Genomic DNA, 115343 nt, shown 5'->3' with positions numbered 1-115343 from the left:
AAATTCTCATCTGCAGTTTGATTGTAAACGTTTCCAATACCTTTATTTGCCGGTGAGGCAACAATGAAAAACCTGTTTAAACCAGTATATAATGGAAATAGATAAATGTCAGCTGCCTGCCTATTGGAAAGAGCAATTACATCTTCAGCAGTCACTGGCCTGGTGGAGGAAGGCCCAAAATAAACCATTCCAACAGGCCTTTCTTCGGGTTCGATCGGTTTCTCAATATCGCCCTCGGTATAGGCGTTATCCTGGAACAAATATTCGTATTCAAACTGCTGGGCATAGAGATGATTACCGTCCTCAATCTCACCTATAGTTTTGCTGGTGACCTTAACCGGCAACCACCGGCTGGAATTAACGATAAACTTAATTGGAGAAACGAAGAAGTCCCGGTTAAATAACAATTGGTCTCTGTTACGCAAAAAACCCGTCGTCACTTTAAATTTCGATTGTAGCTTTAAATCATATACAAAGGACGTCCCCTTTAATGCGCTTGTAGTATTTTGATAAATTTGATTTGCTTCAGATTGCACCAAATCAAATTCCAAGCTACCTCTGCCGTAAAACATTCTTGAATCTAATGTCCCAAAACTACTCCAGTTTAAAAAATATCTTACCTGGGCACGATACTGATCGTCTAAAATGTACAATCTGCTTTCTGAAATTTGAACACCTGAAGTATTAGAAATCCAGATTTCATACTTCTTTACTATTTTGACAGGGTAGTCATTTGGAATGTAGATATGATTGAAGGACACATTAAAACCATACTTTTTCCAAGTGTGAAGTTCTACCGTCTGTAAAACAATAGCAGCAACTGATCCATCAGTAAAATAATATCTACAATTCAAAACTGCCTGAACTGTTTCCCTCGTATTTAAAAAGTACAAATACTGAGGTTGGTCCTTTCGTGTATCGGATTCGATCGACCCTTGTTTCAAAAATCTATCATTAACGGGTGCATCTGGACGTAACATGGAAAGTAGATTCTGACTGTTTTCTGCTACAGTAGAAAGCGCGCCGTGCAACACCGTAAATAGCTCAGATCTGAATATCTTTTGGATTTTTGCGATATCACCAAAGCTTTCCGCGTATTCGAAAAAATACTTCCTGCAACTTCTTTTACATAAAAGAGGCATGTCAACTGGAACCTCAGGACCATTTTGTTCAATCTCAAATGATATATGTTCATGCAGTTTATCGCCAGCTTGAATTTCTACCACACCAGAACTACCGAAAAGTAAAGGAGCTGTATTTTCATATATCAGATCAAATCCGCTATGAGATGCATTCTCACACCAGAGCCGGAAATATACCCCGTAATTGCTTTTTTGCTTGGTAACTGATCCGCTAATCTCATTTTTGATACTGAATTTGCTTGAAGAAACTGCGTCAAAATCAAACCCCAAACTTTGCCTTTTTGCTTTAAATTCGATTTTGCTTTGAGTAACGGCATTGATATGATAGTCTTTACTTAATTGGTAATTACCCTGAAAATTAGATAATAAGTCTACGATACTAATTGGTCCGGAAGGAACTTGGTATCCCGAAACATCAGGATTATTTGTTGCTGTTAAAATAACCTCAGTACTGCCATAACTGAATCTTAAGTTATCTCCATTTGACAGAAAATTTAGTGAATCAAAGCTATTGACCGCATACTGGCCGTCTGTCTCCAGGTACTGGTCACATTTGAAACGGATCTGCATTTTCTCACCACTAAATGCAACTGGCTGTACTGGTGTTATAATTGAAATACTCATAGTTACATCCCAGGTTTATAAGACCACTTTGCCGGATCAATTGCAGCATCAAATGCATCTCCAAGAGATATGGATACGCCCCAACCATATATTTTATCCGTTAATGGCCCAACGATGCCTTCACTGGTTCCCTGTACAACTGATGGAACGATCTCCAGCTGCACGTCAAGCATTAACATTTTTAAAATTTCATCAGTGAGCTTTTTGCACTGAGAGATGATTTTGGTTTTTGTGAGGCTTGCAGTGAGCGGCTGAATGATGACAAATGTGAACGACCAATCTTCAGTCATGTTGTCGTAAACGCCTGCTTTTTCAGCTGTTGGTGTTTGAAGCAATAAAGCGGGGAATGTTAAATTTTGCTTTACTGCAGTTTGAAGTTCCTCCTGATCTATATGCAGGAAAGCTCTTTTTTTAACGTCCCCCGGAATGTGGGCAATATCCACATGGTGCTGCGCATAAAATTCAAACCTATTTACGATTTCGTCGATTTCCATCTAACGAATGTCGCAATAGGTCTGTTTCTGATAAACGACAAGAATTTTTAATTACTTGAACTTGCCATGGCTTCTTTATAGGCGATTTGCTGTTCCTCCAAGCCATCAAGTACAAACATAGCGTTGGTGTTTTTTAACTGCTCAATGGTTCCCCATTTAGCCCCAAGTAATTCCCGGAAGATAGTTAGCCAGGTTCTGCTGCTCTGCTCCATGTCAGGTTGCTCTTCTGATCCATCTGACTCTTGTGTGTTTTCTGGAAAGACGTGTGGCCGGAATTGTTGCAGCTGATTTACAGCTAAACTGAACCAGGAGAAAACAGCCAGTTTGAATTTGGTTTCAATGGCAGCAACATCTTTAGAGGTACTATCTATTAAATTTTCATTGAATTGTACTCTAACGTCGCCTTTATAATTGGCTGCTGCTGGATCCGATAAGGGATCCACCTGACGGTAGATCGTTGCAATCAATTTATTCAGCCATTGTACATCCTGGGTCATCAAGTAATATTCATAAAACTGATAAGCGAAGCACCATTCCCCAAAGTTCAGGTTACTTAGATCTTCTGCAGGTGCAGCACATTTCTTCTTGCGTATTTTTAAAACAGGGAAGAAATTTTTTACTGGTGGCTGACTTGCCTTGATGAAGTCAGCCAGGGGAAGCAAATCATATAGATAATTATCTTCAGGAGTTTTTGCGTCCAGGCCATTGATAATATGAAAATTCTTTTTGCCAAATACCAAAGCCAGAATCGAAATATCCATTGTCTGCCTGTCCGCCTTTTTGAATTGAAGCAGCTGCATGATCGAGGCAAACTGATGTGCGTCTAACTCTGACCAGTCTGCTGGAATTTCGGCTGAATACTGCACTTCTGAACCATTATTAAAATAACTGCCTGATATCTTTCGCATGGGATAAAATTAACGTTTAAATAGGTTTTTATATAACCAAAAAGCGAATATTAGAATGGGAATCAGTCCTAAAATACTTAACCAATTCAAACTGCCTGCCGCTGTTCCGGATTGCTTTTCTTTTTGCTGCAGTGTAGATTTTGATTGATCTGTCTGACTGGTGTTTTTAGTGCTGTTACTGGCAGCTGCAGCTTGTGAACTGGTTTGCTCATGGGAGCTTTTAGCGGCAGTCTCACTTTCTGTTTTCTCATTCAGCGTGTTGATCTGCTCGTCTATTCTGATTCTCAATTTTCGAGATTGGCTCAATAGTGCCTTGACAGATATTTTGCCAGCTGAGTCCAAAGGCAATTGCTCACCACTGTCCAGATCCAATGTAATATCAATTGTCCTTTTAGTGATTGAGGTTAATTTCTGTTCCAGCGACTTTTTAGACGTGTCAACAGCAGTTTTCAATGTACTGGATGAAACAGTTACAATACTGCTATCTACCTGAGCCGACTTTACCACGTGCAGCTGCTCTTCAGTTTTGACTAATTTGCTTTTAGTCTTACAACCAGAGTAGAGAACAATTACGGCCAGTATACCAAGAAAAGTTTTAAGTATGGATCTGATTCCCATGATTTATAAATATTTTACGGCGCTGTAAATCTGTCTTTTTAATCGTTTTTTGTGGTAGACACCATCGCCTTCCCGGCTTCCGGCTTCATTGGTATTGCCTTCAACGGTATCTACCCAGGTGTCGCTCCATTTTTCAATAAATCCGGTATGAGCAACGCGTTTTTTATTTTCAAACCAGATGAAAAACACATCTCCATATTCGGGCTGTATGATGGTTTTTCCGCTGATGTAAATCAGTTTACCCTGTTCCATTAATTGTACGCAGCCACCGGATCTGGGCTTGGACACTTTGTTTTGGCCGTAACACCAAGACACAAAAGCAGCACACCAGGGATTTCCTTTGGCCAGCCAAACATATTTTAAATAAGCTTCTACTTCCTTACCGTCGTTCCGGCCGGTTAATTCTCTAACCCCAATCTGACTGGAGTAAGTGGTGCGGATCTGATCTCTTAAGAGATTACCCGGCTGAGCAGCACTAGGGCTAAGAAAACCGAAAAGTAAACCAATAAGGAGAATGATATTTTTTGCCATGGTTGTAAGATTAGAAAGTCAGAATTAAATAAGGATTTCATGTAGATGCCAATTGCTGGCCAGATGTTTTTCACCACACTCCAGGTCACCGCCTGAAACACTGCAAACTGTACTACCGAGATGATCATCACCTGGAGTACACCAGCGTCATAAGATCCAGCAGTAGGATCAACTAGTCTGAGCAGCCAGGGTGAAGTGAAAAATACAACGAAGGCCATGATCAGGGCGGTGTATTCCTTTAAAAATTTGAGCGTTTTGTGTTTCATATGATTTATTTATTGTTTGCTTTTTTATTGATTTCCTGCACCTCTATTTCCAACTTCTGAAGGTTTAGCTTCATGTTTTCCATGCTTAGGGTTTGAATCGCGTTAATGGTTGATTGATCTGCTTTATATTGCCGGATCTCATATTTATTATCCTGCAGTCCTGCCTTGAGAGAGAAATATATACCTGCAAGGGAAAAGCTACTGACCAGCAGACCGACGACGATCGCCCAAAGCATTTTAAGGCCGATAGTGATTGATTTTTCTTCAATATTGCTCATGGCACAAAAACTCCTTTATCCTTGTCACTTTTCACTGTGAAGCGTCTTTTGGGGATTTGTTTAACATAGGCAGGGAATTCCTGAACGTTGTGTACCAAATACTCCAGCCCGTCCTGCAGGAACTGATTACCATCATTCATCAGCTGAGCAGCCATAGCTGTAACCTGATCTCTTGTGGCTGGAGTATTATTTTTCTCAGCGCTGAAGTTTCCCTCCAGGTTAATTGAGGCAATACCGTTTTTAAAAGTAATCGTCCGTTCTACTAGTGCCTTCGCACCAGTCAGTAATGCGATCCCTGGTATGATGTAATCTTGAACCAAAACCTTGATTTTTCCTGCAGGCTCATCTTTTTTTAGATTTTCAAAAAATTCAGCCCCATACAAACGTTTTACAGTTTGGTCTTCAACCCGCTTCATTAATGCTGCAAGCATTTGGAATACATAGCGAGATCCGCCAATATTAAAGTTGTCGGAGAACACGGCAGCTTCCCTGATCAGGAACCTTTCGTTCCGCATAAACTGCTCGGAGTCCATATAGTAATGGAAAATATCCGGGCTCTGCTCTAAATGGATAAGTAGTTCTTCAATCGCTGAGAACCCAAGCTCCAGAAAAGACGCCTTAATTTCGTCTACCTGCCACTGAAACGCTTGTTTAGTATCAGAATTTGAAAACACGGTAATACCAGAATCGCCAACATTTACATTTAATATGGGAATGGCGGTATAGTACCCTAAGTTGGCAATAACCTTTTGTGCGATTTCGACAGCGTGACGAATGACAGGATCCATTATCAGTTCGGTGTCTCCGGAGGCTGAATTATATTCTTCGACTAGAGCGTTAAATTGAGCCGGACCAATGACCAGCAATATGTAATTACGTTCAGCATTACTCAGGTACGGGCTGACATTATCAATTGCTGCAGTACTTAATACCGGTACAAATTTCCGGACTTCTTCTATTGTTTTGATCAGTTTCATTAGCTCAATACTTTTTCTGTACCCTTGCCTTGGTCAAGAGTTGTTAATACCATGTCCTGGACGGATATCTGTAAATTTGGCTTGTTGTACCAGGCTTTAAAAAAATTGAAAAAGCTCAGGATGATATCCCTGTCCGCCTGCAGAGCAGAGCGCTGCTGCAGTCCGCTTTCCCGGATATTGGATCCGCCATTGTTCGCCCCTCCGGTTGCGCTGCTGCCGGTATTGCCGGCTCCAGATTGTGCCGGATTGATACCCATAGCAAAAAGGATCTCCAGATTTGCAGCACTTGCATTAGGCAGAAGTCCGCTGTTTTGCGTTTTATCATCAATTACTTTAATTGTCCATTGCCCAATTGGTTTACCGTTCTGGCCGGTTCTGGAGAAAGTCATTAAAGCTTTTTGCGCATTTTCGGCACCGGTTAACTGTTCAACTATCTTTTCATAGAGTTCAGTGAAAATGTCATCTTTCTGCTCTGGAGTATAGGCATGCCATTCATTCTTATATAAATCCTCGAAGTATTCCATGGGAATATCAATGTGGTACTTCAGCGACATCTGATTTTTAAATAATGCTTTGATGTAGGCAGGGATAGAAATAGCAATATCTAAATAGCCGGATTCCCTTGCGCTGTCCCAGAAAGCTACTGGATAGTAGTCATTGATCGCATCAGGCCATGCCTGGGGAATGACATACTTGTAAGTGCGTATATCATTACGGATATCCTCCAACTGATCAAAGTACTGCATGGCGTCGATAACAGGGATCTGCTGGCAGTCCTCTGCTTTTGCCTCTGGGAAGTTTCCCGAAACAAATACTTTTGGAATTCGGCCGGTAGCTGGGTTCATCGGAGCAAACCTGCAGTGTGAAGCTTTATGGAAATTGAAAGACCAGATCTTAGTTTTGTTACCGTTGAAGATAACCTCCGGAACGCAGAGCTGGAAGTATGCATAATCCTGGCAGAGCGCCAAACGCAGCATATTAAAATTCGATCGGGAAACTATCTCTTCCCATTCTGGATCTCTTACGTATTTAATTATCTGATTGCCATTGTCATCTAAGCCAACCACCTCATAAGTAATTAAACGCTGTCCGTAAAGCGTTTTGGTAATATGATGCAAACCAGCTCGGCCAACTGTGCTTTTCCGTATCAGTTTTGTGATATACTGAGGAAAGTCATCATTTACACCCCATAGGATCCAGTCTTTCTTTCCAGACTCTTCATCTTTAGAGGCACTTGATCCTTTATGTGGAGGGGAACTCTCTCCAGCTGCAGATCCGGAAAAACCTTTTGTACTTTTCCCGCCAGCTGCAGAAACCTGCATAAGTGCAACAGGTTTTTCAGAACTGTAAATAAACATTGGCCCACCCGCAGGTGCTTTTTTGATAACGGTGCTCATGCCCAGTAGATCTCCTGTTTGTTATATTGAAAAATAAGACGGTTGTGGATCGCTGTTTTCTTACCGGTTTCCATATCCATAATGCAGCGCATATCGCGCCCTTTACAGTCTGGGGGAAGGCCACATTTATAAGCTCTTTCAATGACAATGATTTCCCCACCAGTACGCTTGTGGCGGTTACAAGTCATGAAAACAATAGAGAAAGTTCCGTTTCCATCTCGGTAATCCTTTTGGTCGATGTCTCTAAGGGCTTTTTTTAATTCGATCACTCTACGAATGTCGCGAGACTGGGCGGGCTCATAAACGACAGCAGAAATTGAGATATATTATTATATTTAGGACTTAACCAAAATTAACGCTTATGAAATTTATAGAGTTTGAAAAGGGAGAAGGCACCGCTACTCCCGTTATGATTAACGTCGATCACGTTCAATATTTTGTTGCTCGCCCTCAGGGTGGTACTTACTTATATTTATCAACGCAATCCGAACGAGGGTCGACCGCTTACTTGATCGTTTCTGAATCTTATGCGGACGTTAAAAAAGCCTTACAATTATAATATTTAGAGTAAATTCGCATTGATTTAAATTCATAGTTAAAATCAAATTACTACGCCCCATAGAGTCGGATCTTTGGGGCGTTTTTATTTAATTTTAGCAATGGCTAATTCTAAATTGGATACTAATTGATTCAATCCTTTATTTCCAAAACTGTATATCGCTTCATTTGAATTCTTTATTAGCTCCAGTTTATGTATCCAAATTCCAGATGAATCATATTTTGAACTAAAGCTAATACCAGATCCGCTAGTCATTTTAAATGCACTGGTTCTGAATTCTTCATCATTCAATTTCGATTCTACTCGTTTTAACGCTTTGATAAAGGTTTGGATTTCCGCTTTATCAAGAACATTGTAATAGGGGTAACCCCCTCTTACTACGGTTAACACCAATCCATGCAAGACATTTCCGTCTATCATGTTCTCAACTGTCAAAACATCGAAAAGCACATTTTCATCAAGGCTTCCGATTGGTTCGCTTTTTTTGCTTATTGGCGTGTTTTTCTCGTTTAGTAGTTTTAGAATATCATTTGATTGTGCTTTTAAGTTGTCGGAAAAGGCGATTAAAATAAATAGGGGAAGAAGGAAATAAGTTTTCATTTTGAATAGTTTGTTTGGATGCCAAAATAGCCAAAAAAGATACATTTCTGCAGGGATTTCTTTGTCTCAAAAAAAAGCCAATAAATTTCCATAACCTTCTGGAAAACAATTATAATTTATCAAATGTGAATTTGAAAAATCTCAAATTTGTAGCTGAACACCCCTGCCAGCCCTGTTCTGAAACGGCAATTGCCCTTTTCGATCCTCCCCGGTATATGACATACAAAAATTGCCTTTAAATGCATTTAAATGCAGTTTTTATGTGTTTTTATAGATTTTTTTTGCTTTTTCCGGGGATGGTCGGAGAAGCCCGGACTCCCTTGCTAATTGCCGAGCCTTGCTCGCCCGATACTGCTGGTACCTTTGAGAGTCCGCGCACCATATTTGGCAACGGCCAGCGTGTCGTGCGCATCAGAGAAGTGAGTGGTGGTCTTCTGATCGATATCATGATTCTTTTCATCGACCTTGATCTTTTCCATACCTCCACCGACCTGCTTAGCTGCAGCATTGTTTAGTGATACGATGAGCCATTTGGCATTGTGCCGGTTATATCGGAACCCTGGCAGATCCGGATCAGTGCCGGCATGAGCTCTCTTCCAGAATTCGTACCGGTCATTGTGAGTAGGTTGCAGACCGATATCCATTTGAATCACAGTCCAACCACGACCACGCATAATCCTGCATACTGTAATGTAATACTCCTCAACCCTAGAATCTTTACCTTTTGCAGTCTGATCATAGTAGTAGTAGACCGTCTTATTCCGATGGAACCGGTAATAGGTACACCACTGGATAATGAGATCATCAAATTTACCTTTGTCATCAATCCACATAGCAGAAAGAAAATCAAAGAAGTTTCCATCTGCTGTCTCCTGCCCAGTTACAATACAATTGAACCAGCCACCGTAATCCATGGCAATTTCCAGCGGGTTGTCAGGACGGAAGTCTGCATCCTGTAGACAATTCATTTCATTGAAAACATCAGGGTTATATCCATCAGCCTTGTCGATTAATCCGAATAGGTAATTATTATCATAGGCAGTATAAGAACAGGTGGTATCATCAAAGAAGATGTAGAAACCACTCTGAATCTTTTTAGGTTCAATGTTTTCGATTTCTATGTCATACTCAGATTTGGTAAGAATCCGTTTTTGATCAGTGAACCAATCAGGCGGAAGGTTATCTGCATTTATTCTGGAAGGCCCGGAGATCCATAAATATATTTTTGGAAACTTGATAGCCAACTCCCGGTAATTGAATATCCATCCAGCCTTTCTAGTCCTTGGCATAGAGCAGAGCAGCGTTAGCCGGCGGTACGTTTTATGCTTTTTGAAACGCGTGAATTCACCACGCATAGTTGGGATAACCTGAGACTCTAATTTCGCGTTGTCAATGTCCTGAGCCTCGTCTATAATCCCAGCCGAGTAGTTACCCCCGCGGGAATTTGTATCCTGGGATAAAAGGTCGAATACAGTACCGTTAAAGAAGAATATGGAATGCTTTGGATCCAATGGCGGCTCCCAGGCTTCTTTCCATTTCCAGGACTTTGGTGGGTACCTGCCAATAAAATAGTGTAGATCCTTATGAAAGCCGAGGAGCGCTAAAGCCTTAATGGTCGATGGAAGTGTCCTGGTTAGAATCTGCTGATAGGTTTCGCCCAGGATAAAGTTTTTTGATTGTGGCATATCATAGACCAGCTCTTTGATCTCCAGAGCAACAATAAAAGATTTACCACCACCACGACCAACTTGTATGACCCTGATGCGCTGCCACGCTATAGCGAGTAGCAATTGCATAGGGTTTAAAACTAATCGCTTTACATCTTTAACAACTTGCTTAATCAGATTCATTGTGTTCCTCCTGATCAGGTACAATTATGGCTTCTTCGGCATGTTTACCAATGGAATTTACCATATCGCGCAGGTCAATCTTTCCTCCAGACACCATCACTTGCAACACATTCATAAAGCTCTCCGGAAGAGCGAACTCGTAGGTATTCGACTCTAGTAAAGAAAAGTCCGGAAGATCGGGATCCGTATCGTTCACTCCACCAACTTTTGCAATTGCAAGACCGCCTAATCTCATCCCGTCTTCATTGTTTTTTAAGCGGGCGATTGCCACTGAGTCTTTAATGATTTCCGTACTTAAATGCCTTATACCTTCTTTTGTTGATTTGGAAATATCGCCAAACATACTTACTGCATTAGTGCAATCACGATATGCAGTTGCCCGGCTTAAGCCAGGGAATCTTTTCATCAGAATAGCGGCAGCATCTGAAGTACTATGATAATTTCTAATGAGTGTCCAGGCTTCATTCCAGCGGTTACACATTTCCTGCTCATGCGGAGTTAAACCTGATCCGTCGCTGTTAGGGTCAGTCATGTGCGCAACTATTTTTTCATACTGCGAGCTTTTTGTTAATTTCTTCATCGATTATTTATTGAAGGAATTCAGAAGATCCGCTTGCTTTAACCTTACCATCTCCAGACGCTGTTTTCTTTGGTCAAGGCGTTGAGAGATGATCAGCTTACGCTTATCATCTTTAGCTTCCAGTAGGCGACCTTTATCCTTTGAAATATTACTCTGCAGGTTTTTATCTTCCCTCATTAATTCTGTTAATGTGAGCGTATCGACTTCTGACTGCTGATCAGGGTTGTTCAGCTTTTTAACTTCACCTGTTTCCCGGTATAAATCAAGGACAGACCAAGAGGTATCCACTGCATCCATTTTGTCCAGCAGTTCCAAAGCGGCCTCCAAACGGTACTGCTGATCATCGATTACCCGAATAGATTCATGAAGTTTTCTTGCCTGCGCATAGTCACTGTTTTTTTTGTCCCGGATCTGAATAATCAATTCAGGAGTATTTGGATAATCGAAATCTTCTTTACCATGAATGGTGGTAGGTTCCGGGATATATTCGCCAATAATAATTTTTTTAGGAACCAAGTCGTTGCGCTCATTAAGTGCCTGTAATGCATTTATAAGTTTTCCGGTTTGATAGGATCCCTGACCACTTTTAAGCAGCGCAAGGATGACGGGATTGTCGCCATATTGCTCATAGAGCAGAAGACCATGGATATATTTACGGTTAGGATCATCTAACCAAAGTTTAAGGGATGCAATTGCCATAATGTAAAGTTGGCAATTGCTGTTCCCTGGCTAAACGACAGCTATTACGCTGGGTTGAGCAGCCAGTATCTTTTATTGTTGAATTCATTCCTTTCAAACTTGAAATGGAGCTGTTCCATGATCTGTAAAACCTTTTCGTTATCCGGGAAATAACCAGGAAGGTTGGCATGTATGGCCAGCACCATTTCTTCAGTAGTCATTGGCATTTCGCAGGTTAACCAACTCTCTGCAGGAATGAAAATCTGTTCCACTCTCTGGAATAGAACATTGTCTCCATATTTACTTTCTTCCATAATAATTCGCTTTAACAAAAAACCCGGCTATAACCGGGTTTTTAAATCAGAATAATAGGCAATGTTAACCTGTAACCGCTTTGTTTTTTGAAGCAATCACAATCTTTTCAACGTTTTCAATCAGGAAAGGAAATCCAGACTTAACCAGATGATCGGCCTGATCAAGCTTGAGTGTGGTCAAGTCAATTTCACCATACCCATTAAAATAGTGTTTACCTGGCGTTACATGCTTAAGTGTGAATTTTGCTGCCACTTCTGGACTTAACTGCAGATTTTTCATACTAAAAAATTATGCTGCAGGCTTGAGCAGCGTGGTTAAAGGAAGTGCATAAATTGGTGCAGGCGTGCATGAAGACGCTTTAAAGGTCAATACCGTTTTACGTCCGTCAGCAATAGCTTTTCCGGAATCTCCTTCGCCGGTATCCGGTGCAGCAGGGTCTAACAGATCGCCTAATACGCGAACTTTCTTATTTTTTTCGATTACAAAGAAAATTAGTTCTCTACCCGCCGAAGCTGCTTGAAACCCAAGAAACTCAGCTTCATTGCCAGGGAAACTGATTTCGATGCTATTTTCAAAACCTTTACCATCTCTTGGGCCAACCATAGTAGATTTAATTTGACCAGTTTCCAAGGTGCAATAAAGGGGATGTAGGAATTTCCCCACTGCCATCACTACAGCCTCGTCGTATTGGACTAAGCTGGCGAAAGTAAGTGCTGCAGATGGATCAGGAAGGACAGGCATAGAGGCAAAATCCTCTTTAAAGGCATAAAATACCTTACTTACCCCTGCAGGGTTATAATTACCCTGGTTAAATAATATTGGCTGAGCATTCATATTTGAGAGTGTTAAAATAAATCGTTAGTTATTTAAGATGCTGATATTTCTACCAGTGAACCAGAATTAAGCTTCAGCATTTTTTGCAGCTGTGCATCGTCCTGGCTAAGCTCTTTGGCAGTTTTCGTTTCACCATTGTAGATGAAGCTGTCACCGATAAGGTGATAAGATTTCTTACCAATATAAACAATCAATCCATCAGAGCCATGCTCTTCTTGAATTGCCAGCTTTTTGCCTAATTCTGCAATTTCAGAAAGAGCCTCATCCAACTGTTCGTTTTTAACAGCGAGTTGATTTGTGAGATCATTGATAGAAACAGTAGCCGTTTTGCTTGCGGCCGTTAATTGTTTTAATGCCTCAGTATTTTCAGTAACCTTTGCGGTCGCGTTAGCAAGTTCAGTATTTACTGCAGTTACATATGTATTGGCCTTATCCAGGTTATCAAAATTTTCTATGATTTTCATCGAAATAATATTAAGCCCTGGAGAATGCCCAGGGCTGAGTTAAAAATTATAAGACTACGTCGTTACGGTAAACGAGGTCATTAGTCCAGAAACCAACGCCCTTATGGAAATCGGTCAAGACTTTTACTTCACGATTTTCAACTTGGATATCAAAAGTCGTTTGATTTTTAGGGTTTTTGTTTCCAATAATCTTGTTGTCTTCAATTGTGGTCCAGATCACGTCGCTACCTGTATGGGAAGGAAGTCCCGCAACACTGCAATCAAAATCTGCAAGCTTCAAAAGGTCAGTATCCTGAGCATAATATTGATTATACTTTGCACGCTTACCTTGTTTGAATCTTAATTCCAGATTAGGATTCATAGCCACTCTTTTAATCTTAGTTCTGATAAGCTCAGGGATCTCAGCCACTATCTGCTCCACATATTCACAGAATTCAACAGGATCTGTAGGAACAGCACCGACAGTGATTACGTTAGTACCTGCGGCTTTTAATTTTTCCTTAATGCCATTCATTGACGCTCCCGGAGCAGAAGCCGTACCTGGAACGATTGGAGCCTTTATACCTTTGAAGATTTCATAGGTTTCTAAATCCTCATGGAATTTTGGAATAACCAAGTTTTCCAGCCAATATTTGACTAAAGGTGTGTCCGCTGGCTTCTGTGCGTTTTCCACGAGGAATCCCATCCAAGACTCCATCAAGTCGTGCGGAAGAATTTTAGCATCAATTTTCAAGTGATCTAAAGTGATGATCTGAGGTTTGAAAGTTGTGTCTCCAATTGGAGTAAATGCGGACTGATATGCCTGCAGTACACGTGTAATTGAACTATTCGCAAGTTCAAGTCGCGTAGAGGTTGTTAACCGAGAAGTAAAAAAAAGCTCAGTGACTGATGGTTGCATCAGTTTTACCCGAACATCTTTGACATTTTGTGATCCAGCTCTATAGAAGCTACCGAATTCGGCAAGGAGATCCGCAATATTAATAGTTGGTTCCATTTTTGGAAGTATTTGAGAGGTTAATAATAGATTCTATAGGTAGCTTTCTACGGCTTTGTTATGTGCTAAAGCCGCGATTACTTTAGTAGGATCCTGCTCTTCACCGGTAACCACTGGCTCTTCATCACCACCAGCTTTTTGATGAGTTGCACCTGCATTTTCGCCAAAAGCTTTTACCTGAGCTTCAAGGCCAATAATTTTTGCATTTGCCAATACAAGAGAATCTGAAGCAGTTTTATTGGCGGTATTTGCTGCTGCCAGACTTTCAGTTAAGGTTACATTTTTAGCCGTGACACCAGCTGCTTCTGTAATGAATGCTTCGGTTACCAAGGTTGCACCGGTAACACCAATTGTTGTAAGATCTGCATTTGCTAAATCTAACTGCTCCTGGGTAGGACTTGCCACACCAGCAAGAGCATCAATGTTTGCAATTTTTGACATATTTTTAATTTGAGTTTTACTGTTTGAATTTTTAGACCTGTAACCTGCAGAGAGTTCTTCCACTCGTAGTACTGCATCTTGAAGAGATCCTAAAGAGTCGATCAATCCAATCTCAACCGAGTAATCCGCCATAAACGTTTCACCTTTAAAGATGAGTTCTTCCGAGCTGGACAGCTTAGCACCTCGCTGCTCCCTAACATCTGCATGGAAATCTTCATTAATGGGATCCAACATGAATTCGATTACCGGCTTATAGTTCCCTGAGCTTGCTTCCCGGAACGTTTTATTTTTATGGGTAGATTTCGTTGCATACATTTCATGGAAAACAATTCCTTGTTTTTCAAGCATCGCCTTAGCATCTGCAAATGCGAGCATTGTACCAATGGATCCAATTATAGATCTTGGATGCTGAGCTATAATTTCATCACAGAAGCTGGCGATATAATATCCGGCACTGGCCAGAATATCTCCAGATAAACCAACAATTGGCTTTTGCTCCATGAATGACTGCATCGCATCAGTCAATGGTTTAACTGCGAGAGCCATCCCACCTCCAGACTCAATGTCCAGTACAGCTCCGATAATGTTTGGGTTTGCTTTAGCGCGATTAAAATCATTGGCAATGTCTAATGTTCCCCTAGGGCCACAGAATTGGGAATTTTTGATGACAGGGCCTTTAAGCTGGATAACTGCAACACTGTTTTTCGGAGCCTCATCAAGGTTAGTATAGCTATTAACTTTAATTACACTTGATGAGGTTACCGAAAACGGTTGCAAGGCTGCCCTGGCTGCACTATAATCATAACCTTCTGGGGCTCTTACACCGGTCATCATATTGTGGAGTTGCATATAGTATGCGTAGACGTAGGAAGATTCCACCAGCAGAGGCTGTGTTAGTACATCAGTTAGAAGGGCTTGATTCACATTACTAAAATTTGAGAGCGTTAATTAGTAATACAAAGGTGCAGGTACAAAAAACGCCTGTAAACGACAGAAAATCACGTTTTATAGACTGGAGCTCTGAAAATTGAGGTATTTGAGATCGTGTAGGAAAATCCTCTCGCGTCTGGTCGATTGGTACCGGACTTATAAACCGCCTTAAATACTAGTGGATATCCATGTGATCCGACCAGCCGGTTTTGTCCTCGGGGATCCATAACCTGTACAACCATTTCAATGCCTTCTAAAGCTTGGAGCAAAGCAATCAGTTCCGGACGATCACCAGGGACGTAGCCGGAAATTGTCTGCAGATATGTTGGGCCATTCTCCGTTTGGATGCATTCCTCATCGAAATTTAAGGTCTGTGCAGTTGAGTATCCCGTTAACCAAGATGATCCGTATGTCAAAGCGAGCTGTTTATTTATAACACTATCTACGATTTCCGGATATGAAACTACCTGGTTAAAAGGAATAAATTTAAAACCCAATAATCCTCCCGGATTATAAAGTTTTTTAGGTGGAAAGCTACTGATCATAAACAAAGGAAAGACCATTTCCTCAGGTCGTAAACGACAGAATTTTTCGCATTAAAAAGGCCGTTTTGATAAACGACAATGTGATGAGTGAAAGTTGAAGAAAAACTTACTAATTCAGCTGATATTGTGGGATTCTATAACGATTGCGCTCCCACATTTTCTCCAGAGTCTTTAATGGGAGATCATCTTCAGTAATATTATGAATTTCCCGGAACCGCAAAAGTGCTGGTTTAATCTCATTCTTTTTACCTGTCATTTTTGGAACAACAAAAGAAAGCATCTTGTCATGGAAATCATCCTGGATAAATTTATTGAACCAGTACTGGTGTTTGATACTAATTACAAGTCCAAAGTTCCGCTCATATACTTCTGGTATCGATATCATAATATGATCCAAATTGTTTCCAATAGAATAATGCTTGTCTCTACATTCCCATTGGTTCTTATGACGAAGGGAAATGAGTAAGAAAGAAGCAAATCTATTTTTGGTGCAGATTTCCAAATATGGATGTACCTCACAATAGCGAGCCATGTAGTTTTTTAAATAAGGCTTGATAGCAACAGGATGAAGAAAAATCATTTGGCGAATAGGAAAGAGAGTGTATACAAAAATAACATTTAGTTGCCGTTTTAGCTAACTATTAGACATTGTATTGCACATTTTAATAGCATTTGATAACCAGGTAGAAAATCCTACCTGCCTTTTAATATTGGATTTGCAAAAAATTAGCCTTTTCAAAAGGAGATATGCTATTTTTTGAAAAAAGCGTTCCGACGCTCCAACCGCTCCAACGGTTCCGACTGTCTCCAACAGCCTTTTTTAGTTAAATAGTGGCTTTATAATGCATATAATAATGTTTTAAATAATAATATGAACAGTTGGAGCGGTTGGAGCGCTTTTTTGTTATTTCCGAGATAATGTGTTTAAATTTTAAATTTCTCTTCCTATCAGCCTTAAAACAATAAATAACGCGGGTTAAAAGTTCTTATCTTTAAATGGCAAAGAAGATGGATTTGTCGGATCAGCGCTGGACAAAGTCGGAGTGAGCCTTGTTTGGTCGGAATGAATTTCAAAAAAAACACAAATACTAATATTTTTAGTAATATTGTGGTTTGAAATCATTGTAATGAATACTAACTCACAAGAATACCAGCACAGAAAGCAATTAGCTATGAAAGCACATAGAAGTGGGTGTGTGATTTTCTCTCCGGAAACGCAGAAATATTACACGCCCAGGGAATTTCTTGATTCAAATGAAGTTGTGAAATATATTGTTAGGGAAATGGTACCTGCCACTAATTTTGATTTGATGAAGCCGAAGATTGCTATTAAAAAGAAACTGGAGGAACTCAATAAAACTGAAAGTGAGTTTCAGGATTTCCTGAGAAGAATGATGAGTGCATTTGAAATGGCACCAAAAACCAAGTAATTACACAATTGTTTAAAGTTTATGTGTGGCAGATATTCAAATTCTAAATCGGTAACCCAGATCAAAAAGGAATATCCTTTTACGGTTAAAAATATAATAGGGGAATCATTCAACCTTGCACCTTCCCAGCCCGGGTATATCATAACTGCAGATGAACCGGAAGTAATTCAGGCAATGCATTTCGGTTTAGTCCCATTCTGGGCAAAGGATAAAAAAATTGGATTTAGTATGATCAATGCCAGATCAGAAACTTTACTGGAGAAATCAGCCTTCAGGCCACTGGTGCAGAAAAGTAAGCGATGTCTCGTATTAGCTGACGGGTTTTATGAATGGGAGAAGGCAGGTAAAGAAAAACTACCTTATAGATTTGTTATACCCATTAGGGATCTTTTTTCATTCGCTGGCTTATGGTCCAGGTGGAAAGATCCGACAACAGGTGATCCATATGAGACTTTCACAATTATAACAACTGCTGCAAACGATATTGTTAAGCCCATCCATGAACGTATGCCGGTAATCTTATCCAAGTCAGACGAGAAGCTATGGCTAAGTAAAGATCTCCCCATTGCTGATATACTATCCCTTTGTGATAGTTATCCTGCTGATGAAATGAATAAATTTAGAGTGAGCCAGGATGTAAACAAGGTGGTGAATAACCATGCTCGCCTGATGGAACCTGTAAATAGTCAATAAATTTATGGAGGACATAGTTTTTAAAGCGAAATATAGAGGTAAACGGCGAACCTTTACGATCTCACTGGTTCCTGGTGGTTGCGGCTCATGGCGCCTTATGATCGATGACGGTTATTATGGTTCATTTATTCAATATTGCGGCAAATGGAGCTTCAGACCACAACAAAGCTATTATTTTACGGACGATCAAGAAGAAATATTACTTAACCAGCTTCGCAAACGCTATCCGGCTGATCAGTTTTAAATAGAAAGCCTCCAACTTGGAGGCTTTAATGTGATGAAATGATTTTTCAATTAGTAACCTCTCATCGAAACAAATCTTTTGCTTTCAGTTTTCTTTGCTTTCCTGATATTAACTTTATCGTATCTGATGAAAGTATTAAAGGGTTCACTTTCCACAGGTGGCGGAACTAAGTAAACATGCTCCCCTTCATTAAGCCAGTTTATTTTTTGAATGTTATTGAACATTACAACCCCAGCTCCGTCTATGCATTCGACGTTATATCCAAATTCATCCTCTGATATTAATTCAAATGACTTCTTGCCTTTTCTTTGCTTTCCTAAAATTGATAACTTCATAGGTGTGTAGTAGTTTGTGAATTTAAGCCTTCTCTTATTGCATATCTGACAACACCTTCAGTACATAACCATTTTCCCGTAAGCAATGGTAAAATATCCTTGAGTTTCCTTCCTCGCTTTAAATGAACATTATAATCCTGTCGAATTTTAGAACGCGTTTTTCTTTTATTGTTTAAGTCTTGATTTTTGTAGTAATGGAATGATGTTTCATGAATTCCTAACAATTGTGCTATAGTCATAATTAGTCCCCGATTAATAAAATTTTAGGATTGTCTTTAATTGAATTATAAAGCGTACTGCCTGTTTTCGTTAATGCATATGGAAGAAATACTTCAGCCAAATCTGCCAAATCAGCCTCAACTATTGCCATTTGCGATTCTACCCAATCCTTAATTATTCTCCAAGAAACTCTCACTGCCTGATCCTTTGTACACATTGCTCGAGGAATTTTTTTATTTCGCTCCATCGCTCTCAAAACACCGATGTAATTTGCCGGGAGAGAGTAAGCAACTAAATCATCGTTTATAGGAATTAAAAAGGTTACTTGTACGGGTATGCCGTTATCATCGTAGTCACAAACTATCTTCTTTGCTCCATGGGCAACTAAGCATTTTGTAATTTCTCCAATAGTCTTAATGCTATCTATTTTTGTGGTATAATTTAATATAGCCATGACTAGTCCCCGGTTAATTGTTTACGTACCCATTTACCCATACTTTCTACTGCCTCTAAGCAAAACCTAAGTTTCAATACCGCGCCATCATCACTTAATAACGGAGCAATCTTGTCAACGGTAGATTCTACACCTACTTCAGAAAAAATAATAAGTGCGGCACCCTTGATTTCTTCATCCGTCACGACCTTTACGGGTGCTTTGAACTGATTAGCGTACTCTTCCATTGCTCTTATGAAACTAGCATGAATAAAAGGATCATAGCCCTTAATATTTGCGCAAAGAATTTCTGCCGCTGTTTGATACCCCTCAGCCGGAACCTGTTTGTAATTGTATAGTAATTCTGCTAAACGAATGTGATTATGATCGCCATCTGTTAACATCTCGTATTTATGAATTCCATTTTTTTTTAGAAACTGGATCTCTGAATTATAATCTTCTTTATTGTTTTTGTTCATTAGAAAATGAGTTTAAATAATTTGTCGCCCGTATTGTTGCGGATATCGTCCGGATCCGTGGTGGCCGGTCAGCTGCAGCTGTACTTTGTGTCGCCTGTTTTCATTCCAGGAAGCCAGGCCGGCAGCTGATCAGGAACTATTTCTGTCGCCTGTTATAAGTATGTGAAAGTTTTCATAGGCGGATCTGATCAGGTTTAAATCATTTGTCAAAGTCTTATTTACCTGTTCGAGTATTCTAATGCGCTCACTTAGATACCGATTATGATCGGTTAAGCTCTCTATTCTTTTTTGTACTGGATTTATATCGTTGATATACCGGACTAAAGCTTTCGACGCTGAGGTTTCCTGGTATTTTATAAGAAGGGTAGCGATATTATTGCAAACTTCCTGTGTGGGGTTTCTTAGTTTGATTTCGCTATAGCGCTGGCTTTCTAACATATTAGTGTTCTTTTGGTAATACATGATAACTTTTACAATTACACCGTGGACATACCTCATCGTAAATAAGATACTTCTTGCCCTTTCTTTTATAGAGACGCTCACCAATCATATGAATATTTCTACAACGGGTGCATTTTACATTTTGATCTAAATCAGAACGATTCGGGCTGTCCTCTCTGGCTGTCTTCATTAAATATCTTCGCTTTGATCGTTCATAAAAGCCTCTACCGGGGTTATACCATTTTGGAAGTATGGCTTCCAGACATCTCGGCTTTTCTGCTCTGCAGCTTCTTCTGATGGCCAGTAAATGCTTATCAGAAATTCCTCCAGCTGATCAAGCCAGTTATTAAAACTGACCTGATCAAATGTGATGTTTGACTCCATGCTAAATTTCTTCAACTTCAAAATCCTTATGCCTAATTTCTACATCATCTACGTAGATCAGTTTATAGCCCAATGAGCCGTCAGGTTTCCCCCAGCCTTCACGACTGCCAATTTCCTCTATAACACCATAAAGTGTAAGATCTCTCTCAACTAGGATCATGTATGCCTCTCTGGCTAATTGCTGAGCAAATGTTTTTGATACATTACCTTCATTCTCAGCAAGCCGTTCGTTTCCACCCATCCAAAACGCAATCATACCTTCCATTGCACTTTTACAATTTCCTTCCCATGCTGGACCAGATACAATAAAATCCTCATTTATTTCTACTTGACACTCCCAAAATTCCGTTGGGTAAATGACTTTATAAACTTTAAGCATTTGCCACCTCCAGTTCATTTGCCAACACTTCGGCGATGGAAATATCAAATTGTTCCTCAAGTTGCACTTTCTCATTAGACAGCTCAACGGTGTTATTGAATAATTCCGGATCCATCGCTTTATCAAAGCAGGTAATCTTTGCCTCTTCTAGTTTCGTCTGCGCTTTTCGCAGGTTTAAAGCCATTTTGGCTAATGTTATCAGATTTAAATTCATAGTTAAAAAGTAATTTGGTTAAGATGAGGCTGCCACAACTACAGCCAGAATGATTAGTAAAATAATTGCTCTCATAATGTTAATTGATTGAATTCTTTATCCTTTATCAGTTGAACGATGGTATTATAGGGTTGGGTAACAATGTCGGATTTACCTACTTCCATCATTTCTATATCCACCGGATCACCCAGGGGTATTCTCCATATCCCTGTTATAAACCATGTTCGTTTTTTAGAATCTATGTACCAGGTCCTGGGAGTTATTTTTGGGTCATTCATATTAAAAAAGTTTAAGTTGAACATTGTAACCTAGTTTTATCAATTGCCCGATATAGTATCGATCACCAGTGGGCACCTCATTAAATTTTGCATAGGGAAGGTCTATCGCCCTTTGCTCACTGTTTATCTTGTACTTACCCTTCAATCTTTTATGCAGGTAATAGCGGTACGCTGCAACTTTGGATATCTTTTTTGTCATTGGCCTTCAGGTTCACGGTTATAATAAAAAGCTGCAGGATTAAATTTTGTCTGACTGATTTTCGCTGTAAACTCAGTGATTTTGCCATTCGTAGTCATCCCAACATTTGAAGAGCATTCTTTTAATAGGTCAGCAGCTTCCTTTAATAATTCATCTGCTGTTTTGGCAATTGCGATTGCTTGTGCGCCATTGATCTGTCCATTGGTCACATTGTTTCTGGTTAAAACTTCAATAGGGTTCATATAAAAAAATTAAAATGGTAGGTCTGTTTGTTTGATATGAGTTACGGATAACACTTCCATGGCTCGGCTTTTCCGGATCTGCAGAATGCCGTTAATTTTCACCGTTTGATCTGCAGAAAGGTTTTTAAATTCATCTACATCCCTAAAGTAACAGGTGGTGTAAACGATCTTTTCAATAGACTGACCGTCTTTAAAATAGCTTTCATCCTGGATCAGGGTAAACTTAATTTTGATGGCACCTAATACCTCAGCCATAGTTGGAGCTCCGTAGATCTTACCGGTAATGTTTATAGGTTCAGCGTCTGGTTCCTTGTCACCGAGCATATCCAGATTCACATTCAACTTGTCATAGTCAAAAACAAAAGAGCTGGTATTGGTCTGCTTACCGGTTTTACTTCTAAATTTTCCAGAAGGATTATTACCTATGTAGCTTTCCTGATCTCGCATATAAGTCATTACAGTTTCCGGATTAAGACCGGTCTTACCTGTTTGTATTTTCTTCTCCTTTAGGTAGAGATTATGCACTGTGTTAAACCTTAAAAATAGTAGCTTCTTAGGCTCCGAAAATGTTTTGGTTGTTTCCTGGCCGCGACCGGCACCAATTTTTACTGCAGAAAGCGTTTCTACCTTGTAATCGAATCCCTGCTCAATAAAATCTTTGCTCAGTAAGAATTCAACAATGTTCCAGAACTCGCTTAATGCATTGCTCTCACTGACAATCGTACTTAGTGATATGATCTGTTTGATGCAGTGCTTGTAAAAGTCTGCACTAGAAAATTCCAGTGTTATTTTATCTGAAATAATGTCTACCATCGTGTAAGCATTGGCATAATTTTCAATAATCCTATTTTTAACAACTATACCATCCTTCGCCAGTGTGTTTTTTATTTGTTTAACATTTTCATTAAATCGTTCAACATATACCTGAGAAACGTAACTACGATGAGACATGATTTCACAGCTAATCGAAGTGATGCCTTTCTTTTCGTAATCCTTCAACTCGTCATAAAGCCGAACCTGTTCATCTGTTCTGTTATTATTCTCAGTAAACTTTTCAGGCAGGGTACGTTGCAAAATGGAACCATCATCACTGGTAGTAAGGAATTGGCCTAACAGCATGGCAAGGCAATTAATTTCCTGAGTTTTACTTTTTCCTTTTCGTCCGGATCCCTTTTCCCGGCCTTCACCATCAAAGGCTCCTTTAAAGGTTCTGGTCCGGTGCTCAGGGAGGGTTGCCTCGTCAAATTCATTGAAAAGTTGAATGACATTATAGAATCTTTCCAGTCTTTGAGCCAATGCGAAATCGGTACCGTTGTTTAAATTGAAGGCAGGCATATCGTGCAGGAATACGCTTGCACAACTTTCAGCAAATTTACTTTTACCGGATCCTGCTGGGCCCCAGGCATACGGAAGAGGACAGTTGTTGTTACGCTTGAAAATGATATCCTTGAAACAGGCAATTAGTGCATAACACACCCCCATCATTCCGGATGCACCGTACACTTTAGTCATATACCCACTCCACTTGGAGAAACTGAGATCTGTTTTTACATACTTTAAGTACTTATCATTCTTGTAATCATCCTCTGAGTCCGAATAACCAGCTAGTGCGTTACTGGCACTCATCGATATATAATTGGTTCCATCTACTTCAGCAACCCCGTACTCATCATATTTTATAATGTTGTCCTTATAAATCACATTGGAGAAAGCAAAAAATCCTTCTTTCTGCCAGCCTAATTTGTTCAATTCCCGGCATACCACATACTGGTGAAGAAATACGGCTTTCAATTTGTTCAGATGGCTTTTTGAGAATCCGTCAAACGTCATAAATACTCCTTTGTCCAATAGTATATTTTCAAACATGTCAGCGGAGCTCCAAGCTTTACTCGGCAATTCAATTACTTCTTTGACGTATCCATTATCTATCTCAGTAAGTCTCCGGTTGCTTTCAGCATCATCGGATTTGATGTGAACAATAGGTTTCAAAGCGAAATTTGTCAATCGTCTGGCTTCGTTGCCGCTCATTGCAAAATAGATTCCTGTGTTCTCCTGATCATCGTTTCTGGAGTCGAAGCCAACGGTATAGAACTTGTCTTTATTGATCCATTTGGGCAGTGCCTTCATTCCCTCAGGAACATGCTGAATAGATTCTTCCTGTTTCTTATCTGAATCCCTTTTAACCAGCTTGGAAATGATATTTGCTTTTACTTTGATCTGTTTAGAAATCTTTGCGATATAGGATTCCTTCAATAGATCGCTTTCAAACATGGATATCATATCACTAATTTTGCCCAAAACGAGATCTTCTGCAAAAGGATCGCCACCGGCTAATTTAAACAGCTCGGTTGATTTGAAAATAACGGCGTCTGTTTTATTGGTATTAATGTAATTGAGTAGCGGGCTTTGCATCTAAATAAGGTTTTCAAGGTATTCGTTTAGCACAGGTAATGTTCTGGAGAAGCTGTCAGGATCGTGGTCATCCGGCAATGGGCAGATATCCACTTTAAAGCCTTCTTTGAGTAAGATGTCGACTGTTTTTAGACTCGAGTTTTTACCAGCAACATCCCCATCATTCAGTAGTACCGCATAATTGGTGTACTTCTTTAATAGCTTTGCTTGACCCGAGGTAAAAGAAGTGCCGCAGGAAGCGACTGCATTTTGAACTCCGCACTGGTGACAACTGAGAACATCATAATATCCCTCTACAATTGTGGCAAATCCTAAAGTCCGTATGTGCTTTTGTGCTTGAAAAAGTCCGTAAAGCTGCTGGTCCTTTTTATAGAGAACGCTTTCTTTAGCATTCAAATATTTTGGATTGTCTTTATCCTTGTTATCCATCTTTCTGCCACCAAAACCTACGATATCACCTTTGTGATCGTGAATTGGAAACATAATCCTGTTCCGATAGACATCATAATTGCGATCATTCGAAGTGGCGATAAGTCCAATTTCAACTGCTGGAAAATAAAGACCTTTGTCTACAATTGCAGGTGTGATAAATTGCCATTTGTCAGGCGCATAGCCAATTTGAAAAGTTTCAATCGTTTCAAATTTTAACTGACGCTCTTTGTACAGCTCCAGCTTTACAGGATCGGTGATCAGCAGGCTATCCAGCAATTCGTGGTATTTTTTTGCTACACCTTTATTGATCAATTTCAAATCTGCCTTTTTCGCAGTTACTTCTTTTTCCTCTGGAGATTCTTCATCCTCCTGGAGATGGAAGTTTTTCCGGACGGCTAGTTGTCTAATGGCGCTGATAAAATCCATGTTATCTTTTTTCATCACAAAGCTGATGGCATCACCACCGACTCCACATCCAAAGCACTTAAATATCCCTTTACTCACTGATACTGTGAAGGAGGGTGTAGATTCATTGTGAAAAGGGCAGCAGCCAACGTACACAGATCCTCGCTTCTTTAATTTGATATCATAGCTTTCAACTGTATCCAGTATCTCGATTTGATCTCTTAATTCCTCTATTGACTCTGGTTTAATCATAAATCTTGTTATTTATTACCGGTAGACCGGTTGTTATATTCAATTGGTGCATTGTAAAATGCCGGAACGAGATAGAAGCAGATATATAGTATCATGCCGATAATCAGTATCACTCTAATAGACCCGTTTAGCAACTTTAATGTAGTCTCTCCCTTAGCTGCATTTTTTTTCGACTTCATAATATGTCGGTTAGATCTGTAATGCTAATGGAATCCATAATTTCGTCGATACGGCTTGATAGATTAAACACTACCTGCTGAAGAGCGTCATCACTTAAGAAGAAGGTTCGTTCCATTACTTCTCGCATCTCCAACGGTGTTAAATTATCAATCAGGAAGATTTTGTCCATGCCTTTAGATTCTCTAACTTTTATTACCCATAAAAAATGAGCTCTTCTATTTATATAGTGTTGCAAACATTGAATTCCATTATTCATATCTGGTTGATTTTAAAGTAAGCTGCAGTTGGGAACGGTGATTGTCAAGTGAAAGAACGTACTTCATTTAAAGGGAGAAAGCACCCTGGATTCCCAAATCCACTTACTTAGTTATTTACTTGACATTAAATTAATTTATGGTATTAGCGTTATTTGATTCTCCCGTACAATATTCGATTACAGGAGTTATGATATTTTTATATTGGAAATAATCGGCAGGGTCAAGCCCTGGAGCTATTGAATGGAATTTGTCTGCGTTTTCAGCTATCAAAAAACAGATATGGAAGTGCCCTCGAAGCTTTATATTTTCTAGCCAAGAAATAAGCTCATGCATTTCATTTTGGTGATAATTTGGTTTTAAGCGCCTCAGCCAAGTAAGCAGAGTTGTTATTACGTATTTCCTGTTTTGAAATACTGTCATTCGATCTTCACTCATTACAAGAGAGAGTGTGATCTGATGTCCCGCCAGTTCGGATGGCGAAACAGATTTGAGGTGTGATTTAAAGTTCATAGTTTAAAAGAATTGTTGTAAGAAATTATGCCCGCAGTCCTCGTACGGGCACTATTTATCCACCATTAAGCAAAAATGGATTTGCTAAGCCTATCAGTTAATCGTAAAAACTATTAGGCATAAAGAACTACTTGCTTAGAGTCTTGTATGAAGGGTTTGATCCTCTCCTATTAAATTAAGTTGTTGAGCATACAGAGCTAGGTCTGATTTTCGGAATAGATTTTTCCGGTCTCTTATATTTTTTGTGTGAGAAATAACAGTCAATAAGCTTATTCCTAATTCCGCGGCTATTTCCTTATTTAGTAATCCCCTACCGATCAGTTTCAAAACTTGAATCTGCCTATTTGTCAATCCCGATATTTGTGGAAGAGTCCTGCATAATTTCTTTTCTTGTTTACAGGACCCACGTAGGTCACATACCACATGCTCGCGTTGTAGTTTATTCATACCATAAACGTAGTCAGGAATATTATCGAACATTGAAACGTTACACTTTAGCCATTGATGTCTCTGCCCGGTAACCGAATGGATTCCCATATCAGCTAAACTCTTCCTATCCATTTTAGTAATCGAATTATCTATGGTGTCAGTCAGAAAGGATGGAAATTCCGGTTCAGGTATGCATCGACCGCCGATGAGGGCAAAATTCAGGTTAGATACTGAGAACAGTTCACCGTTATTATCTATCAATCCGGCGGGAAACTTCGACGTCATCATCTTTTAGCAAGAGCCTTAATCCTGTCAATTTGATTACTGGATTCTCCCTTAAGAAAATCTTGATATTCTTCAGCTACGTTTATAGTGGCATTAATTATATCGCGATTGTACTTTGCTCCAGGCCTAAGTGAATCTCTAATTGTTGTGGCACTGAATCCAACTCTGGCTTTGACCTGATTTACCCAATCAACAGGTAACTTCTCTTTCAGTGTTTCTAGATATGCATTTTCTAACATAGTACTTAAATAGGATTTTAAATTGGAGCTCAACATGGTATGTTTGCGGTACTAATTCGTTGCGCATCCGTTATACAAACGTGTACATTTCGTTGCATATATACAAAATATTTGCACACTTATTTACATAATAATGCGCAACACATTGTATATCAAATGAATAAAATTGTATCATTTTGCACTATGAATATTCATATAGGGAAGGAAATCAAAAAGATTGTCGACCAAAAAGGATGGTCTATCGTACATTTTGCCAAGGAGGCGAATATGTCGTATCGTACTGCACTATACCTTTTTGACCGTACAGATACTAGCATTGAACAGCTCTTAAATGTTAGCAAAGTCCTCGATTATGATTTCATGCAACTATTTAGGGGTAAAATCAACAATGAGGAAACACTGCAACAAAATGTACATGAAGAAAACAATATGAAAAAGGATTTCATAACGATGAACATTTCGCTTCAAATCGGTGGTAGACAATCGGTTTACGAGAATTTCCCAGAGCTTATAAGAAAGACCAGGACAATTGCTGAGAAATTAGGCTTTCAGCTTTTGTAGAAAAAAAATTAAAATTCAATTGGTATGTTGACTATATGCTGTCAACATTCTATATAACTAACTGACTTTAAGAGGCGTTTGGAATCCCTTCGGGAACACATATCCGTAAAAGTGCCTTTAAGTAATTTTAAAGGCACTTTTTTTTTATTTTCCACAATTAGTTCTTTAGGGCCCTGGCACATGAGGACACAATTAAAAATTGCGTAAAATTTATGAAAAAAGGTAAATGCTGTGATCTTAAGAGCTGCCTGATGTGTAGTTTAGTCCTACCAGAATGGCAAATAGCCATCAATGGACACCGAAAAAATTTTGTTGTAAAAAAAGGCGAACAGATCTTCAAGGAAGGCGAACCTGTTGCAGGCGTATATTTTGTATACCAAGGTAATATTAAGGTGCATAAACATTGGGGCGATAAAGAGCTGATACTGCGTTTTGCTAATTCCGGAAAGGTATTTGGCCACCGTGGCTTAGGCACACATAGCTCGGTTTATCCAATATCTGCAACAGCGATAGAGGAGACCTCACTTTGCTTCATTGACCTGGATTTTTTTATCACAACACTGAAGGTCAATCATGATTTTGCCTTTAAGCTGCTACTATTTTATGCCGATGAACTGCAGGAATCTGAAAAAAAAATGCGCAATCTGGCTCTGATGCCTGTAAAAGGCAGACTTGCGGTTGCCTTGCTAAATTTAAAATCGCAATTCGGGCTTGACCAATCAGGATACGTGGATATGGAATTAAGCAAACAGGATCTTGCCGCATTTACCGGGGCAACTTATGAAACGGTTTTTCGGATGACCACAGAACTTGTCAAAGAAAATTTAATCTCTTTATCCGGGAAAAGGATCATGATAACAAATGAGGATAAATTAAGACTCCTGTGTAAAGAGTCTTAATTTCTTTCAAAATTTATAGCCTACACCAGCACCTGGATGCCATTTTCCATTTTTAGTAATCGTTTTGGCATTGTAATATACAGGCACCTGTAGAACAAAATGTTTGTATACAGCCGTTAGCCCAAATCCCAGGGATGGGGTTACAGTTGAATTTTCAGAACTTCCAGATGCTACTTTATCCTTCTTTATTCTCAATCCAGGTACTAATCCCAAGAGCACTGAAACAGGTTTTTTACTAAATTTAATGCTTGGTCCCGCAAAATTTATATAAACACCTCGATCCACATAGCCGAGAATGATCATACCGTCGAAAAGTACCGGCTTGGTTGACTTATTTATTTCAGGAGTTTGTGGTTTTGCCGAAAAACAAACTACAGCAAGGCTTAGGAAGCTAAATATAGCAACCAAATTTCTGTACATCATAAAAGACTGGTTTAGCGGTTTAAGGACTAAGATGGAAAAGTTATGGGCTCTTTTTTTGAGGTGTAAGTATAATAAATGGCCATTCCAGTAAATAGCAGGCCACCTATAATGTTACCCACGGTAACGATGAGTTGGTTGTATAACCACCAATCCACTACAGTAACTTTAGCTCCAAACATCATTCCTGCCGGAATGACGAACATATTAACCACTGCGTGTTCATACCCTAATGCAAAGAATATAAAAATAGGAATTCCAGCAGCCATAATTTTACCTACAGTCGACTTTGAAGTCATGGCCATGACTACCCCCATGCAAACCATCCAATTGCATAAAATTGCTTTGACGAACGCCGATAATAAACCTGCAGTGCCATGTGCTGCATATCCGGTTGTTTTCTTCTCAGCAGCCGTAATCAACATTTGCTCTATTGTACCTAACGTATTCGCAGTTCCCAACTCTGAGGAGGCGCTCCAAAATAAAAAAGCAAAAAGTACACTTCCGATTAAATTTCCCGTGAAAACCCAAAATAGATTCTTAAGCATGGTTGGAGCTGATATTTTTCCTTCCATCCACGCTAGTGGAACCAGTGAAAAACTACCGGTTACCAATTCCAGACCAAGTATCACGATAATTACAAATCCTACTGGAAACACAAGTGCTCCAGCCATATTTACCTTAACCTGAGACGAAGCGAGATAGGCAAGTGTAACTGATATTCCAAGTAGTGCACCAGACATAGCACCTCTGATGAGCAAATCTTTTGTAGACAGCGATGCTTTAGTAACTGCGACATTCATCATCGTATCTGCTACTTCTTTTGGTGATACATAATCCATAATTCTATTATTTAATTTAAACCAATATAAACCGTTCCATCTTCTACCTTTACAGGATATGTTTGCAAGGCACATTCATCCCCGCTCAGACATTCCCCGGTTGCGAGGGAAAATGTTTTTTTATGGAAAGGACACGCTATTTTCGGCGTTTCTCCCGCCGATCCGATCATGCCGCGGCTAAGAGCCATTTGCTGGCGGTGCGGACAAAGGTTTTGAGTAGCATACCACTCATTACGACGTGTAAAATAGAATAAAGCGATCTGATCATCGCCACATTTAATGCATACCCCTCCGTTCTCGACTGCATCCTCGACGCGACATGCCGCAAACCAATTTGTTTTTGCTTCCTTCATAAATCTATTTTTAAGTTAAACTAGTGTCCAATCAGCAGCTTTTTTTTGCCCGCGCATTTCATCAAATTTCACGCTTGGATCTTTTTCTTCAGGTGCATTTGCAAAATGACTAAAACGCTTCCTGATTTCAGGATCTTCAATTGCCGTTTTCCACTCACACTGATAATTATTCACCAAAGTTTCCATTTCAGATTCCCACTGCCCTGCCATACCGAGACTGTCATTTATTACAACATTCCGCAGATATTCAATCCCACCTTCCATTTTACTAAGCCAAGGGGCTGTTCTCGTCAGCGGATCAGCTGTCCGGATATAGAACATCAAAAAACGGTCTATGTATCTGATACAAGTATCGCTATCTACATCTGTCGCTAGCAATTGCGCGTGCTGTGGTTTACTTCCACCATTGCCACACACATATAAATTCCAACCTTTTTCAGTTGCAATGATTCCGAAATCTTTACTTTGGGCTTCTGCACATTCCCGAATACACCCACTAACTGCAGATTTAAATTTGTGCGGTGCACGCAATCCCCTATAGCGCTCTTCAATTCGAATCGCATAACTGACACTATCGTTTAGTCCAAACCGACACCATGTACTTCCTACACAACTTTTTACAGTCCGCAAAGCTTTTCCATAGGCATGCCCGCTTTCAAAACCTGCGTCAATCAACTCTTTCCATATTAACGGGAGGTCACTTAGGTGCGCCCCAAACATATCAATACGCTGGCCACCTGTTATTTTGGTATAAAGGCTATATTTTTTTGCTATCTCTCCAATGACCATCAATTTTTCGGGCGTTATTTCTCCTCCGGGTATACGAGGTACGACGGAATAAGTTCCTCCCTTCTGAATGTTAGCTAAAAAACGATCGTTGCTGTCCTGGGCGGTATCGTTACCTTTCTTTAAGATCATATCATTCCATAGACTTGCCAAAAGCGACGATACCAGGGGTTTACATACTTCGCAACCATCCCCTTCACCCAGGTTATTCAGCACCTGCTCGTAATTTTTTAGATTATGGATCTTTATAAGATCATAAAGCTCCTGTCTGCTTAACTGAAAATGTTCGCAAACCACATTTCTTACATATTTACCATTTTGCTTCATTGTATGAAGCATCAGGTCTTTGATCATTGGCACGCAACCCCCGCAGCCTGTCCCTGCTTTAGTACATTTTTTTATAGCCTCTACTGATTCACAACTGTTTTCTGTTACTGCGTTACAAATTCTTACTTTAGAAACTCCCTCACAACTACAAATCAAAGCATCATCCGGAAGCCCTGCCAAACCGGTATTCTCTGTTTGGTCATTACCACCCCTTGAGCCAAGAATTAGATCTTCAGGATTAGTTGGGAGAAGAATCTTATTATTTACGGTTTGCAGCAGCATGTTATAAGCTTCAGCCTCGCCTATTAATATCCCTCCAAGTAAGTGTTTTCCATCGTTGCTGATATTTATGCGTTTATAAATACCTTTGTGACTATCTTCAAAAAGAATTGTTCTTGACTCTGGTTCTGTAGTAAAAGGATCTCCAAAGCTAGCGACATCTACCCCAATCAGTTTCAGTTTTGTACTCATATCAAAGCCTTTAAAAGGCTTGTGTTCGTTGCACAACTTAGCTGCCGCTACTTCAGCCATCTCATAACCTGGAGCAATCAAACCGTAAATATTGTGATCAAACAGTGCACATTCGCCAACAGCAAAAACTGCTGGGTCACTGGTTTGCATATATTCATTTACAATAATGCCTCCTCTTGTACCTACCTCAAGGCCAGAAAGTTTCGCAAGTTCATCTCTTGGCCTTATCCCTGCAGAGATTACCAGCATGTCAGTTTTCAATTCAAGCCCGTCGTTAAATTTTAACGCATTAATTTGGTTTGTTCCCTCAATGCTGCTTGTGCCTTTATTAGTGTAAATATTTAGACCAAGTGTTTTAAGCTTGTTTTGCAATACGCCGCTACCCGCACTATCTATTTGTCTCGGCATTAAATGAGATGCAAATTCCACCACATTTGTTTCTCGTAGTTTCAGATCCATAAGCGCCTTTGCAGCTTCCAACCCCAATAAACCACCACCTAATACTGTACCTATATTAATATTTGCTGCATAATTTCTAATTAGATCAAGATCTTCGATAGTCCGATATACAAAAACGCCGTCCTTATCAATACCAGGTATATCTGGTACAAATGGAGATGAGCCTGTTGCGATAATCAAATAATCGTATGAAACGGTAAGACCATTAAATGAATAGACCGTTTTATCTACTCTGTTAATCTCTTTAACCGGATCGCCCAAATAAAGTTTAATCCCGTTTTTCGTATACCAATCGCCTGAAGTTAAAGAAAGGTTTTCTGCAGATTTTCCATTGAAATATTCACTTAAGTGAACCCTGTCATAAGCCATTCTTGATTCTTCACCAAAAACTACGAGATTGAAATTTTGGGATTTTCCAATAATCTTCTCGCAAAACTTAAATCCAACCATTCCATTTCCAATTACAACTACTTTTATGTGTTTCATCCTATATTTTTATTAGTCTTTTGCATAAAACTGAACACTAAACAGAAAATACATCTATAAATGAATTTTAAATTCAATAATAAAATCAAATAAACAAATTAATGATAAATAAGACTGAAATAAATCGATATTTAATGATATATATTAATCAAATTTATATTTTTTGTGAATAAAAACAAATATTATATGATATTTATCATAAAAAATCATAAATTAATAATAAGTATTAAATTATATCACCAAAAAATAACCTAAATGACAGAAAATAGTAGTGATTTTGGATTTTTTATAATCGGAAGCGGACCTGGAGACCCAGAATTAATCACTTTAAAAGGATATCGTATATTAAAACGAGCACAAGTGATCCTTTATGATAATTTAGTAAACAAAAAGCTATTGGAAATAGCTCCGAAAGACTGTAAAATGATTTATGTGGGCAAACAACCTTACGGAAACTATACTCCTCAAGAGGTTATTCACGAACTCATCAAAGCTTACACACAAACCCATCAGGTTGTCGTACGTTTAAAAGGAGGAGATCCCTTTATTTTCGGCAGAGGATTCGAAGAAGTACTCTTTGCAGAAAAGCATAAGATATCTGCACACTATATTCCAGGCATAAGTAGTATGCAAGCCAGCGGATTAAGCGGTATACCACTGACACACCGGGGGGTTAGCGAAAGTATGTGGGTAATTACAGGGACAAAGAAAGATGGTAGTTTGTCTAAAGATTTACACTGTGCCATAAAAAGCTCAGCTACAGTAATCATTTATATGGGTATGAAAAAACTGGCAGAAATAGCGGACGTTTACATCAGAGCCGAAAGGGGTGATATGCCAGCTGCAATTATACAACACGCGTCATTACCAGAACAAAAAAAAGTTGTTTGTAAGGTTAAAAATCTGATGACAGCTGCCGAACATAGCGGTTTAACTTGTCCAGCAATTATAATTATCGGTGGGGTTGTGGCTGTCGGAAATCACGCTTCCCTACTTCATGTTGTTCATTCCTGAAATAAGTTGCCCGGCAATTATACCGGTTAGCTCGCTATACGCTGAAAGGCTATTGAGCCGGTATTGATACGGTGTTCAGTCGGTAATAGGGTATATCAACAGCGACTGAACACCGTATCAATACCCTATCAACACCGTTTTAACCTTTAACAATATCCGGGTTATCATAATGATAATGGCTCTTCGACCTTCAAGGCTAACGGTTGTTTAAAACCTTCCTCCGGAAATCTCGCTTCCGAAGAAGATTGAGTTCAGGAATAACCTGTCTGTACCATGCCAGTAATGTCTGTAATTTGGATCTTCGGCAAATAGAACGACGGTACCTGCCCCTGCAGAGGCAACCAAAATAGCCGCGCTATTACTGATCTTAGCTCTGTTATCTTTAGACACATAACCGCTCACATAAGCTTCAGGTAGATATTGCGCTACCGTAGCATACCTGTCTTTTGATGGCTGCAGAATAGTCGTACCTGTTTTAGTAAAAAAAACTTTCCTGTCTGTCAGACCGAATGCAATCGGATTACTCAGATCTACATCTGCCAGAAAGATTCCGCCGTTAATTCTTTTAGCTGTTTCTGTCTCTGATTTTGTCACGTAATCTAATCTTTGTGCTGTTCCTTTTTTGGCAGTAGCAGAATCGGTATATAATTTTTCCTGCACAAATTTTTCTTTGATTACCCATTCAGAAGCATTTCTAAAAGTTATTAATGTGCCACCTGCATTTACCCAGTTTCTGATTTTTTCAACACTGCGTTTATCCAGCGCATCGTAATTTCCAGATACCAGGACCAAAGAACTGTAGCGTGACAGATCAGTTCTGCCCAAATTACCGGCTTCCAGTTTAGTTACCGGCAAGTTCAATTGCTGGTTTAGTAAGAACCAAACCTCTCCCACCTCACCTGCTGTGATACCCGTTCCAGTCAGTAAAGCCACTTCTGGTTTTTTAACCGTGCGGATGTTATTGCTACCTAAGTCAATGCCCTCCAGACTAAAACCTGTTCCTGTGCTCTGAAATTGCAGCCCAGCAACAACTCCAGCCTGCAGTACGGCCTTATATAAACTGTCTGCTGACACTTCCTGGTTAGCTACCGGTATAACCAATGAACCGTAGCTGAAAGTTTGCTTACCAGCTGCGGTATTAGCCGTAAATGGCTTATAAGTCGCTTTAACACGAATACCTCTTTTCTGTAAATCATATAAAGCACGAGATGCATTATAGTCAGACCAGTCCAGCAAATAAGCATAAGTGCTTTTTGTCAATGCAGATGCTGTCTTTAACTGTGGAGCCTTGTCAACAGTACTTCCCAAAGCAGGTAACACCTTTAATTTGGCATATTTCAATCCGTACGCATGAATTACAGACCACGATGTATTATCATAGAAAGCACTGTCTTTCAATTTCGCTGTTTCCTCAAATATAGAGTGAACAATCCGGAAATTAGGTTGTACAGATGGCACAATAAAAGCTTTGCCTTTCTCAAATTTCTTACCATCCACAGTCAGGTCCTGATCAAGTGGATAAACCTTTAAACGGTGCGTTAAAGTCAGATCCAGTAATTTCTGAGTTAAAGAAAGGTCTTTACTATCTCCGAAAATAAATCCTTTAGCCGGGTTAGCCCTTCCCTGATCCAATGCTGTTTGGAAGAATTCTTTCTGTAATTTAAATAAGTTCAGTTTTTCTGCAACAGCACCTTTAACTGTCGACAGTCCGCTTGTCAGCTGGTTCCTGATCGTAAATGGAAAAGTAACCAGGCCATTATCACTTTCCTGTACTAATCCGCGTGAGCTTCCTTGTTCAAAAGTTACACCGACTGCACCAAAGAAATCTGGGTAAGTAGAGCCATAAATTGGTGATACGTTATCAAAAGCCTCCTTGGTAAAATAAAGCGATCCGATTTTATCCAGTGCTTCCACATGATATTTAGCAAGCGTCGCGTTAAAATCATAGGATGCTTTAGGTAAAATCGGACTTTCATGTCCCGCTGGTGAAGGCTCAAAATAATATGTACTGCCCGTGCCCATCTCATGAAAATCGATATGAACATTTGGATACCATTGGTGAAAAACAGCCAGTCGGTTCTGACTTTCCACTTGTGCAGCACTTAACCAATCCCGGTTCAAATCTGTAAAGAAGTGATTAGTTCTGCCCGCCGGCCATCCTTCCTGGTGTTCTTTGTCTGCCGGATCAGAAACCGGAGGAAATGATTTATAGGCGTTATGCCAGTTTGCAGCCCTGTCTCTTCCGTCAGGATTCAGTGAGGGATCAATTAGCACTACAGCTTCCTGTAACCATTTCGTAGTTTCAGGATTTTGGTTCGCCGCCAGGTAATAAGCAGTTAATAAAGCTGCTTCTCCGCTGGAGGTTTCGTTTCCGTGAACACTATACCCTAATAATACCACAACAGGCGAGCTCGCGCCCAGAATAGTCTTCGCCGGGTCTGCCAGTGTAACGTGTTCTTTGCGAATATCCTCGATTTTACTATAATTAGCAGCCGCAGTAATTGTAGCGATCAGCTGTGGTCTTTCTTCATAGGTCTTTCCGATAAACTGCAGGTGTACACGGTCAGATGTCTTTTCCAGTTCTTTAAAATAGGCGACAACCTGGTCATGGCGTGTATAGTGACTTCCTATCGGATAGCCCAGAAATTGTTCCGGCGTAGGTACTTTAGGGTCAAACTGACCGGCCCCCGGGAAAAAGTATTGCTGCTGAGCCCGGGCCAGCCCGGCCAGAAAAACCAGAGACAGACTTAGTAAAAGTGATTTGTGTAGTTTCATATAATGGTTTGCGTTGATTTTAGAAATTAATAGCCTGGGTTTTGTACAACATCCGGATCAGAAAGAATATCTGAATAAGGGATAGGAAACAGCCAGAAATTCGGATTAGTCACTCCAAGTACCTCGCCTGTTTTTTTGGTTCTGGCCAGATCGAACCAGCGATGCGCTTCGAAAGCAAACTCTAAACTATTCTCATCTGCTATCGCCTGAAGTACTTGTTCTTTATTGCCACCTGTAAGCGGTGCAACTCCAGCTCTTGTTCTGATTACATTTAGATCTGCTCTCGCGCCATCCAGATTTCCTGAATTTGCCCTTGACTCTGCACGGATCAGATATAATTCTGCAATCCGGATCAGGTAAGCAGGGTCTACGCTCACACCAGCGGTATTATACAATACCCCGTAAACTGTAGTTCCTGAACCAGCCACTAAGCTTTTTCTGCTTCCGCCGATTGCCGGATTATTAATTTTGGAAACAAAGCCATCTGAAGGTTTAAGCGTAAACTGTCCGCCGGAAGAACTTGGGTACCACAGATTCCAGAAACTGTTTCTGTCATTTGCAGAAAAACTTAGTTCCAGAACTGATTCGGAGCTTAAAAAAGGACTGGTGAAAAACGTTTTATAATTGTCTACCAGTTTAAATTTAGGCTGATTGATAACCTGGGTTGCATAAGCTTCCGCTTCTGTCCAATTTTCCCTGTACAGATTCAGACGGGCTCGTAAAGCTCTTGCTGTACTTTTTTGAGCCCGGTTACGGGTATTGGCATCGTCGGCAGGTAATAATTCTTCAGCCTTAACCAGATCTGCCAGTACCTGATCGTAAGTCTGGGCTAGCGTACTTCTTTTTACACCTTTCAGCGCATTCAGATCTACCGTTGGATTTAACTGAATTTGGACACCTCCCCATCCTCTGCCCAGATCAAAATATCCAATTGCACGCAGAAAATAAGCTTCTCCAAGTATTTTATTCTTCTCTTCAGGGGTTAATAGCGGATCATTTACTCCGGGAATTCCAGCAATCACACCATTCGCAGAATTTATCATGCGATATATCTTTCTATAAGCAGAAACAGTGATTACATTATCTGTAGGAATCGCGTTCTGATCCAGCTGAAGGTATTCACTCAGCGTGCCATTAAAAATCACATTATCTGCTGTTATTGTACCTAAAGTTGGGTAATCTGCACTGTAGTAATTTTGCAAACCATCATATGTCCCGATAATTGCCGCCCTGGCTGTACCGGCATCAATAATGGCCGATGCTGTTGGCAAGGCATTATTAGGTACCACATCTAAATATTTTTTGCAGGAGCCAAGCAGTAAAGTTAAACTAAACAGGTAGGCTGCGGTAAGAGTTATTTTTTGAGTTCTCATGAGAATATCTTTTAATTATAAGCTGACATTAACGCCTACTTGTATAGTTCGTGATTGCGGTACCGTGGCCCAGTCATACCCGGCAGTATTCTGATTACTACTTTGTGAACTTACTTCTGGATCAAGTCCTTTGTATTTGGTGAAGGTTAAAAGGTTAGAACCTGAAACATAAATCCGTGCTCTGCTGATACCCCATCTCGCACTGGTTACAGTAGGTATAGTATAACCCAATGACACATTTTTTAAACGTATAAATGACCCATCTTCCAGATAACGGCTACTCAGACTGGCTACATTTCCTCCGTAGTTATTTGCAGATCCGCCATTTACAGTGGGGTCTCCGCTGAAAGTGGTCATTCTCGGAATATCTGTTTGTTGTCCTTCATAATGCCATCTCTCCAGTTGTCTTGGCAGGAAACCAATATTACTTTGTGTTCCACCATGAACCAGAAAGAAATCGTTCATGTTCATGATTTTATTTCCCTGCTGAAAGATAAAGAAGACATTCAGATCGAAATTTTTAACCTTAACCGTATTGTTTAATCCTCCTGTATATTTAGGTAAAGCATTACCTACAATCTGTCTGTCAGCGGAAGTGATCAGACCGTCTCCATTTACGTCGTCATAAACAGCATTACCTGTTTTTGGATCTACATATAATTGTTTGTACAACTGGAAAGAGTTTACTGCGTAACCTTCTCTCAGGATTGAAATATTTCTTCCTGAGGCACCTAACGTAATATCAGAGGCTAATTTTTCGATCTTATTGTTGTTCTTTGACACATTGAATTCTGTAGTCCAGCTGAAATTTTTAGTTTCCACATTTACTGAACTGATGCTTAATTCCAGACCTTTATTTCTAACTGCACCGTAGTTCTGCAGATAAGAGCTAAAACCCGAACGATAAGGCACAGGCACGTTCAGCAACAGATCATAGGTGTATTTATTATAATAATCAAAGGAAACGTTCAGCCTTTTCTTCAAGATGGAGAACTCAGTGCCCAAGTCTATCTGACGGGTAGTCTCCCAGGTTAAGTCCGGGTTAGCCAATTGTGATGGTGCTGTACCAGCTGTCTCCAGGTAATTATATCCTGCCGACCATAAACCGAGTGCTGCATAGTCATCTATACCATTCTGATTACCGGAAAGGCCTATACTACCTCGGAATTTCAGTTCATCAAATATGTTCAGATCTTTGATAAAAGTCTCTTGTCCAGCTCTCCAGGTAAGTCCTCCTGATGGGAAATAACCCCATTGTTTATTGATCCCGAATTTCGAAGAGGCATCAGCACGAATACTTCCATCAATAGTGTACTTGTTGTCATAGGTATAACTTGCTTTACCAAAAAAAGAAACCATTTTATTCTGCGAGCGGGCTGAAGATCCGGAGCGGATAGCTGCATTATCTATCGACCTCAAAGAATTGGTTGCAAATCCGGTTCCGGAAGCGCTGGTAGTCTCATATAATTTGGAATAAATGGTATTCCCAACCAATGCATTGATATTATGCTTTTTATTCTCACCGAAGGATTTGATATAGGTTAATACCTGCTCATTTGTTAAGACCAGATTTTTTGTTTCATAGGATGCTGCAGAACCATTAGAGGCAATACCAGCACTAATCAATGTATTACTGTAGCTATTCTCATATACGCTGTTATTATCGATACTCCAGCTGGTTCTCAGCTTTAATTCCGGCAGGATTGTATACTCTCCGAATACATTACCAATCGTACGCCACCCAACCGCATGGTTATCCAGGTTTTCTATCAGTGCCAGGTGGTTATCAAAACTTCCATAACGGGCATACGTTCCATCTGGCTTGTAGATAGGCAAATATGACCTTGGGAAAATGGCTGAGTTAATTACACCAGTCGGATTATTATCACTTCCACTCAATGCTCTTTCAGTCCTGGTAAAATTAAAGCTGGTTCCAATTTTTAATCTATCGGTTAACCGGTTGTCATAATTGAAACGCCCGGTAAATCTTTCAAAATCCGAAGGCTTCACTACACTCTCTTGTTTTAGATAGCCTACACCAGTATAGTAGGTACTTGTTGCAGAACCTCCTTGTGCAGATACTTCGTAATTTGAAGTTTTTGCAGTTCTGAACAGTCCGCTTACACGGTCATATGTGGGCTGGGAAGTCGGATCTGCGAACGGAAGCACAATAGTGGAAGGATCTTTCTTCTGATCCAGTCCTGTATTCAGCACCGCCTCATTAGCCAGCATCGCTGTCTCAGCGCCACTAACGCTCTTGAATTTATTTACAGCTTCAGACCAGCCCTGATAAGTACTCAGGTTGATTTTCGCTTTAGTGTTTAAACTACCGCGCTTAGTCGTGACCAGCACAACTCCATTAGCGCCCATAGATCCGTAGATGGCTGTTGCACTGGCATCTTTAAGGATAACCAATGATTCGATATCTTCAGGGTTAATATCTGCAAGTGGGTTTGATGCAGTCTGGTTACCCAGACCGGCCCTGATGGAATTGCTACTATTTACAAATACACCATCGATAACATATAATGGTTCTACAGATGCATTTATCGAGTTATTTCCACGAATCCGGAAAGTGATACCTCCACCAGGAACACCGGAGTTGGAAGATACCTGTACGCCGGCAGCTTTACCCTGAATAAGTTGATTGAATCCAGATCCGCCGGTTGCAGTCAGGTCCTCTCCTTTTAATGTGGTAATAGAACCAGCGATAAACTTACGTTCCTGGGTACTGTAGCCTGTTACAACTACTTCGCTAAGTTGCTGAAGATCGGGCTCCAGTGCAATCACTTTACCGATATCCCTAAGCTGAACGGTTTTACCTAAGTATCCGATATAGCTGAATAAAAGACTTTTTTCTGCTTCAGCAACACGAATACTGAATGTCCCGTCAGTATTGGTTAATGTTCCGGACTTCTGCCCTGAAACCCTGATACTCACTCCTGGTAAAGGCTGCTGATCAGTCTGATCAACCACTTTACCAGTAATGGTCCTGTCCTGCGCCTGGACTTCCAGAGCGAATAGGACCCAAATTATAAATAGTAATTTTGTTTTCATTTAAGCTGATTTATAAGAAACAGGTATGAATTCAAACAGGTAGATGGATGGCATAGCAAAGCCACGCTACAGTTCCAACCCGGAATTTTCACACGAAATAATAGATATAGCTATCCCTGGCCCCCTATTCGGGCGCATCATTTTATAGCTGAAATTAGAAATGAAAAGCCGTAATACGGCTTGTATGAGGCAGGATTATGCCATCATACAACATCGCATGGGAGTCATGCAATCAAGAGAAACTGGAGAAAGTGTAATAAGATTAATCGACGTCTGCACAGCAGGGAGAGACCTGGAATTAATTTGGTTCTGAGTCATGTTTATTGAGGTTAATATAAAGGGTGTTTTTTGTGTCTGGATTATTTATCGAAAAGTTCTTTTAATTTTTGCTGTAATTCTTCTCCGCGAAGGTTTCTGCCAACAATGACACCCTGAGGATCTAACAAGACATTGGAAGGAATGGCTCTTACACCATATAATTTCGCTGGCGCACTATCCCAGAAAGCAAGGTCTGAGACCTGCGTCCAAGCTAAATGGTCATCTTTGATAGCCTTTTCCCAGGCTTCTTTGGTTTTGTCCAATGAAACACCTAAAATCTCAAAACCTTTATCATTATACTGTTTATAGGCAGCTACCAGATTTGGATTCTCTTTTCTACATGGAGGACACCAGGCAGCCCAAAAATCTACCAGCACATATTTACCCTGAAAATCGCGCAGATTTACTGTTTTTCCTTCTGGAGTAACCGAATGAAAATCCGGTGCTTTTTTTCCTACACTCACATTTCCCAATACGGTAACCAGCTCATTCAGAACATTTACATAGGGTGTGTTTTTCAGGGAAGGGTCAAGCAGTGCAATATTTGTCTTAATTTCTTCAGGGCTTAATCTATAAGAGAAGTCGCGGTATAAGATATAAGCTGAAACAATCGAAGCGGGATTAGCTTTGATAAACGCTGACACGTCGACATTTCTTTCTTTTTTATAAGCAGCGAACAGATCTTGTGAGGGTGACCCTGTTACTTTGGATCCTCTGTAATAAGCAGCTGTGTCCAGCTCCACATTTACCGCTCCGCTTTCCAGAAATAAATAAAAAGGACTTTGATCTTTATAAAGCGTTACGCCGTAGAGTTCCGGCAGCTCCAATTGTGTTTTAAACTGGAACTTCCCCTCATTCAGACTCGCTGAATCGATAGTGATAAAAGATTTGTTGTAAAATTTCTGCAAATAGATTTTACCAGATTTCAAACCGGGTACAGTACCTGTAAGCGTTAGTGGTTTTTTATCCGCTGCCTGTAAAGACAAAGTGCTTAGTAGTAAGCCTGCAGTTAAGATTTGTAGCGTTCTTTTCATTTTATCTTCTTTTAAGGTTAACTATACTGTTAAACTCCAGAAAAATAATAATGCTTCATTACCTTCAAACGGGGTAAACTACATTACTTATATTTCTCCTCTCGGAGCTGGAATTAGCACCTTTCATTCCTGCAGCAGGAGCGGAGGTTGCCAAGACGTTACAGGGCCATTCCCTCAGTCTTTCTTTATAAGTATAGTCGGTATTTTTAATTACCAGGTCAAAGATATAAAAATATACTACTAAATCAATAGATATTATTTTAAAATATTGAAAACACTCCAAAAATGCATTTTTTGACCAAAAAAATTATAAACTGAGATAAAGTAATGCTGCTAATCCTGCCCCGATCATTGGCCCTGCTACAGGAACCCATGCATATGACCAGTCACTTCCTCCTTTATTCTTAATAGGTAATAAAGCATGTATAATTCTTGGTCCAAGATCCCTTACCGGATTGATCGCATAACCAGTAGTTCCACCTAAAGATAATCCAATTGCCCATACCACAAATGCAACCGGAATTGCACCAACAGTACCCAACCCTATCGCTGTTTTAGTCTCTGTAATCTGCGCCCTGGTGATGTAAAAAACGGTGAAGATCAGAACAAACGCCCCGATAATTTCACTTAATGTATTAGAAAAGTAGTTTCTTATCGCTGGCCCTGTACAGAACACAGCCAGGATTAAAGGTGCCGAATTGGTTCTTTTAAAATGATCTGCGTAGACCACCCACACCAATAATGCACCCGCCATTGCGCCCAGCATCTGCGCCGTCATATAACTGAGCACATCAGCCCATGGGAATTTGCCGGCAACCGCGAGTCCGAACGTTACCGCAGGGCTCAGATGTGCTCCGCTATAGGGCCCGGCGATTGTAACCCCTGTAAAAACAGCCAGAGCCCACGCTGTTGTAATTACAATCCAGCCACTATTCTGGCCTTTCGTATCATTTAAAAGGACATTGGCTACCACGCCATCACCCAGTAATATCAGGACCATTGTCCCTAAAAATTCAGCTGCAAAAGGTGTCATATCTGATTGTATAAATGGAAAATTATATTGCCCGGTTGAAAATTAAATTACACGTCTTCCGGTAATTCATCGTTCCAGCTTTGCGCTGCATGCACAGCTCTCTTCCATCCTTTAATTGCATTTTTAAGCTTATCCGATCCGCCCTGTGGCTCGAATACTTTTTCCGACTGCCATTGCTGACTAATCTCGTCAACGCTTTCCCAGTAGCCTACCGCCAGTCCTGCCAGGTAGGCTGCCCCTAATGCAGTCGTCTCCACTATAGAAGGCCGGATCACATTACAGCCTAGAAGATTTGCCTGGAACTGCATCAGCAAGTCATTAGCTGTTGCACCTCCGTCAACCCGCAATTCCTTTATCGGCATCCCCGAATCTGCTTCCATTGCTTTCAATACATCCATGGTCTGAAAAGCAATGGATTCTATTGCAGCCCTTGCGATATGGCCTGAAGTAGCGCCCCTGCTTAACCCAACTATGGTTCCCCTGACGTCAGGTTTCCAATACGGCGCTCCCAGTCCCGCAAAGGCGGGTACAAAATACACGCCCCCGTTGTCCTTTACACTCAAAGCCAGTTTCTCTACATCTGCGGAATTCTGGATAATACCGAGCCCATCACGCAGCCATTGAACGACTGCGCCCCCTATAAAAATACTACCCTCAAACGCATACTGGATCTTTCCGTCAATCTTCCAGGCAACAGTGGTCAGCAAGTTATTTTTAGAGGCGATAAACTCCTCACCTATATTCATCAGCATAAAACATCCGGTTCCATAGGTGTTTTTAACCATGGCTTTATCCAGGCACATCTGTCCGAATAATGCGGCATGCTGGTCGCCGGCAATTCCGGCTATTGGGATTTTTGAAGCAAAGATGGTAGTCTTGGTCTCCCCATAAATTTCGCTGCTCTGTTTAACCTCAGGAAGCATAGATGCAGGGATATCAAATAAGTCCAATAGTTCCTGATCCCATTCCTGCGTGCGGATATTAAACAGCATTGTTCTGCTGGCATTGGTAATATCTGTAACATGGACTTCTCCACGGGTAAAATTCCAGACCAGCCAGGTATCTACTGTTCCAAAGACCAGTTCTCCAGCTTCTGCTTTTTCGCGCGCACCAGCGACATTCTCAAGTATCCAGTTAATTTTAGACGCAGAAAAATAGGCATCAATTACTAATCCGGTCTTGTCCCGTACCAGCTCTGTCTTTCCCTGACGCTGCAATGCCTCACAAAAGGGTGCGGTTCTGCGATCCTGCCAGACAATAGCATTATAAATAGGTATACCGGTATTTCTGTCCCATACAATCGTTGTTTCCCGCTGATTGGTAATTCCAATCGCCGCGATTTGCTTTCCATTAATCCCCATTTTTACTGTGGCCTCTGCAGCAACTCCTGCTTGCGTTGCCCAAATTTCCGTAGGGTCATGTTCTACCCAGCCTGATTGCGGAAATATCTGTGTGAATTCCTTCTGGACTACAGACCTTACTTTTCCAGTATGATCGAAAATAATAGCACGTGAACTTGTAGTGCCCTGGTCAAGAGCTAAGATGAATTTTTCCATAAGATGATATTAAGGTTGGTATGGCTCTAATAAATAGTTTTGAGCAAGTTGAACAAACTCCTGCTTTTGCTGGTCTTCCCAGCTCAGATCATAATTCAGCTCTTTTGCCATCAGCGCAGCTACTCCGGCAGCGGAATCTATCGCTGCTCTGGCATCCAGAAACAGCATCCTTATTCTCCTTGCAAGCACATCTTCGACTGTTCTCGCCATTTCATGACGGACAGCCCAGATAACCTGTGCCTGAATAAAGGGTAAACGCGGGTGGATCTGAGTTTTCCATACCGGGTTTTCCTCTGCCAATTTAAGCAGTTGAGGCAGGTCCGTACCATACACCGACAAAGGCTTTGTCACGTCTAATCCAGTCTGACTGCCATGTATAGGCAGATTTTTCGTTTTACAATTCTCCGGAGGTAGCTGAGCGGTCCTGTATATCTGATTGACTGTATCTTCTGCCATCCTCCTGTAAGTAGTCCATTTTCCTCCAGTCATCGTGATCAGTCCTGATTTACTAACCAGTAGCTTATGACTTCTTGAAATTTCTTTGGTTTTAGTTGATCCCTCTTCGGGCGCTGCCAAGGGACGCAGACCTGCAAAAACACTTAGTACATCTTTACGCAGGGGCGCTTTAAGCAGGTAAGTGGCAGTAGTACGCAATACGAAATCTATTTCTTCTTCGAGTGCAACCGGTTCCAACCGGTGTTCATTCAACGGCGTATCGGTTGTACCCAGCACGAGTTTATCATGCCATGGTACCATAAATAATACTCTTCCGTCTTCGGTATGCGGAATCATGATCGCCTGATCTGCAGGCATAAAGCTACGATCAACAACGAGATGGATTCCCTGACTGGATCTGACCAGGGATTTTCGTCCCGGCTGGTCATCTTGCAGCAGCTCGTCAACAAAAACACCTGTGGCATTGACAACAGATCTGCTCTTTAGCGTATACTGCTTTCCTGTTTCTTTATCTGTGGCACGAACGCCTGAAATCTTTCCTTTTACATCCTTAACCAGACCTTCCACCCGGAAATAGTTTAATACAGTTGCCCCTTGCTCCAGTGCTGTCTGGGCCAGGTTTACAGCGAGTCGTGAATCGTCAAACTGTCCATCATGATAACTGACTCCGCCATGAAGTTTCTGTTGATTTATTGTTGGAATTGCATTCACTATTTCAGTCCGGGATAAATGACGTGCTCTTCCAAATCCAAGTTTCCCGGCAAGCAGGTCGTATACAGACAAACCAATAGTATAAAAAGGTCCTGACCACCAGGTATAATTAGGAATTACAAAAACTTCGTTCTTAACCAGATGGGCTGCATTCTTAAGTAGCAAACCTCTCTCATAAAGCGCTTCTCGCACCAGACCGATATTTCCCTGTGCAAGGTATCTGACTCCACCATGCACCAGTTTAGTACTCCGGCTGGAGGTACCCTTTGCAAAATCAGCCTGCTCCAGCAATAGGGTCTTTAGTCCCCTGCTCGCTGCATCAACTGCTGTCCCCAGTCCTGTCGCTCCCCCACCTACGATAATAACGTCCCAAAGTTGCTGCTGGTCATCCAGTATTTCAATCAGTTGTTTCCTGTCAGTTTGCATAGTTTTTATATTCTGTTTATGAAAATAGATTACACTTCAAGTACACACCGTTCCTCCAGCAGCTCTTCCCTGCAGGATACATCATCAAAACCGGCGTGCATGGCCTCTTCTTCTTTTGCAATAATTGCTTTCCTTTTTTTTCGTTTCATCGCCTGAGCGAAACGCCGGATATCGTCCTGACTTTTTAAAATGAGTCCAGGAACCTCTCTGGGTTTATGGTCATCGCCCATTGCAACCATCGTAAAATAACTGGTGTTGGTGTGTTTGATTACCTGTGTTTTGAGATTTTCAGAAATAACCCTGATACCAATTACAATCGAAGTTCTGCCCACATAGTTAACCGATGCCATCAAAGACAGTAACTCCCCAACTTCTACAGGCTCCAGAAAATTTACCACATCTATCGAAGCGGTTATACAATAGCCGTCTGCATGTTTTGCTGCACAGACATAAGCGACTTTATCCATCAGGCTTAAAATTAAACCACCATGTATTTTTCCTCCGAAATTAGAATAAGAGGGGATCATCAATTCTGTTAAAGTTGTTTGAGAGGCCTTTACGGTCTTATATCCTTCCATAGCAATACTTTTATAGGCAATTTATGTTTTTTCTTTATAGTTTTGATTCTAAAACCGATATGTTCTTTTTGAAAGATCCGGATCTGTCTGGTACCTTATAATCTTCAGCTACAATCCTATGAAAAATCAGAACGGCAAGATCCAGTTCATCCCGCTAGTTGTTAATTTGCTCATCACTGTCTCTATTGGATTAGCCGGTGGTCTTCTGACCGTTTCATCTGTCAGAACATGGTATCCGGGTTTAGCTAAACCTGCATTTAATCCGCCCAACTGGCTATTTGGTCCTATTTGGTCGGTATTGTTTATCGCAATTGGTATAGCTGCATACCGGATCTGGATTAAAAGGGAACAGATTGCCCATTTCCCTAGAACTATTGCTATTTATGCTATCCAACTGATACTAAATTTATGCTGGTCGTATCTCTTTTTCTACCACCATTTGATAGGGGCTGCACTTTTCGAGATTGTCGCACTGTTAATCGCCATTCTGGTTAATGGTCTCATTTTCTATAAAATCGACAAAATCGCGGGTTTAATATTTATCCCTTATTTTCTCTGGGTAAGTTTTGCTGCACTGCTGACTTATAATATCTATATTTTGAATTCGTTCTGATTTAAAACCTGTATTTTAGGAATGTGATCCATATAAAGACCATATTACTGCTACTGCTCTGCTTTCTAAGTATCAGCTCACAGGCCCAGAAGGTTGGACTGGTACTCAGTGGTGGTGGTGCAAAAGGACTCGCACATATAGGCGCACTTAAAGCCCTGGAAGAAAATGGCATTCCCATCGACTACATTACCGGCACCTCTATGGGCGGCATAGTGGGGGCTCTCTACGCAGCGGGTTATTCTCCGCTTCAAATCGAAAAAATCGCATTATCCCCAGATTTTCAGGACTGGGTTACCGGCAGGTACAAAAGCGATTACAGCTTTTATTTTCAGAAAAGCAACCCCAACGCTTCTATGCTTGCTGCGAAACTAACAGTAGACACCGCGCTCCGGATCAGCTTCCGCCCTATTTTAATCAATGACATCCCATTAAACTTCGCATTACTGGAAATGTTATCACAGGCTTCAGCAATTTCAAAGGACAATTTTGATAACCTGTTCGTCCCATACCGCTGCATGGTTTCTGATATCTTTTCACAGAGCAGCATTGTAGTAAAAAAAGGAAGTCTTGCCGAAGCCGTCCGTGCAACGATGACCGTCCCATTGATTTACAGACCAATCAAACTGGACAATCAGTATGTCTTTGATGGTGGACTATATAATAATTTTCCTGCTGATGTGATGAAGGATGAATTTAAACCAGATCATATTATTGGTGTTAATGTATCTTCCAAAAACTTTAAGGAATATCCAAAAAATAGTGATGATCGTCTGATGAACAGGTTAATGCTCTATATGTTCCTCTCCCGGTCTGACTCAACACTAGTGGGAAAGAATGGTATTTATATACAACCTGAACTCCAGGATTTCACGTCCGGCAATTTCACCCCCGTGTCCGCCCTCATCCAGAAAGGTTATGAAGCTACAATGGCTGATATGCCCCGGTTACTTAAAATGACCAGCCGCCGCACACACCCAGCTGAACTTGCAATCCGCCGGAATGAATTCAATAATAAAAAACCATTACTGGTTTTTGACAAGGTCAAAGTGAGTGGGGTTAATGAGCTGCAGAAAAAATATATTGAGCGTCTTTTCAAAAGAGACAAGCCTACTTTTGACCTTTCAGATATCAAACAGGGTTATTATAAACTGGTAGCAGATGAAACTTTTGAGACTATATATCCAAATATCGTCTATAATCAGGATTCTGACAGTTACACGTTTGAAATCCTTGCCCAGCCTAAAAAAAGCTTCAAGGTAGAGCTGGGCGGGAATATTTCTACCCGGCCGATCAGTAATGTTTTTCTGGGACTGCAATATAACTACCTCGGCCGTAAAGCTTACACCTTCGGTGCGAATTTCTATTCCGGTCGTTTTTATGAGTCTGTTCAGCTAAACGGGAGAATTGATTTCCCCTCCAAACTACCTTTCTTTTTGGCCGGCTCAATGACCTACAACCATTTTAACTACTACAACACCAGCAAGATTTTTATTGAGAATCCGAGTCCGACTTACATTGAACAGTCCGACAGGAATATTCAACTGATGGCAGGTATTCCATTGAACAGAAATACCAAAATTACTTTAGGCGGTTCCCTGATCAGTAACAATGACCGGTACAGCCCCAATAATACTTTTCAAATAGGTGATGTGCTTGATAAAACTATATTTAACGGCGGCCGCGTCTCCCTTAATTTCGAGCAAATGACCTTTAACCGTAAGCAATATGCTTCAAGCGGCAGAAATTTCCTGATCAGTCTGAATTACTTCACCGGCAAGGAAAGTTACACTCCCGGCAATATTCTAAGCAAACTGTCCAGTGCAGATTTTGAAGAAATACACCGTAGAAACCGGGACTGGCTTAGCATTAAAGTAAGTGACGAAAACTACTTCTTTCATAGCAGGAATTACAGTTTAGGTTATCTGCTTGAGGGCGTACTTTCAACACAGCCATTATTCTCAACCTATTATTCTTCTCTACTGGCTGCCCCGGCCTTCTACCCGCTACAAGATAGCAGATCGTTGTTCCTGGAAAACTTCAGGGCAAGAACTTATTTGGCAGGCGGCCTTAAAAACGTATTTCAGCTCCGTAAAAACTTCAGCTTCAGGGTAGAAGGATTTTTGTTTCTACCCTATCAGGAAATTAAACAGAACGGTCTCCAAAATGCACGTAGTCAGGCACATTTCAGAAATCTGCATTATGCTGGAACTGCAGGTCTGGTTTATCAGTCTCCTGTTGGACCTGTGAGTATCAGCTATAATTTATATGACGATGCGATAAAAAGAAACGGCGTTTTACTACATTTGGGCTATCTTATTTACAACAAGAGAGCAATTGAATAAATAACCTCCTTCATGAAAACACTATTATCCTGCCTGATACTGCTCCTGTTTACAGGCAATGCTTATAGTCAGAAAGCCGAAATCAATAACTTCCTGGTGAAGGAAGGTCTGCTCAAAAATAGTAAACTGGCAATTATTGCTGCCGATTCACTGGACCAGCCTATCGAAAGGATCAACGGATCGTATACTTTCACAGTTAGTGGTTTCACACAGCCTCTAAAATTTAATGAGGGAGTTGCTGTTTTACCAATGCAGCTCGAACGGTCTGCATTTGTATATATCAAGCACGAGAATGAACGTGGAACACACAGCAAATTACTTTATGTTTACAAGAAGGACGGTAATTTGAATCCTATAGCAATTAACAGTATGTGGCTCATATTGATACCGCTATTATTGGTGTTTATCGCATTTGCCTTTAGAAAACTCATCATTTTCGTGGTCATACTCCTACTGGTCTTTATGTATTTCAACCACAGTAACGGACTAAATCTCTCTACTTTTTTCGAAACTGTTTTTGATACGCTAAAAACACTTTTCTAAGCAGGATCCCGGCTTAAAACGGGAGCCCGATTCCAAAGTTGTACTGCATAAAGTTGTATGTAAACGGTGAGTTATTTAATTTATATTCGGCTTTAAAATCTTTGCCGCCTGTAAGGAATTTCCGGATTACCCATTGCTCTGAAGGATCAAACTGCGGATCTCTTAATTTCAAACCAATATCAAAACGGAATACAAAGAAGTCAAGGTCATAGCGAAATCCGATCCCTGTTCCAATCCCGAGTTGGTTGCCTAAATTCTTAAAGTCAAAATATTTTTCGGGCTGCGGGTTGCCTGGCGAAATATCCCATACGTTACCCGCATCTAAAAATATAGCGCCTTTCAATTTTGCCCCGAAGAAATTGTCAATCATTTTATAGCGGTATTCCAAATTGGCTTCGATATGCATTTGTCCAAGCTGATCAATACCATATAACGTTCTCCTGGCTGCCTCAGTAGGGTTTCTGATCGCACGGTTATAATTACCAGGACCTAATGTTCTGGCTTGCCATGCCCGTACTCCGTTCGAACCACCCGCGAAGAATAATTTCTCAAAGGGCATTGTTCTGGAATTTCCGTAAGCATAACCAACTCCCGCATTCAACCGCGCAATAAACTGTCTTTCCTGGCTGAGTGATTTATACCACCGGACATCTATTTCCGGTCTGATGTACTGATTATAGGGTAAGCCTAAAAGTTTCGCAAAATCGTCTGCTGCAGGATCATGCTTTCCACCAGATAATTTAGTGATCGCATTAAGCATATTACCCGCAATATCTATGTTCCCCCTGAAATAAATAAAGCTCTTATTCTGAAGCAATTTATTCGCATTCAGGGAATAGGAATATTTCATCCCAATAGTCAGATCCCTTCTCTTCAGCAAAGCCAGATTATAAGAGTTGTTTAAAACTAATTCTTTACCCTCGGCAGTGGTTGTATCCAGCAAAATACCACCAAACCTGTATTCAAAATTTAAAGGCGTAAAGGTGTGTAGCTTTGATTTGGTTTCCACCCATTCATAGGTCATTGAGTTTAAAAAAACCTTCCGGACAAAAAAGTCTCTCTGTAAGGCATAGACATAACTCGTCGAAAATGATGTGTAAGGAATTCCATTTTTACCCATCATCGGGATATCAAACGGCACCATCAGTCTCGGTACGCTTAATGTGGCACTCATAGAAAAGTCACGTTGATAGATATCTTTAAATAGCCCCCCACCTTGTCCTATCCGCGACTGCAGTCCGCCTTTGATCTGAAATTCAAATCTCTCCGCACCTCTGAAAATATTATTATTGGTATAGGTATTACTAATCGTAAAACCCACTGTCCCCTGGTTAAACGGTATTTCACCTTCTACCCGGTTACTCATACGCTTCTGCGGAATCATTTGCACCAGAGGCCTTAAAACAGGGGTGCTATCACTTTCTTTGATATATTCGATTTTCACGTTTTTGAAAACGTTCAGCTCGTACAGACGATCATAAGTGAGATTTTCCATCTCACTGCTATATAATTCATCTTTTTTAATAAAATCGTACCGGACAATTGGATTTCTCCGGAACCGTCCTGAAAGATCTGTATATCTGATTGCCCGGAATTTTCTCGGATTAAGCTGAACAGAGTCAGGAAAACCGGCCGTGGTCGGGGCAATTAATATGTTAGTTTCTCCGATCTTATACTGTGTATGTTTGCTTTTATCTTCCGGATTATCAATATACATAACCACATGCGCTGTGCTATTGGAAAAAGCAGAATCGACTGTAAAACGAATGTAAGGCCGGCTAAAATCGTAATAACCATGCTCTTTCATTACCTGATAAACTTTTTCCCGCTCCATGGAAAGAGAATCGTCATCATATTGCATTCCCTCTTTCAAGTGCGTAAAAGAAGGCCTTAAATCATAGTAAAGTTTTTTAACTGCAGTATCAGGAATCACATAACCTAATTTTTCAACTTTAAAGGCAGGTCCTGTATTGGCTACGAATTCTACGGCCGCACGTTGTCTTTTTACGGCAATAGACGAAGTCACGGTCGCCTTAAAAAAGCCCTTGCTTTGGAGATATTTCTCCACCTGGTTTCTGGATATCTCTACGAGCGTACTATCTAGCACAGGTGCTGGCTTACCTACCGATTTGATTTTAAAAAGCGAGTAGAAAATATTGTACAATCCGACATTTATACCCAGCTTCGACGCTGGCCTTATATCCTTTTGAATATAGTTTACTGCTTCTTCTTTATATTTAGATGGAATACTGTCGATTTCAATTTTTTTCACGATCGCCTGATTATCCTCGATAAACTTAGTCGATGAACATCCGTTCAAAAACACGAGAAATAATAGTAATTTTGCGAAGAAATAAAATCTCGCTTTATAAATAGAATATGCTTTCAAAGTCTCAGATAGGGTTTATAAAATCATTACATCAAAAAAAGTACCGCAAAGAGCATGGGATATTTATTATTGAAGGAATTAAGTCAATTATTGAGTTTATTCCTTCCGGTTTTCAGATCCACAGTATTTATGTTCTGAACGAATATCAGCATTTACTGCCCGAATTACCCTCAAATATAAAGTTATTTGAAATAAACAGTAAGGATCTGGACAAGATAAGCACTTTACAAGCACCACAGGGAATTCTAGCACTCGTTCATATTCCAGTCCAGGAAAAGCTGAATTTAGCAGAGTTGTCAACAGGATTCTCCTTAGTTTTGGACGGCGTACAGGATCCGGGAAATCTGGGAACTATTATTCGCACAGCAGACTGGTTCGGCTTTAAACATATAATTTGTTCGCCGAATACTGTAGAAGTTTATAACCCTAAAACGGTACAATCTACGATGGGCTCCTTATGCCGCGTAAAGGTACTCTATCAGGATCTGCCAGAGCTGATTCAGGAGATCAATATCCCCGTTTTCGGCGCTTTACTTGAAGGTGAGAACATGTATCAGACAAACTGGGGGAAATCCGGCCTAATAGTTTTTGGGAATGAGGGCAAAGGTTTAAGCCCGGAAGTGATAAATTTAATTGATCGTCCGGTAACTATTCCCGGCGCGGGACTCACTGAGTCTTTGAACGTTGCGGTTTCAGCTGCAATTTTCTGTGCAGATATATTCAGAAATTTGCAGAAATAAATTGCAAACTAAGTATTAATTGCTATTTTTGCATCCTGAATTTCAACAGGTCGAGTGGCCGAGTGGCTAGGCAGAGGTCTGCAAAACCTCCTACAGCGGTTCGAATCCGCTCTCGACCTCAGATTTTGAATAAATTAAAAAAATAAAGGTTAAGACCATGGCAGTTACCAGATTAAAAAGAAAAGACAGAAAGAACAAAACGACTTCACGTCTAGAAGTTAAAACTTTGAAATTGGCTACAAACATTGAGTTAGGAAGCCGTTCAAAACAATCTACTAAAGATCAATTAGCTAAAAACAACTTGTTATTAGATCAATTATCTTCAGCTTTAAGAGCTTCATAAGATTTTATTCTTTTAAAAAAGGGGTGCTGTAACAGCACCCCTTTTTTTGTTTCCGGATTTTCTGGCGGAAACAAAAAAAGCATTGGTTAAACCAATGCTTTACAAATATTCTTGACGATCTCAGGTCCTTCATATACAAACCCTGTATAGACCTGTATAAGTGATGCACCAGCTTCGAGTTTATCTTTGGCATCCTGTGCTGAATAGATCCCGCCAACACCAATAATAGGGAATGCTTTCCCTGAACGCTTGGAAAGGTAGCGGATCACCTCTGTAGATCTTTGAGTTAAAGGTTTACCGCTTAGTCCGCCTTGTTCTGCCGCCAGTTCAGCAGGGCTGGTCAATGTACTCTTGTCGACAGTTGTATTTGTTGCGATAACACCAGCGATTTTTGACTCTATCACGATATCAACAATATCGTTCAATTGTTCATCCGTTAAATCCGGTGCAATCTTGAGTAGGATCGGGCGCGAGATTCCATTTTTATGATTAAGTCCCTGTAATGTTTTAAGCAAATCTGTCAATGGCTCTTTCTCCTGTAACTCACGTAAACCAGGCGTATTTGGAGAACTGACGTTTACGACAAAGTAATCTACCACATCAAAAAGGCGTTCGAAACACTTTACATAATCTGATACTGCATCTTCATTTGGAGTAAGCTTATTTTTCCCGATGTTTCCACCAATTACGATCTCCTTATTCTTTACTTTAAGCAGGCGCAATCTCTCAGCAAGTGTATCCACACCTTTATTATTGAACCCCATTCTGTTGATCAGCGCCTGATCTTTTGGTAACCTGAACATTCTTGGCAGATCATTGCCCGGCTGAGGCAGAGGGGTAACAGTTCCAACTTCTATAAATCCGAATCCAAGATCACTCAAAGCTTCGATGTACTCCCCGTTTTTATCAAACCCAGCAGCTAAACCGACGGGGTTTTTAAATTTAATTCCAAAAACTTCCCTTTCCAGACCTTTAATCTGAACATCAAAGCTACTTCTGAGGATTGTTTTGCCAAAAGGGAAATGAGCATGGAACCAGTTGAGTCGTTTAACGACGAAGTGATGTACTTTTTCCGGATCGAACTGAAAAAATACTGGTTTGATAAGACGATACATATGGCGAAGATAGGAACCATTTCAGGTAACACAAAGTTGATTGAATGGTTTTGACCCAAAAAAAAATGCTTTATCATTGATAATCATGTAAAAACTAGACAAGTTAAATCATATTGAAATAAAAATGCGTCTAAAAAACGTACTTTTGCAGCCACATGATTTCGATAAACGACTTAACATTCCTAATAGGTTCCAGGGCTTTATATGACGAAGCGAACTGGCATATTAAACCAGGAGAGAGAATTGGCCTCATCGGTGCCAATGGTACTGGTAAATCTACCCTCTTAAAAATTATTGTTGGAGAGTATGCCCCTTCTTCTGGGTCTATCTCTATGTCTAAAGACCTAAAAATAGGTTACTTAAACCAGGATTTACTTTCCTACGAATCTCACCATACTATTCTGCACGTTGCCATGGAAGCATTTGAGCGTCAGAATAAAATACATGATGAAATTGAAGAACTTCTAAAAAAGATAGAAACCGATTATTCTGAAGACGTTTTAAATAAACTGAGCGATAAGCAACAGGAATTTGAAGCTCTTGACGGTTATAATATTGAATATAAAGCAAATGAGATTCTGGCAGGTCTTGGATTCAGCACTGAGGATCAGCACCGTCCGCTGAACACCTTCTCAGGAGGATGGAGAATGCGCGTAATGCTAGCCAAGATCTTATTACAGACACCAGATATCCTTTTACTGGATGAGCCAACCAATCACATGGATTTACCTTCCATTAAATGGCTGGAAACTTATCTGGCAGGGTTTGAAGGCGCAATTGTAATCGTATCACATGATAGGTATTTTCTGGATAAAATCGTCAACCGGATAGTAGAATCCCGCAAAGGAAAACTAACTACTTATGCTGGTAACTATACCTTCTATCTGGAAGAAAAATCACTGCGTGGTGAAATCCAGAAAGGTGAATTTAAAAATCAACAGGCTAAAATTAAGCAGGAAGAAAAGCTGATTGAGCGTTTCAAAGCGAAAGCAAGTAAAGCTAAAATGGCACAATCCAGAATGAAAGCACTGGATAAACTGGAACGCGTCGAAGACGTAGACGACGACAATCCAACTGTAAACTTCAGCTTTAAATTTACTAAACCTTCCGGCCGTCATGTAGTCAGGATTGAAAATGCCACTAAAAAATATCCGAACATAGACATTCTGGAGAATGCAGAAGCTGTGATCGAAAAAGGGGACAAAATTGCTTTAATCGGTGCCAACGGTAAAGGTAAATCTACGTTATTGCGTATGGTCGCGAATGTAGAGAAGTTTGAAGGCTCTATAGAAACCGGACACAATGTAACGACGACATTCTTTGCACAGCATCAGCTGGAATCTCTTCATCTTGGGAATACAATTCTGGAAGAGCTGCAGGCATTTGCACCAAAACATACGGACACCGAGCTCCGGTCTATTCTGGGCTGTTTCCTGTTTACGGGTGACGATGTATTTAAAAAGATCAAAGTACTTTCAGGGGGAGAGAAATCAAGGGTTGCACTGGCGAAATCATTAACCACTGACTCTAACTTCCTGATATTGGATGAGCCTACAAATCACTTGGATATTCAATCTGTAAATATTCTGATTCAGGCTTTGAAACAATTTGAAGGTACTTTTATCGCTGTATCCCACGATAGGTATTTCCTGGACAATGTAGCCAACAAAATCTGGTTCATTGAGGAAGAGCAAATCAAACAATACCCCGGAACTTATGCAGAATACGAAGTATGGAATAGTAAAAGGGTAATCCCTCCTGCTAAAAATATTCCTGTTAAACAGGAAAAAGAAGTAAAACCAAAAGCTGAGCCTAAACCAGTAACTGTGAATACACAGCAGCAGTTAAAAAAACTTAACGACCAGTTACAAAAGGTAGAACAGGAAACTGTTGAGCTAGACCAGCAGGTAAAAGCAGTTGAAACGGAGCTTGCGGATGAAAAGGTATATTCAGATCAGACGAAACTTGCAGAAGCTAATAAAAAATATCAGGCCGCAAAGCAAAGGCTTGACGAAGCCCAGCAAAAATGGGAAGATCTGGCTGCAGAAATCATGGAGTTGGAAGATAATTAAATAAAAAAGGGGAGCATTGCTCCCCTTTTTTATTCAACAAATACCCAGACAGAGACACTTCCCGGCTGGCAGTAAAATTCTGCAGCACCGTCATCTCCGATTATAATCTCTTCGGGACAATAGTCAAACACGTCTTTCATTTTTCTACCTGCATGGGCGGCACCTATCTCCATAACTTTTACACCCCGCTCTCCATTGCTCATCAGCACAGCCAACCCTGAATTCTCTTTATCCATCTCCCCTTCCCGGGTCCAGCCTATACAATTAGGATGATCTATATAATCACGTTGTAAGCCATAAGAAAGATCCCTTCGTATTCTGGTCATCAGCGGCAGCTTCTCTATGGTTACCAGCTCTACTTCGGCCGGATTACCATCTGCATCGGTATCCATATAAGATGCACCGTACAAGTCAGGGTAAAAAACGCATGGGATCCCCTGTTCTCTGAGCAGGATCATAGCATAAGCTAATGGCCTGAACCAAAAGTCAACATACGCTTCCAGTGACTGCAGTGGTTGAGAGTCATGATTATCTACAAAGGTTACCGCCAGATGAGGATGAGATTCAATCAATGTATTGCTTAGAATTCCTCTTAGATCGTAGTCCTGTCCTTGCTGGGCAGCCTGATAGAAATTATGATGCAGCATGGAATCAAAAAGCTGCATCTTGCCTTCAGTAAGATCAATATAATCCCGCAGCTTCATTACGTCGTCTAATACCCAATTCTCCGCAACGATAAAAAACTCACGACCATATTTGCCGTTCATATGATTTATCCATTCCAGAAGAAAATCGGTATCGATATGTTTAACTGCATCAAGACGAAAACCGCCCATATTACAGGTCTCAAAATACCATTCTCCCCACCGCTTCAGTTCCTCGCGGACGGCTGGATTCCTAAATTCTATATCGTTAAACATCAGGTAGTCATAGTTCCCCATTTCAGCTGAGGGTACATTTCCCCACACTTGATCGTATTCATGCTGAATAGCAAAAATAGAGGTCTCCTGCAGGTCTTCGGCCCAGTCAATGCCACTAAAACAGGATTTATCCCAGATAAACTCTGAGTATTTGCCTTGCCTGCCTGGAAAATTGAACTTAGTCCATGCATCAATCTCAAATACATCTGATATGAACTGGTTCCTGTCGTCTTCAGCAACCTTCCTTACAGCTACGCGCTCGAGTTCATCACCACCAGCTTTATGGTTAAAAACCACATCGGCAATGACCATCATACCTTGTTCATGAATAGCCCGGATGGCATTAATGTATTCGTCTTTGGTTCCGTATTTGGTTGGGATACTGTTTTTCTGATCAAACTCACCTAAGTCGAACAGATCGTAACAGTCATATCCTGTGGAAGCATCTCCTTCGGTGGACTTATAAGCTGGCGGAAACCATACTGCGGTAATACCGCTTTCTTTTAATGCAGAAGCGCGGGATGCCGCCTTTCTCCATAAATTTTCACCATCATTATAATACCAGTGGAAGTATTGGATCAGGGTTTGGTTGGACATATGAAAAATAATATTTTTTTAAATGATGGCTTTACAGTACATATAACATGATGTCTGACTTTTTGTTTACTTTTGCAGCAATATGAGTTCAAATATCAAAAATCCTAAAAATTCATTCACCATTATGAATGAATTGGTATTACCAAATGACACCAATACACTCAATAATCTAATGGGTGGAAGATTACTGCATTGGATGGATATTGCTGCTGCTATTTCTGCTCAAAAACACTGTAATAGGATTGTAGTTACTGCGTCAGTAGACAACGTCTCTTTTAAACAACCTATTAAGCTTGGAGATGTGATTACGATTGAGGCCAAAGTTACCAGAGCATTCCATACTTCGGTAGAGGTACGTCTGGACGTGTGGGCGGAAAACATCCCCTCTGGAAGCCGTGTAAAATCTAATGAAGCTTATTATACTTTCGTTGCGGTTGATCAGAGCGGAAGAACAATTCCGGTACCGGAACTAAAGCCAGAAGATGCAGAAGAGGAAGAATTATATGAGGGTGCGCTGCGCAGAAGACAATTAAGGCTAATACTTGCAGGTAAAATGTTACCAAATGATGCTAAAGAATTAAAGGCATTATTCTTTACTGAATAAAAAGTCAAAATAAAAAGGTGTTGTGATGCGCGATAATTTTGCCGACAACACCTTTTCTATATTAACTTCCCATTTCCAGGATTTTATCAAATTCTTCTGCTTTTAACTGCATAACGGACAGCCTTCCCTGTCTCACCAGAGAAATATCTTTCAAACTTTCTTCAGCTTTAATCTGTTCAAGTGTAACCGGATTTTTCAAGGTTTCCACCGGAACCAGGTCGACCACTACCCAATTTTCATTATCTGTAGTTGGATCCTGATAAAACTCCCTGACAACCTTCGCTATACCTACAACATGCTTACCTTCATTGCTGTGGTAAAAGAGAACCAGATCTCCCTCCTTCATTAATTTGATATTATTCCTCGCCTGATAGTTGCGGACACCGTCCCAAAAGGTACGGCCATCTTTATTAAACTGTTCCCAGCTATATTTAAACGGTTCTGATTTGACTAAAAAATAATTCACGGATCTTATGTTTGAGATGATTATATATAATTTGCTAGCCCCGAAATTAATAAAAGCGGCAGGAATTATGTTAACTTAAATACGAAGGAACTGGTTAAATTAATGTATCACTTTAAATAACAGCTCTTTAAGCAATTCTCCGTCGGTAATATTCCCGGTACTGTCTACTCCCTTGCTTTTAAGATCATACTCCCGCAGTAATCCAATAATCTGAAAGACTTTAGTCAGGTTATAAGATCGGGCAGCAGTTTCGTAATCCTTTACAAAATACGGATTCACACCAAGCTCCTTTGCTGCGTCACCTTTGTGCTGCAAATAATGATATTTCAGGATTCTGGTGAAATAACTGTTGAGATTTGCCATAATCATAACCATAGGATTCGCCTTCGGATTATTAGCGAAATAGTTTATAATCTGATTACATTTCAATACGTTCCGGACAGCAAGTGCTTTTTGCAATTCGAACACATTATACTCCTTACTAATTCCAATGTTTCGCTGAATATGATCCGTATTTATGGTTGTCCCTTTACTAATATTGAGCAGGAGCTTTTCGAGCTCGTTGGATATTTTAGAAAGATCCGTCCCCAGATACTCAGCCATTAATGCCGCAGCCTGCGGGGCTATTTTAGCACCTTTCTCCTCCACAAGATCTTCTATCCAGGCAGCAAGCTTATAATCCCTTACAGGGTCTGACTGAAAGATCACACCCTGTTTCCCTATGGATTTATAAATCTTTTTACGTTTATCAAAATTGGCGTATTTATACGCGAGCACCAAAATTGTACTGGGCAGTGGTTTCTCAAAATAATGCTGGACAAACTCAGCTGCCTTACTACTGCCGTCCACTTCCTTCGCCCATTTTAGATCCTGCGCTTCTTTTACAATGATAAGCTGATAGTCTGACATCATAGGATAACGTTTGGCCGCATTCAAAATGGTGGCCATATCAGTATCCTTACCATATAATACAGTTTGATTAAACCCCTTCTGCATATCATCCAGAACATGTTGTTCCATAAAATGAACAACCTGATCAATATAATAGGATTCTTCGCCGTGAAGAAGATAAACAGGCTTGTATTTTTTAGCTTTGAGGTCTTTAAGAATGTCGGAAGCAGTCATATAATTATCCAAATGTAACCGCTAAAAACTAATTATTAAAGGTTATTTTTGCATTAATGGCATTTACCCCTACCGCATTGAATTTACCGCAGTACCCCTTTCGTATCACCTTAAGGGAAAAGCAACACTTTATATTCGATGAACTAAGAAAAAAGCACCTGGTGTTAACGCCGGAGGAATGGGTGAGACAACATTTTATCCAGTATCTGATCCTGGAAAAGAAATTCCCGAAATCGCTTATTCAACTGGAAGCCGGACTCAACCTCAATCAGCGAATGCAGCGTACAGATATTGTAGTTTTTAATCATTCCGGAGATAGAATAATGGTTATAGAATGTAAGGCGCCGCATATTCAGATCAATCAGCAGGTATTCGATCAGGCAGCACGCTATAATTCTGTGCATAAGGCACGGTGGTTAGTAGTAACAAATGGCCTGAAACATTATTATGCGCAGATTGACCATCTCAATCCAGGGTTTTCTTTTCTGGAAGAACTACCTGAATACAGCCATCTGTAAAATAAAAAGCTGCATCATTCCAATTTCGCGTTTCGATGCAGCTTCGGTCGGAAAGCTTCAATATCTTTCCCAGTGGTCGATGCCGGACAAATAGATTCCCGTTAATTAAAAGCGTCTACATAAAGTGAGGTAGAATATCTTGCTTTATTTCCCAGCCGATAGAAGCTGTATGTAGGATATGGGGCAAAGAAAGCTCTGTCACCATTATAAAGTCCCGGAGTAATCTGACACTTTAATATCACGCTGCCCGGTCTGGGATTGTAAACACTAATATATCAATCTAATTTTGCTGAAGCGATCGCACGGTGTTCATATCCTTCTCACATCATCTGGATATAACACATAAAAAAAGGGCAACTGTATAAATACAGCTGCCCTTCGGTTTTATAGTTTAAAGTGCACTCAAGCTCTCTTGAATAATTGCAATTTTAGATTCAGCATCGGCCTTTTTATTACGCTCGTTCTGAATAATCTCGGGTTTCGCATTCTGCACAAATCGCTCATTACTTAATTTGGCATCAACAGATTTCAGGAAACCCTGGAGATAAACCAGATCTTCATTTAACCTGATTTTCTCTGCTTCCACATCTATAGTTTCATTAAGCTGAACAAAAAACTCATCCTTACCTACCATAAATGCTGCTGCACCGGCAACTTTCTCCTGAACAAAATTCATTTCGGAGATATTCCCTAGCTTTCCAATAACAGGCTCCCATTTAGCATAATCCGTTTCAGAGTTTACACGGATATCCAGCGGTAAAGCTTCTTTTGGAGAAAGCTGTTTGGTATTTCTAATATTTCTTACTTCAGCAACAATACCTTTAACAAGTTCCACCTCTTTTAAAAGAGCCGCATCTGCTGGTCCCGATACCGGATAAGGGGCAACAATAATACAATCCAGTTCACCTTTTTCGCCAAAGATCTCATCATGCCACAATTCTTCTGTCAAAAACGGCATAAACGGATGCAACAGACTTAGAATTTTTTCAAAGTAACCGATAGTCGCTTTCAGAGATGCAGAATCAATTGGCTGCAGATAAACCGGCTTAACCATCTCCAGATACCATGCACAGAAATCATCCCAAACGAGTTTATAAGTTACCATTAAAGCTTCCGATAAACGATACTGTTTAAAGTTACCCTCAATTTCTTCCAATGCCTCATTAAACCTGTTATCGAACCAAGCGACCGCCTGCTCGTTCGGATTAGCTAAGCTTTCATCAACTTCCCAGCCTTTAATCAGACGGAAAGCATTCCAGATCTTATTCGCAAAATTCCTTCCCTGTTCACAATAACTTTCATCGAACATCAGATCATTTCCTGCGGGCGAGCAAAGCAACATCCCTACACGTACACCATCCGCTCCATATTTTTCAATCAAACCAATCGGATCAGGAGAGTTACCCAATGATTTAGACATTTTACGACCCAACTTATCCCTTACAATACCAGTCAGATAAACATTAGTGAAAGGTTTCTGGCCACGGAATTCATGTCCTGCCATAATCATCCTGGCTACCCAGAAGAAAAGGATCTCGGGCGCCGTTACTAAGTCATTAGTCGGATAATAATAATTGATATCCTTATTATCCGGATCTTTAAATCCATTAAAAACGGAGATCGGCCATAACCATGAGGAGAACCATGTATCCATTACATCCTCATCCTGTCTCAGGAATGGCGCCAACTGATGCTTAAAGCCATTCGCCTCTTCTTCTGTAAAAGCACTATCAGGATCTTTCTGATTTAAAAATGCATCCAGCGCTTCTTCCTTGGTTTTGGCAACAACCCAGTTATTTTTGTCATCATACCAGGCAGGGATTCTCTGTCCCCACCATAACTGGCGGCTGATACACCAATCTTTCACGTTTTCCATCCAATGACGGTAGGTGTTCGTGAATTTCTCAGGGATCAGATTAATTTCTCCATTCAATACATCTGCAAGAGCAGGTTTTGCCAGCTCATCCATTTTACAGAACCACTGCAGCGATAATTTAGGCTCGATTGCAGCATCGGTACGTTCAGAAAAACCAATTTGCGACTTATAGTCCTCTACCTTATCCAGGTGCCCGGCTTCATCCAGCAATACCGCAATCTTCTTCCTGGCAGCAAAACGGTCTTCGCCAACAAGAATAACCGCCAGCTCATTCAGCGTACCATCGTCGTTCAGAATATCTATAACAGGAAGATTGTGTTTTACGCCAAGCTCATAATCGTTCAGGTCATGGGCAGGGGTAACTTTCAAACAGCCTGTACCAAAATCCATTGTAACGTAATCATCTTCAATGATTGGAATTTCCCGGTTAAGCAATGGTATAAAAACATTTTTCCCTTTGAGGTGCGTATAACGCTCATCATTAGGATTAATACAAATAGCTGCATCAGCCATGATAGTTTCAGGCCTGGTCGTGGCTACAGTTAAATAACTGTCCGACTCACCTGCAACTGTATAACGGATATAATATAATTTCTGATTAACTTCTTTACGAATTACTTCTTCGTCAGAAACAGCAGTTTTTCCTGTCGGATCCCAGTTTACCATACGGATTCCGCGGTAAATCCGACCTTTATTATACAGATGTATAAAAGTATCAATAACAGCTTCTGACAGGTCATCCTCCATCGTAAAACGTGTACGCTCCCAGTCACAACTTGCACCAAGTTTCTTTAACTGATCGAGAATGATACCACCGTATTTCTCTTTCCATTCCCAGGCATAAGCCATAAATTCTTCCCTGGTCAGGTCCTTTTTACTGATTCCTCTTTCTTTAAGCATCGCTACGACCTTAGCCTCTGTCGCAATAGAAGCATGATCAGTACCCGGTACCCAGCATGCATTTTTACCCTGCATTCTGGCACGACGGATCATTACATCCTGAATAGTGTTATTCAGCATGTGCCCCATATGCAAAACTCCGGTAACATTAGGCGGAGGTATAACTATGGTATAAGGTTCACGTTCATCAGGTTCGGAATGAAAAAAGTTTTTAGACATCCAGTAGCTGTACCATTTATCTTCGGTAGCAGCTGGATCATATTTAGTGGAAATGCTCATGGCTAAGTACTGGTTAAATTACAAAAATAACGTTTTTACAGCAAAAATCAGCTTATAAACTCTTCATCGAGGATCGCATATTCGAAACTATCCATCCATCCGGTTTTCAAAGGAAGAATCTGTCGTTTTGTCCCTTCCCTGGTCATCCCTGCTTTCTCCAACACTCTTATAGAGGCCAGATTTTCGACAGCACAGCCAGCTTCGATACGATGCAGTTTTAGGCGGTCAAATCCAAATCTGATTACTGCGCGGATGGCTTCGGTAGCAAAACCTTGATTCCAGCGTTCAACATTTATTTTATACCAGATTTCAGCACTGTTAAACTTCTCAGACGAAAGTTTCAAAGAAACAAGGCCGATAAAACCACCTTTTTCCAATTCGACAGCAAACGTGTAATTCCTGATTGTTTTTTTTAGATGGTCATGAATCCAGCCATCCACAATAATATTAGTCTCTTCCAGATCTCTGGGAATTCCCAGCGTGTTATATTGATCAGTCTCTGCCATCTGGTGCAATACGTGTACTGCTTCCAGATCGGCCATCTTTACTAATCTTAATTTTAACCTTTCCGTGAAAAATTTTAGTTCTGCCATATTTATGTATTGAATGCTCTGTAAATGCCTCTGCCGGACCGCAGACACGGCCAAATATAGTAAATCGGAAACTGTCCGGTAATATCGGAAGACGGATTGTGGCATGGATCCTTTCCATATAACATTTATTCTGAAGAACGACACAATAAAAAGTGTTAAAAAATGTTAATGTTGATAGATTAAATATCCAATCATGAAGTCAATTAAATTACTTACACTTCCGGGATTACTCTTCAGAAAACTAGGGATAACTAAGTTATACTACTGGTTCAACAGGTAATATTTTTAATAGAATTTGCTTCTGTCAGCTGTCATTGCGTAATTTGAGCAACATTTGACACCGGTTAATCAGGCGAGTCTGAACCTTCTGCGCAACCTGCGTATACCGGGGCACAATCTATATAGAATATGATAAACATCAAGAACTTTAAAAGTTACTTCGCCGTACTGGGAATTGTAGCCGCGAGCTATTCCTCCTATGCGCAACAAGCACCGAAAAAATTCATCGATCCGGCTAACATGGATTTATCTGTTAAACCAGGAGACGATTTTTACAACTACGCCAATGGTGTATGGATGAAAAACAATCCTGTTCCAGCGAAAGAAACGCGTTGGGGAAGTTTTAACGAATTACGTGACTTCAATATTAATGCTGTAAAAAGCCTGGTTGAAGAAGCTGCTGCAGATAAAACTGCACCTGCAGGTTCTGTAAAAAAACGTGTAGGAGATTTCTATACCGCAGCAATGGACAGTGTGACCATTGAAAAACTAGGCTATTCGCCGATTAAAGCAGACCTGGCCAGAATTACATCACTAAAAGACATTAATGCAGTTATTGACGAGGTGGTAAGAATGAGAACTGCCGGTTCAGGTAACCCGATGTTCAACTTTGGCGTTGCACAGGACAGAAAAAACGTCATTAAATACCTCCCTTCTTTGGGCCAGGGAGGAACTACGCTTCCAGACCGTGATTACTATTTAAAAGATGACAGCAGATCTGTTCAGATCCGTGAAGCTTATCTGAAATACATGACTACTCTATTTGCACTGACGGGAAATACTGAAGCGCAGGCAAAGGAAAAGGCTAAAACAGTTTTAGCTATCGAGAAGGAATTTGCAGCAGCGCAGATGTCCCGTCTGGAGATGCGTGATCCTTATAAAACCTACAATAAATTTACGGTTGCAGATTTCACTAAAACTACGCCGCATATCAACTGGGCAGCTACTTTACCGAAATTAAAGGTTCAGAATCAGGACACTTTATTGGTTGGCGCCCCTAAATTCTTTGAAAATCTGGATCAGATGCTCGGTAAAATCTCCGTTGCTGACTGGAAAACATACCTGCAATGGAATGTATTAAAGAGCTCTGCTCCTTACCTGAGTTCACCATTTGTGAAAGCAAACTTTGCCTTCACACAGGCACAAACAGGACAAAAAATACAAACTCCAAGATGGCAACGTATGTCATCCCTCACCGATGCGACTATTGGTGAATTGTTAGGTCAACTTTACGTAGCCAAATATTTTAAACCAGAAGCAAAAGCAAGAATGACTGAACTGATCAGCAATCTGCGTAAAGCTTTTGAGATCAGAATTAATAACCTGGACTGGATGAGTCCGGAAACCAAAGTAAAAGCGTTAGCAAAATTAAATGCTTTCGTCCCAAAAATCGGCTATCCCGAAAAATGGAAAACTTATGATGGGCTAACTATCACTAACAATACTTATTTCCAAAACGTCAAAAATTCAGGAGCATGGGCTTACAATGAAATGGTTGGACAATTGGGTAAACCAGTTGATCGTACACGTTTCGGTATGACTCCTCCTACTGTAAATGCATACTACAGTCCAACAATGAACGAGATCGTTTTCCCTGCCGGAATTTTACAGTTTCCTTTCTTCGCAGCTGATGCAGATGATGCAATCAACTACGGTGGAATTGGCGCAGTTATCGGTCATGAAATGTCACATGGTTTTGATGATAGCGGTAGCCAGTATGATAAAGACGGTAACCTGAGAAACTGGTGGACTAGCGAAGACAGGACAAAATTTGACGCTAAAACAAAGGCATTGGGAGAGCAATACGATGCTTATACTGTATTAGATACCATTCATGTGAATGGCAAATTAACAATGGGTGAAAACATTGGTGACCTAGGTGGTCTGAATGCGGCTTATACGGCGTTCAAACTTACAAAACAAGGACAGTCGAATGAGAAAATTGACGGCTTTACACCCGATCAGCGTTTCTTCCTTTCGTGGGCACAGGTATGGAGAGGTAATATTCTTCCTGAAAGTGCAGCTCAGCTGATTAAAACAGATCCACACTCTCCGGGAGAAGCCAGAACTATTGGTGCTCCGGTAAATATGGACGCCTGGTATGAAGCATTTGATGTAAAACCAGGAGACAAATTGTATAAAAAGCCAGAAGACAGAATCAGACTCTGGTAAACATTTAAAACCAAAGGGCATTGCTTATTCGCAATGCCCTTTTTGTTAAAACCGGTAACCAAGGCCCACACCAATAAGCCATGGCCTGATTTTCACATCTGCCTGGATATTGCCTAACACATCTGCTAATTCTGGATTTTCGGAAGGAGTAAGATTAGCGGCATCCACAGTTGCTTTAGTAGACAGGAATATTTTTTTCAGATCTGCATTGATAAACATCCTGTCAGTGATGGCAAAATCCAAACCTGCCTGTGCAGCGAAAGCAAATCTATTTTTATAAGAGATATCCTGCACAACAGGACCCTGATCTGCATTATAAAAAATAGTGTAATTAACACCTGCACCCACATATGGTTTAAACTTTCCTACAGGATAATGATATTGCAAAGTCAACGTAGGCGGGAGCAACCATACCTTACCAAGATTCACCTCTGCCCGATCAGGGCCGCCTATAGCACTCAGGTCAGAACCTGTGGTTTTCACTTTATGCCTTGTCGTTCCGAGAATTAGTTCAGCAGCAAGATTTTTAGTAAAGAAATAGGTGAAGTCAAGCTCCGGTATAAATGATTTTGAAATTTGTGCATCCCCGCCAATTACACCAACCTCAGCACTCTCCTGAGGGATAACATGAACAGCACGAAGTCTGACTCTCCATTCACCAGGAGCGGGATTTGACTGCGCAAAAGCGCCGAGTCCTAAAAAAAACAGGGATCCGAATACAATTAATCTTTTCATAACATTTGATTTGATACCTCAAATGTATAGCGGTCACAGTTTTTAAATAGTGTCAGAAAACACAAAACCCCGTGATTAACGGCACTTATTCCGTGTATTTAGCCTGAATCTTTTTAGGAAGCTTTGATAGTATTATGCCGCGCGATTCGGCAACGCGTTTTTTCAGTTCATTCCAGGGCAGTACTTCCAGATCGGCAATCCCTATCCAGCTACCCTTAGCCATATGATAAGCCTGAGTGATGCCGTCTCTGGAAACCAACTCTTGAAATTCTTCCACATCACACTTGATAGCGAAACTACCCTTAGTCAGTGAATAAATTACATAGATCTTATTTTCAATCAGAAAACAAAGATTTTCCTCCCATTTTACATCTTCTGTAGTCCCTGGAAGACTCAGGCAGTAATGACGAAACATTTCTATATCCATAAGAATTAAATTCCCACTAATTTACGGAATTCAAATACATTTGCACAGATGAATATACTTACGGCAACAGCGGATGGCTCTTTTACGCTATATAACGAGACTATTGGAGAACATTACCATTCCAAACACGGTGCGCTTCAGGAAAGTAAACATGTATTTATAGAAGCAGGGCTAAAAAAAGTTTTTACTGATTATCCTGAACAGAATATTAATATTCTGGAAGTCGGATTCGGCACGGGGCTTAATTACATACTGAGCCGTTCTTTTGCAGAAAGTATACAGCGTAATTTTAACTATACCGGAATCGAAGCATTTCCCCTCTCCCTTGCAGAACTTCAGTCTACCCAATATCAGCAATATGTTGCGGAACCTTTGTGGAATAAATTCGAACAGGATTATCAGCAAACCATTAGTCATCCAGCGGAAATCAGTACACCTGAGTACTTACAAATTGCACATACAACCCTTCAGGAATTCACAAGCAGGTTTAAATATGATCTTATTTATTTTGACGCATTCTCTGTTCAGCATCAACCTGAGCTCTGGTCAGATGAGATTATAACCAAAGTCTGCACCTTCTTAAAACCAGGCGGCATTTTCGTTACCTATGCAATTACAGGAAAACTTAAAAGAGCATTAAAAAGTTGTGGAATGGAGATAGAGAAACTTCCCGGTGCACCCGGAAAAAGAGAAATGCTAAGGGCGAGAAAACTTATATAGAATTAATCCCGATTAGGAAGAACAGAAAGGCTCAATCGAAAAAACGATTTCATAATCCATTCAGCATCAATTAAATTGGATATATTGACAAATGAAAGACGCAATTATACAAACTACAATCGCAGATTGCGTGTTAAGCAGTGATTGCGCAGCTGTCATATAAGAATTTAAAAACTAATGGAAAAAAGAAAATTAGGTAACACAGATTTAATCGTTCCCCCACTAACTTTCGGAGGGAATGTTTTCGGATGGACACTAGACGAAGCCCGTTCTTTTGAAATACTTGACGGTTTAATGGATTCAGAACTGAATTTTATTGACACAGCCGATGTTTATTCCAGATGGGTTCCTGGAAACGAAGGTGGCGAGTCAGAAGTCATTCTAGGCAAATGGATGAAATCCAGAAATAACAGGTCAAAAGTTATACTTGCCACGAAAGTAGGCAGTGATATGGATAGCAGCGGTAAAAAAGATTTGTCGGCCAAGCATATCAAAGAAGGTATAGAGGACTCATTAAGAAGGCTGCAAACAGATTATGTAGACCTGTACCAGTCCCACTATGATGACCTAAGTACGCCTGTAGAAGAAACTCTGGAGGCTTACGACCAACTTATCCGCGCTGGAAAAGTTCGGTGGATTGGAGCTTCCAATTTCAGTCCGGAAAGGCTTAAAGAGTCACTTGAAACCAGTAAAAGATTGAGCTTACCAAAATATCAGACTTTTCAGCCTGAATACAATCTTTATCAACGTGAAGGTTTTGAACGCGAGCTGGAAAAAATCTGTAAGGATAACCAGTTGGGTGTAATTAATTATTACTCCCTGGCAAGTGGTTTTCTAACGGGTAAATATCGTTCAGAAGCAGACCTTGGAAAAAGTGCCAGAGGGTCAGGAATTAAAAACTTTCTAAATGAACGGGGATTTAAGATCCTGAAGGCACTGGATGTGGTAGCCGAGCAATATAATGCTACACCGGCAAGCGTCGCCTTAGCATGGCTTATAGCCAGACCGTCTGTTACTGCTCCGATTGTTAGTGTAACTAGTTTAACACAACTGGAAGATCTGAACAGGGCAACTGCACTGAAATTAGATAACGAAGAAGTATCCATTCTGGATGATGCCAGTGCCTGGTCCTAGACCTGAAGCATTTGTATAAGGGTTTAACAAATGTCCTGCTTTTTTTTGGCAGGGCGTTTGTTTAGCCAAAGCAAATCTATTATAAACCAGGTATGAAATATAATACGCTCCCATTTTACGCCAAACTAGCATTAGTTTTAATTGCAATCATCTGTTTGGGGTATCTAGCTATTCTGGGTAAAACCTTACTTGCCCCACTCCTTTCCTCCTTTCTTTTAGCCCTGTTATTATTGCCTATGGCGAATTACATGGAAAGAAAACTGAGATTTAAAAGAGCTTTGTCTTCAATGGTGTCAGTGATTGTAATGATTAGCGTTATCTCAGCGATCCTGTTTTTCCTGGTTAATCAACTCAGTGATTTGGGTCAAGACTGGCCTTTACTGAAACAGCAGGCTATGCATTCATTTGAGGAGCTGCAGCGATGGGTATCCAATACCTTTAACGTGAACGCCCATAAACAGATCGACTATCTTAAAAACAGTGCTACAAGTGCAGTGGCAACGAGTGCAACGCTGGTAGGCACAACTTTAATGACGCTGTCATCTTCACTATTGTTCATGGCATTTCTGTTATTATTTACTTTTTTCATCCTGAATTACAGACGTATTCTTTATAGTTTTCTGAAAAGTGTCTTTAAAGAAGAACATGCAGAGAAAGTAAGTGCAATTGTTAACCAGATCCAGTACATTATTAAAAGGTATATTCTGGGGCTATTCCTCCAGATGTTAATCGTTACAGGGGTTATGATACTCGTACTTAGCTTGCTAGGTGTAAAGTATGCAGTGTTACTGGGTTTAATTACAGGGATATTCAATGTCGTACCTTACATTGGTATTTTCAGCGCTTTACTAATCAGCGTGCTGATTACCTTTGCGACTGCGGGTGCGGCGAAAGTTCTGCTGGTTATTATCAGTTTTGTCGCTGTACATGCACTCGATGGCAATATTCTACTGCCACTGGTTGTCGGTTCAAAAGTAAAAATCAATGCATTGTTCGCTTTTATCGGCATTGTAGTTGGCGAAATGCTCTGGGGTATTTCCGGTATGTTTCTTTGTATACCATACCTGGCCATGCTTAAAATTATCTTCGACAGGATCGATGAGCTTAAGCCCTGGGGCATATTATTGGGAGATGAAGATAAACCAGGTAAGAAGCGTAAAGTATACCGGATCACCAAGAAAATCACACTCGAAGAACCCGAATAATTTAAATTACTTAAATTCGCCATTATGGCTAATCATATCCCCCCAGCGGCTGCATCAGATCCATCAGCCGCTTTTTTACGTTTACTGACTGTTCTTGATACACTTAGAACAGACTGTCCATGGGACAAGAAACAGACTATGGAGACCCTTCGTCACCTTACCATAGAAGAGACCTATGAGCTGTCTGATGCCATCCTGGAAGGCGATCTAACCGAGGTCAAAAAGGAACTGGGTGACGTTTTAATGCATCTGGTTTTTTATGCACGCATTGCCTCAGAGACCAATGATTTTACCATCGTGGACGTCTTAAACAGTGTTTGTGAAAAACTAATTAGCCGCCATCCGCATATTTATGGAGATGTTGAAGTAGAAAATGAAGCCGATGTTAAGCGTAACTGGGAACGTCTTAAACTTAAAGAAGGTAATAAATCTGTTTTAGGTGGAGTTCCTGTGTCATTACCTGCACTTGTTAAGGCCAGCCGAATTCAGGAGAAAGCGAGAGGGATCGGTTTTGATTGGGACAACAAACAACAGGTCTGGGAAAAAGTAGAAGAAGAACTGGCAGAATTCAAACAAGAGTTCAATGTTGAAGAGCATGTTGCCATAGATCAGGAAAAGGCAGAATCTGAATTTGGCGACCTCCTGTTCTCACTTGTCAACTACGCGCGATTTATCGGTATTAATCCAGAAAATGCATTGGAAAAGACAAATAAGAAATTTATTAAACGCTTTCAGTATATAGAAACAAAAGCAGCAGAGAACGGTCAGGCGCTGCAGGATATGACGCTTGCCGAAATGGATGTTTATTGGAATGAAGCCAAAAAAATCCTTGCGCATTAGTACAGCAAAATATAGATTATAAAAAAACCGGTCCTATTGAGAGACCGGTTTTTTTTATGGAAATCACACTAGCCGTGTTTTTTCTTCATTGTCATTTTAGCCTTCTGGCCGATGCCATAGTTATAATTCTTAGAATTACTCTCTTTCTTTTCATGGTATGCACCGCCACCGACAGGCTCGTCAGTTTTCTCTTTTACCGGCCTGTTCTTATCAAGACCTTTTGTCCTTAGTGTTTTTTCTGCAACCAGCTCTTCCGGCAATTCAGCCAGCTCCAGCTTACGGCCAATAGATTGCTCAATTTTCTTAACCTGCAATAATTCCATATCTGTCGCAAAAGTAAGCGCCACCACCTCTGTAGGAATTTCTTTGTTTTTTATTACCCTGGTCAGGTAAGTTTCCTTCTCTTCAGGAAGTTCAAAGTGGATTAAGAAAGGAATGCCGCTCAGATCAAGAGATCCTGCACCTTCATTGGCTACAACCAGTACCCTGGCTTCAGGCGTCTCTTTGAAGTCTTCAAAGTTATCAAAACCATCCTCATCAAAATGAAGCGGTCTTAGCATAGATACTTCCATTTCATGTGGCGTGGACAGACTTTTAGCCAGTTTCTGCGCGGTAAGCCTTGAATTCACAAAAACGACTACCTTGTCAAACACCTCAGAGTCACGAAGTAAGTTGTGCAGCAGATTAACTTTTGTCTTATAATTTGGTACGTGATATAACAATTGCTCTACAGTTTCAGTCTGTGTATCGCCGAAATCTTCGACCTCGAGTGTCGTCGCGAAACTCATGAACTGATCGGTCATTTTAGTTAATTTTTCATGGATAACCTCTGTAAATACCAGATGCTGACATTTGCCTGCACTTCTGGCGAGCTCGCAAACCGGCAACTGCATTCCTTGTTTAATAATCAGCTCTGCATCATCTACAATAAAAGTCTGCAGCTTGCTTAAGTTTAAACCGAGTTTGAGATAAATAGCTCTTGCCCGCGTCGGCGTGGCAACAACGATATCGATACCCAGCACCAACTCATTAATTTCTGCTTCCATACCACCTGTACCGTACAAACCGACGATATTCAGATCCCTGTTTTTACTCAGTGAAACAAACTGATCGATCACGGCAATGGCCCTTTCCTGATCTGCAACTAAGATCAATACCTTAGGTGCATCATCTTTGGTATATTTTAAACGCATTAAAACGCCAAGAACATAGGTTGTAGTTTTACCGGAACCTTCAGGTCCTACAGCAATCACATCCTGACCACCCAGAATCCTTGACATTGTTTTCGCCTGAATTTCTTTGGGTGTTAAGTAACCTGCATCTGTCATCGCAGTGACAAGGGGCTTACTCAGTTTTAATTTATCTAATGACACAGTATTGATTTAAAAATGTAAGGCTGCAAATTTACGGAAATATGCCCAACATCCGTAATACTCCTGACAATCGGCTATAAATGCTTTTAAACGCCAATTCCGAATACGGAAAATAGGTATTCTATGGACATTGTATCAAGATTTTGATACAATGTCCATGCCTTCAGAAACCAGATTGATTAGCTTTGCCACCGATCGTGCACACCCGTGCATTTTATAAAACACAATTAACACCAATGAAAAAAACGTTATTTAGTTTATTCTTACTTACCGCTTCAATGAGCACTTATGCGCAGGATGCTGTAAGTTATCTAACCCCTCCACAGGAAATGGCAGACCTTTTACTGGCCAAACCAACTCCTGCAGTGCTTATTGATGGCAAGACAGAATGGATTCTGCTAAGTGAGAGAAACTCGTACCCTTCTGTAGAAGAGCTGGCTATGCCGGAATTCCGGATAGCAGGAATGCGGATCAATCCATCCAATTATTCGCCGAGCAGACAGATTTTTATTAATGATTTCACCCTCAAAAATCTGAAAACTGGTAAAACAGAAAAGATTAAAGGCTTACCCACAGCTTTATTTGCGGGGAATGTAGCCTGGAATCCGGGTCAGACAAAAATATCATTTACGCAAACTTCTGCCCAGGGAGTGGACCTATATGTAATAGACCTGGCCAGCCTTAACGCAGTTAAAATCAATACAGAGCCATTAAATGTGGTGATGAGCAATGGTGTCTTCTGGCTCAATGCAGAAACACTGGTTTACCGTACCGCAATTGCTCCGGCCAGCAGCATGCCTGTAAAGCCATTAATGCCTAAAGGTCCGGCAGTACAGCAGGCTTTAGGAAAGGCATCTCCAAGCCCAACTTACCAGGATCTGATCAAGTCTCCTTATGACGAACAGCTATTTGAATTCTTTGCCACGTCGCAATTGAATATCTTTAAAAACGGACAGCAGACGAAAGTAGGAAAACCTGCAATTTATCTGAGTGTAGAGGCTTCACCTGATAAAAAATTCTTACTTCAGCGAGTAATCAACAAACCATTCTCTTATACCGTTCCAGCCAGAGGATTTCCTTCCACGGTTAAAATTACCGACCTGACCGGAACGACTGTAAAATTGCTTGCAGACCTGCCATCATCAGAAGGTACACCTTCAGGTTACGATAATGTTCAGAATGTAGCGAGAGGTTACAGCTGGAGAGCAGACCAGGCTGCAACTGTAATCTGGGCTAAACCACTGGATAGCGGACTAATCAAAAAAGAAGTTCCTTTTCATGATGCCGTATATGCGCTTTCTGCACCTTTTAATGGTACACCCAAAGAACTCTTTAAAACACAGAACCGTTACCGCAATACAGCCTGGGGAAATACCACGCTTGCATTGGTTTATGAAATGTTGAGAAGCAAGCAGACGCAGAAAGTAAGCCGTTACAACCCGCAAGCCGGAACTTTGGAGACTCTATATGAGTTAAATTTAACAGATAAATATAATGATCCCGGAGAACCGGTAACTGAGAAGAATGAATTTGGGCAGCAGGTTGTACAAATCCTGGATAAAGGCACTAAATTACTGTTTAACAATACGACCGGATCCTCTCCAAAAGGCGATTTACCTTTCCTGGCTAAATTCGATCTGAAAACTAAAAAGAATGACATTATATGGCGCAGTGCTCCTGGCACATTTGAGTATGTTTCAGATGTTCTTGACGCGAATAAACTGGTCTTATTAACCCGTAGGGAATCCCAAAAGGACGTACCCAACTATTACCTTAAAAATCTGGTATTACGTGTAGCGGACCGTCAACTTACAGATTTTACAAACCCTTACCCACAACTTGAAGGCGTAATCAAAGAAAAAATTTCTTATAAACGCGCTGATGGGGTTGATCTGACTGGTGACCTGTATTTACCGAAAGGTTACGATAAAGCTAAAGACGGCCCTTTACCGACACTAATCTGGGCATATCCCCGTGAATTTAACTCCGCGGCAGACGCAGCACAAATCAGGGGCTCAAAAGACCGTTTCACGACAATTAGCTGGGCTTCCCCTATTTATTGGGTAACTCAGGGATATGCTGTATTGGACAATGCAGAAATGCCGATTGTTGCGCGTGACGGTAAAAAGCCAAATGATACCTTTGTAGATCAGCTGAAGTTAAATGCAGAAGCAGCGATTAATAAATTGTCAGACCTGGGGGTCGGCGACCGGAATAGAATGGCTGTCGGCGGACATAGCTATGGTGCATTTATGACAGCCAACCTGCTGGCGCATACCAACCTGTTTAAAGCAGGATTGGCAAGAAGCGGTGCTTACAACCGTACTTTAACGCCGTTTGGATTCCAGAATGAAGATAGAACTTATTGGGACGTACCGGAACTTTACTACCAGATGAGCCCTTTCAGTTATGCTGACAAAATCAAAACCCCACTATTATTAATCCATGGCGATTCAGATGATAATCAGGGAACTTTCCCAATGAATTCAGAACGTCTGTTTAGTGCGATCAAAGGATTTGGTGGTACAACCCGTTTCGTTTTCCTTCCTTATGAAGCACACAGTTATAGAGGAAAAGAAAATATTCTGCATATGCTTGCAGAGATGAATAACTGGTTAGATACTTACGTTAAGAATGCTAAATAATCAAACTTTTGCTGGTTCATAGAACAGCAGTTAAATAAAAATCCCGGCTTAGTAACCGGGATTTTTTTATTTAAATCTTATTGCTTTTAGCGGTGAAATCCTGCTGACCAGCATAGAAGGAATAACAAGTACCACTAAACAAATAATTAGTGTAGCAGCGTTTAACATTAATACATCTGATAAATGAAGTTCAATAGGCACATAATTCAGATAGTATGAAGTCTGATCCAACTTAAATACGTGGGTATATTGCTGCAGAAAAGCTAATCCCAAACCTAAAATATTCCCCAGAATCAGACCTAAACCCACCAGGTAAACCGCGTTATATAAAAATACCTTCATTACATCGGCATCACGCATTCCAAATGCTTTTAACATACCGATCATATTAGTTCTTTCCAGTATCATGATTAATAAGGCCGTAACCATATTAATTACCCCAACTATCATCATCAGCACAAGCAGAACTTTTGTATTCACATCAAGTAAAGACAACCAGGTGAAGATATTTGGGAAATATTCTTCTACCGATTCAGACCTGAGCTTCATGTCCAGCCCCTGGTAAACCTTATCCGAGACAGGTCTTAACCTGGCAAAGTTTTTAATCCTGACCTCTATGCCGCCAACTTCATCACTTTTCCAGTTATTTAGTCGTCTGATAATATTAAGATCACCGAGTGCAAACCCCTTATCTATCTCTTCCACACCAATATCATAGATGCCAACAATCTTAAACGGGCGTTTACGTGGCGGGTCCTGTACGAAATGCATGATAAACTGGTCACCTGTTTTGAGCTTTAACCTGTCAGCAGTATAACTGGAGATCAGGATTTCCCGCATGGCCTGGGTGCTGTCGGCAAAGTTGATCACGCGGCCACTGACTAAATGCTTTTCAATATATGACCAGTTGAAACCCTTTTCAACACCTTTAAAATTAATCCCTTCGACTTCATCATTTGCAGAGATAATGCCTGGTTTGGTAGCATAAGATTGGAAATAATCGATATCGGGGTTATTCTTTAAGGTTTCGATTGTCTGCCCGGAAGGCACAAAAGGTGCGAGTTCAAATGAGTTATTAGTATCCAATTTAAAAATCCGGATATCACCGACATACCCTCTTACCTTCTGCTGAATTTCAGTTTTAAAACCTTTGATAATTGCTACTGAGAGCATCATAACTGCCAGACTAAGCATAACTCCGGCAATAGCAATACGGACTATCAGTTTAGAAAATGTCCTTTTAGATTTTATGGCGATACGCCTTGCTATGAAATAAGATGTATTGATATTTTTCAAGTATAATATTCGTTATAAAAGTCTTTTTTCCTGAGGATCAAGACCGGGCTGTAAAAATGCGAATATTAATTCAGTATGAAAGTTTAAATCAATGGATATTATAATTGACTGCTTCCTGCCAGCTGTCTTCAATTTCCAGTAATTCGGAAGGTTTTATCTGCAGTGCATGTGCAATACTGAAAATCGTTTCTACTGAACAAGCCAGTTTACCTAATTCAATCCTCGACAAATGTGAATAAAAATCGCCGTCCGGATGAACCCTTCCCGCAAGTTCGACGATTGTCATACCTTTCATTTTTCGGTGTTTCCGAATATTATTTCCTAATATTTTTTTTCCGTTTCGCTCAGGCATAAAACAATTTAAAAAAAATTCTAATGCAATATAGCATATATTCTGACCTGTCATGACATAAAACAGACAAATAACTGTATTAACATGAAATGCTTAACTTTGTTTCAAAGCCAAAGCCTATGAAATCTATCCCTCACATACTAAGCTGTTTAATTTTAATGTTCTTTATTACGCAGTCCTGCAAAGCAGATACGGGACAATATCAGACAACGAAAACTGATACGCTTCAGAGCGGCATCCTTACAGGAGCGGAACAGACAGAAAAATATCTGCATTTGCTGCAGGGTAAAAGAGTAGGCATGGTTGTAAACCAGACATCCGTTATTGGAACCCGGACGGTCGTGGACAGTTTGCTGGAACGGGGTGTTAAAATAGTGAAGATATTTGGCCCTGAACATGGCTTTCGGGGAAAAGCAAGTGCAGGCATCGCCGTTGCAGATGATATCGATGAGAAAACCGGTATCAAAGTCGTTTCCCTTTACGGAAAGCATCAGAAACCAAGCACTGCAGAATTGCAGGATGTTGATATTATGATCTTTGATATACAAGATGTAGGTGTCAGATTCTACACCTATATCAACACACTTCAATATGTGATGGAAGCCTGCGCCGAAAATAACAAAGAAGTAATGATTCTGGATCGTCCGAACCCAAATGGCTTCTATATAGACGGGCCGGTTCTGGATTCGAAACTAGTTTCCGGGATAGGTCTTAAACCGATTCCGATCGTACATGGTCTAACAGTTGCGGAATATGCGCAAATGCTTAATGGCGAAGGCTGGCTAAAAAACAAACTGAAATGCAAAATTACGATTGTGCCGGTTGCAAATTATAATCACGATATGCCCTATACCCTACCGGTAAACCCATCCCCTAACCTTAACACACCGGAATCAATCCTGCTTTACCCAACGACATGTTTGTTTGAAGGCACTTATTTAAACCATGGCAGAGGAACCTTATTTCCTTTTACCATCGTCGGTGCACCTGCGCTGAAAGGGAAATTTAAGTTTTCTTATACACCGAAGAGTATTAAAGGGATGGCAGAAACCCCCTTACATATGAACCAGATTTGTTATGGTCTGGACCTGAGAAACTACGATACTGAAAACATTCGCCGTGATAAAGTGTTAAATCTGCAATGGCTGATAGAACTTTATAAAGCATACCCGGTTAAGGCTGATTTCTTTAACACAAAGCTGAGCAATCAGATGAATAGTATCGATAAACTTGCCGGTGTGTATACATTTAAACAGCAAATTATGGCTGGTAAATCTGAAAAAGAGATCCGTGCCAGCTGGGAACCTGCATTAAGTCAATATAAAACTATGCGCCAGAAATACCTGTTGTACCCTTAAAACAATTGATTATGTCTGAAGAACGCAAAAAGAAAAATGATAATCCGGCAAGTAATTACAAGGAAACAGTTCCTGAAGATAAGGTTGACAAGGGAAATAAAGCTGTAGTTAAACCTGAGGACAAAGATTATCAGAAAGAGGAACCGAAGTTTCCGAATCCGGCAAAAGAAAGAGAAAAAAGCGAGCAGCCACCGACTGCACATAATAACCGCACTTAAGATAACACCCGCCAGCTTTTAAAAGCTGGCGGGTGTTTTTATTTAGATTTCTTCTGTGCCGCACGAAGGAACTGCATTAAAACCTTTTCGTCATGCTCCATTGCCTGGCTGACAGGTCCTTCAGCCGCCCTGTTAATTTTCGTCAGATACGGTAAAAGCGAACCATCTTCAAAGCTCTCCAGCAGCAAAGGATAAACGTATGAGCTCTTGCATACCGCCCGTGTATTTCCAAGTTTGCTGGCCACGCAGTCAAGTACTTCCACTATAATTTTTTTATGCGAACTCTTTTCGTCCTGCCTCGCATTGCAGACCGCCAGCTGCCGCATAGCTTCCAGCGTACCGCCCCAGGTCCGGAAATCTTTCGCAGTAAAATCTCCGCCGGTAATCTCCCGGATATAATTATTGATCTTACCCGAATCAACTGCGCGATGTTCTTTTCCCTCCGTATAATACTGGAATAGATCCTGACCGGGAATTTCTTTACAACGCAATACCATTTTTGCCAACCCTTTATTGCGGAGTGTAACTTCTTGTTTAACCCCCTTTTTCCCTACAAATTTCAGCTTGAGCTGGTTGCCTTCCAGCCTGGCATGCTTATCTTTAAGGGTCGACAAACCATAACTTCCGTATAACTGGGCGTAGGAGTTATTTCCAATACGGATTAAGGTATGCTGCATTACCTCTACACAGATTGCCAGAACTTTTTGCTCATCATAATTCTTACGCCGCAGATGTGCGGCTACCTTTTTCCTGGCAGCGGGCAATGCCTTGCCAAAATCCAGCAGGCGAAAGTACTTACGATCCGACCTGCGGGAAGTCCAGTCATTATGGTAACGATATTGCTTTCTGCCCAGAGCATCAAGCCCGGTTGCTTGCAGATAAGCATTCTTTTTGGGCGCTATCCAAACCTCTGTCCATGCAGGTGGCAACACCAATGCATTTATCCGGGCCACCTGTTTCTCATCGGTAACACGCGATCCGTTTTGATTTTCGTAATGAAATTTCCCTGGTTTACCCTTTCTATAAATGCCGGGCATGGTATCAGTCATATACAACAAACCAATTTCTTTTATTTCTTCAGTTGTATCAACCATATAAAGCAGGAAAAAAGATTAAGCTTATTTTTCTAATTTTGTGAAAACAATAGGGTGCTGAAACAAGCAAGCTGCTAGCTTCAGCACCTACGAAAAACAACAACATAACATGATGAAAATAGTTTTCATGGGTACCCCTGATTTTGCAGTTGCTTCTTTAAATGCATTGGCAAACGCCGGATTTGAAATTGCTGCTGTCGTTACAGCAGCAGATAAGCCAGCCGGAAGGGGCCAGAAGATACAGGAGAGTGCAGTTAAACAATATGCAGTTGCACATGACATTAAAGTATTACAACCACTCAAACTTAAAGACCCTGAATTTATTGCAGAACTTGCTGCTTTAAAGGCAGATCTGCATGTCGTTGTAGCTTTCAGAATGCTGCCGGAGGTGGTATGGAATATGCCACCAAAAGGCACAATCAATCTGCATGGCTCACTTTTACCACAATACAGAGGGGCTGCTCCGATCAATCATGCAATTATCAATGGTGAGAAAGAAAGTGGAGTAACTACGTTTTTCCTCAAACACGAAATAGATACAGGCGACATTATTTTCTCTACCAAAGTAGATATCGCTCATGATGCTACCGCCGGAGACCTCCATGACCAGTTGATGGATGCAGGCGCAGCCTTACTTGTTAAAACTGTAAAAGCGATTGAATCCGGAGATTATCAGGAACAGCCGCAGCCACAAAGCGACACACTAAAACATGCACCTAAAATCTTTAAAGAAGACTGTAAAGTAGACTGGAATAAATCTGCAGGTGAGGTTTATAATTTAATCCGCGGACTAAGCCCGTATCCAACGGCTTTTACTGTCCTGAACGATAAGACGCTCAAGATCTTCAAAGCAGAACTCGCTGAAAAAGAAGTTAAAGGCACACCTGGAACCTGGTACACGGACGGTAAAACGAAATTAGAATACCAGGCTGCCGATGGTCTGATCTCCTTAATTGACTTACAGTTTGAAGGAAAAAAAAGAATGCAGGTAGGAGAATTTTTAAGAGGAATGCGTTTATAGCCAGAAGCTATAACGCATTCAATAAAGCACTCATGGATTTGGTGATTTCGTTGAAATAACGTTTTCTTCCATATCCCATTACCCAGCGGATACCGGATGAAGCATTGGTTATAAATACTTCATCTGCCGCCTGTAAGACTTCGGGGTTAATCTGGGCTTCGATGATAGAGACATTATTCTCTTTGGCCAGGTTCATGACAGCTTTACGCATTACACCAGCGATGCACCCTTCCGATAAGGCTGGCGTATAAATCTGCTTATCATATACCACAAAGATATTAGAGCTGATACTTTCGCATAAAAATCCATGCTGATTTAAAATAAACGCTTCATCCAACCGGTTTTGCTGTTTAAACAAACCGGCCATTACATATAGCTGTGAATTGCTCGTTTTATAATTGGAAAGCATGTTCACAGGCTTGGCGAGTTCGGAATACACACTAACGATTAAACCCTTTTTATTCAGCTGATAACTGTTATCGGCCATCGGGCTTGCTTCCAATATATAACCAGCTTCGTTACTTTCGGGAGTATATAACCCTTCTCCATCCCGGTAAACCGACAGACGGAAACGCGCATTATCTTTAAGCTTATTTTTCCTGCTGAGCTCTGCCGTTTTTTGTTTCAGAAAGTAGGCGTCAAACAAGACCCCGCCTTCAATTTTCAGGGCCTTCATCCCTGCCTGTAAACGTTCTGCATGCAATTCTGCAAACTTCAATTTCCCGTCGCACATTCTCATCGACTCAAAAAGCCCGTCTCCATAACGAAAACCACGATTCCTTGCTGTGAGAATCTGTTGGTTTGCGTTAAGCAAATGATGGTTATGTATAATATATTCTAATTGCATGAATCTCTTAAGACTGTACTATATAATTTCTCCATTTTTGGAGCACTGCGTCAAAATCTGGTGGCAAAGCAGCTTCAAACTCCATATATTCTCCGGTTCTCGGGTGTATAAATCCTAAAGTCTGTGCATGCAAAGCTTGTCTCGGAAGTAACTCAAAGCAATTAGCTACGTATTGCTTGTACTTAGTAAATGTTGTTCCTTTTAGGATCTTATCCCCTCCGTAATTGGCATCGTTAAATAAAGGATGGCCAATATGCTGCATATGCGCACGGATCTGATGAGTACGTCCGGTTTCAAGCTGACAACTGATCAACGTTACATAGTTTAGCCTCTCCAGCACGTTATAATGCGTTACCGACCACTTCCCTTTCTCTTCTTCGTCGTACACATCCATTACAATTCTGTTTTTCAAACTTCTGCCTATGTAACCTGATATTGTACCATCTTCTGCGATATCTCCCCATGCCAGTGCAATATATTTACGGGTAATAGAGTGATCGTAGAACTGCTTAGCCAATTTGGTCATGGTTATTTCATTCTTACTGATAATCAGCAGGCCGGAAGTATCCTTGTCAATCCTGTGAACCAATCCCGGACGACCTTCGTTGCCCGGTAACTGAGGTAACTGTTCAAAATGAAAAGCCAGTGCATTAACCAGTGTTCCTGTATAATTATTAAACCCAGGATGCACAACCATACCAGCTGCTTTATTTACAATCAGCAGGTCTTCATCTTCATATACAATATCCAGCGGAAGATCTTCCGGATAAACTTCAGTGTCCCTTGGCGGATGCGGAAAGACAATACTGATTTCGTCGGCGGGTTTCACTTTATAGCTGGCTTTAATCGTATTCTGATTAACCAGCACGTTACCCGCGTCTATTGCATTCTGTATCCTGTTTCTGGATGCATTCTCCATCCGGTGCATTAGAAACTTATCTATGCGCAGTAAAGACTGGCCTTTATCTACAACGATATTAAAATGTTCGTATAAATCCTGCTCTTCCAGTTCTGTCCCGCTGTTATTGTTCTCCATTCTTGACCTTTATTTGTCTATTCGTATTGTGAATACTTTCCACTTTACAAAACTAATCTTTAACAATTACATTTCTGGAATGAAACAGGCCTGCGAATCAATTTAACTCGTTCTTTTTGAAGAAAACCGCTAAAAAAACGTCTTATATTTGTCAGATGTTTACAGAGATGCACAGTCCGCTGCAACAATTGCCTCATACAAAGCACCCGAAACTATGGATGAAAAGGGATGATCTGATAGATCCCTACATCTCTGGCAACAAATGGCGCAAGCTTAAATATATACTTAAAGCAGCCAGGGCAGCCGGGAAATCTCATCTGGTAACCTATGGGGGCGCATACTCCAATCACCTTGTAGCCACCGCAGCTGCCGCCGCCAGATCAGGCTTAAAATCTTCTGCGTTCGTCCGTGGGGAGGAAGTCAATAATGAGATGCTTATACTTTGTAAATTGTATGGAATGAACCTGATCTTCACCAGCAGGGAAGCCTACCGGGAACCAGCCACTTGCTACAACAAGTTATTTGCTAATAATCCCGATACTTATGCTATACCCGAAGGTGGGGCAAGTGAAGAAGCTGTTCGCGGATGTGCAGAAATCATCGACGAACTCCCGGCAGATACTGCCCATATCATTTGTGCCGCAGGAACCGGCACTACCGCAGCCGGCCTTTTAAAAGGTATTGTTGCTAGCGGACGCCAAATTCAGCTCCATGTTGTCCCGGTATTGAAGGGCGGCGATTTTATCACCACTGAAATTATCCGTTACGAACCTTTCATTAACCAGTTGAGTATGCACCTGGATTACCATTTCGGCGGTTATGCTAAAACTAAACCCGAACTCCTTCAGTATATGCAGCAATTTATTGCAAAAACAGGCATACTTATAGACCCGGTGTATACAGCCAAGATGTGCTTCGCCACGGAAGACCTGATAACAAAAGGAATTCTCCCTGTCAATGAAAAGGTAATAGCTCTGCACACCGGGGGCTTGCTAGGTATTATGGGGATGAAGGACAAGTTCATATTTTAGTAAAAATCGGCTCTTTCCAGAAACTCAATAACCTCGCCATTCGGGCTGTAAACCAATGAATTTCTTACCCACATTCCATCTGTCCCCAATTGCAGTTCCATAGTCGCCAGGCAGGGTGTTGCACCCGCGGCTAATGCCTGCTCAAAAGCCTGGTCAGCATCAGTAACTGTAAGACAAATATGCAATAAAGCCGTCTGCACAAACTCCTCATTTCCTGTATGTTTCCTGCCCTGGGCGGGAATATCAGCATTCGCATCGTAGAGTTCAATAAAACCATGCCCATCTGGTGAGCGAAGCATCGCAGCTCGCTTAAGGTTAAACTCCGGTAATGACCAGGAATGGCTTGTTGTAAAACCTAAACTCGTATAAAAGCTTAACGTGTTTTCAAAATCAATTGCCCTGATCGCTATATGGTGCAATCCAATTATTGTATTTTTAGCTGCTGAAGTCATTATATCTAATTTTCAGCAAATTTAGTTACCAATTCCGCTTTTAGACCTCCTTACAAAATTGTAAGCCGATGAGAAAAACCAGCTCTACCAACTACAGCAATGCAAAAGAACTTCATAATTATTGTGAGGCCGCCTATACCCTTTCCCTTATTTCCGGAAGATGGAAGCTCACCATCCTGGTCGAACTGACCAAAGGCAATAATCGTTTCTCCTTATTAAAGCAAGTAATACCTGCAATCACAGAAAGGGTACTTGCCCTTCAGCTTGGCCAGCTGGAAAAAGACGGACTGATCCTCAAGTCGGCAGTCCAGGAAAAAAACACTCCAAAGAACACATATGTTTATGCCTTAACAGAAAAGGGTATTGAACTGCAAGTAGTAATCAACTCACTGGAAACCTGGGGAAAAAAGCATCAGCCGGAAACCTAGGCATTTTATCGTCATGGGGGACATTTGACCCTATCTTCCCATTGCTTTTTACAGGGACACATGACCCTGTGATTCAACCGTTAACATCCCGAAATTAGTTTTAACAAAACAAGACACGTTAAACTAAAAAAAAACAGGATGGCAATGCTTATCTCTTATATCATCACGGCGCTCTTCATCATCTTATGGTTGTACGCGGCACTACCTAAACTATGGGGCATCCGGTATTTTCATGAAGTCCTGAAAAGTCAGGCTATCCCAAGGTGGTCTATCGGCTGGATCGCACTGTTTCTGCCGCTTACTGAACTTGCTGCAGCTGGATTATTGCTTTTCCCATCAACCCGGCTAATTGGCATGTCATTATCGCTATTACTGATGCTCATTTTTTCTACTTATGTCAGCGGAATTATTTTCCAGGTCTACGACAAATACCCTTGCCCTTGCGGCGGCTTATTCACAAGGATGGGCTGGCGAAAGCATTTGAAGGTAAACTTAATATTAACGCTAATTGCATTGGGAGGCGTGATGCTTACACTCGATAATTTTAATTAAAAAAATGGATTGGTTTAAATACACAGGTTCAGGATCTATATATGATCCGCTAAACTACATGTTGATTGCAATTCCAAATTGCCCGTCTCCAAAACTAAGATTATGCGCAATTTATGCCAGCCGGCAAATCCTTAATTCAGAGCTCAAACCGGTCTTTACAGGGATGCTCCAGGCTGAAATTGCCACTGTTATCATGACAAAACAGGAGTCTGTCAATGTCTTATTATGTCCGTAATCCCTCGTTCTTTGAAATAAGCCAGGGTGAAAATTTCACCCTGGCTTCATAACCGGATTCAAAAAAATTGTTTAAACATGTTGCCCCCTGGTATTGCAAGACTAATGGGCAGGAGCAGACCGAAAAGCCTTAAGAGTAGGTAAAGGAAAAGCCGAAAACCTTTAACAGAGTAGGCAAAAATTTAAAGTTTAAGCTTTTTGATTTATAAAAGCACTAATGTTATGGCAAATTCATGGTTTAAATATAGTGGCTCAGGTTCAGTTAACACAGCAACCAATTATTCTGCTGTTTCTGGCACGCCGAATTGTCCTCAGCCAAAGCAGCAACTCTGTGCTATTAATTCAGAGATACAACTGGTTAATGGTGTCCAAAGACCGGTTATTACCGGTACGCTTCAGGCAGAGATCATGGCTGCTGTAAGTAGCGGAGCCGAATCTTCGAACGTCACTTTACAGCCGTTTAATTAGATGTATTGAGTATAGCGTAACGGATGGATTATCGTTTGTTACGCTATTACTTTTTTAATTCGCTAAGCACAAATACTTCAATAGTTCTTTCTTCCTCCTTCAAATCTAAACCATATTTTTGAAGAGCCTTTCTTACCGATTCAATATCCTGCCAGGATTTCAAGCTAAAATTCATTTCCACTCCGCCTTTGTAACCCGTTTCGTCGAACACAGGTGGATTTCCGTAGAACTGATTTAATTTCCATACAATACTATTTTCTAAATCAACGTTCTTGATTAAAACTTCAGGTGCGGTGAGATTAGAAACCTCGTCGCTACTCTTGCCTGTAGACTTAAATTTAGTTGCTCTATCCGTTCGATATAAAATCAAGCATTTCATTCTCCGTTTCTCATACCTACCTTTCAAATCTAATAGGTTGTCTAAGTCTTTGATTATTTTTCTAGATACTTGACTCACTGTTTGCCCGGAATCGGCATATAACGATTCGTAGCAGATATATGTTCGCTGTCTATAGACGTAGTTATATTCTTTGCTGTCTTCTTGTATTATATACTTAGAAGAGTCTTGTACTTCTAGAATGACTCGACTTGGTTCAGGATATCTTTTAATTGACGAATAGAGATTCCATTGTGTGATATATGCATTTATCACTGGCTGATTAATGATAAAATCTCTGCGTGTATGGCTCAACGTATCTATAGTTGAACCCACTTTAGTTATTACCCCATCCTGATACGGTCCGAATACAGCTGTATAAAGATTTATAGGGTTGATTCCAGTAAACCTATTCTTATTCTGCAAAACCAACGGTGTCTTTGCATCCACTGGAGGCAAAAAATCATTTTTAACCGGCAAATCTATTCTTTTATTAGCCAGAACACTTTGTATATTAACTTGATCAACATACCCCTGCTCCGTAATTGCGATCACTATCCCCTTATTAATCCATACGACATGAGAAACCAGCTGGTGGGGAAAGTATTGATTAAGTAACTTGTTTTCAACGACCCAAGGAATTTGAACTTTATTACGGGATAAATAACTCGTTTTATTAGTTAGAAATTTTCTGATAAAGCTTTCGTCTTCTCGTTTCAGCATTCCTGGCGCGTAAGCTTCACCACCCACTACAGCCATTATCTTAATATTATTTCCGAACTGCCTTTGGAGATGTTCTTTTTCAACTAAGCCTGCTAAACAGGCGGTGCATGTAGTGTACATAAAATCCAGAATAAGGAGACGATCATTATAATCAGAAATTTTTTGAGATTTCAACTCTCCGTTCACTTCCAAAACCTTACTTAATAATACGTCAGGAACCTTCTCTCCAATTTTTATTCCTGTAAATTGTTCAGCAAGCACTTGGCCGCTTCTGGCATTTATGTCAGTTATCGTCTGACCTTCTGTGAGGAAAGGCAAAAATAACAGTAGAAGTATATTTATTTTAAAACTCATAATGAATTAATTAGAACTCCCTTTCAAAGAGGATAAGTTCGAGTTATGTAAACCGATTATCTTGGATTCTGAGGAATATCCACTCGTTCTAGAACCTCCCTTGGCACTAATAAAGTGTACCTTAGATCGCGTGGTGGCAGGGTATATTCCTGACCATTCAAGCTTCTAGTAAGAATTTGTGCAAAACGTGAATCTTTATTTAACCTTCTTAAATCCATCCACCGCAAACCGCGGAATAATAATTCACGTCTTCTTTCAGTTAAAACCATTTTTAACACCTCGTCTGCATCATTAGCAGTCAAAGGGACGTATGTAGTATCCCAACGACTCATTCTTAGCGTATTTAAATCAACAAGCGCGTTACTCACCTGACCAGCTCGGGCCGCGCATTCCGCTCGGATTAAGTACATTTCATCTGTGGCAAGACCGTTGAAGATAGTTCCCGGTATATATGTTCCCTTAAATTGATAGGTATCATTTCCCTTATTCCGAAAGAATAGTGTTTTTCTTAAGTCGCCTGATTCATATAAATTGTACAATTCGGGGTTGACAATACCATAGGTAATTGGGACTAACGCATTGCACCCGGTTTCATACAGAACTTCCACATTGAATCTTGGTATTGGATAAGTGGGCTGAGCATTTATAGTTTTATAGTCCATTAAAGTGCCCTTTTCCCGTAAGCTTAAGTCAGCATTTATAAATGCCTGTTCAAAGTTATCCATAACTAGAAATACCCGGGCTAAAGCTGCGTATGCCGCAGCTTTAGCGGGCATCGAAATAGATCTATCTGCCAGGCTAACTAGTTGTTTCGATGGCAGTAAGGAAATCGCTTCAGTCATATCTTTTACAATCCTGTCGTAAGTGTCTTGCAGTGTACCGCGATCTGTCTTTTCACCTAAGTTTGGTGTTAACCGGATCGGGATACCATAATTTTGTCTGGCAGTACTGGCTTCGTAAGGTTGTGCAAAGACCTGTGCCAAGCCAAAGAAAGACATTGACCTCAATAGTAAAGCTGCGCCTCTAATACGATTCCATTGCTGCTGTTCATTTTGAGTAGGGACAATTTTATCCAGAACTTCAAGGATTTGATTACAAACTAACACCTTGCTATATGCTGCTGCCCAATCCGTATAAATTACATCAGAATTTTTTAGCCACAAATAAGGCTCTCTTCGATAATTCGGCAAAGATGTCCAGACCTCTGACGTCAGATAATAATCATCTGATGAGATTTCGGCAGTAGAAGGATAAAGAGTATATAATACTCCTGCATTGTTTAACAAAGCCTGACAATCGTCTAATGAAACTGGCACCACCTGACTTTTATCTGGCTTGACGTCAAGATACTTCTTGCAAGAAAAAACTGCGGCAATCGAAACAAACAATAATATATGAGTTATATATCTTTTCATGTTATTTAATTAAAAATTTGAATTAATACCAATTGCAATTGTTCTGGGGTTAGAATAACTATTGTAGTATTCGGGATCTAGCCCAACTTTGTTTTCTTTCCAGATTAAACCTAGATTACTCATATTCAAAAACAATTTGATATTGAGCAATGACGATACTGGTTTGTTAAGCAAGTAACTAATCGTTATATCCTGAAGCCTGATATGACCTGCGTTGGCAACCAGAACTGATGCCCCTGTATAAAATTCATCGCGCAATGGGTCATTAGGATACTTTAGCGAAGGTACGCTTGTTAATAATTCATCGCCCTTCCTCTGCCATCTCAATGAATAGTCTGAATGCCCTATTACAGGGTTAGTACCACCGTTATTTAACAAATCAGTATAATTGATACTATTTCGCCTGAAAACATAACCCAATTTCGCGATTATGTTAGCTGAGATACTTATATTTTTATACGTAAAAGTATTGCGAAATGAACCTGAATATACAGGTGCCGCGCTCCCATGGTACACCAACTGATCCGGATTAATATTAGTCAAAGCTGCATAGTCATTACTCTTTTCCCCATTGAGATATCCGAGTGGATCTCCAGTTTCCGGGTCCAGCCCAGCCCATGGATAAGAAAACACAGACAATACCGGCTTTCCAACCATTAGACCACTAGGTATGGTGAGAACAGGTCCTAGGTAACTATTTAAGCTGTTGCTTATCGGTGTATATTTAGTTACTTTGTTGTTATTATAATTAAAGAAAATATCGGTAGCCCATTTAAAACTACCGGTCAGATTATTGGAGTGGAGACTAATATCTACACCGGTGCCTTTTAAATTTGAGCTATTGAAAGTTGCAAAGGAAAATCCAGTAGTGTAATCTAAAGGTGTGCTATTCAGTACGTCTTTAGCAGATCGCGAATAATATTCAATACTACCGGAAATTACCCGGTTCCTCATAGCGAAATCTACCCCTAAATTCAAGGTTCCGACTTTTTCCCATCTTAATTGATCATTAGCCGGATTAATAATATTTGCGTAAGGAAGATTAATTACGAAATCATTGTTTCCTGCATATTTGATTGTACTGTAAGCAGATAAATTTTTATTAGTATTACCTTGATAACCATATGTCGCTCTAAGTTTTAGCTCAGGTATTAAATCAAAATTATAGAATTTTTCCTTCGAAAGATTCCAGCTTAAACCTACCGACCAAAATGGTGCTCCGCGTAAATTGGTAGCTACCCCAAATAAATTAGCTTCATCTTTCCTGGCACTTGCGGAAATTGTATACCGTTGATTGAAAGTATAAGCCGCATTAGCAAAATAGGAGATGAAGCGATAACGCTGTTCGGAAAATGAAACACCACTAGGCATGTTTACAAATGATGACAATGGCGAAATAAACTGCGTGATATTGTCGACATCCGCAGATGTCAAAAGCAAATCGCTATAACCATATACGTTTGAACTGTTCGATCTTTTAACTTGTTCACTCTGCTCTATTCCGATCAGCGCATCTAATTGATGATTTGTACCCCATATTTTATTTGCATTGACCTGACCGCGTACATTATAAGAACTGCCGGCATCTGAATTCCTGGCCATTATCGCTCCTATTGGCAAATTGCGTATCGTCTGATCGCCATTAAATTCTGTAAGCAAATTTATTTGATTCCTTGTATAATAAGATTCAGGGCCCTCCCAGTTTCGATTTTCCGAAATACTTCTGGTATACTGGTGCTTCACACTGGCACTAAAAACTTCGGAAAGCTGATACTTTGCACCAATATTCATTAAAAAATTATATGCATTTACCTGATTAGAACTGGCTTCCAGTTCCGCTAAAGGTCTATACCTCCAGTCTAAATACCGGGGATCGACATTGTCGAGAAATCTGTTGTTAATCTCTTTACCAACGACAACAGGGTTTCCATTATCATCAGCCAATCTAATATAGGGAAGCGTATTAAAAGGAGCATATGTGATGTCACTGTAAGTCCCGGGGCTTTTATCTTTTCCCTGGGTATACATTGTATTGAAATCAAATTCCAATTTTTTAATAGGTCTGTAGGTAAAACCCGTACGCAGCGTAATTCTTTCGCTCCTATTTTGAACTACATCAAACCTGTTTCTGTCATACCCTCCAGAAATTTGATAACTGAACGTATCGCCACCGCCATTAATATTTAACGCGTATTGTTGTGCAATACTCCTGCGATAAATGTATTTCATATAGTCCCGCCGCACGTCCTGATTACGGAACTCATCAATTTGCTTATCTGCTTCTGCCTGGGAGATAGTTGCTCCTGGTTGTCTTGCCTGAAGCATTAATTCCACGACAGGAGACAGGTAAGGTTGGGTCCAGATGTTTTCAATATTTGAATCATAAAACCCCTTGTTAAACAGAAGTTTTTCCAGGTCGATATAATCATTACTGCTCATGGTATTGAGCTTAAACAGATTCGGTTTATCCTGAATAGTGACATTACTGGTAAAAGAAACGGCCGCAGCTTTATTGTACTGCCCCTTTTTTGTCGTAATAACAATAACCCCGTTAGCAGCTCTCGCGCCCCAGATCGAAGCCGCAGCTGCATCCTTTAAAATAGTCACACTTTCTACATCGTTTGGATTGATATTATTCAAATCGCCCTCATATGGAAAATTATCCAGAATCAATAAGGGAGACGCCATAGATTGCGTAAGCGTACTCAGACCACGTATAGTTACCTGCCCAAGCCCAGGTGCCCTGGTAGAATTCTGTCTCCTGTCTATCAATAAACCAGGTGTTACATTTTCCAGCCGGCTTAGAATATTGACACCTGTACTCCGGTTTAATAAAGCATTGTCTATTTTCTCAAAAGAGCCTGTCGCTCTCTCTTTTGGCAGATCCTGATAACCGGTACTAACAACGGTTACACCCTGAAGTTCTCCAGAAGCTTGCTCCAGTTTAATGACCAGATTAACATCTGCTCCAGAAATACTCACCTCCTTGGTTTGATAGCCGATATATGAAATGATAAGGACTGCATTTTCGCCAGGTACATTCACCGAGAAATTACCGTCTCCAGATGTAGTAATCGCTATTTTAGATTCGCTGCCTTTTAATTTTATAGTAGCTCCGGGCAAGCCATTTCCCTTCTCATCCACAACTTTTCCGCTGACAATAATGTCTTTATCGGCTTTCCAGAAAATCGGGTACTCATTTCTGATGGAGATAATTACACTCTTTTCCTCCAGTACAAAATCGAGTGGAGTTCCGGTGAAAATTTGTTTCAGCGCTTCGGATAATTCAACATTTTTTACGTTTATAGTAACCGGCCTGGCATTGCGGAGTGCTCCCGCTGTGACCATAAAGTCGAAACCAGTTTGCAACCTGATCTCTTTAATTACCTGCACTAGTGGCTTATTGCGCGCGGAAAGGCTAATTTTCTGTGCAAAAGAGTTTGCACTCACCTGCACTATAAAAGTAATAAGCAGCAAAGTGGTGAGGTTAATCCCGCGAATTAACCTCCTTATAATCCTGTTGCGCAGAGGCATGACAGGATCTTTACGATAAAATCTGTACATTCGTTTAGTTTGGATTGATGCGTTGAGCCAGTCATTTCTAGGTGGTTCAGCTCTTCGCAATAATGAAATATTTAATATTTTTCTATCCAGGCTATACCATCCCAATTAGCGTTGGGGTGGTTTTTACAATATGGATTATATGCAGGGTATGGTTATTTCATAATCAGGACCCTCCTTCCTTCAACCTTAAAGTGAACACTTTTTGTTTTTTCCAGGACATTCAGTACCTGTTTGATATTTTTACTTCTTGAGATTGTACCGTAAAACTTTTCATCAGTTAATTCTCCCTGATATATGATGTCTACATCATACCATCTGGAAATCTGACGCATAATACTTGCGATACCCACATTATTAAAATAGAAGTCTCCATTTTTCCAGGCCATGTCTTCGCTGAGATCTGCTTCGGAAACTTTAATCTGGTTCCCTGTCCGCACAGCACGCTCTCCCGGTTTAAGAACTTTAACTTCTCCATTTCCTGAGATCTATACAGAACCTTCCAGTAAAGTCGTTATGGCATCTGGCTCGTCACTATAACTGCTGACATTAAAATGTGTCCCAAGAACTTTAACTTCCTGTCCATCAGCCTGTACAACAAAAGGTTGTTTCTTGTTTTTGGCGACCTCAAAATAAGCTTCACCGGATAATTCTACCCTGCGCTCCTTGAGGGTATTGAAAGAAGATGGATATTTCAACTCAGATGCCGCATTAAGCCAGACCAATGAAGAATCGGGCAGGCGAACCTGATACTGTTCACCCCTTGCGGTAGAAAGCGTATTATAGGAACTTTTTGGTTTAGCCACTACTTTATTTCCCTCAGTATTCCGAACGCTATATATCAAAGCTCCAGCTGCATTTTTGGATATCACTACACCAGATTCATTCGCCAGCTCGCCCTTTAATGCCTCCGAAAGTAAGATCTTACGCCCATCGGCCAGGATTAAGGTTGCTCCCTCTTTCCCAGGAGTAATTTCATGGGTAACCGTTGTATTTTTTGTTTCCTGTGTATTGGGCTTATTAATCAAAAGCAGGCTTCCTCCGATAACTAGCATGGCAGCCGCTGCACTCCACATGAACTTTAATTTGGCAATTCGTTGCGGCGTGATGGGGTCTTTAATCTTATCGAATATTAAAGCAGCTCTTTCTGGAGACAGATCCTTATATCTTTCCAAGGGTAAATGATAATATGCATCCGTCAATGCGACCTTCAAAAACTCTTCAGCCTCACTGTCCAGCAGCAAAGCCTCAAATTCCATCAGTTCCGCCCGCGTAGCTTCCAGATTCAAATAACCCGCACATAAATAAGCGACTCTCTCTCTATCCATCTAAGATTAATTTATCCGGCAACGGAAAGAATTCCTATGCATTTATGAGGTAGACGGGCGCAAAAGATAAAGGGGGGTACTGAGGTCTAAAATAATTTTAAAATGATTGCCATGATAATAATGTCGGTGTTCTTGTCCATATATTCCCGTATAGCACGCAATGCTATTTTCATATATGATTGTACCGTTAGGGGTGAGAGATTCATAATTTTAGCAACTTCATCATATTTTAAACCCTGCTGTTTACACAGCTCATAAACCTGCTTTTGCTGTGGAGGTAGTTGTGCAATAGCTTCAGAAAGTATCAACCGGGTATCTTTTAAAATGATCTGCTCCTCAGTTTCGTTGGTACTGAATTCAAAAGTGTTTTTAAGAGTTTGGTCCTTTCGGTACCGGAGCGCTGACTGGCGCAGAATGTCCAGTGAACGATTTCTGGCGATAGTGACGAGATAACTTTCCAGGTTAAGTATTTCGGGCAGACGGAGTCTGTTTATCCATATTTTCAAAAAAGTTTCCTGTATAATTTCTTCGGCAAGCAATTCAGATTTTAACAGGTGCAGTGCGTATTTGTATATAGATTGATAATAGAAATCATATACCTCCCGGAATGCCTGGTGATCCCCTGCTGCAATCTTTATCAAGACAGATTGCTCATTTGGAAATGGATTGACGCGCATAAAAATTTGCTGTTCTTATAGAACGGATCAATTATATATAAAATATATTATAATATATAAATTGAGATAGCAAATAAACTTAGAAGGAAATGGAAGAACACTAATAATGAAAATTTATCGTGCTAATAAGATTCCGTCACATAACTTTTTAAGGTAAGCAACTACGTCGTTAATCTCTGCTTCTGAATAGGCAGTTTGATTACCGGAAACCGCTTTGTGATCGGATCGGGTACGGATGAGGTACTGCTGTACCGTTCCGATTATAGAAAGATAAAGGAACCCCGGATCAGTATCGGATGCGAAAATCAGTTTTTGCTTTCCCGAATCAATAATTTCGGTAAAATACTTTCGGTTTGCGTCGTCGAGATTTTGCAGTGCCTTTATGTTTTCAACATAACTACTCATTAGCTGCTCTTGAAATAAGATCCTTGATACTTCATCATTTCCAAGAATATAAAAAGCATATATTTCAATCAGGCTGTGGATCTTGTCCAGTTCAGAAATCTCCAGCTCCACCACATCTTTTATTTTTTCAATCAGATCGCTGGTATTGGATGCCACAATATTTTCCAATAATTTTTCCTTGCTGCTAAAATAGTAATTGATCATTGACAAATTTACCCCTGCCATTAATGCAATCTCTCTGGTTGAACTAGCCATATACCCTTTTTGTGCAAAAAGGCGGATAGCAACATTCATTATTTCATACTTTACACTCATATTTTCCCTCCGTAACATCTAGGTATCGATGCAGAAAATGAACTGACCGATCCTAAAAATGTCAAACGTCGTAAATTACAAAAGAAAAATATTAAATCAGCCCCCAGATGCGCTGGAACGGTCAGCCAACTAACATATTTAACTTATACGCATCCTTAGATTCATTTTTTTAGTGTTTGACTTCTCTCATCTGCTCTCCATTTTCATAATATCTCAGGTATTCCAACTTTCCATTTTGGTCATAAACCTTCCATTCTCCAATATAAAACCAATGAAATTGTTTTGGGTCTGATGCATCTGTCCTGGCTTTACCACGCGTGGAAATTTTTCCGTTATCGTGATAAATCTTAATATGGCTAATATTCCCGCGGTACTTTTCGTTACTTGTTAGTGTATCATTCCTATAATATTTCCAGTTTCCCCGTTCTCTGCCATTATTTTTATAATGATAAATAAACTTATAGTTCTGCCCGTTGACCACATTTTGTTCAACCCACTTCCCTACTTTTCTACCGTTGGTGTATCGATTGGTCTTACATGCCGGCAAGATGAAAATCAATAATCCAGTAAACATTACAAATGCTTTCATAATATATATTTTAGCGTAACAAGCTTTGTAATGGCCGGCATGATTAAACTGCTTTTAAAGTCAGATAATCATGCAGACTGGGTGTATCCGGCTCAACAATAACTTTTTCAGTCTCTTCAGGATAATAGATCTGATCGTCACTCCTGTATGGATCGGTATACAACGGATAATGTTCGATGGCGGGGAATTCCAGATAAATTGACATCACATAAAATTTATGTTAAACCATACACTAATTAGCTCTAATATAGGCATAATAAATAAAGCCTACAAAATAAGTAGTCTTTATGATTACTTCCCTAAAAGTAGCCGTGCCTGTGTGCCCCACTGTCCAATAAAAATATCCGGCTTACCGTCTCCGTTTACATCCCCAACAGCAATCCCCCAGCTTCTGCCTACAGTAGAAGCAGGAATCACCTGATCAGTAACCAATTTAAAATTCCCTTTACCGTCATTCTGTAATGCCTGCACCTGCATTGCCTCGAATGGAGGTATTTTGATCGCACTTAAGATAATATCCGGGGAACCGTCGTGATTGAAGTCAAAAATTGCACCTGCATAACTCGAATAAGTTTGTTTAGGTATTCTTTTTGCCGTTTCATCTTTAAAATTCCCTTTACCATCATTAATCAGCAGACGGGTGGTGGGATCCTTCTCAAACTTACCGCCGTTGCTTGTAAGGTTTAAAAACAAGATATCGGGGTGCCCATCGCCATTGGCGTCGAAAGTTAGAACTTCCCTGGTATGTAACGGGGCCAGTAAATCCAGCTTTTCCGGATGTTCAGTAAAATGTCCTTTTCCATCGTTAAAAAACAAACGATTGGGAGGAACTTCGTTCCCCGCTATCAGATCCAGAAAGCCGTCTCCATTCAAATCTGATAACTTTACGGACTGTGTTTCTGTGCGGATTGCAGGTAAACCTTTCCTGGTATAATCTATAAAGTGACCCGGTTTTTCGGGATTATTGATCCATAAAAGATTTTGCGGTGTTGGCCCTGTATTTCCAACGATAATGTCTAACAGACCATCTCCGTTCACATCTCCGATATCCAAACCATTCGCTTCACTTTTCGCTGGCAGTCGTTCGCTTACATTTCTAAAGGTTCCGTCTCCATTACCCAGATAGAATTCATGATTCTGATCATCTTCTGCGACGAAAATAATATCTAAGTGTCCGTCTTTGTCAAAATCTCCTGCACGCACATGCTCGGTATCATGCGACTTTTTGGCAAAAACGCCCTTTTTCCAAATAAATTTTCCCGTACCATCATTCAGATACAGCCGGTTAGGCAGAGACTCTAAGGCCAGTATCGCGTCTAAATGACCATCTCCATTCACATCTTCCAATACTACATCTAAAGTATGTGCATCTGCATCTATGGGTAAATGAGTTGTTGTAACGTCATTGAAATATTTTGTTTCTGTACTTTGCGAAATGGCATTATGCATTACAACCAAACACAAGGTAGCTGTGATCGTATAGAATTTTCGAAATAGAGAATGCTGCATAAGCTGAAGATCTAGCGGTTCATAAACAATAGTATCCTACAAGATAAGAATTTATGGCAAATAAAGAAATAATTTATAATATTAATTAAAGAAGCATCGGGTATTACCAGATTAGTTCGCGAGGGTTTGAAAGCGTACGGATGTGGCTAAATCTTCTTTCTTTAGCAAATGCGGGATAAACCCTGCGAAATATTTGAAATCGCGGATAAAATGCATCTGATCAAAATAACCAAAGCGGTATGCAATTTCATTCCAGGTAATATGAGGGAAGTCTTCCTTAAATCTATAAGCATTCGTAAAACGGATCATACGGGCATACAATTTTGGAGGAAGCCCTATACGTTCCAGTGATTTCCGTTCGAATTGCCTTACACTGAGACATGATTGTGAAGCCAGATAATCCATAGACAAACTCCCCATAGCATTCACCTGCTGTAACATTGCCGGATCAAAAGGCAGGGCGGGTTTTAGCTCGGAGAGCTTACAAAGAAAGTAATTCTGAACCACTTCGTTTTTATCCTGATCGGTTCTGGCCTCCATCAACTTTTCCAGGACTTCATCAATTTCACGTCCCAAAATAAGTCTGGCATCAAAATCCCTGTCTACGATTTCCTCCAGCGGCACTCCAAGCAGGCGATACATACTACAGGGCTTTAAAACGACGATTACAGTCTGATGCTTTTTACCTAAATCCAGTGTAACAGGCGTTAGTTGCGGCCCTATAATTATTGCACGTTCACGGGCAATAAATTCACCATTCTGCTTTCTCACTTTGACCTGATCATGCAAATAAAAACAGATGAAACGCGTATGGGATGGAACAAAGGTATAGATTGGAGAAAGGCTTCCGGGCAAAGTAAAATCTATATCAAGCACGAAAATCCCACTGATATACTCCTGTAAGGCAGGTTGAGGTTCATAAAATGTATGGTACATAACTACATAATGAATACTACTGATAATAAACAAGTTACGAAACAAATAATTAAAAGTAACCAAAAAAACACCGCCATCTTCCTAAAGACTCCTCCTTAGATAAGATGTCGCATTTGTACTATGTTTCAGGTTACATAAGCAACTAAATTTGAATTAGTTATCTCAAAAATCTATAAAACAATCAACCTTTAACACCTTCAACTATGTCAACCACGATCAACAATTATCAGGTGGAGGGATATATCTCTCCCATTCAGCAGCCAAACGGAATGGCCTGCTGGGCTACTGTTGCAACCATGCTCCTGTCATGGAGGGATCAGCAAAGCTATACAATTGAAACAGCAATGGACATTGCAGGTCAGAAGTACCGGGACCTCTTTGATAGCCGGGAAGGACTTTCCGCAGAAGACCATGAAGATTTCGCTTCGGCCAGTGGAATGACGATAGAATATCCTCAATGTTATTCTCCTGAAGGAATCTACAATTTACTGGTCAGCTACGGCCCCGTCATCGCTATTGACGATGAGGATGAAAGTGAATTTTTCGCCATTCACGCCCGCGTCATTAATGGTATCGAAACTGATGGCTTCGGAAATGTCTCACTAAATATCATTGACCCTGGCACCGGAAGTGAATACAGCGAATCCTTTGAAAGTTTTGCTTCAAAGTTTGAGGCAGTCGATGGTGCACCCCGTATCCAGGTGATGCACTTTTAACTCCCGATCCCAACTAACCGAATATACACTTAACAAAAAGCAAAATGGCAATTTTTAATAGTGATGATTTAATCAAGGCAACACTTGGAAAACTTAATGAAATAATCACCGGTGGTGATGATTATGCTCCTGCAAACAGAAATAATTTCGTGTCCTGGATTATGCCGGGAATGCCTTTTTCAGAGAGTGATTTTGAATTTTTAGAAAAAGGGTTTAACGGAAAAGATGCCACCGAAGTTCGTAAACTGGTTATGCAGGCGGCAGATTTCGCTATGTTTTCTGACCTGGTACCCGATCCTACCGCAATTTACGATGCAGATCAGAGCCAGACTATGGATCGTAACAGTCAGGAAAGGCTGAGTAAAATCTATGGAAATATTTTAAAGTTCGCCAAGGTCACCAACCTCTCGCCCACTGACACAGAAAAGGAAAAGATGGATAAGTTTAAAAAACTGCTTTACACCATCAAAGAGGAGAAGAACCTGGTTACAGATGAAGTAAAAAGCAGTGTTGTTGAAGGACCTGTTCTTCAAGCCTATACCGAAAAAATGTATGCATATGAGGAAGCTGCACTTTTATATAATTTAAAACGTATAAATGCGGCTACAAGCGATGACAAAACGGCTGTAATGGATTTCTCGGTTAATGCACCAATCTACCGGAATAAGGTTAAAGCATCCATGAACAGCTGGACAGGTGCCGGATATAAAAATGAGGTAGAAGACATGCAGGCCTATATCGCTCAGGTTACAGGACGGAGTATGGCATCGTGGTTCGCAGAGTTACGGGATGTTTACGAACGGGCGGCTTTCACAGAATCTATGATTGACTTTACTTTCCACCCTGTACGTTTATACCCCGCTAATTTTTATAAACAAAGCTGGATGGATTTTTCATTTTCAGAGAATGAATATACAAGTCATTCCGATAAGACGACCAACGCCTGGAATGTTGGCGGAGGTGCGAACTTTGGTCTTTGGGGTGCAAAAGCCTCGGCCGACCGTAAAACTGAAAAGACACATAACAGTGTTGAGACTTCTCATTATTCAATGAAATTTGGATTGACCCAGGTAAAAATAATGCGGCCGTGGTTCGGTACAGAACTTTTTTCCTGCCGGGGATGGAAACTCGATCCGGGAACATGGTCATTTGGAAACCCACAGCTATCTGATGGAGGAAATCCTCCAAACGGAAGTTTTATAGCCTACTCTACAAATGCCATTTTTGCAAAGGATCTTGAAATTACCTTTGACAAAAGTGCCTGGGAAGGAAGTAGTTTTCGCAGTCAGTTTAATGCAAGCGCGTCTGCAGGCTGGGGTCCGCTCCGATTAAAAGGCGGTTACTCCCGTGGCGAAGAAGTCCATGATTTTCATTCGGAGGATACCGGCCAGGGTATTTCTTGCAAAGGCATACAATTACTGGGTTTCGTCAACCGCCTGGTAGGCACATGTCCTAATCCCGACCCTAATGCCAAATTTGATTAGCAATATTTATCAAAACGATATCATATGACACCGATTGTAGCAATTGCATTAATTACAAAATTGAAGTTGATCTTTGAAACAGACAAACAAGGGAATAAAGAAACAAACAAATTTCTGGCTTTTCAGAATGGATCATTTCCAGTGGCGAAAGAAAACTTTTATTTTATGCAGCCGGATAAGTATGGTATCGGTCCTATTGATACAGCGATCAAAATGTTTGATTTTGCTAATACTTTTAATTTTGTTTCTGAAGTCGATGATTTTATAAAACCTAGTTCAGCCGCTCTGGAGGACGTATACTATGACACGCTGAAATACGCGATACCCGCGAATAATACACGCGGGCCGGAACAGGAAGAACGATTTCTGAAAGCGATAGCATTTTTAAATCAGGCCATAGAACTTGAAAGTGGTGAGCAAACCACTTATCTGGCCAACTACGACAAGTATGAACAGCTTTATAAAATTGCAATCAGCGAATATAAAAACCGGGAATTAGCCTATAAAAACGCAACCGGAGACGGTGCAGAAGAGCTCAAAACAAAATGGATCAATGAGGAATCAACGCTAAAAACGGATATTGAAAGAAACCTTTTAAACTGGGAAACCGCAGGTAAAAGGTCTCAGGTGGAAAAATACCTTGGTGATTTTCTTGCTCTTTCTGCGGCATCACCAACTAAAACAATTGCGGATCTGAAATTGGAATATGAACTTTTCACCAAAGCGACGTCAATCGATCACCTGGCAAATGAATTAAATTACATACCGACATATTTTTCTCCAGTCAACTTTTTCGAAGATGAAACAGGATGGCATGAAATAAGTTTAGACAGATCTGAAGTGCAGTCTTTAGTCCGACAAGCTCCGGAAAGACTTAAAAACTTATACGAAATAAATGATGAACACATTGACATCAGTACCGTCCGTTTTGAATACACTGTTGTGGATATTATCCGCGAATGGCTGCATTATAATGACTTTTTATTGCAGCCATTCTGGAAACTCCCGGCAGCATCGCCTCCCCTTTCCGATGGGACGGGAGGTGGTAATTTACCAGCCTTTCCGCAAAAAATAATTTTCATAAGAAAACTAAGTGTCGAAACACAAAGTACTGCGCCGATAGAACCCGGAGGCAAAATAAGACTATTTGATTTCCTATTTCAAAAACTTAAGCCCTCAGTAAGGACGACCATGCTGGTACAAACTGACTTGATTACTAAAAAGAGGAATGAACAGCTTTTTAAAACAAAAGAAATACTGTTAAAAGAAAGAACCCTTCCTGATGAAAGCAGATTAATATCAGCTCAAAAAATCAAGTTTAATTCACGGTTCATGAAGACGGCAAATTTAGCTAAACCAGCCATATCAAGATTTTACAAAGCTCAGTGGTCACCAAAAACTATCGCATCGATCGGTATTAAAATGCCAGAAAATACTGCACCAGCGCCACCGGTCACAATTGCCACCAGTTCAGAAATTGAGCTTCTTGCTTTTATATGCAATAAAGTTCCCGGATGTCCGGCTCCCGACCCAACATTGTCTTGGGACAACTGAGCTAATTTTTGTGCTGATTATCGTATATTAGTATCAAGCTGGCACAAAACCACTTCATTTAATAAAAGAATATTAATCCTAAAGTTGATTTTTATTTTAATAAGGCAAAAAAATGGAAGGAAGAACAAGAGCAATTGAGAATGATTGCACTCGACTGCCAACTAGCCGAGGAATTAAAATGGGGCGTTCCATGTTATACGTTTCAGAATAACAACATCGTCCTGATTCATGCTTTTAAAGAATACTGTGCTTTTTTGTTCTTCAAGGGTGTATTGTTAAATGATGAGAAAGGTATTCTAATCCAGCAAACACAAAATACGCAGTCGGCCCGGCAGATCCGCTTTAGCGATGTCCGGGAAATAGTCGAGCTAAAAAGTATGCTGAAGGCGTATATTTATGAAGCTATAGAAGTTGAAAAGTCCGGTTTAAAAGTAATTTTTAAACCGAAAGAAGAATTCGTTATCCCTCATGAGTTTCAAAGTAAATTAGATACGATCCCTGCTTTAAAAGCAGCATTCGATGCATTAACTCCGGGAAGGCAAAAGGCTTATCTGCTACACTTCTCCGCAGCAAAACAGCCCAAAACCCGTGAGGCAAGAGTTGAGAAATATATACCTCAAATTCTCAGCGGTAAAGGGTTAAACGATTAACGCTTTCAGTCAGCCAGGTTAGTTAATACAATTTTCCCTGTATGCTCGCCACTTTCCATTAAACGGTGAGCATCTGCTGCATCGGAAATAAGGAAAGTTTTAAATATTGCGGGAACGAATTTACCTGATTCAATAACCGCCCATACATTTTTATAGATTTCCCCGGCCAGTTTTTTCTTAAATTCGTATGGTCTGCTTCGAAGTGTACTACCGGTTATAATTAAGCGCTTAACCATCACCTTTGCAAGGTCTAAAACTCCCTCACCTTTTATCGAATTAATATACACCACCCGCCCGTCTGGATTTAGAATATTCACATTCTTATTCAGATAATCTCCGCCAACCATATCCAGTATCACATCAATACCCTCCTGCGCATATTCGACAGCAAAATCCTGCGTTTTATAATTGACAAAACGAATTGCTCCTTTACTTAAACATTCCTGCCCTTTTTCCTCACTGCCCACCGTAACATAAACTTTAAAACCCAAAGCAGTTGCCAGCTGGATACTTGTGATCCCGATTCCACTGCTGCCACCGTGAATTAATAACTTCTCTCCCGGCTGAAGATTTCCTCTCTCAAAAATATTAGACCAAACGGTAAACAGCGTCTCTGGCAGACTGGCTGCCTGAATAAAATCGAGCCCTTTAGGTTTTGGAAGACACTGACCTTCCCTGGCAATTGCATATTCTGCATACCCTCCGCCATTTAACAAGGCACAGACTTCATCACCTAATTTCCATTCCTTTACAGAGGGGCCGCAGCCGACAACGATTCCTGCCACTTCAAGACCCGGAATATTCGCAGGAGCACCTGCCGGTGCAGGATAACCTCCCTTACGCTGGAAGACATCGGGACGGTTAACTCCGGCCGCTCTAACGTGGATAAGCACTTCATCTGCATGAGGTACGGGCGTTGGGTATTCATTCCAATCCAGAACTTCAGGACCACCGGTCTGCTTATATACGATTGCTTTCATATCAGGTATTTTTTAAATTAATGCTAAATAAAAATGTGATCTTACCTATCAGAAACAGCCACTCAAAAATACTGTTTCAATTTAAATTCATTTTGACTCGATAAGAACCATTTTGCAGTGAAGAAAGGAAAATTGGGACCCCCACCAATTATAATTATCTAACACAATAATATGGTAGTTTTATCCATAAATGACAGCATTAACATCATTTATGTTTTTGGCTACAAGATGCCGGGATTTGGCTAACCCCGACGTTTAATTGATCCGGATATTTGTATCATCATCTCAAATAAATAATTATCTATGAAAGTTTTTGTAACAGGAGCTACCGGCTTTGTAGGATCGGCCGTCGTTCAGGAATTAATCAAAAAAGGCCATCAGGTTATCGGTCTTTCTAAAAATGAAGAATCAGATAAAGCTTTAGCGGCTGTCGGTGTTCAGTCCCATCGTGGTAATCTGACAGACCTGGAAAGTCTGAAAAATGGAGCAGCCGCTGCCGATGGTTTAATCCATACAGCTTTCAACCACGACTTTTCTAAATTTAAAGAAAGTTCGGAAAATGACCGCAAGATAATTGAAGCTTTCGGCGATGTCTACGCCGGTTCGCAGAGACCCATGATCATTACCTCGGCAATTGGATTACTTACCCGCGGTCGTTTAGTGGATGAAACAGAAATACCAGCAGCGGGACAAAACCCGCGTATTGCTACCGAGCAGGCTGTAGATGCTGTGGCTGCCCGGGGCGTCAACGTTTCAATAGTTCGCCTGTCTCCGTCAGTGCATGGTGAAGGCGATCATGCTTTCATTCCTATGCTTATAAAGATTGCACGTCAAAAGGGTATTTCCGTTTATACAGAAGAAGGAAGCAATCGCTGGCCGGCAGTTCACCGTTTAGATGCTGCAAAATTATTTGTGCTGGCACTTGAAAAGACTGCCAAAGGCGGTACCCGTTATCATGGCGTAAGTGAAGAAGGTATCTTGTTTAAGGACATCGCAGAGGCAATTGGCAAAGGACTGAATGTTCCGGTAGTATCGAAAAACAAAGAAGAATCAGCAACTCATTTTGAAACTTTTGCGCACTTCGCAGCTATGGACATTCATGCTTCAAGCAAGATAACACAGAAATCGTTAGGGTGGCAGCCGGTTATGCCAGGACTTATTGCCGATCTTAATGGAGACATTTATTTTAACTCATGATTTCAATCCGATCAATTATGAAAATAGTATTGATAATAAAAGGGCCGAATTATGTTAAATAAACAAATTACCAGAATCAAATCTATTCAGGAATATCACCGCCTTAGGGGATTACCTAAACCAGAACATCCTTTGGTCAGCCTTTTTGATTATTCATTGATTAAATTTTCTCCTGAAAATAATGATATTGTCTGGGTAAATGATTTCTATTTCATTGCATTAAAAAGGAATCTGGATGCAAAAATCATTTACGGGCAACAAGACTATGATTTCGATGAGGGTACGATGTTTTTTATTTCTCCGGGACAGGCTTTCAGAATCGAATCGAAAAATGAAAATGCTGAAAAATCGGGCATGATCTTGCTGGTACACCCAGATTTTTTATGGAACATGGCATTGGCGAAGACAATAAAACGTCACGAATTTTTCGGATATTCTGTTCGGGAAGCACTTTTCTTATCGCAAAAAGAAGAAGAAATTATACTGGGCACCATGCAAAATATACGTCAGGAATGCCAACAGAATATTGACAAATTCAGTCAGCAAATAGTGGTATCTTATATTGAAGTGCTGCTAAATTATGCTGATAGATTTTATAACCGCCAATTTATCACCCGTAAAATGGGTAATTATCAAATACTTGATCAATTGGAGGTGTTGTTAGAAGATCATTTCAATGGTCGGGCTGCTGCCAGAGGCCTGCCTACAGTACATCACTTAGCGGAAAGATTGCATTTATCGTCTGACTATCTCAGTACACTTCTAAAGTTGATGACCGGCTTAAATACCCAGCAGCACATTCATGAGAAACTGATAGCGAAAGCTAAAGAGAAGCTGGGTTCTACTAATATGTCCATCAGTGAGATCGCTTACGAATTAGGTTTCGAACATTCACAATCATTTAGCAAATTATTCAAATTAAAAACAAAATTATCGCCCCTCAAATTCAGAGAATTTCACACCCCCATTGACTGAGGTGCTAACTAATTAAACCCTGAAGGTTTTAGGGGAAAATCCCGTTTGCCTTTTAAAAAAATGGTTAAAGTGAGTAGTGTTAGTGAAGCCCAGACTATAACTTATTTCTGAAATGTTATACTGACTGTGCTTTAATAATATTCTTGCCTCAACCGCCATCTTCTCTGAAATATGCTGGGATGTGGTTTTTCCTGTAGTAAGTTTTAAAACGCGGTTAAGATGATTTACATGAACGTTTAACTTTTGCGCATAATCACCGGGCGACCTCATTTCAAAGCGCAGTTTGAATGGTGGTTCTATTGGAAACTGACGTTCCAAAAGTTCTGTGAATACTGCTGTTAGCCGGACATTTGCGTCTACATGTTCAAGTGCACTATGCCCCGGCGTAAGCTTTAAAGCCATATGTAAGAGTTCTGCGATATGTTGCCTGATCAGGTCATGTTTAAAAATATAGTCAGAAGCGAGTTCCTGTTGCATTTCTTCAAAATGCATAGCGACTTTTTTCTCTTGCGCATCGTCTAAAGCAAAAGCACCGTTATGCGTACGGCTGAAAAATGGAAAATCTTTGATGTTCCTCCTAAAATATTCGCTAAAATATCTTTCCCTGAAAATGAAATACCGGCTGTTTTTTTCGCAGTAGTTCGGGCTTTCGATAGTATAGGGTATTTCTGGACTAAAGAAGACCATTGTTGGCCCATTCACTTCGTAACTTCTGTCACTGTGATGAATGATGTGGTGTCCGGTAGTATAAGTTACTTTAAAATAATCGCGACGCCTGTATCTGATATTTTTCTCAAGACAGTCGGCAAAAGTCAATAAGTTAAACTGAACTTCATCCGACGACAGAGAACAGACATCGCGTTTAAGTTTTTCCTCAAAAAAATCTTCGAGGGTTTCCCGTTGTTTCATAAGGCATTGATATTACGTATTATTCAGGGGGTAATTTAGTTACGGATACCTGTTTGCAAAACATTGTAATCAAGAATTTTTAACATCCGGACGTCTGCCAGTTTTACGCCTGGGCGTATCTATAAAACACTAATAATCAACAAGTAATTTAGTGATTTCTTAGTATAAACAGGAACAACTGGTTTTAACTAATTCAGATTATTATCTGGAGCAAATTACAGATATAATGCTTACTCAATTCATATTGATAAATGTTTATAGCCACTAGTGTAAATACAAACTAAATCTTTAATAGAATATTTGATTCTATCAATAAATTGTTTGAATCAGACAATATTATAATTTTTACCGGTGTAGGTTGATGGGTAAATTGTATAATATTTAAACATCATACTTATGAAAAACGACTTAATGCCCATTACGGACATCTGGGCGAAAACATTCCAAATGTGCTGGGTAACCAATGATTTTGACAAGGCTAAAGATTTATTAAAGGCAAAATTTGACATTCCAAAATTCATGGTAATACGTGACCTTGTACCAATTGACCAGGTCTTTGAAGGACAAACCACAACCGATTGCAAATTCCATGCGGCCTGGGCAAATGGCGGTAACTTCGATCTGGAGATTATCCAGCCAACAGGAGGTCCGCTTTTAGAGTTTTATGGTGAAAAATTATCAAAGGATAAATTTGATTTGCAATTTCACCATGTTGGAGTGCGTTACGATGATGATTTAGACGGTTATAACAATGCTATAGCGGCACTTGAGTCCAAAGGTTTTGAAGTGAGAATGTCAGCCGGGATAAAAGATTTAACCAAGTATTGTTATGTCGACATGCGCGAAATGCTAGGTCATTACCTGGAGATCATTTATTTCAATAAAGCAGGTGTTGACCTGATGGCGACCTTGGTCACCAACGATTTTGACGGCGAATAATAAAAGATACTGCCTGAATTCGAAAACTTATCGAAGACATATTGAAGAACCAGTTTTTATCTTTTTTATTTTCTCAGAAATTTTCACTGGCCGTTACTAATTTGACATTATCATTGTTCCCCATTTTGATAATAAAAAAACCCGGAAACTAGGCTACGCAAGGGTGTGAACTCTGTATTCCCGAAAAATGACCGTTTTTTTTTAGGGCTTTCGAATGAAGATATTCACATAGGCGAATGAATAAGAAAATCATTTTATTCTTCTTTCACTCATCTGAAAAAACTCTAAAGATTAAACAGTAAATATATAACCAGTTATACATTTATTTTATATATTTGTATAACCAGTTATATATTTTATGATTAAGAATGACTTTTTATCGGAGATCAAATATGCAGGGTTAACCAGCAGACTGAAAAGGCTTAGTGACTTGCTCTTATATAGCACTAAAGATTTCTATAAATCTGTAGGCGTAGATATTGAACCTAATTGGCACCTTATTTTTTTATTGCTAAAAGAACATGAGGCATTGAATATTAAAGAAATTTCAGACCGAGTACAGTTATCCCATCCTGCTATTATAAAAATCCTCAATAATATGAAGCAGAAGGGATATGTAGTGGCTAAAACAGACGATATAGATTCCCGAAAACAAATTCTGACTCTTTCTGCAAAAGCATATGATGCATTGCCATTATTAGAGGAGTATTGGGAAGCATGTATTCAAACTATGAAAGAAGTTTTAGAAGACAGCCCCGAATTTCTAACTGCATTGGGTAGTATCGAACAAAAGTTTAAAGAAAGCAGCTATAAAGACAGAACGTTAAGAAACTTAAAAACTAAGTAAGACATCATGATTAAAGTATTCATAGCGGGGGGAACGGGCTGGGCCGGCTCCGAACTAAGCAAAGGGGTGTTCAGGCATCCAAATATGCAATTGACAGGTGTGTTATCCCGTACTCATGCGGGCAAAAATCTAGCAGAAATTCTTGATTTAGGCGAAGCACATATTCCAATTTTTGATAATATTGAAACAGCACTTAATGAGATCGAATTTGACGTTCTTGTAGAATATACCAAACCGGAGGCCGCTAAAATCAATATAGCAGCAGCAATAAAGAAAGGGAAAAGCGTAGTTATAGGAACGTCAGGATTGACTGCCGATGACTATTTAAAGATTAAGAAAGCAACTGAAGAAAATAATACTTCTGTATTGGCCGTAGGAAATTTTGCAATTACTGTTGTCCTATTGCAGAAATTTGCGGAAATCGCAGCCAATTATATCCCTAATTTCGAAATTCTTGATTATGCCCACGAAGACAAAATTGATTCTCCAAGCGGTACGGCGAGGGAATTAGCACATCGTTTATCTGAAAAACGCAGACCGAATGTCCATGTTTCCGAAGACAAATTGGTTGGGGAGAAAGCAAGCCGGGGCGCTGATCTGGACGGAGTGCAAGTGCATTCCATCAGGCTTCCAGGGCATGTTATATCCATTGAAGCTATTTTTGGATTAAAAGATGAAAAATTAACTATAAGACATGATTCGGGTGCCGGTGCAGAACCTTATGTGAAAGGTGCACTAATTGCAATTGAAAAAGTTAGCACTTTCAAAGGCTTTAAAAGAGGACTTGATTCAGTAATGGATTTAAAATTATAGAATTAAGATTAAACTAATCTAGCTAGGGCGATATAAATGAATAAATACGCATTAATGGTTTTGGGCGGTGCTATGAGCTTTGGTATACTCACATCCTTTGTAAAGCTAGCTTACAACCGTGGATTTAATGCCGCTGAAATTTCCTTTATCCAGGCATTTCTTGGAGCAGTTGTTCTATGGGTAATCGTTTGCCTTTCGAAAAGAAATCCTGTTAAAAGAATTGAACTTCCTAAGTTGCTTTTCACCGGTGCTGCGATTGGTATTTCGACCTTTTTATATTATGTATCTGTCAAATACATTCCGGCGTCCGTTGCTATTGTAATACTAATGCAGTTTACCTGGTTGAGTTTACTTATTGAATGGATTATTTTCAAAAAACAACCAACTGTATTAGAAATTACAATAACCATTATTATTCTACTAGGAACAATGTTTGCAAGTGGGTTGGCAACTCAGCAGGATGTTACATTGTCCATATTAGGGGTTTTATATGTTTCTGCAGCTTCTTTAATTTATGCTGTATATATCGTTGCTAATAGCCGGTTCGGAAAACAGATCAGCTGGAAAAATAAAAGTGCCTGGGTCATGACAGGCTCAGCAATTTCTATATTATTACTCAACTTTGCAACCTTAGTATCTGATAATCATTTTGGAATGGAACTATTAGGATGGGGATTTTTCCTGGCATTTTTTGGTACAATCCTGCCCCCCGTCTTATTTGCAATTGGCATGCCTAAAATTGGAGCACCGACAAGTGGACTTTTAATGACCGTTGAGCTACCGGTAGCTATCCTAGCGGCTCATTTAATTTTGGGAGAGAATATTTCCATTAAGCAACTGATAGGTATAACAGTTATGCTTTCTGCAATTATCTGGATGAATTTTGTGAAACAGAACAGATTGAAAAACAACCTACAGAATTCATCGTCATCTGATCAGGCAATACTATAACGTTGTCAACACAATTATTGCACATTTATATCTTGCACAATCGTCGTAATCTTAAATCAATTCAAACTATAGCAAATAAATGTCACATGCATGAGACATTTATCTTATATTTGAGGCATGAAGAGTACGAAAGATAAGATTATTGATGGTACCGTTTTCTGCTTGAACAGGAATGAAAAAGCGAGCATCGATGAGATTGCAAGTCATCTGGACTTAAATAGAAGAACAATCCACAGGTATTTCAAAGATCGAAACACTCTAATCGAATGTTGTAAGGAAAAAATGATGGCCACCTGTAACCGAGCTATGAATGAAGCCTACGAAAGTAGCAATGACGCTTTGAGACAGATCGAAAACATGTTTTATACCGCATTGACTATAGGCACAGAATACTCCTTTGTTAAAAAGCTTTTTGATCGTAGTGGATATTCTGATGTGGTTAATGGGGAAATGGAAGCTTATGATAACGTAAAAGATAAATGGTTCAAGCTAATTGCGACACTCCAAGAAAGGGGAGCAATAAAAAACACAGTTCCAATTCCGTGGATTTACAATCTTTTCGGCGGGATGATTGACATTGCGATAGCCGCACAAGCGAGTGGAGACGTAGCAGTAAATGAAATTAAAAAGCTTTCATGGGCCGCTTTCAAAGGAAGTATTGGAATAGTCGATTATTTAAATGAAAATAATAAATAAGCTTACTACTGTATTGCTTTTAGCATTGATAGCAGTGAGCACCAAAAGCATTTCTCAAAGCAAAAAATCTATGAATTCAAAACCTACACTAATGCAAAAAGAACAATATGATGATGAATATCTTGTGAGCCTATTGCCTGGTTTCACCAATCATTATCAGCAATTAGATGGAATCAAGCTCCATTATGTGATGGGTGGTGAAGGTTCACCACTTATATTGCTGGCTGGCTGGCCTCAGACTTGGTGGAGCTTTCACGAAGTCATGCCTATACTAGCAAAGTACCATAAAGTAATCGTAGTGGATTTAAGAGGCATGGGATCTTCTAGCAAACCGACCGAAGGCTATAGTAAGAAGAATATGGCTGGCGACATTGCATCGCTGATTAAAATATTGGGACTTGATAAAGTCAGCATTGCAGGCCACGACATCGGCGCAAGCATTGCAATCAGCTTTGCAGGCCACTTTCCCGAGCAAACTGACAAACTAATTGTTCTGGATACACCACACCCTGAAGAAAATCTTTATCAACTGCCTATGTTGCCCATCGGTATGCCTGTACATCCATGGTGGGTGGCTTTTAACCAGGTAAAGGAATTACCAGAGCTTTTGTTGGAAGGACGTTTTCATATTGTTCAGACTTGGATCTTTGATAAAATGCTGGTGGATAAAAAAAGTATAAATGATTTTGATAGAAAAGTATATGCTAAGGCCTATGAAACCAAGGATGCTATCATGGGCTCTAATGGCTGGTACCAGGCATTTCCAGAAGATATTCAAGATATAAAAACAATGAAAATGATTGAAGCACCAAGCTTGGGTATTGGTAGTAGTCCCGGATTTGCAATGCTTAAAACTTCCTTATCAGGATATATAAAAAATTTACACTTAAGGGAGATTAAAAATTCGGGTCACTTTATTCAGGAAGAGCAGCCTGATGAGGTTGCAAATGCAATACTTGAATTTTTAAAATCGAAATAGCCTTTTATTCCATAGATTAATAAAGGGGATTACAACAATTTTTTTTATTAATCTATTTTTTATTGGCGTCCTGAGCTATGGTTCTGCGATGTAAAACTAGCATTTTACTTGTCGACAAAAGGAACAGTGCTTTAATTTATGTTTCGAGAATTATGGATTAAGCAGTTGGCGTTCAGCCAAAATTCATCACTGTATATTTAAAAAAAACCTTAAGAATTAATCTTTCGCATTAAAACAAGCTCAGCAGCTGCAATTCAAAATTAATTTTGGATTCTTGTAATTTTTGTTCCTATCATTTGACTTATTGCATAAATAAAGACTAAATGATTATGGAAACGACAGACATTTTAGATGACTTACAAAAAAAATCGGCTTATTGGAGTAACTCTAATAAGACTACATTCCAGATGCTGAAGGGGCTGACTATCCCCTTTTTATTGCTGATGATAGTCAAAATATCTTTTATGCCCAATAAAATCAGTTCTGATGGAGCGGCTCTGTCTAATGTAGCTACATCAGCGGCTTATATGGCAGTTATAGTGATTTATTGCCTTGTAACTGTACGGGTATTAAAACGGCAATTGCAGATATTTACGCTAGACAACAATGGAAATCTGAAAGAAAAGCTTACAAATACGATCATCGACTTTAAAAAATTTTATGTGACATTTAATTTCACTTACCTATTCCTTTATCCCATATTTTATTATGCGGTAATTAAGTTGATGATTATTAACGGAGCCCCTTCCCTCGATAGTACATTGCTAATTTGTGGGCTATTAACTATCGCCTCACTAGCATTGGGACATCTATATTACAAAATACAGTATTTAAGTAAAATAAAACTCCTGGAAGCTCACTTAAAACAATTGGAAGAGGACGGTTATAATTTTCCTAATACCCTGTAAAGCGTAAACAAACTGGAGGCAATAACAAGTGATCCAACTGCGATTAGCATCACCTTAGAATTCAGTTTTCCTGCAAGTCTTGCTGCAATGGGAGCAGCAAGCAAACCACCTATAATCAGGCCGGCAATAGTCTGGATATGACTGGTTCCAAGTAATAAAAAGAAAGTAAGTGCGCTACCTAAAGTGACAAAGAACTCTGTCAAACTTACGGTACCAATGATATACCTGGGGGTTTTACCTTTTGCGATCAACGTACTCGTAACGAGTGGTCCCCACCCGCCGCCGCCAAAAGAATCCAGAAATCCTCCAGCTCCTGCAAGCCAACCTGCATTTTTCACCTTTCTTGAAGCTTGCTTTTTCTTGAATGCATTAAACAATATCCTTGCACCCAGCAATAAAGTATAAACTGACAGCACTGGCCGCAGCCAACTTCCATAAGTCTCTCCTAAATATACAAGCAAAGTTGCTCCGATGATCGCACCGAGTACGCCCGGTACCAAAAGAGTCTTAAATAATTTTTTATTGATGTTTCCAAACTTATAGTGGCTGAATCCAGAGGCTCCACTGGAAAACATCTCTGCAGTATGTATACTTCCGCTGATCGCTGCAGGATTTACACCTGTAGATAACAGTACAGTAGTAGAGATGACCCCGTACCCCATTCCTAAGGCGCCGTCAACCATCTGTGCAACAAAACCAGCAAGGAGCATCCAGCCGAAACCCGCTTGAAGATTTAGGCCCAAATAAACAGATTTTGACAGGTCGAAGAGGTTAGTCAGTGGATAAATTGATGCGATCACATGACCAACAAAGATAAAACCCAGCGCAAATAAACATCTGCTCGCGACTCTTTTCCAATATAAACCAGCCGATCTACTTGATTTCCCATCATCATTAACATCAATATCGTTTTTTAACGGTGCAGCTGCTTTCGGCTCAGTTTCTAATGTATTCATTCGCTTAAAAGTGGGTAAGATCAGTATCGAATGAGATGAGGAAACCTTAAGACTTCAATACCAGCGCATTCAATGAAAGCAAATATATAAATAAAGAATACTAATACAGTAGACTTTATTTATATCATTCCTATCTGCCAGGTTTAAAAATGGTAAAATGGTTAGAAAGTCTGACCGAGGCGTCTAAACATTTCAATTGTGTTCACGCATTCAACAGGTTCAAAACCTGCATCGGGTATTTTAATACGTTTTTTACTTTGTGGGTCGCTAACTTCGTGTGTCACAATAATATTGTTGTTTGCTCTAGCATAAGCTATA

General features: G+C 40.3%; 122 protein-coding genes, 1 tRNA gene and 1 riboswitch (2 of these 124 cut by a window edge). Of the genes, 43 read left to right on the top strand and 80 right to left on the bottom strand.

All coding sequences use genetic code 11. The annotated features are described in order from the left end of the window. The 9 genes in view from BLR53_RS13795 to BLR53_RS13760 are tightly spaced (at most 47 nt apart) and all read right to left on the bottom strand, a layout consistent with a single transcriptional unit that may run on beyond the window. On the bottom strand, window positions 1-1766 hold the 5' portion of the coding sequence (locus BLR53_RS13795; protein WP_074590494.1) for a hypothetical protein. The gene continues 124 nt to the left of window position 1, outside the view; the window shows 1766 of its 1890 coding nt (coding positions 1-1766); its start codon is at window positions 1764-1766; its stop codon lies beyond the left edge, outside the window. Window positions 1767-1768: 2 nt separating this feature from the next. Beyond that, a complete protein-coding gene (locus BLR53_RS13790; RefSeq protein WP_074590491.1) occupies window positions 1769-2260 on the bottom strand; it encodes a hypothetical protein in 492 nt (163 codons plus the stop codon). 47 nt (window positions 2261-2307) lie between these two features. Continuing rightward, window positions 2308-3168, bottom strand: coding sequence for a hypothetical protein (locus BLR53_RS13785; protein WP_074590488.1), 861 nt, complete (start codon window positions 3166-3168; stop codon window positions 2308-2310). A 9-nt stretch (window positions 3169-3177) separates the two neighbouring features. Further along, window positions 3178-3786, bottom strand: coding sequence for a hypothetical protein (locus BLR53_RS13780; RefSeq protein ID WP_074590486.1), 609 nt, complete (start codon window positions 3784-3786; stop codon window positions 3178-3180). 3 nt (window positions 3787-3789) lie between these two features. Next, complete coding sequence (locus BLR53_RS13775; protein ID WP_143007882.1) at window positions 3790-4317, bottom strand: CHAP domain-containing protein; 528 nt, start codon at window positions 4315-4317, stop codon at window positions 3790-3792. Further along, window positions 4236-4583, bottom strand: a complete 348-nt coding sequence (locus tag BLR53_RS19810) for a hypothetical protein (RefSeq protein WP_143007881.1) — start codon at window positions 4581-4583, stop codon at window positions 4236-4238. Before BLR53_RS19810 ends, BLR53_RS13775 begins: the two co-directional genes overlap by 82 nt. A gap of 5 nt (window positions 4584-4588) precedes the next feature. Next, the gene (locus BLR53_RS13770; RefSeq protein ID WP_074590484.1) at window positions 4589-4861 is read right to left on the bottom strand and encodes a hypothetical protein; all 273 of its coding nucleotides are present in this window, start codon (window positions 4859-4861) and stop codon (window positions 4589-4591) included. Next, window positions 4858-5838: a DUF6712 family protein gene (locus tag BLR53_RS13765; protein ID WP_074590482.1), complete on the bottom strand. Its 981-nt coding sequence runs from the start codon at window positions 5836-5838 to the stop codon at window positions 4858-4860. The genes BLR53_RS13770 and BLR53_RS13765 overlap by 4 nt, the downstream gene beginning before the upstream one ends. Then, window positions 5838-7235 carry a hypothetical protein gene (locus tag BLR53_RS13760; RefSeq protein WP_074590480.1) on the bottom strand — a complete coding sequence of 466 codons (1398 nt, stop codon included), beginning with the start codon at window positions 7233-7235 and terminating at the stop codon, window positions 5838-5840. Before BLR53_RS13760 ends, BLR53_RS13765 begins: the two co-directional genes overlap by 1 nt. A 361-nt stretch (window positions 7236-7596) precedes the next feature. On the opposite strand from BLR53_RS13760, the gene BLR53_RS13750 reads away from it, so the two are divergent. After that, window positions 7597-7794, top strand: coding sequence for a hypothetical protein (locus BLR53_RS13750; protein WP_074590476.1), 198 nt, complete (start codon window positions 7597-7599; stop codon window positions 7792-7794). An 84-nt stretch (window positions 7795-7878) separates the two neighbouring features. Here BLR53_RS13750 and BLR53_RS13745 read toward each other — a convergent pair whose 3' ends face one another. From BLR53_RS13745 to BLR53_RS19805, 12 genes are all read right to left on the bottom strand, one after another. Beyond that, the gene (locus BLR53_RS13745) at window positions 7879-8394 is read right to left on the bottom strand and encodes a hypothetical protein (RefSeq protein ID WP_143007880.1); all 516 of its coding nucleotides are present in this window, start codon (window positions 8392-8394) and stop codon (window positions 7879-7881) included. A gap of 323 nt (window positions 8395-8717) precedes the next feature. Then, window positions 8718-10190 (bottom strand): hypothetical protein, encoded by a 1473-nt coding sequence (locus BLR53_RS13740; RefSeq protein WP_143007879.1) that lies wholly within the window; start codon window positions 10188-10190, stop codon window positions 8718-8720. Between the two features lie 40 nt (window positions 10191-10230). Then, window positions 10231-10824 carry a hypothetical protein gene (locus BLR53_RS13735; RefSeq protein WP_074590470.1) on the bottom strand — a complete coding sequence of 198 codons (594 nt, stop codon included), beginning with the start codon at window positions 10822-10824 and terminating at the stop codon, window positions 10231-10233. 3 nt (window positions 10825-10827) lie between these two features. Continuing rightward, window positions 10828-11523 carry a hypothetical protein gene (locus BLR53_RS13730; RefSeq protein ID WP_074590468.1) on the bottom strand — a complete coding sequence of 232 codons (696 nt, stop codon included), beginning with the start codon at window positions 11521-11523 and terminating at the stop codon, window positions 10828-10830. A gap of 44 nt (window positions 11524-11567) precedes the next feature. Further along, window positions 11568-11816, bottom strand: a complete 249-nt coding sequence (locus tag BLR53_RS13725; protein ID WP_074590465.1) for a hypothetical protein — start codon at window positions 11814-11816, stop codon at window positions 11568-11570. A 64-nt stretch (window positions 11817-11880) separates the two neighbouring features. Further along, on the bottom strand, window positions 11881-12096 hold the full coding sequence (locus BLR53_RS13720; RefSeq protein ID WP_074590462.1) for a hypothetical protein: 216 nt from the start codon (window positions 12094-12096) through the stop codon (window positions 11881-11883). Window positions 12097-12105: 9 nt separating this feature from the next. Further along, window positions 12106-12651 carry a hypothetical protein gene (locus BLR53_RS13715; RefSeq protein ID WP_074590460.1) on the bottom strand — a complete coding sequence of 182 codons (546 nt, stop codon included), beginning with the start codon at window positions 12649-12651 and terminating at the stop codon, window positions 12106-12108. 32 nt (window positions 12652-12683) lie between these two features. Continuing rightward, window positions 12684-13115 (bottom strand): hypothetical protein, encoded by a 432-nt coding sequence (locus BLR53_RS13710; protein WP_074590457.1) that lies wholly within the window; start codon window positions 13113-13115, stop codon window positions 12684-12686. A 46-nt stretch (window positions 13116-13161) separates the two neighbouring features. Continuing rightward, window positions 13162-14109 carry a hypothetical protein gene (locus BLR53_RS13705; protein WP_074590455.1) on the bottom strand — a complete coding sequence of 316 codons (948 nt, stop codon included), beginning with the start codon at window positions 14107-14109 and terminating at the stop codon, window positions 13162-13164. Between the two features lie 33 nt (window positions 14110-14142). Next, window positions 14143-15474, bottom strand: coding sequence for a S49 family peptidase (locus tag BLR53_RS13700; RefSeq protein WP_074590453.1), 1332 nt, complete (start codon window positions 15472-15474; stop codon window positions 14143-14145). 74 nt (window positions 15475-15548) lie between these two features. Further along, on the bottom strand, window positions 15549-16025 hold the full coding sequence (locus BLR53_RS13695; RefSeq protein ID WP_074590450.1) for a hypothetical protein: 477 nt from the start codon (window positions 16023-16025) through the stop codon (window positions 15549-15551). A gap of 109 nt (window positions 16026-16134) precedes the next feature. After that, a complete protein-coding gene (locus BLR53_RS19805) occupies window positions 16135-16410 on the bottom strand; it encodes a hypothetical protein (RefSeq protein WP_143007878.1) in 276 nt (91 codons plus the stop codon). 742 nt (window positions 16411-17152) lie between these two features. Here BLR53_RS19805 and BLR53_RS13685 point away from each other — a divergent pair. Genes BLR53_RS13685 through BLR53_RS19800 form a run of 3 tightly spaced genes read left to right on the top strand, consistent with a single transcriptional unit; the run spans window position 17153 to window position 18392 of the window. Continuing rightward, window positions 17153-17455: a hypothetical protein gene (locus BLR53_RS13685; protein WP_074590447.1), complete on the top strand. Its 303-nt coding sequence runs from the start codon at window positions 17153-17155 to the stop codon at window positions 17453-17455. Window positions 17456-17476: 21 nt separating this feature from the next. Next, window positions 17477-18148: an SOS response-associated peptidase gene (locus BLR53_RS13680; RefSeq protein ID WP_074590445.1), complete on the top strand. Its 672-nt coding sequence runs from the start codon at window positions 17477-17479 to the stop codon at window positions 18146-18148. 4 nt (window positions 18149-18152) lie between these two features. Further along, window positions 18153-18392, top strand: coding sequence for a hypothetical protein (locus BLR53_RS19800; protein ID WP_143007877.1), 240 nt, complete (start codon window positions 18153-18155; stop codon window positions 18390-18392). Window positions 18393-18442: 50 nt separating this feature from the next. On the opposite strand, the gene BLR53_RS13675 is transcribed toward BLR53_RS19800, so the two are convergent. The 16 genes from BLR53_RS13675 to BLR53_RS13595 form a co-directional block, all read right to left on the bottom strand. Continuing rightward, window positions 18443-18727: a hypothetical protein gene (locus tag BLR53_RS13675; RefSeq protein WP_074590442.1), complete on the bottom strand. Its 285-nt coding sequence runs from the start codon at window positions 18725-18727 to the stop codon at window positions 18443-18445. A 241-nt stretch (window positions 18728-18968) separates the two neighbouring features. After that, window positions 18969-19400: a hypothetical protein gene (locus BLR53_RS13665; protein ID WP_074590437.1), complete on the bottom strand. Its 432-nt coding sequence runs from the start codon at window positions 19398-19400 to the stop codon at window positions 18969-18971. Window positions 19401-19402: 2 nt separating this feature from the next. After that, window positions 19403-19858 (bottom strand): hypothetical protein, encoded by a 456-nt coding sequence (locus BLR53_RS13660; RefSeq protein ID WP_074590435.1) that lies wholly within the window; start codon window positions 19856-19858, stop codon window positions 19403-19405. A gap of 630 nt (window positions 19859-20488) precedes the next feature. After that, entirely contained in the window at window positions 20489-20683 is a 195-nt protein-coding gene (locus tag BLR53_RS13650) for a hypothetical protein (RefSeq protein WP_074590431.1), read from the bottom strand. Between the two features lies 1 nt (window position 20684). Further along, window positions 20685-21080 (bottom strand): DUF2528 family protein, encoded by a 396-nt coding sequence (locus BLR53_RS13645; protein WP_074590428.1) that lies wholly within the window; start codon window positions 21078-21080, stop codon window positions 20685-20687. Continuing rightward, window positions 21055-21276 (bottom strand): hypothetical protein, encoded by a 222-nt coding sequence (locus BLR53_RS13640; protein ID WP_074590427.1) that lies wholly within the window; start codon window positions 21274-21276, stop codon window positions 21055-21057. Before BLR53_RS13640 ends, BLR53_RS13645 begins: the two co-directional genes overlap by 26 nt. Window positions 21277-21347: 71 nt before the next feature. Beyond that, on the bottom strand, window positions 21348-21554 hold the full coding sequence (locus tag BLR53_RS13635; protein WP_074590422.1) for a hypothetical protein: 207 nt from the start codon (window positions 21552-21554) through the stop codon (window positions 21348-21350). 1 nt (window position 21555) lies between these two features. Then, window positions 21556-21753 carry a hypothetical protein gene (locus tag BLR53_RS13630; protein ID WP_074590419.1) on the bottom strand — a complete coding sequence of 66 codons (198 nt, stop codon included), beginning with the start codon at window positions 21751-21753 and terminating at the stop codon, window positions 21556-21558. After that, window positions 21750-21995, bottom strand: a complete 246-nt coding sequence (locus BLR53_RS13625) for a hypothetical protein (protein WP_074590417.1) — start codon at window positions 21993-21995, stop codon at window positions 21750-21752. The genes BLR53_RS13630 and BLR53_RS13625 overlap by 4 nt, the downstream gene beginning before the upstream one ends. Window positions 21996-22004: 9 nt before the next feature. Then, on the bottom strand, window positions 22005-24407 hold the full coding sequence (locus BLR53_RS13620) for a hypothetical protein (protein ID WP_074590415.1): 2403 nt from the start codon (window positions 24405-24407) through the stop codon (window positions 22005-22007). After that, window positions 24408-25496 carry a DNA primase gene (gene dnaG / locus BLR53_RS13615; RefSeq protein ID WP_074590413.1) on the bottom strand — a complete coding sequence of 363 codons (1089 nt, stop codon included), beginning with the start codon at window positions 25494-25496 and terminating at the stop codon, window positions 24408-24410. Window positions 25497-25504: 8 nt separating this feature from the next. Then, a complete protein-coding gene (locus BLR53_RS19965) occupies window positions 25505-25675 on the bottom strand; it encodes a hypothetical protein (protein ID WP_176763545.1) in 171 nt (56 codons plus the stop codon). Then, a complete protein-coding gene (locus tag BLR53_RS19960; protein WP_176763544.1) occupies window positions 25672-25845 on the bottom strand; it encodes a hypothetical protein in 174 nt (57 codons plus the stop codon). Before BLR53_RS19960 ends, BLR53_RS19965 begins: the two co-directional genes overlap by 4 nt. Before the next feature lie 217 nt (window positions 25846-26062). Further along, window positions 26063-26443 carry a hypothetical protein gene (locus tag BLR53_RS13605; RefSeq protein ID WP_074590409.1) on the bottom strand — a complete coding sequence of 127 codons (381 nt, stop codon included), beginning with the start codon at window positions 26441-26443 and terminating at the stop codon, window positions 26063-26065. Between the two features lie 135 nt (window positions 26444-26578). Next, window positions 26579-26890 carry a response regulator transcription factor gene (locus BLR53_RS20335; protein ID WP_425312223.1) on the bottom strand — a complete coding sequence of 104 codons (312 nt, stop codon included), beginning with the start codon at window positions 26888-26890 and terminating at the stop codon, window positions 26579-26581. A 266-nt stretch (window positions 26891-27156) separates the two neighbouring features. After that, complete coding sequence (locus BLR53_RS13595) at window positions 27157-27396, bottom strand: hypothetical protein (protein ID WP_074590405.1); 240 nt, start codon at window positions 27394-27396, stop codon at window positions 27157-27159. A gap of 183 nt (window positions 27397-27579) precedes the next feature. Between BLR53_RS13595 and BLR53_RS13590 the strand changes: the two genes are divergently transcribed. Then, window positions 27580-27957, top strand: coding sequence for a hypothetical protein (locus BLR53_RS13590; RefSeq protein ID WP_074590403.1), 378 nt, complete (start codon window positions 27580-27582; stop codon window positions 27955-27957). Window positions 27958-28169: 212 nt separating this feature from the next. Then, complete coding sequence (locus BLR53_RS13585; protein WP_074590400.1) at window positions 28170-28856, top strand: Crp/Fnr family transcriptional regulator; 687 nt, start codon at window positions 28170-28172, stop codon at window positions 28854-28856. A gap of 6 nt (window positions 28857-28862) precedes the next feature. Here the strand turns inward: BLR53_RS13585 and BLR53_RS13580 are convergent, their stop codons facing one another. Genes BLR53_RS13580 through nirB form a run of 4 tightly spaced genes read right to left on the bottom strand, consistent with a single transcriptional unit; the run spans window position 28863 to window position 33000 of the window. Further along, on the bottom strand, window positions 28863-29279 hold the full coding sequence (locus tag BLR53_RS13580; RefSeq protein ID WP_244889525.1) for a hypothetical protein: 417 nt from the start codon (window positions 29277-29279) through the stop codon (window positions 28863-28865). A 26-nt stretch (window positions 29280-29305) separates the two neighbouring features. Then, the gene (locus tag BLR53_RS13575) at window positions 29306-30118 is read right to left on the bottom strand and encodes a formate/nitrite transporter family protein (RefSeq protein WP_074590397.1); all 813 of its coding nucleotides are present in this window, start codon (window positions 30116-30118) and stop codon (window positions 29306-29308) included. 11 nt (window positions 30119-30129) lie between these two features. Further along, a complete protein-coding gene (gene nirD / locus BLR53_RS13570; RefSeq protein ID WP_074590394.1) occupies window positions 30130-30471 on the bottom strand; it encodes a nitrite reductase small subunit NirD in 342 nt (113 codons plus the stop codon). Window positions 30472-30486: 15 nt separating this feature from the next. Continuing rightward, window positions 30487-33000 (bottom strand): nitrite reductase large subunit NirB, encoded by a 2514-nt coding sequence (nirB, locus tag BLR53_RS13565; protein WP_074590392.1) that lies wholly within the window; start codon window positions 32998-33000, stop codon window positions 30487-30489. Window positions 33001-33255: 255 nt separating this feature from the next. Between nirB and cobA the strand changes: the two genes are divergently transcribed. Continuing rightward, the gene (cobA, locus tag BLR53_RS13560; protein WP_074590389.1) at window positions 33256-34014 is read left to right on the top strand and encodes a uroporphyrinogen-III C-methyltransferase; all 759 of its coding nucleotides are present in this window, start codon (window positions 33256-33258) and stop codon (window positions 34012-34014) included. Window positions 34015-34221: 207 nt separating this feature from the next. On the opposite strand, the gene BLR53_RS13555 is transcribed toward cobA, so the two are convergent. From BLR53_RS13555 to BLR53_RS13520, 8 genes are all read right to left on the bottom strand, one after another. Continuing rightward, window positions 34222-36789, bottom strand: a complete 2568-nt coding sequence (locus BLR53_RS13555; RefSeq protein ID WP_074590387.1) for a M14 family zinc carboxypeptidase — start codon at window positions 36787-36789, stop codon at window positions 34222-34224. A 26-nt stretch (window positions 36790-36815) separates the two neighbouring features. Further along, window positions 36816-38162, bottom strand: a complete 1347-nt coding sequence (locus tag BLR53_RS13550) for a RagB/SusD family nutrient uptake outer membrane protein (protein ID WP_074590385.1) — start codon at window positions 38160-38162, stop codon at window positions 36816-36818. Window positions 38163-38177: 15 nt separating this feature from the next. Then, complete coding sequence (locus BLR53_RS13545; RefSeq protein ID WP_037441688.1) at window positions 38178-41219, bottom strand: SusC/RagA family TonB-linked outer membrane protein; 3042 nt, start codon at window positions 41217-41219, stop codon at window positions 38178-38180. A gap of 359 nt (window positions 41220-41578) precedes the next feature. Then, window positions 41579-42571, bottom strand: coding sequence for a TlpA disulfide reductase family protein (locus BLR53_RS13540; RefSeq protein WP_074590382.1), 993 nt, complete (start codon window positions 42569-42571; stop codon window positions 41579-41581). Between the two features lie 84 nt (window positions 42572-42655). Further along, window positions 42656-42765: riboswitch (SAM riboswitch) on the bottom strand. Window positions 42766-42878: 113 nt separating this feature from the next. Next, a complete protein-coding gene (locus BLR53_RS13535; RefSeq protein WP_074590380.1) occupies window positions 42879-43604 on the bottom strand; it encodes an MIP/aquaporin family protein in 726 nt (241 codons plus the stop codon). 47 nt (window positions 43605-43651) lie between these two features. Continuing rightward, a complete protein-coding gene (glpK, locus tag BLR53_RS13530; RefSeq protein WP_037441680.1) occupies window positions 43652-45160 on the bottom strand; it encodes a glycerol kinase GlpK in 1509 nt (502 codons plus the stop codon). 9 nt (window positions 45161-45169) lie between these two features. Beyond that, complete coding sequence (locus BLR53_RS13525) at window positions 45170-46753, bottom strand: glycerol-3-phosphate dehydrogenase/oxidase (protein ID WP_074590372.1); 1584 nt, start codon at window positions 46751-46753, stop codon at window positions 45170-45172. A gap of 29 nt (window positions 46754-46782) precedes the next feature. Continuing rightward, window positions 46783-47331 carry an acyl-CoA thioesterase gene (locus BLR53_RS13520; RefSeq protein WP_074590369.1) on the bottom strand — a complete coding sequence of 183 codons (549 nt, stop codon included), beginning with the start codon at window positions 47329-47331 and terminating at the stop codon, window positions 46783-46785. 118 nt (window positions 47332-47449) lie between these two features. Here BLR53_RS13520 and BLR53_RS13515 point away from each other — a divergent pair, with 118 nt between their 5' ends. The 3 genes from BLR53_RS13515 to BLR53_RS13505 are packed head-to-tail and all read left to right on the top strand — an operon-like array spanning window position 47450 to window position 50829. Next, window positions 47450-47944, top strand: coding sequence for a TspO/MBR family protein (locus tag BLR53_RS13515; RefSeq protein WP_037441675.1), 495 nt, complete (start codon window positions 47450-47452; stop codon window positions 47942-47944). Between the two features lie 23 nt (window positions 47945-47967). Further along, window positions 47968-50286: a patatin-like phospholipase family protein gene (locus tag BLR53_RS13510; RefSeq protein WP_280513388.1), complete on the top strand. Its 2319-nt coding sequence runs from the start codon at window positions 47968-47970 to the stop codon at window positions 50284-50286. A 12-nt stretch (window positions 50287-50298) separates the two neighbouring features. Next, a complete protein-coding gene (locus BLR53_RS13505) occupies window positions 50299-50829 on the top strand; it encodes a hypothetical protein (protein WP_037441672.1) in 531 nt (176 codons plus the stop codon). A gap of 13 nt (window positions 50830-50842) precedes the next feature. On the opposite strand, the gene tamL is transcribed toward BLR53_RS13505, so the two are convergent. Then, window positions 50843-53218, bottom strand: a complete 2376-nt coding sequence (tamL, locus tag BLR53_RS13500) for a translocation and assembly module lipoprotein TamL (protein ID WP_074590366.1) — start codon at window positions 53216-53218, stop codon at window positions 50843-50845. Here tamL and BLR53_RS13495 point away from each other — a divergent pair. From BLR53_RS13495 to BLR53_RS13485, 3 genes are all read left to right on the top strand, one after another. Further along, on the top strand, window positions 53209-53958 hold the full coding sequence (locus BLR53_RS13495; RefSeq protein WP_037442664.1) for a TrmH family RNA methyltransferase: 750 nt from the start codon (window positions 53209-53211) through the stop codon (window positions 53956-53958). The genes tamL and BLR53_RS13495 overlap by 10 nt on opposite strands. A gap of 48 nt (window positions 53959-54006) precedes the next feature. Further along, window positions 54007-54077: transfer RNA gene (locus BLR53_RS13490), tRNA-Cys, on the top strand. Between the two features lie 38 nt (window positions 54078-54115). Then, window positions 54116-54301 carry a spore protein gene (locus BLR53_RS13485; RefSeq protein ID WP_074590364.1) on the top strand — a complete coding sequence of 62 codons (186 nt, stop codon included), beginning with the start codon at window positions 54116-54118 and terminating at the stop codon, window positions 54299-54301. A gap of 86 nt (window positions 54302-54387) precedes the next feature. On the opposite strand, the gene BLR53_RS13480 is transcribed toward BLR53_RS13485, so the two are convergent. Continuing rightward, window positions 54388-55416, bottom strand: a complete 1029-nt coding sequence (locus BLR53_RS13480) for a quinone-dependent dihydroorotate dehydrogenase (protein ID WP_074590361.1) — start codon at window positions 55414-55416, stop codon at window positions 54388-54390. A 155-nt stretch (window positions 55417-55571) separates the two neighbouring features. On the opposite strand from BLR53_RS13480, the gene BLR53_RS13475 reads away from it, so the two are divergent. Continuing rightward, complete coding sequence (locus BLR53_RS13475) at window positions 55572-57488, top strand: ABC-F family ATP-binding cassette domain-containing protein (RefSeq protein ID WP_037442668.1); 1917 nt, start codon at window positions 55572-55574, stop codon at window positions 57486-57488. A 29-nt stretch (window positions 57489-57517) separates the two neighbouring features. On the opposite strand, the gene BLR53_RS13470 is transcribed toward BLR53_RS13475, so the two are convergent. Continuing rightward, complete coding sequence (locus tag BLR53_RS13470; protein ID WP_037442670.1) at window positions 57518-59005, bottom strand: alpha-amylase; 1488 nt, start codon at window positions 59003-59005, stop codon at window positions 57518-57520. An 82-nt stretch (window positions 59006-59087) separates the two neighbouring features. Here BLR53_RS13470 and BLR53_RS13465 point away from each other — a divergent pair, with 82 nt between their 5' ends. After that, entirely contained in the window at window positions 59088-59609 is a 522-nt protein-coding gene (locus BLR53_RS13465; protein WP_051760061.1) for an acyl-CoA thioesterase, read from the top strand. A 61-nt stretch (window positions 59610-59670) separates the two neighbouring features. Here BLR53_RS13465 and BLR53_RS13460 read toward each other — a convergent pair whose 3' ends face one another. Together BLR53_RS13460 and holA are read right to left on the bottom strand one after the other, a co-directional pair. Next, complete coding sequence (locus BLR53_RS13460) at window positions 59671-60075, bottom strand: EVE domain-containing protein (protein ID WP_037442672.1); 405 nt, start codon at window positions 60073-60075, stop codon at window positions 59671-59673. Window positions 60076-60174: 99 nt separating this feature from the next. Continuing rightward, a complete protein-coding gene (holA, locus tag BLR53_RS13455) occupies window positions 60175-61200 on the bottom strand; it encodes a DNA polymerase III subunit delta (RefSeq protein ID WP_074590359.1) in 1026 nt (341 codons plus the stop codon). A gap of 56 nt (window positions 61201-61256) precedes the next feature. Here holA and BLR53_RS13450 point away from each other — a divergent pair, with 56 nt between their 5' ends. Then, the gene (locus BLR53_RS13450) at window positions 61257-61718 is read left to right on the top strand and encodes a type I restriction enzyme HsdR N-terminal domain-containing protein (protein ID WP_074590357.1); all 462 of its coding nucleotides are present in this window, start codon (window positions 61257-61259) and stop codon (window positions 61716-61718) included. A 391-nt stretch (window positions 61719-62109) separates the two neighbouring features. On the opposite strand, the gene BLR53_RS13445 is transcribed toward BLR53_RS13450, so the two are convergent. After that, window positions 62110-64773, bottom strand: a complete 2664-nt coding sequence (locus tag BLR53_RS13445; protein ID WP_074590355.1) for a valine--tRNA ligase — start codon at window positions 64771-64773, stop codon at window positions 62110-62112. A 47-nt stretch (window positions 64774-64820) separates the two neighbouring features. Continuing rightward, on the bottom strand, window positions 64821-65366 hold the full coding sequence (locus tag BLR53_RS13440) for a GNAT family N-acetyltransferase (RefSeq protein ID WP_074590352.1): 546 nt from the start codon (window positions 65364-65366) through the stop codon (window positions 64821-64823). A 408-nt stretch (window positions 65367-65774) separates the two neighbouring features. On the opposite strand from BLR53_RS13440, the gene BLR53_RS13435 reads away from it, so the two are divergent. Then, the gene (locus tag BLR53_RS13435) at window positions 65775-67817 is read left to right on the top strand and encodes a M13 family metallopeptidase (protein WP_074590350.1); all 2043 of its coding nucleotides are present in this window, start codon (window positions 65775-65777) and stop codon (window positions 67815-67817) included. A 45-nt stretch (window positions 67818-67862) separates the two neighbouring features. Here BLR53_RS13435 and BLR53_RS13430 read toward each other — a convergent pair whose 3' ends face one another. Beyond that, a complete protein-coding gene (locus tag BLR53_RS13430; RefSeq protein WP_074590348.1) occupies window positions 67863-68552 on the bottom strand; it encodes an OmpW/AlkL family protein in 690 nt (229 codons plus the stop codon). An 85-nt stretch (window positions 68553-68637) separates the two neighbouring features. After that, window positions 68638-68979, bottom strand: coding sequence for an MmcQ/YjbR family DNA-binding protein (locus BLR53_RS13425; RefSeq protein ID WP_037442690.1), 342 nt, complete (start codon window positions 68977-68979; stop codon window positions 68638-68640). 48 nt (window positions 68980-69027) lie between these two features. Here BLR53_RS13425 and mnmC2 point away from each other — a divergent pair, with 48 nt between their 5' ends. The 4 genes from mnmC2 (at window position 69028) to mazG (ending at window position 72878) form a co-directional block, all read left to right on the top strand. Further along, entirely contained in the window at window positions 69028-69699 is a 672-nt protein-coding gene (gene mnmC2, locus BLR53_RS13420; protein WP_074590345.1) for a tRNA (5-methylaminomethyl-2-thiouridine)(34)-methyltransferase MnmC2, read from the top strand. Between the two features lie 177 nt (window positions 69700-69876). After that, window positions 69877-70833 carry an aldo/keto reductase gene (locus tag BLR53_RS13415; RefSeq protein WP_074590342.1) on the top strand — a complete coding sequence of 319 codons (957 nt, stop codon included), beginning with the start codon at window positions 69877-69879 and terminating at the stop codon, window positions 70831-70833. Window positions 70834-70925: 92 nt separating this feature from the next. Next, entirely contained in the window at window positions 70926-72038 is a 1113-nt protein-coding gene (locus BLR53_RS13410) for an AI-2E family transporter (protein WP_037442696.1), read from the top strand. Window positions 72039-72062: 24 nt separating this feature from the next. Then, on the top strand, window positions 72063-72878 hold the full coding sequence (gene mazG / locus BLR53_RS13405) for a nucleoside triphosphate pyrophosphohydrolase (RefSeq protein WP_074590340.1): 816 nt from the start codon (window positions 72063-72065) through the stop codon (window positions 72876-72878). A gap of 68 nt (window positions 72879-72946) precedes the next feature. Here mazG and BLR53_RS13400 read toward each other — a convergent pair whose 3' ends face one another. Further along, on the bottom strand, window positions 72947-74251 hold the full coding sequence (locus BLR53_RS13400) for a DEAD/DEAH box helicase (protein ID WP_037442700.1): 1305 nt from the start codon (window positions 74249-74251) through the stop codon (window positions 72947-72949). A gap of 236 nt (window positions 74252-74487) precedes the next feature. Between BLR53_RS13400 and BLR53_RS13395 the strand changes: the two genes are divergently transcribed. Beyond that, window positions 74488-76896, top strand: coding sequence for an alpha/beta hydrolase family protein (locus BLR53_RS13395; protein ID WP_074590337.1), 2409 nt, complete (start codon window positions 74488-74490; stop codon window positions 76894-76896). A gap of 66 nt (window positions 76897-76962) precedes the next feature. On the opposite strand, the gene BLR53_RS13390 is transcribed toward BLR53_RS13395, so the two are convergent. Together BLR53_RS13390 and BLR53_RS13385 are read right to left on the bottom strand one after the other, a co-directional pair. Further along, the gene (locus BLR53_RS13390) at window positions 76963-78192 is read right to left on the bottom strand and encodes an ABC transporter permease (RefSeq protein ID WP_342342071.1); all 1230 of its coding nucleotides are present in this window, start codon (window positions 78190-78192) and stop codon (window positions 76963-76965) included. A gap of 88 nt (window positions 78193-78280) precedes the next feature. Further along, complete coding sequence (locus BLR53_RS13385; protein WP_262497183.1) at window positions 78281-78544, bottom strand: helix-turn-helix domain-containing protein; 264 nt, start codon at window positions 78542-78544, stop codon at window positions 78281-78283. A gap of 158 nt (window positions 78545-78702) precedes the next feature. Here BLR53_RS13385 and BLR53_RS13380 point away from each other — a divergent pair, with 158 nt between their 5' ends. Further along, on the top strand, window positions 78703-79902 hold the full coding sequence (locus tag BLR53_RS13380) for an exo-beta-N-acetylmuramidase NamZ family protein (RefSeq protein ID WP_244889522.1): 1200 nt from the start codon (window positions 78703-78705) through the stop codon (window positions 79900-79902). An 11-nt stretch (window positions 79903-79913) separates the two neighbouring features. Then, window positions 79914-80120, top strand: coding sequence for a hypothetical protein (locus BLR53_RS13375; RefSeq protein WP_037442707.1), 207 nt, complete (start codon window positions 79914-79916; stop codon window positions 80118-80120). A 38-nt stretch (window positions 80121-80158) separates the two neighbouring features. On the opposite strand, the gene BLR53_RS13370 is transcribed toward BLR53_RS13375, so the two are convergent. Next, window positions 80159-81214: a DNA topoisomerase IB gene (locus BLR53_RS13370; RefSeq protein WP_074590331.1), complete on the bottom strand. Its 1056-nt coding sequence runs from the start codon at window positions 81212-81214 to the stop codon at window positions 80159-80161. Window positions 81215-81326: 112 nt separating this feature from the next. Here BLR53_RS13370 and fmt point away from each other — a divergent pair, with 112 nt between their 5' ends. Beyond that, complete coding sequence (gene fmt / locus BLR53_RS13365; RefSeq protein ID WP_074590565.1) at window positions 81327-82235, top strand: methionyl-tRNA formyltransferase; 909 nt, start codon at window positions 81327-81329, stop codon at window positions 82233-82235. Window positions 82236-82242: 7 nt separating this feature from the next. On the opposite strand, the gene BLR53_RS13360 is transcribed toward fmt, so the two are convergent. Together BLR53_RS13360 and BLR53_RS13355 are read right to left on the bottom strand one after the other, a co-directional pair. Then, window positions 82243-83082 (bottom strand): aminotransferase class IV, encoded by an 840-nt coding sequence (locus BLR53_RS13360; RefSeq protein ID WP_074590329.1) that lies wholly within the window; start codon window positions 83080-83082, stop codon window positions 82243-82245. Window positions 83083-83089: 7 nt separating this feature from the next. Beyond that, window positions 83090-84118 carry an RluA family pseudouridine synthase gene (locus BLR53_RS13355; protein WP_074590327.1) on the bottom strand — a complete coding sequence of 343 codons (1029 nt, stop codon included), beginning with the start codon at window positions 84116-84118 and terminating at the stop codon, window positions 83090-83092. Window positions 84119-84234: 116 nt separating this feature from the next. On the opposite strand from BLR53_RS13355, the gene BLR53_RS13350 reads away from it, so the two are divergent. Next, window positions 84235-85149, top strand: a complete 915-nt coding sequence (locus BLR53_RS13350) for a 1-aminocyclopropane-1-carboxylate deaminase/D-cysteine desulfhydrase (RefSeq protein WP_342342070.1) — start codon at window positions 84235-84237, stop codon at window positions 85147-85149. Here the strand turns inward: BLR53_RS13350 and BLR53_RS13345 are convergent. Further along, complete coding sequence (locus BLR53_RS13345; protein WP_074590322.1) at window positions 85146-85601, bottom strand: VOC family protein; 456 nt, start codon at window positions 85599-85601, stop codon at window positions 85146-85148. The two genes, BLR53_RS13350 and BLR53_RS13345, sit on opposite strands and share 4 nt — an antisense overlap. Window positions 85602-85669: 68 nt before the next feature. On the opposite strand from BLR53_RS13345, the gene BLR53_RS13340 reads away from it, so the two are divergent. The 4 genes from BLR53_RS13340 (at window position 85670) to BLR53_RS13330 (ending at window position 87283) form a co-directional block, all read left to right on the top strand. Beyond that, window positions 85670-86029, top strand: a complete 360-nt coding sequence (locus BLR53_RS13340) for a winged helix-turn-helix transcriptional regulator (protein ID WP_074590320.1) — start codon at window positions 85670-85672, stop codon at window positions 86027-86029. A gap of 138 nt (window positions 86030-86167) precedes the next feature. Then, the gene (locus BLR53_RS13335) at window positions 86168-86581 is read left to right on the top strand and encodes a MauE/DoxX family redox-associated membrane protein (protein ID WP_074590318.1); all 414 of its coding nucleotides are present in this window, start codon (window positions 86168-86170) and stop codon (window positions 86579-86581) included. Window positions 86582-86585: 4 nt separating this feature from the next. Continuing rightward, window positions 86586-86816, top strand: coding sequence for a hypothetical protein (locus BLR53_RS19795; RefSeq protein ID WP_143007875.1), 231 nt, complete (start codon window positions 86586-86588; stop codon window positions 86814-86816). A 221-nt stretch (window positions 86817-87037) separates the two neighbouring features. Beyond that, a complete protein-coding gene (locus BLR53_RS13330; RefSeq protein ID WP_037442721.1) occupies window positions 87038-87283 on the top strand; it encodes a hypothetical protein in 246 nt (81 codons plus the stop codon). A 46-nt stretch (window positions 87284-87329) separates the two neighbouring features. Here BLR53_RS13330 and BLR53_RS13325 read toward each other — a convergent pair whose 3' ends face one another. The 11 genes from BLR53_RS13325 to BLR53_RS13285 all read right to left on the bottom strand — a co-directional run bounded on the left by BLR53_RS13325 (window position 87330) and on the right by BLR53_RS13285 (window position 99471). Next, the gene (locus BLR53_RS13325) at window positions 87330-88736 is read right to left on the bottom strand and encodes a hypothetical protein (protein ID WP_074590316.1); all 1407 of its coding nucleotides are present in this window, start codon (window positions 88734-88736) and stop codon (window positions 87330-87332) included. Window positions 88737-88792: 56 nt separating this feature from the next. Beyond that, on the bottom strand, window positions 88793-90151 hold the full coding sequence (locus tag BLR53_RS13320) for a RagB/SusD family nutrient uptake outer membrane protein (RefSeq protein WP_074590314.1): 1359 nt from the start codon (window positions 90149-90151) through the stop codon (window positions 88793-88795). 9 nt (window positions 90152-90160) lie between these two features. Continuing rightward, window positions 90161-93715, bottom strand: coding sequence for a SusC/RagA family TonB-linked outer membrane protein (locus tag BLR53_RS13315; RefSeq protein ID WP_083332087.1), 3555 nt, complete (start codon window positions 93713-93715; stop codon window positions 90161-90163). A gap of 152 nt (window positions 93716-93867) precedes the next feature. Next, window positions 93868-94152 carry a FecR family protein gene (locus BLR53_RS19705; RefSeq protein WP_176763542.1) on the bottom strand — a complete coding sequence of 95 codons (285 nt, stop codon included), beginning with the start codon at window positions 94150-94152 and terminating at the stop codon, window positions 93868-93870. Between the two features lie 48 nt (window positions 94153-94200). After that, window positions 94201-95040: a FecR family protein gene (locus BLR53_RS13310; protein ID WP_083332085.1), complete on the bottom strand. Its 840-nt coding sequence runs from the start codon at window positions 95038-95040 to the stop codon at window positions 94201-94203. A gap of 86 nt (window positions 95041-95126) precedes the next feature. Further along, the gene (locus BLR53_RS13305; protein WP_074590309.1) at window positions 95127-95717 is read right to left on the bottom strand and encodes an RNA polymerase sigma factor; all 591 of its coding nucleotides are present in this window, start codon (window positions 95715-95717) and stop codon (window positions 95127-95129) included. A gap of 114 nt (window positions 95718-95831) precedes the next feature. Next, complete coding sequence (locus tag BLR53_RS13300) at window positions 95832-96416, bottom strand: TetR/AcrR family transcriptional regulator (RefSeq protein ID WP_176763541.1); 585 nt, start codon at window positions 96414-96416, stop codon at window positions 95832-95834. 190 nt (window positions 96417-96606) lie between these two features. After that, window positions 96607-97026, bottom strand: coding sequence for a hypothetical protein (locus BLR53_RS13295; protein WP_074590305.1), 420 nt, complete (start codon window positions 97024-97026; stop codon window positions 96607-96609). Between the two features lie 43 nt (window positions 97027-97069). Further along, window positions 97070-97231, bottom strand: a complete 162-nt coding sequence (locus BLR53_RS19955) for a hypothetical protein (protein ID WP_176763540.1) — start codon at window positions 97229-97231, stop codon at window positions 97070-97072. Between the two features lie 86 nt (window positions 97232-97317). Next, entirely contained in the window at window positions 97318-98535 is a 1218-nt protein-coding gene (locus BLR53_RS13290) for an FG-GAP repeat domain-containing protein (protein ID WP_083332083.1), read from the bottom strand. A gap of 111 nt (window positions 98536-98646) precedes the next feature. Beyond that, a complete protein-coding gene (locus BLR53_RS13285) occupies window positions 98647-99471 on the bottom strand; it encodes a helix-turn-helix domain-containing protein (protein ID WP_074590300.1) in 825 nt (274 codons plus the stop codon). A gap of 203 nt (window positions 99472-99674) precedes the next feature. Between BLR53_RS13285 and BLR53_RS13280 the strand changes: the two genes are divergently transcribed. The 4 genes from BLR53_RS13280 (at window position 99675) to BLR53_RS13265 (ending at window position 103875) form a co-directional block, all read left to right on the top strand. Then, window positions 99675-100187, top strand: a complete 513-nt coding sequence (locus BLR53_RS13280; protein ID WP_074590297.1) for a papain-like cysteine protease family protein — start codon at window positions 99675-99677, stop codon at window positions 100185-100187. A gap of 44 nt (window positions 100188-100231) precedes the next feature. Then, window positions 100232-101671, top strand: coding sequence for a hypothetical protein (locus BLR53_RS13275; RefSeq protein WP_074590295.1), 1440 nt, complete (start codon window positions 100232-100234; stop codon window positions 101669-101671). A gap of 24 nt (window positions 101672-101695) precedes the next feature. After that, window positions 101696-103225 (top strand): hypothetical protein, encoded by a 1530-nt coding sequence (locus tag BLR53_RS13270; RefSeq protein WP_074590293.1) that lies wholly within the window; start codon window positions 101696-101698, stop codon window positions 103223-103225. A 71-nt stretch (window positions 103226-103296) separates the two neighbouring features. Then, entirely contained in the window at window positions 103297-103875 is a 579-nt protein-coding gene (locus BLR53_RS13265) for a YdeI/OmpD-associated family protein (protein ID WP_074590291.1), read from the top strand. 5 nt (window positions 103876-103880) lie between these two features. Here BLR53_RS13265 and BLR53_RS13260 read toward each other — a convergent pair whose 3' ends face one another. Beyond that, window positions 103881-104855, bottom strand: coding sequence for an NAD(P)H-quinone oxidoreductase (locus BLR53_RS13260; RefSeq protein ID WP_074590289.1), 975 nt, complete (start codon window positions 104853-104855; stop codon window positions 103881-103883). Between the two features lie 303 nt (window positions 104856-105158). Here BLR53_RS13260 and BLR53_RS13255 point away from each other — a divergent pair, with 303 nt between their 5' ends. Both BLR53_RS13255 and BLR53_RS13250 read left to right on the top strand, forming a co-directional pair. Further along, window positions 105159-106052 (top strand): SDR family oxidoreductase, encoded by an 894-nt coding sequence (locus tag BLR53_RS13255; protein ID WP_074590287.1) that lies wholly within the window; start codon window positions 105159-105161, stop codon window positions 106050-106052. Between the two features lie 51 nt (window positions 106053-106103). Further along, a complete protein-coding gene (locus tag BLR53_RS13250) occupies window positions 106104-107027 on the top strand; it encodes a helix-turn-helix domain-containing protein (protein ID WP_037442747.1) in 924 nt (307 codons plus the stop codon). 12 nt (window positions 107028-107039) lie between these two features. Here the strand turns inward: BLR53_RS13250 and BLR53_RS13245 are convergent, their stop codons facing one another. After that, the gene (locus tag BLR53_RS13245; RefSeq protein ID WP_074590285.1) at window positions 107040-107936 is read right to left on the bottom strand and encodes a helix-turn-helix domain-containing protein; all 897 of its coding nucleotides are present in this window, start codon (window positions 107934-107936) and stop codon (window positions 107040-107042) included. A 396-nt stretch (window positions 107937-108332) separates the two neighbouring features. On the opposite strand from BLR53_RS13245, the gene BLR53_RS13240 reads away from it, so the two are divergent. From BLR53_RS13240 to BLR53_RS13210, 7 genes are all read left to right on the top strand, one after another. Next, window positions 108333-108875, top strand: coding sequence for a VOC family protein (locus BLR53_RS13240; protein ID WP_037442751.1), 543 nt, complete (start codon window positions 108333-108335; stop codon window positions 108873-108875). A gap of 358 nt (window positions 108876-109233) precedes the next feature. Then, on the top strand, window positions 109234-109722 hold the full coding sequence (locus tag BLR53_RS13235) for a MarR family winged helix-turn-helix transcriptional regulator (protein WP_083332082.1): 489 nt from the start codon (window positions 109234-109236) through the stop codon (window positions 109720-109722). Window positions 109723-109728: 6 nt separating this feature from the next. Then, window positions 109729-110535: a 4-hydroxy-tetrahydrodipicolinate reductase gene (gene dapB / locus BLR53_RS13230; RefSeq protein ID WP_170844852.1), complete on the top strand. Its 807-nt coding sequence runs from the start codon at window positions 109729-109731 to the stop codon at window positions 110533-110535. A gap of 36 nt (window positions 110536-110571) precedes the next feature. Continuing rightward, window positions 110572-111486 (top strand): EamA family transporter, encoded by a 915-nt coding sequence (locus BLR53_RS13225; protein ID WP_074590283.1) that lies wholly within the window; start codon window positions 110572-110574, stop codon window positions 111484-111486. Between the two features lie 117 nt (window positions 111487-111603). Beyond that, window positions 111604-112182 carry a TetR/AcrR family transcriptional regulator gene (locus BLR53_RS13220; protein WP_074590281.1) on the top strand — a complete coding sequence of 193 codons (579 nt, stop codon included), beginning with the start codon at window positions 111604-111606 and terminating at the stop codon, window positions 112180-112182. Then, on the top strand, window positions 112166-113161 hold the full coding sequence (locus BLR53_RS13215; RefSeq protein WP_244889520.1) for an alpha/beta fold hydrolase: 996 nt from the start codon (window positions 112166-112168) through the stop codon (window positions 113159-113161). Before BLR53_RS13220 ends, BLR53_RS13215 begins: the two co-directional genes overlap by 17 nt. A gap of 329 nt (window positions 113162-113490) precedes the next feature. After that, window positions 113491-114069, top strand: coding sequence for a hypothetical protein (locus tag BLR53_RS13210; protein ID WP_143007874.1), 579 nt, complete (start codon window positions 113491-113493; stop codon window positions 114067-114069). Here BLR53_RS13210 and BLR53_RS13205 read toward each other — a convergent pair. Together BLR53_RS13205 and BLR53_RS20330 are read right to left on the bottom strand one after the other, a co-directional pair. Beyond that, window positions 114045-115025, bottom strand: a complete 981-nt coding sequence (locus BLR53_RS13205) for a sulfite exporter TauE/SafE family protein (protein ID WP_037442759.1) — start codon at window positions 115023-115025, stop codon at window positions 114045-114047. The two genes, BLR53_RS13210 and BLR53_RS13205, sit on opposite strands and share 25 nt — an antisense overlap. 161 nt (window positions 115026-115186) lie before the next feature. Continuing rightward, window positions 115187-115343, bottom strand: the 3' portion of a protein-coding gene (locus tag BLR53_RS20330; RefSeq protein ID WP_218122988.1) for a DUF4411 family protein. 41 nt of this gene lie beyond the right edge of the window; the window shows 157 of its 198 coding nt (coding positions 42-198); the start codon falls outside the window, past its right edge; its stop codon occupies window positions 115187-115189.

Source organism: Pedobacter antarcticus, from assembly GCF_900103515.1.
GTDB lineage: Bacteria > Bacteroidota > Bacteroidia > Sphingobacteriales > Sphingobacteriaceae > Pedobacter > Pedobacter antarcticus.
Note: the sequence above shows the minus strand (reverse complement) of the source record. Positions and strands in the feature narration are given on the sequence as shown.

What these genes read in the sequence shown, in the direction of transcription:
- BLR53_RS13220 (WP_074590281.1), top strand. Translation starts at nt 111,604, where the DNA reads ATGAAGAGTACGAAAGATAAGATTATTGATGGTACCGTTTTCTGCTTG.
- BLR53_RS13595 (WP_074590405.1), bottom strand. Translation starts at nt 27,396, where the DNA reads ATGTTAGAAAATGCATATCTAGAAACACTGAAAGAGAAGTTACCTGTT.
- BLR53_RS13325 (WP_074590316.1), bottom strand. Translation starts at nt 88,736, where the DNA reads ATGAGTTTTAAAATAAATATACTTCTACTGTTATTTTTGCCTTTCCTC.
- BLR53_RS13385 (WP_262497183.1), bottom strand. Translation starts at nt 78,544, where the DNA reads ATGCCTGAGCGAAACGGAAAAAAAATATTAGGAAATAATATTCGGAAA.
- BLR53_RS13320 (WP_074590314.1), bottom strand. Translation starts at nt 90,151, where the DNA reads ATGAAAAGATATATAACTCATATATTATTGTTTGTTTCGATTGCCGCA.
- BLR53_RS19965 (WP_176763545.1), bottom strand. Translation starts at nt 25,675, where the DNA reads ATGAAGTCGAAAAAAAATGCAGCTAAGGGAGAGACTACATTAAAGTTG.
- BLR53_RS13355 (WP_074590327.1), bottom strand. Translation starts at nt 84,118, where the DNA reads ATGGAGAACAATAACAGCGGGACAGAACTGGAAGAGCAGGATTTATAC.
- BLR53_RS13210 (WP_143007874.1), top strand. Translation starts at nt 113,491, where the DNA reads ATGGAAACGACAGACATTTTAGATGACTTACAAAAAAAATCGGCTTAT.
- BLR53_RS13445 (WP_074590355.1), bottom strand. Translation starts at nt 64,773, where the DNA reads ATGAGCATTTCCACTAAATATGATCCAGCTGCTACCGAAGATAAATGG.
- BLR53_RS13520 (WP_074590369.1), bottom strand. Translation starts at nt 47,331, where the DNA reads ATGGAAGGATATAAGACCGTAAAGGCCTCTCAAACAACTTTAACAGAA.
- BLR53_RS13725 (WP_074590465.1), bottom strand. Translation starts at nt 11,816, where the DNA reads ATGGAAGAAAGTAAATATGGAGACAATGTTCTATTCCAGAGAGTGGAA.
- BLR53_RS13410 (WP_037442696.1), top strand. Translation starts at nt 70,926, where the DNA reads ATGAAATATAATACGCTCCCATTTTACGCCAAACTAGCATTAGTTTTA.
- BLR53_RS19810 (WP_143007881.1), bottom strand. Translation starts at nt 4,583, where the DNA reads ATGAAACACAAAACGCTCAAATTTTTAAAGGAATACACCGCCCTGATC.
- BLR53_RS13415 (WP_074590342.1), top strand. Translation starts at nt 69,877, where the DNA reads ATGGAAAAAAGAAAATTAGGTAACACAGATTTAATCGTTCCCCCACTA.
- BLR53_RS13205 (WP_037442759.1), bottom strand. Translation starts at nt 115,025, where the DNA reads ATGAATACATTAGAAACTGAGCCGAAAGCAGCTGCACCGTTAAAAAAC.
- BLR53_RS13640 (WP_074590427.1), bottom strand. Translation starts at nt 21,276, where the DNA reads ATGAATTTAAATCTGATAACATTAGCCAAAATGGCTTTAAACCTGCGA.
- BLR53_RS13270 (WP_074590293.1), top strand. Translation starts at nt 101,696, where the DNA reads ATGACACCGATTGTAGCAATTGCATTAATTACAAAATTGAAGTTGATC.
- BLR53_RS13550 (WP_074590385.1), bottom strand. Translation starts at nt 38,162, where the DNA reads ATGAGAACTCAAAAAATAACTCTTACCGCAGCCTACCTGTTTAGTTTA.
- dnaG (WP_074590413.1), bottom strand. Translation starts at nt 25,496, where the DNA reads ATGATTAAACCAGAGTCAATAGAGGAATTAAGAGATCAAATCGAGATA.
- BLR53_RS13425 (WP_037442690.1), bottom strand. Translation starts at nt 68,979, where the DNA reads ATGGATATAGAAATGTTTCGTCATTACTGCCTGAGTCTTCCAGGGACT.
- BLR53_RS13465 (WP_051760061.1), top strand. Translation starts at nt 59,088, where the DNA reads ATGAGTTCAAATATCAAAAATCCTAAAAATTCATTCACCATTATGAAT.
- BLR53_RS13770 (WP_074590484.1), bottom strand. Translation starts at nt 4,861, where the DNA reads ATGAGCAATATTGAAGAAAAATCAATCACTATCGGCCTTAAAATGCTT.
- BLR53_RS13585 (WP_074590400.1), top strand. Translation starts at nt 28,170, where the DNA reads ATGAAAAAAGGTAAATGCTGTGATCTTAAGAGCTGCCTGATGTGTAGT.
- BLR53_RS13335 (WP_074590318.1), top strand. Translation starts at nt 86,168, where the DNA reads ATGGCAATGCTTATCTCTTATATCATCACGGCGCTCTTCATCATCTTA.
- BLR53_RS13505 (WP_037441672.1), top strand. Translation starts at nt 50,299, where the DNA reads ATGAAAACACTATTATCCTGCCTGATACTGCTCCTGTTTACAGGCAAT.
- BLR53_RS13290 (WP_083332083.1), bottom strand. Translation starts at nt 98,535, where the DNA reads ATGCAGCATTCTCTATTTCGAAAATTCTATACGATCACAGCTACCTTG.
- BLR53_RS13255 (WP_074590287.1), top strand. Translation starts at nt 105,159, where the DNA reads ATGAAAGTTTTTGTAACAGGAGCTACCGGCTTTGTAGGATCGGCCGTC.
- BLR53_RS13665 (WP_074590437.1), bottom strand. Translation starts at nt 19,400, where the DNA reads ATGGCTATATTAAATTATACCACAAAAATAGATAGCATTAAGACTATT.
- BLR53_RS13535 (WP_074590380.1), bottom strand. Translation starts at nt 43,604, where the DNA reads ATGACACCTTTTGCAGCTGAATTTTTAGGGACAATGGTCCTGATATTA.
- BLR53_RS13215 (WP_244889520.1), top strand. Translation starts at nt 112,166, where the DNA reads ATGAAAATAATAAATAAGCTTACTACTGTATTGCTTTTAGCATTGATA.
- BLR53_RS13705 (WP_074590455.1), bottom strand. Translation starts at nt 14,109, where the DNA reads ATGGAACCAACTATTAATATTGCGGATCTCCTTGCCGAATTCGGTAGC.
- BLR53_RS19805 (WP_143007878.1), bottom strand. Translation starts at nt 16,410, where the DNA reads ATGATATCGATACCAGAAGTATATGAGCGGAACTTTGGACTTGTAATT.
- BLR53_RS13440 (WP_074590352.1), bottom strand. Translation starts at nt 65,366, where the DNA reads ATGGCAGAACTAAAATTTTTCACGGAAAGGTTAAAATTAAGATTAGTA.
- BLR53_RS19795 (WP_143007875.1), top strand. Translation starts at nt 86,586, where the DNA reads ATGGATTGGTTTAAATACACAGGTTCAGGATCTATATATGATCCGCTA.
- BLR53_RS13685 (WP_074590447.1), top strand. Translation starts at nt 17,153, where the DNA reads ATGAATACTAACTCACAAGAATACCAGCACAGAAAGCAATTAGCTATG.
- BLR53_RS13435 (WP_074590350.1), top strand. Translation starts at nt 65,775, where the DNA reads ATGATAAACATCAAGAACTTTAAAAGTTACTTCGCCGTACTGGGAATT.
- BLR53_RS13605 (WP_074590409.1), bottom strand. Translation starts at nt 26,443, where the DNA reads ATGAACTTTAAATCACACCTCAAATCTGTTTCGCCATCCGAACTGGCG.
- BLR53_RS13525 (WP_074590372.1), bottom strand. Translation starts at nt 46,753, where the DNA reads ATGCAAACTGACAGGAAACAACTGATTGAAATACTGGATGACCAGCAG.
- BLR53_RS13650 (WP_074590431.1), bottom strand. Translation starts at nt 20,683, where the DNA reads ATGGAGTCAAACATCACATTTGATCAGGTCAGTTTTAATAACTGGCTT.
- BLR53_RS13250 (WP_037442747.1), top strand. Translation starts at nt 106,104, where the DNA reads ATGTTAAATAAACAAATTACCAGAATCAAATCTATTCAGGAATATCAC.
- BLR53_RS13245 (WP_074590285.1), bottom strand. Translation starts at nt 107,936, where the DNA reads ATGAAACAACGGGAAACCCTCGAAGATTTTTTTGAGGAAAAACTTAAA.
- BLR53_RS13485 (WP_074590364.1), top strand. Translation starts at nt 54,116, where the DNA reads ATGGCAGTTACCAGATTAAAAAGAAAAGACAGAAAGAACAAAACGACT.
- BLR53_RS13285 (WP_074590300.1), bottom strand. Translation starts at nt 99,471, where the DNA reads ATGTACCATACATTTTATGAACCTCAACCTGCCTTACAGGAGTATATC.
- BLR53_RS13635 (WP_074590422.1), bottom strand. Translation starts at nt 21,554, where the DNA reads ATGAATGACCCAAAAATAACTCCCAGGACCTGGTACATAGATTCTAAA.
- BLR53_RS13750 (WP_074590476.1), top strand. Translation starts at nt 7,597, where the DNA reads ATGAAATTTATAGAGTTTGAAAAGGGAGAAGGCACCGCTACTCCCGTT.
- BLR53_RS13590 (WP_074590403.1), top strand. Translation starts at nt 27,580, where the DNA reads ATGAATATTCATATAGGGAAGGAAATCAAAAAGATTGTCGACCAAAAA.
- BLR53_RS13315 (WP_083332087.1), bottom strand. Translation starts at nt 93,715, where the DNA reads ATGTACAGATTTTATCGTAAAGATCCTGTCATGCCTCTGCGCAACAGG.
- BLR53_RS19955 (WP_176763540.1), bottom strand. Translation starts at nt 97,231, where the DNA reads ATGTCAATTTATCTGGAATTCCCCGCCATCGAACATTATCCGTTGTAT.
- BLR53_RS13300 (WP_176763541.1), bottom strand. Translation starts at nt 96,416, where the DNA reads ATGAATGTTGCTATCCGCCTTTTTGCACAAAAAGGGTATATGGCTAGT.
- BLR53_RS13580 (WP_244889525.1), bottom strand. Translation starts at nt 29,279, where the DNA reads ATGATGTACAGAAATTTGGTTGCTATATTTAGCTTCCTAAGCCTTGCT.
- BLR53_RS13720 (WP_074590462.1), bottom strand. Translation starts at nt 12,096, where the DNA reads ATGAAAAATCTGCAGTTAAGTCCAGAAGTGGCAGCAAAATTCACACTT.
- BLR53_RS13630 (WP_074590419.1), bottom strand. Translation starts at nt 21,753, where the DNA reads ATGACAAAAAAGATATCCAAAGTTGCAGCGTACCGCTATTACCTGCAT.
- BLR53_RS13765 (WP_074590482.1), bottom strand. Translation starts at nt 5,838, where the DNA reads ATGAAACTGATCAAAACAATAGAAGAAGTCCGGAAATTTGTACCGGTA.
- BLR53_RS13660 (WP_074590435.1), bottom strand. Translation starts at nt 19,858, where the DNA reads ATGAACAAAAACAATAAAGAAGATTATAATTCAGAGATCCAGTTTCTA.
- BLR53_RS13370 (WP_074590331.1), bottom strand. Translation starts at nt 81,214, where the DNA reads ATGGTTGATACAACTGAAGAAATAAAAGAAATTGGTTTGTTGTATATG.
- dapB (WP_170844852.1), top strand. Translation starts at nt 109,729, where the DNA reads ATGATTAAAGTATTCATAGCGGGGGGAACGGGCTGGGCCGGCTCCGAA.
- holA (WP_074590359.1), bottom strand. Translation starts at nt 61,200, where the DNA reads ATGACTGCTTCCGACATTCTTAAAGACCTCAAAGCTAAAAAATACAAG.
- BLR53_RS13330 (WP_037442721.1), top strand. Translation starts at nt 87,038, where the DNA reads ATGGCAAATTCATGGTTTAAATATAGTGGCTCAGGTTCAGTTAACACA.
- BLR53_RS13760 (WP_074590480.1), bottom strand. Translation starts at nt 7,235, where the DNA reads ATGAGCACCGTTATCAAAAAAGCACCTGCGGGTGGGCCAATGTTTATT.
- BLR53_RS13470 (WP_037442670.1), bottom strand. Translation starts at nt 59,005, where the DNA reads ATGTCCAACCAAACCCTGATCCAATACTTCCACTGGTATTATAATGAT.
- BLR53_RS13305 (WP_074590309.1), bottom strand. Translation starts at nt 95,717, where the DNA reads ATGCGCGTCAATCCATTTCCAAATGAGCAATCTGTCTTGATAAAGATT.
- BLR53_RS13260 (WP_074590289.1), bottom strand. Translation starts at nt 104,855, where the DNA reads ATGAAAGCAATCGTATATAAGCAGACCGGTGGTCCTGAAGTTCTGGAT.
- BLR53_RS13430 (WP_074590348.1), bottom strand. Translation starts at nt 68,552, where the DNA reads ATGAAAAGATTAATTGTATTCGGATCCCTGTTTTTTTTAGGACTCGGC.
- BLR53_RS13790 (WP_074590491.1), bottom strand. Translation starts at nt 2,260, where the DNA reads ATGGAAATCGACGAAATCGTAAATAGGTTTGAATTTTATGCGCAGCAC.
- BLR53_RS13710 (WP_074590457.1), bottom strand. Translation starts at nt 13,115, where the DNA reads ATGAAAATCATAGAAAATTTTGATAACCTGGATAAGGCCAATACATAT.
- fmt (WP_074590565.1), top strand. Translation starts at nt 81,327, where the DNA reads ATGAAAATAGTTTTCATGGGTACCCCTGATTTTGCAGTTGCTTCTTTA.
- BLR53_RS13575 (WP_074590397.1), bottom strand. Translation starts at nt 30,118, where the DNA reads ATGGATTATGTATCACCAAAAGAAGTAGCAGATACGATGATGAATGTC.
- BLR53_RS13745 (WP_143007880.1), bottom strand. Translation starts at nt 8,394, where the DNA reads ATGAAAACTTATTTCCTTCTTCCCCTATTTATTTTAATCGCCTTTTCC.
- BLR53_RS19960 (WP_176763544.1), bottom strand. Translation starts at nt 25,845, where the DNA reads ATGGACAAAATCTTCCTGATTGATAATTTAACACCGTTGGAGATGCGA.
- BLR53_RS13735 (WP_074590470.1), bottom strand. Translation starts at nt 10,824, where the DNA reads ATGAAGAAATTAACAAAAAGCTCGCAGTATGAAAAAATAGTTGCGCAC.
- BLR53_RS13680 (WP_074590445.1), top strand. Translation starts at nt 17,477, where the DNA reads ATGTGTGGCAGATATTCAAATTCTAAATCGGTAACCCAGATCAAAAAG.
- BLR53_RS13395 (WP_074590337.1), top strand. Translation starts at nt 74,488, where the DNA reads ATGAAAAAAACGTTATTTAGTTTATTCTTACTTACCGCTTCAATGAGC.
- BLR53_RS19800 (WP_143007877.1), top strand. Translation starts at nt 18,153, where the DNA reads ATGGAGGACATAGTTTTTAAAGCGAAATATAGAGGTAAACGGCGAACC.
- BLR53_RS13645 (WP_074590428.1), bottom strand. Translation starts at nt 21,080, where the DNA reads ATGAACTGGAGGTGGCAAATGCTTAAAGTTTATAAAGTCATTTACCCA.
- BLR53_RS13780 (WP_074590486.1), bottom strand. Translation starts at nt 3,786, where the DNA reads ATGGGAATCAGATCCATACTTAAAACTTTTCTTGGTATACTGGCCGTA.
- BLR53_RS13730 (WP_074590468.1), bottom strand. Translation starts at nt 11,523, where the DNA reads ATGGCAATTGCATCCCTTAAACTTTGGTTAGATGATCCTAACCGTAAA.
- BLR53_RS13345 (WP_074590322.1), bottom strand. Translation starts at nt 85,601, where the DNA reads ATGACTTCAGCAGCTAAAAATACAATAATTGGATTGCACCATATAGCG.
- BLR53_RS13515 (WP_037441675.1), top strand. Translation starts at nt 47,450, where the DNA reads ATGAAAAATCAGAACGGCAAGATCCAGTTCATCCCGCTAGTTGTTAAT.
- BLR53_RS13375 (WP_037442707.1), top strand. Translation starts at nt 79,914, where the DNA reads ATGTCTGAAGAACGCAAAAAGAAAAATGATAATCCGGCAAGTAATTAC.
- BLR53_RS13310 (WP_083332085.1), bottom strand. Translation starts at nt 95,040, where the DNA reads ATGGATAGAGAGAGAGTCGCTTATTTATGTGCGGGTTATTTGAATCTG.
- BLR53_RS13785 (WP_074590488.1), bottom strand. Translation starts at nt 3,168, where the DNA reads ATGCGAAAGATATCAGGCAGTTATTTTAATAATGGTTCAGAAGTGCAG.
- mnmC2 (WP_074590345.1), top strand. Translation starts at nt 69,028, where the DNA reads ATGAATATACTTACGGCAACAGCGGATGGCTCTTTTACGCTATATAAC.
- mazG (WP_074590340.1), top strand. Translation starts at nt 72,063, where the DNA reads ATGGCTAATCATATCCCCCCAGCGGCTGCATCAGATCCATCAGCCGCT.
- BLR53_RS13235 (WP_083332082.1), top strand. Translation starts at nt 109,234, where the DNA reads ATGATTAAGAATGACTTTTTATCGGAGATCAAATATGCAGGGTTAACC.
- BLR53_RS13475 (WP_037442668.1), top strand. Translation starts at nt 55,572, where the DNA reads ATGATTTCGATAAACGACTTAACATTCCTAATAGGTTCCAGGGCTTTA.
- BLR53_RS13715 (WP_074590460.1), bottom strand. Translation starts at nt 12,651, where the DNA reads ATGAATGCTCAGCCAATATTATTTAACCAGGGTAATTATAACCCTGCA.
- BLR53_RS13450 (WP_074590357.1), top strand. Translation starts at nt 61,257, where the DNA reads ATGGCATTTACCCCTACCGCATTGAATTTACCGCAGTACCCCTTTCGT.
- BLR53_RS13495 (WP_037442664.1), top strand. Translation starts at nt 53,209, where the DNA reads ATGCTTTCAAAGTCTCAGATAGGGTTTATAAAATCATTACATCAAAAA.
- BLR53_RS13740 (WP_143007879.1), bottom strand. Translation starts at nt 10,190, where the DNA reads ATGCAATTGCTACTCGCTATAGCGTGGCAGCGCATCAGGGTCATACAA.
- BLR53_RS13545 (WP_037441688.1), bottom strand. Translation starts at nt 41,219, where the DNA reads ATGAAAACAAAATTACTATTTATAATTTGGGTCCTATTCGCTCTGGAA.
- BLR53_RS13540 (WP_074590382.1), bottom strand. Translation starts at nt 42,571, where the DNA reads ATGAAAAGAACGCTACAAATCTTAACTGCAGGCTTACTACTAAGCACT.
- BLR53_RS13280 (WP_074590297.1), top strand. Translation starts at nt 99,675, where the DNA reads ATGTCAACCACGATCAACAATTATCAGGTGGAGGGATATATCTCTCCC.
- nirB (WP_074590392.1), bottom strand. Translation starts at nt 33,000, where the DNA reads ATGAAACACATAAAAGTAGTTGTAATTGGAAATGGAATGGTTGGATTT.
- BLR53_RS13240 (WP_037442751.1), top strand. Translation starts at nt 108,333, where the DNA reads ATGAAAAACGACTTAATGCCCATTACGGACATCTGGGCGAAAACATTC.
- BLR53_RS13695 (WP_074590450.1), bottom strand. Translation starts at nt 16,025, where the DNA reads ATGATCAGTAGCTTTCCACCTAAAAAACTTTATAATCCGGGAGGATTA.
- glpK (WP_037441680.1), bottom strand. Translation starts at nt 45,160, where the DNA reads ATGGAAAAATTCATCTTAGCTCTTGACCAGGGCACTACAAGTTCACGT.
- BLR53_RS13625 (WP_074590417.1), bottom strand. Translation starts at nt 21,995, where the DNA reads ATGAACCCTATTGAAGTTTTAACCAGAAACAATGTGACCAATGGACAG.
- BLR53_RS13775 (WP_143007882.1), bottom strand. Translation starts at nt 4,317, where the DNA reads ATGGCAAAAAATATCATTCTCCTTATTGGTTTACTTTTCGGTTTTCTT.
- BLR53_RS13340 (WP_074590320.1), top strand. Translation starts at nt 85,670, where the DNA reads ATGAGAAAAACCAGCTCTACCAACTACAGCAATGCAAAAGAACTTCAT.
- cobA (WP_074590389.1), top strand. Translation starts at nt 33,256, where the DNA reads ATGACAGAAAATAGTAGTGATTTTGGATTTTTTATAATCGGAAGCGGA.
- BLR53_RS13295 (WP_074590305.1), bottom strand. Translation starts at nt 97,026, where the DNA reads ATGAAAGCATTTGTAATGTTTACTGGATTATTGATTTTCATCTTGCCG.
- BLR53_RS13225 (WP_074590283.1), top strand. Translation starts at nt 110,572, where the DNA reads ATGAATAAATACGCATTAATGGTTTTGGGCGGTGCTATGAGCTTTGGT.
- BLR53_RS20335 (WP_425312223.1), bottom strand. Translation starts at nt 26,890, where the DNA reads ATGAATAAACTACAACGCGAGCATGTGGTATGTGACCTACGTGGGTCC.
- BLR53_RS13360 (WP_074590329.1), bottom strand. Translation starts at nt 83,082, where the DNA reads ATGCAATTAGAATATATTATACATAACCATCATTTGCTTAACGCAAAC.
- nirD (WP_074590394.1), bottom strand. Translation starts at nt 30,471, where the DNA reads ATGAAGGAAGCAAAAACAAATTGGTTTGCGGCATGTCGCGTCGAGGAT.
- BLR53_RS13620 (WP_074590415.1), bottom strand. Translation starts at nt 24,407, where the DNA reads ATGCAAAGCCCGCTACTCAATTACATTAATACCAATAAAACAGACGCC.
- BLR53_RS13480 (WP_074590361.1), bottom strand. Translation starts at nt 55,416, where the DNA reads ATGTATCGTCTTATCAAACCAGTATTTTTTCAGTTCGATCCGGAAAAA.
- BLR53_RS13275 (WP_074590295.1), top strand. Translation starts at nt 100,232, where the DNA reads ATGGCAATTTTTAATAGTGATGATTTAATCAAGGCAACACTTGGAAAA.
- BLR53_RS13675 (WP_074590442.1), bottom strand. Translation starts at nt 18,727, where the DNA reads ATGAAGTTATCAATTTTAGGAAAGCAAAGAAAAGGCAAGAAGTCATTT.
- BLR53_RS13555 (WP_074590387.1), bottom strand. Translation starts at nt 36,789, where the DNA reads ATGAAACTACACAAATCACTTTTACTAAGTCTGTCTCTGGTTTTTCTG.
- BLR53_RS13380 (WP_244889522.1), top strand. Translation starts at nt 78,703, where the DNA reads ATGTTCTTTATTACGCAGTCCTGCAAAGCAGATACGGGACAATATCAG.